This window comes from Lysobacter enzymogenes (genome assembly GCF_900106525.1).
Lineage (GTDB): Bacteria > Pseudomonadota > Gammaproteobacteria > Xanthomonadales > Xanthomonadaceae > Lysobacter > Lysobacter enzymogenes.
The window spans coordinates 569987-684433 of sequence record NZ_FNOG01000003.1; the positions used below are offsets into that span (position 1 = coordinate 569987).

Consider the following 114447-nt stretch of genomic DNA (forward strand, 5'->3'; position numbering starts at 1 on the left):
AACCTGCCGGCGCGCCCATCCAGACGAGGCGCCGCGCGAGTAGCGTCGGCTGCAACGGCCTCGCCCTGTAGGAGCGGCGCAAGCCGCGCCCGCGCCAATCCGGACTACAGCGCAACCCAACCTGCCGGCGCGCCCATCCAGACGAGGCGCCGCGCGAGTAGCGTCGGCTGCAACGGGCTCGCCCTGTAGGAGCGGCGCGAGCCGCGACCGCGCCAACCCGAACTACGGCGCAACCGAGCGTGCCGGCGCGGCCACCCAGACGAGGCGCCGCGAGTAGCGTCGGCTGCAACGGCCTCGCCCTGTAGGAGCGGCGCAAGCCGCGACCGCGCCAATCCGGACTACGGCGCAACCGAGCCTGCCGGCGCGTCCATCCAGACGAGGCGCCGCGCCAGCGACGCCCCGCTTCCGCACCGCATCCCCCGCAACCGCGCTCAGGTCACCCGGAACACCGGCTCCGGCGTGCGGCCGTTGGCGTAGTGGCTGTCGCTGACGCGGGCGTGGTGCTGCAGCAGCGCCAGTTCGGCCAGGCGGTCGCGAACCCAGGCGGCGCGCTGCGCGCCGGCGTCGCCGGCGGGGTGTTCGCGCTGGCGGTAGGCGCAGAAATCGCGGTAGTCCTCCGCTTCGGCGGCGAACGCCGGCCACGCCAGTTCGATCAGCAGCACGTCGTCGAGCAGGCCCAGCAGCGGCACCCGGTCGGGGATCAGATCCTCGTCCTGGTCGATGTAGGCGAACAGCCGCTCCAGGCGCCGGCGCAGCGCCGGGTCGCAATCCCAGGCCGGGTCGACGGCCATCGCGCGCAGGTCCTGCAGGCATTGCAGGCGGGTGTCGATCGCGCGGCGCGCGTCGGCCGGCGGCAGCTGCGCCAGCCACTGCGCCAGGCGCTGCAGACGGTCGGCGTCGACCCGGGCGGCGTCGGGATGCAGCTCGTGGACCAGCGCGTCGAACGCGGCGATCGCCGCCGGGCGCAGGGCCATCGCTGGCTCATAAGGCTGCACGTGATGCGGCGGCGGGGCGCGCTCGAACGGCAGCGGCTCGGCGGTCGGGGTAGGGTGAGGCATGCGCATGGAACACCTCGCATCCGGCCCATCTTGGGGGCGGGGAGGGCCGCGTCGCGGGCCGGATTACGACGCGGACCGGTGCGTTGGGAATGTGGCCAACGATGCGCCTGGCCGCAGTCTGCGCGCGCGGGTCTGAAGTCGTTGTGACCTGTGGCACGCCTGGGCGTTCAGGCTCTTGTGGGAGGGCCTTCAGGCCCGAAGCTCTTGTTTCAGATGGTTGCGACCTGAGAGAAGAGCATCGGGCCTGAAGGCCCTCCCACAAGAGCACTGGCATCGAGCCTCAAGGCCTTCCCACAGAACTGCAGCATCGGGCCTCAAGGCCGTCGCACAAGAACCGCAGCATCGCGCCTCGGCGCCCGCGCGACCGCCTCAGAACAGCGAGCGCTGCTCGGCCTCGATCCGCACCGGCGCGAAGCTGCGCCGGTGCTGCGGGCACGGCCCGTGCGCGCGCAGCGCGGCCAGGTGCGCGGCGGTGGAATAGCCTTTGTGGCGGTCGAAGCCGTACTGCGGCCAGGTGTCGTGCAATTGCAGCATCAAGCGGTCGCGCGCGACCTTGGCCAGGATCGAGGCGGCCATGATCGACGGTTCGAGCGCGTCGCCGCCGATCAGCGCCTCGCCGGGGCAGGGCAGGCCCTTGGGCAGATGGTTGCCGTCCACGCGCGCCAGATCGGCCTGCGGCGCCAGCGCCAGCAGCGCGCGGCGCATGCCGGCCATGGTCGCCTGGAAGATGTTGATGCGGTCGATTTCCTCGACCTCGACGAACTCGATCCGCCACGCCAGCGCGCGTTCCTGGATCAGCGGGAACAGCGCTTCGCGCTTGGTTTCGGTGAGCTTCTTGGAATCGTCCAGGCCATCGATGCGGCGGCGCGGATGCAGGATCACCGCGGCCACCGCGACCGGCCCGGCCAACGGGCCGCGGCCGGCCTCGTCGACGCCGGCGATCAGGCGCGGCTTGGCGCGGGGACGGGAGGCGGTGGTATTCAAAGCAGCGGGCGCGAGTCGGGAGAAGTGGGCGTAGCGCAACGAGGAGCGAGAAAGTGCGCGGGGGCGGCTTCTACCTACGCCTCCCTCTGCGCGCTCGCTGCTGAGCTTACGTCAATGAAGCGAAAGCGCAGCAACGCCAGCGCGGGTCAGCTCGCGGCTCCGGCCTGCTCGCCGATCAACTCGGCGATGGCATCGGCCGCGCGCGCCGAGGCGTCGCGCTTGAGCTCCAGATGGATGCGCTGGAACTTCGGCAGCAGCGCCGCGCTCGCGGCCGGGTCACGCAACCAGCGCAAGGTCGCGCCGGCGAGGTTTTCCGGCGTGCAATCGTGCTGCATCAGCTCCGGCACCACGGCCTCGCCGGCCAGCACGTTCGGCAGCGCGTAGTGATCGACCTTGAGCATGCCCAGGCGCTTGACCAGGGTGTAGGTCAGCGGCGAGACCTTGTAGGCCACCACCATCGGCCGCTTGGCCAGCATCGCTTCCAGGGTCGCGGTGCCCGAGGCCAGCAGCACCGCGTCGCTGGCGACCATCACCGTGCGCGCGCCGCGGTCGACGATGCGCAGCGCGCGGCGCACGCGTTCGCCGTCGGGATGCGCGGCGAGGATGCGCTCGAACGCTGCCCGCGCGCGCGCGCTGGCCATCGGCGCGACGATGCCCAGGCGCGGTTCGGCCGCCAGCAGCAGCGCGGCGCAGGCGATGAAATCGGCGGCCAGGGTTTCGATCTCGCCCACGCGCGAACCCGGCAGCATCGCCAGCAGCGGCGCGTCCTCGTCCAGGCCCAGGGTCATGCGCGCACCGTCGCGGTCGGGCTGGATCGGCATTTCGTCGGCGAGCGGATGGCCGACGAAACGCGCGTCCACGCCGTATTCGGCGTAGATCGGCGGCTCCATCGGGAACAGGCACAGCACCCGGTCGGCGCTGAGCCCGATCTTCTGCGCGCGCTTGCGCCGCCACGCCCACACCGACGGGCTGACGTAATGCGCGGTGCGCACGCCGCGCTGCTTGAGCCAGCGCTCCACGCCGAGATTGAAGTCGGGCGCGTCGATGCCGATGAAGGCATCGGGCTTCCAGTCCAGGATGCGCTGGCGCACGTCGCGGCGCAGGCGCAGCAGCCGCGGCAAGTGCTTGAGCACTTCCACCAGGCCCATCACCGCCAGCTCGCCGGCGTCGAACCAGGTCTCCATGCCGGCCGCGCGCATCTGCTCGCCGCCGATGCCGACGAACTCCGCGCCCGGATAACGGCGGCGCAGTTCCTGGATCAGTCCGGCGCCGAGCAGGTCGCCGGAGGCTTCGCCGGCGATCAGGGCGAAGCGCGGCGGCGGGGGCGGCGCGGCGGGGAAGATCTCGTCGATGGGGGCGGTGGGAGCGGCGGTCGCGGCGTTCATCGGGGGATGGGGCGCTCTTGGAAGTGGCGTTCCTGGGAGCGGCGTTCCTGGAAGCGGCCTTCCCGGAAGCGATGCTCCAGTTCGAGCCGGCGCCGGGTTCGATCGGATACGAACCACAGCGGACCGGCTGCAGGGGGAGCGCGGACGGCGCCGCGTTCCCTTCCTTAACATTCTCGCCCGAATCCGGCCCGGGCATGGGGCCGGTATCGTCCTCCAGGGTCACTTGCCGCCAAATGACGTGATCTTTGTCGGGTTCTGCGCCGCACGCGGCCGTCCGGCGCAGCTGCGCAGGGGGGCGGCGCGAGTGCCGAGAGGCCTGCGCCAGGCCGGTCGCGCGTTTCGAAAGGCCGCACCCGGGCCAACGCCTCGTGCCGGCGGGTCAACCCACGGCGAGCGCGCCGTCGCTGCGCCTGGGCAGGCCCAGCGGATTGGCCGCTTTCAACTCATCCGGCAGCAGCGCCTCGGGCCAGCCCTGGAACGTCACCGGCACCAGCCAGCGCCGCAGCGCGGTCATGCCGACCGAGGTGTGCAGCGGATTGGTCGTCGCCGGCCACGGCCCGCCGTGTTGCATGCCCCAGGCGACGGCGACGCCGGTGGGCCAGGCGTTGTAGACGATGCGTCCGGCGATGCCGCGCAGCGCGTCGCGCGCGTTCGCGGCGGCGCCGGCATCGGCGTCGGCCGCGTGCACGCTCGCGGTCAACTGGCCAGGCAAGCGCGCCAGTTCGGCGATCGCGCGCTGCGGATCGCAATACGCCACCACCACCGCGGCCGGGCCGAAGCATTCCTCGCTGTACTTGTCCGGCTCGGCCGCGAAGGCGTCGAGCCCGACGCGGAACAACTGCGGCGCGGCGCCGTAGGCCGCTTCGCCGCCGTCGCCGTCGGCGATGCGCTCGGCCGCGCCGGCCAGCGCGCGGGCGCCGGCCGCGTAGGCATCGCGGATGCGCTCGCTCAGCATCGCCCCGCCGGCGGTTTGCCGCACCGCGGCGGCCAGCGCGTCGACCAACCCGTCCGGCGCGAACACCAGTCCCGGATTGGTGCAGAACTGGCCGACGCCGAGAGTCAGCGAGGCGGCGAATCCGCGCGCGATCTCTTCGCCGCGCTCGGCCGCCGCGCCGGGCAGGATCAGCACCGGGTTGACGCTGCCGAGTTCGCCGTAGAACGGAATCGGGTCGGGCCGCGCATTGGCCATATCGAACAAGGCGCGTCCGCCGCGGGTGGAGCCGGTGAAGCCGGCGGCCTTGATCCCCGGATGGCGGACCAGTTGCGCGCCCGCGGCGAGGCCGTGGACGAGGCCGAAGACGCCGTCCGGCGCACCGGCGCGGGCGAGCGCGCCGGCGACCACGCGCGCGGTCGCCTGCGCGGTGTGCGGATGGGCTTCGTGCGCCTTGACCACGACGCTGCAACCGGCGGCCAGGGCCGAGGCGGTATCGCCGCCGGCGACCGAGAACGCGAACGGGAAATTGCTCGCCGCGAACACTGCGACCGGACCGATCGGCTGCAGCATGCGGCGCAGCTCGGGGCGCGGCGGCACGCTGTCCGCGTCGGCGCGGTCGAGCGTGGCCTCCAGGTAGCTGCCTTCGCGCAAGGCCTGCGCGAACAGGCGCAGTTGGTTGCTGGTGCGCTTGAGCTCGCCGTTCAAGCGCGGCGCGCCCAAGGCGGTTTCGTTGTCGGCGAGCGCGACCAGTTCGCCCGCGCTCGCGTCGATCGCCTCGGCCACGACCTCCAGCACCGCCGCGCGCTTCGCCGCCGGCAGGCGCGACCACGGGGCGAACGCGCGATGCGCGCGGGCGCAGGCTGCGTCGACCTGCGCCGGAGTGGTTTCGGCGATCGGCAGGCCGGCGGCCGCGCCGCTGCGCGGGTCGAATCCTTGAATGCTCATCGCGCGCTCGCCTCCTTTTCGGCGGTGTTCCAGTCGGGACCGCACCAGGTGCCGCCCAGGTAGGACATCAGGAAGCCGTCCGGATCGGGTTCGCCCTGGGCGTCGATTTCGGCGGCGAAACGCTCCGAATCGTCCTGCGGCGCATAGCCCAGCGCGCGCGCCGGTTCCAGCGAGACCCAATGGCGGGTGTTGTCGGAGGCGCCCCAGACCACGCGGAAGCCCGGCGCCGGCGCGGCGAAACAGGCTTCGAACAAGCGCGCGCCGTCGTCGGGCGAGAGCCAGGTGCGCAGCATGCGCGCGTCCTTGGGCCGCTCGAAGCACGAGCCGATGCGCACCGCGACCACGCCCATGCCGTAGCGGTCGGCGTACAGGCTGCCCAGCGCTTCCAGCGCGACCTTGCTGACGCCGTAGTGGGTGTCCGGGCGCGGGAACGCGGCCGCGTCGATGTCGCCGTCTTCCGGGCGCAGGTAGCCGATGGCGTGGTTGGAACTGGCCAGCACCGCGCGCGCGACGCCGGCGCGGCGGGCGGCGTCGAGGGCGACGTAGCTGCCGTGGATGTTGACCTCGAGGATCTGCGCCCAGCAATGCTCGGTGCTCAGGCCGCCCAGATGCAGCAGCACGTCGACGTCGCGGCAGGCGGCTTCCATCGCATCGGCGTCGGTGACCGAGGCGCGCACGATCTCGGCGCCGTCGTCGCCCGGATCGATCGGGGCGATGTCGAGCAGGCGCAGCACGCGCCCGGGCCGGGCCAGGCGCGGCCGCAGCAGCCGGCCCATGCCGCCGGCGGCGCCGGTGATCAGAATGCGTTGCGGTTTCATCGTCGAGCGTTTCCCTTGCGTAGAGCCGGGCGCGGGCGCGCCGCCGGCGGATGGATGACGCGGCGGCCGAGCGCGCCGCCTAGACGCCGCGGCGCGCGCCGGCGCCGATCGCGCGCGCCGCATCGAACAGGCCGTCGAGCACCTGCCGCTCGTGCTCCGGGTCGAGCCGCGCCAGCGGCACCGAACAACTGATCGCGTCCTGCGCGAGCAGACCGTGCGGCAGGGCGACCGCGAAGCAGCACAGGCCCGGCGTGTTCTCCTCGCGTTCGAACGCGTAGCCGCGCGCGCGCACCTCGGCGAGCTGGCGGTGCAGGGCGCGGCGGTCGCGCACGGTGTTCTCGGTGAGCGCGACGAATTTCGCCGGCAGCAACGCGTCGACTTCGGCGTCGCTGCGCGCGGCGAGCAGCGCCTTGCCGAGCGAGGTCGCGTACGCCGGCACGCGCCGGCCGACGCGCGAGATCACCCGCAGGTGGTGCTGCGATTCGCGGCTGGCCAGGTAGACCACGTCGCCGCCGTCCAGCCGCGCCAGGTGCACGGTTTCGTTGATGCGCACGCGCAGTTCGCTGATGACCTGGGCGGCGGCCTGCACGACCGGGTCCTGATCGAGATAGGAGGTGCCCACGAGCAGGGCGCGCACGCCGATGCCGTAGGTGCCCAGGCGCAGGTCGCAGCTGAGCCAGCCGCGTGCGACGAGTGTCTGCAGCAGCATGTAGAGGCTTGATTTAGGCACATCCAGTGCTTGCTGCAGTTCGGTGAGCGTCATGGCGTGCGGGCTTGCGGCCAGCACTTCCAGCAGCATCACGGTGCGGTCGGCGGACTTGACCGCGGCCGGTGCGGTTTTTTCCTTGGATGAGGCGTTCATGGGGGCGAGGGCCTGAGGTTGCGTCGGAACAACTTGACAGGTTTTGGCGGCTAGACTAGGTTCATGTCCTCGATCTTATTTCATATATATGAACTTCTCAAGCCCACATACGACTGCCGGCGCCGCGCCGCAGGCCACCGACGGCACCGATCTGCTTCACGGCGTGCTGTTCTTCCCGGTCACGCCGTTCGCCGCCGACGGTGAGGTCAACGCGGTCGCGCTGGCCGAACACATCGAGCGCGGCGTCGCCGCCGGCGCGGGCGGCGTGTTCGTCGCCTGCGGCACCGGCGAATTCCACGCGCTGGAATGCGGCGAGTACGAGCTCGCCGTGCGCACCGCAGTGGAAGTCACCCGCGGCCGCGTGCCGGTGTTCGCCGGCTGCGGCGGCGCGCTGGCCCAAGCGCGGCAGTTCGCCGCCGCGGCGCGGCGCGCCGGCGCCGACGGCCTGCTGCTGTTGCCGCCGTACCTGGTCACTTGTCCGCCCGAGGGCATCGCCGATTACGTCGAGCAGGTGGCGTCGTCGACGCCGCTGTCGGTCATCGTCTACCAGCGCAACAACGCCGTGTTCACTCCGCAGACCGCGGTGCGGGTCGCGCGTTTGCCCAACGTGGTCGGTTTCAAGGACGGCCTGGGCAACCTCGACGCGATGCAGCGCATCGTGCTGGCGGTGCGCGCAGCGATCGGCGCCAAGCCGTTCCAGTTCTTCAACGGCCTGCCGACCGCGGAAATGACCCAGCAGGCCTATCGCGCGATCGGCGTGAGCCTGTATTCCTCGGCGGTGTTCTGCTTCGCGCCGGAGATCGCCAACGCGTTCTATCGCGCGGTGGAGAACGGCGACCGCGCCCGCGCGGAGGCGTTGCTGGCGAATTTCTACGTGCCCCTGGTCGAGCTGCGCGACAAGGTGCCCGGTTACGCGGTGTCGCTGGTGAAGGCGGCGACGCGCCTGTCCGGCATCGACACCGGTACCGTGCGCGCGCCGCTGGTCGAGGCCAAACCCGAGCACGTGGCTGAGCTCGAGCGCATCGTCGCCGCCGGCCGCGCGCTGGCCGGGTGAGCGCGCCGTCGGTGGGAACCAACCGGGGAGGGATTCGGTGACCATGCAAACCAACGCCGGCTTGGCCGGCGTCGCCCGCCATCGCTGGTGGATCTGCGCGCTGCTGCTGGCGGCGACAACCATCAACTACATGGACCGGCAACTGATCGGCGTGCTCAAGCCGCTTCTGCAGCAGGAACTGGGCTGGAGCGAGACCGACTACGGCAACATCGTGCTCGCGTTCCAGGCGTCCTACGGCATCGGCCTGCTGCTGGCCGGACGCGCGCTCGACCGCGTCGGCACCCGCCTGGGTTTTCCGATCGCGGTCGCGCTATGGAGCCTGGCGGCGATGAGCCACGCATTGGCGCGCGGCGTGCACGGCTTCGTGATCGCACGGTTCGGCCTGGGCCTGGGCGAGGCCGCGCATTTCCCGGCCGCGATCAAGACCGTCGCCGAATGGTTTCCCGACAGCGAGCGTGCGTTGGCCACCGGCATCTTCAACGCCGGCGCCACCCTCGGCGCGCTGGCCACGCCGTTAGTCGTGCCGTTGATCGTGGCCGGCTTCGGCTGGCAGGCCGCGTTCGTCGTGGTCGGCGGCCTGGGCTTCGTCTGGATCGCCTGCTGGGCCGGCACGCATCTGTGGTTGCGCGCGCGCCACGGCGTGGCCAGCCCGCTCGCGCCGGTCGAGGCGGCGCGCCAGCCCACGCGCTGGCGCGACCTGCTGCGCTATCGCGCGACCTGGGCGTTCGCGCTCGGCAAGTTCCTCACCGACCCGATCTGGTGGCTGTACCTGTTCTGGCTGCCGGACTTCTTCTCGCGCACCTTCCACATGGATCTCAAGGGCCTGTCGCTGCCGACCGCGGCGGTCTACGTCGCCGCCGGCGTGGGCAGCATCTTCGGCGGCGCGCTGTCCTCGGTCCTGATCAAGCGCGGTGCATCGATTGATCGAGGGCGCAAGGTCGCGATGCTGGTCTGCGCCCTGGCGGTCACGCCGGTCTGGCTCGCGCCGTGGGTGACCGACATCTGGGCCGCCGTGGCGCTGATCGGCCTCGCGGCCGCGGCGCATCAGGGCTGGTCGGCGAATCTGCTGACCCTGGTTTCGGACGCGTTCCCGCGCAGCACGGTCAGTTCGGTCGCCGGCCTGGGCGGGATGTTCGGAGCGGTCGGCGGGATGCTGATCGCCTGGACCGTGGCGCAGATCCTGCAGTTGAGCGGCAGCTATGTGTGGGTGTTCGCGATCGCCGGCGGCGCTTATCTGGTGGCATTGCTGGCGATCCATCTGCTGGTGCCGCGGCTGCAGCGGGTGGATCTGGCGGAAGCGGCCTGACGCAGCTCGACGCTCGCCGGTGCAAGGCCGCTCGCGCAACAGGGCGGTTCATATATGCGAATCAAATTTACATATTTGTTGTGCCTTTTGCGTGGACTGAAGGCAGCTTCCGGGAGAGGAAATGGGCATGAAACTACTGGGTCGGATGGCGAGGGCGGCGTTGCTGTGCCTTGCGATGGCGGCGTCGCTGGCCGCGTCGGCGAAGGAGCCGCCGCCGCTGGCGGCCGCGCAGGTACGCGCCGCGCTGCTGCGCTCGGCCGACTGGCAACTGGCCAACCCGCGCCGCATCGAAACCACCGACTGGATCATCGCGCCGATGTACGACGGCCTGCTGCACGCGGCCTTCGCCACCGGCGAGCCGCGCTTTGCGCAGGCGGTGCTGGGCTTCGGCGAGCAGTCCGGCTGGTCGCCGCGCTGGCGCTACTACCACGCCGACGACCACGCGGTGGGTCATGCCTGGCTCGACATCTACCAGCTGGACCCAACGCGCAAGGAGCGCCTGGCGCCGCTGCAGAAGGCATTCGATTACGTCCTGGCCCATCCGGTGACCGAGGCGCTGGATTTCCGCATCAAGTCGCCGAAGACGCCCGGGATCAGGTTCACCGACCGCTGGACCTGGTGCGACGCCCTGTACATGGGACCGCCGACCCTGGTGCGCCTGTACCGCGCCACCGGCGACAAGAAGTACCTGGACTTCCTCGACCGCGAGTTCCGCTACACCTACGAGCAGCTCTACGACCACGACGAGCACCTGTTCTGGCGCGACGGCACCTACATCGGCAAGACCGCGCCGAACGGGCGCAAGCAGTTCTGGAGCCGCGGCAACGGCTGGGTGTACGCCGGTCTGGCCCTGCTGCTGCAGGAACTGCCGGCCGATCATCCGACCCGGCCGTTCTACGTCAAGCTGTTTCTGGAGATGACCGACGCGGTCGTCGCCGCGCAGCAGCCCGACGGCCTGTGGCGGCCGAGCATGCTCGACGCCAAGCACATCCCCGGCGGCGAGCAGAGCGGCAGCGCGTTCTTCACCTACGGCCTGGCCTGGGGCATCAACCACGGCCTGCTGTCGAAGAAGAAATACTGGCCGGCGGTCGAGCGCGGCTGGCGCGGGCAGATGAGCACGGTCAAGCCGGACGGCTTCGTCGGCTTCGTGCAGCCGGTGGGCGAGGCGCCCGACAAATTCAACGAGACCTCCACCCAACTGTACGGCACCGGCGCCTTCCTGCTGGCCGGCAGCGAAATCCTGCGCGCGCTCGGCGGTGCGACCCAAACCGCACCGGAGAAGATCCTCGCCGCCGCGCAGGCCGCCCTTGATGCCGACCGCACCCCGCGCGCCTACGCGCGTCTGGTGCCCGAGCGCAAGGACGACCTGGCCTGGGAAAACGACCGCGTCGCCTTCCGCATCTACGGCCCGGCGCTGCGCGCATCCATCGAGGACAGCGGCATCGACGCCTGGTTCAAGAAGGTCGATTACCCGGTGATCGACAAGTGGTATCGCGACGACATCCACAACAAGGTCAGCTACCACAAGGATCACGGCGAAGGCTACGACGCCTACGGCGTGGGCGACACGCGCGGCGACGGCGGCCTGGGGCTGTGGCGCGACGGCAAGCTGGTCGCCGCCGACACCTACCGGCACGCCGACGTGATGTGGACCGCGCCCGACGTGGCCGAGTTCGTGGTCACCTACGACTACCCCGAAATCGACGGACGCAAGATTCGCGAAAAGCGCATCGTGCGCCTGAAGCTGGGCGAGCAACTCAACGAGGTCGACGCGAACTTCACCGTCGACGGCAAGCCGCTCGCCGGGCTGGAGGTCGCGGTCGGCGTGGCCACGCAGAAACCCGGCGCCACGCTCACCTTGCGGCCGGAGGGCGGCTGGATGAGCGTGTGGGAAACCATCGACGGCCAGGGCGTCGGCACCGGCGCCACCTTCCTGGCGGGCGAACTGCGCGAGATGAAGCGCGCCACGCTGCCCTCCACCGGCCACGACGGCAAGGCCAAGGGCGTCGAACACGCGCTGGCCATCCTGCGCACCGACGCCGACGGGCGGGTGAACTATCGGGCCGGTTTCGGCTGGACCGGCGCCGGCAAGATCGCCGACCGCGCCGCATGGGAAGCCTACCTGGCCGATCCCGCGCGCGCGTCGGTGAAGACGTCGATGGTGAAGCGACGGGCGGGGGAGGAATGATGACCTTCGCGCTGCGCGACGCCTGGTCGTTCGTGCTTGCCATCGCGGCGGCCTGCGCATTGGCCGCGACGGACGCGCGCGCCGCCGACAAGGCCGGGCCGGCCGATGCCTTCGCCTTGCTCGACTTGAACCGGCCCGGTCTGGCGCAGGTCAAGCGCGAGGTCGAGGCGCGCGACTACGATGCGGCCGCGGCGGCGTTGCTGGAGTACTTCCGCCAACGGCGCGCGGGAAAACTGCCCGATTACGGCAACGAGGAATTCCCCGTCGATGCGGCGCGGAAGCCCGACCCGGCGACCGTGGAGGCCGCGGACAATGCCCTGTTGCATCGCTTCAAGCCGCACAAGGGCTACGGCTTCTTCGATTACGGCGCGGACATCGACTGGCAGCACTGGCCGGTCAAGGACAACGAAGTCCGCTGGCAACTGCATCGCGTGAAGTGGTGGGACGCGATGGCGCGGGTTTATCGCGACACCCGCGACGAGCGCTACGCCCGGGAATGGATGGCGCAGTTCTCGGACTGGGGGCGCAAGAACCCGCCCGACGGGCCCACCCGCTCGTATGCGTGGCGGCCGCTGGAGGTTTCCGACCGGGTGATGAGCCTGACGACGACGTTCCACTCGTTCGTTGGCTCGCCCAGCATGACTCCGGCTTTCCTGCTCGAGTTCCTCGCGGGCTATCACCGACAGGCCGACTATCTGCCCGGGCACTACGCCAAGGAAGGCAACCATCGCCTGTTCGAGGCCCAGCGCCTGCTCCTGGCCGGCGCGTTCTTTCCCGAATTCAGGCGCGCCGGCGCCTGGCGCAGCAGCGGCATCGAGATGCTCAACGGGGAAATCGGCAAGCAGGTGTACGCCGATGGCATCCAGTACGAACTGTCGCCGGCGTATCACCTCGCCAGCATCGACATATTCCTCAAGGCCTACGCCACCGCCAGGAAGGCCGGCCTGGAAAGCGAATTCCCGGCCAGCTACCGGCGGACCGTGGCGAACATGACGCACGCGTATTTCGACTTTTCCTTCCCGGACTACAACGCACCGATGTTCGGCGACGCCTGGCTTGGCGAAAAATCGGCGTATCTCAAGCGTTTCCAGGGCTGGCTGGCGGCGTTCCCCGACGATCCCGCGATCCGCTATTTCGCCAGCGACAGAATGGAAGGAAGCCCTCCCGCGCATCTGTCGAAAGGCCTGACCGTCGGCGGCTTCTACACGTTCCGCAGCGGCTGGACGCCGGATTCGACCGTGCTGATCCTCAAGGCCAGCCCGCCGGGCAAGTTCCATGCGCAGCCGGACAACGGCACGTTCGAGCTGTGGGTGGACGGGCGCAACTTCATGCCCGACTCCGGGGTGTACGTCTACAGCGGCGACGCGGAAGTCATGAGGCTGCGCAACTGGTACCGCCAGACCCGCGTGCACAACACGCTGACGCTGGACGATGCGGACATGCAGATCACCAAGGCCGCGCTGGCCCGGTGGCAGCCGGACGGCGACGTGCAGGTGCTCGCTTACGCCAATCCGAGCTATCCGGGGCTGGACCACCAGCGCACGGTGCTGTTCGTCGACCAGACATATTTCGTGATCGTCGATCGCGCCGTCGGCACGGCCACCGGCAAGCTGGGCACGCATTTCGTGCTGCGCGAAGACAGCAATCCCGCGTTCGACGAACGCGGCAACCGCGTGCGCACCCGCTATGCCGATGGCAACAACCTGCTGGTGCAGAACCTCGACGACGACGCGACTGTCCTGCGCGAAGAGCAGGGCAAGGTTTCCTACCTCTACCGCAAGGAGACGGCGCGCCCGGCCTTCGTCTTCGAGAAGCCGAAGACCGACGCCGCACCGCGCACCTTCGTCAGTGTGCTGTTCCCGTACCGCGGCGCCACGCCGCCTTCGATCCGCGTGAAGCGCAACGCCGGCAACGACTTCGAGCGCGGCCGGCTGGATCTGACCCTGGTCGTCGACGGCAAGGAAAAGCGCCTGCGGGTTTTGACCCGGCAAGACGACAAGGACGTACGCGCGGCAGGCGCCGGACCCGGCGCCGGCGCGACGGTCGAACCGGCGACCGCCGCGGGGAGGCGGCAATGAGCCGGCACCGCGGCTGCGGCGTTCCTGGGAATGCGCAGTTCCGCAACACCCGCGTCGGCCTGCGCGATTGGGCGCCCAGGCCGAGGCAGTCGAACGAGCCTTGGGGAGAAGGAAAGTGAATAGATCGCATCAATACCGCGTGAGGCAATCGCTGCTGCGGCTGACGGCGCTGGCCGCCGGCATCGGCATCGGACTGGTCGGCCAGGCCCAGGCGCAGACCGCGCCCGCGGCAGGCGAGTCCGCTGCGTCGTCCCAGGCCGAGGCGAAGACCCTCGACCGCGTCGCGGTCACCGGCTCCAAGATCAAGGGCGTGGACATGGAAAGCGCGGTGCCGCTGACCTCGGTTACGCGCGCCGAGATCGAGCGCATGGGCGTGACCTCGGTGGACGACGTTCTCAGGATGCTGGCCGTGTCGGGAGAGGGCATGGGCCGCATGTCCAACAACAACCAGAACTCCTACGCCAACCTGCGCAATATCGGTTCGAACCGCACGCTGGTGCTGGTCAACGGCCATCGCTGGGTCGGCGGCTCCGACAACGGAGGCGTCGTCAATCTGAACTCGATCCCGCTGGGGGCGATCGAGCGCGTGGACGTGCTGAAGGACGGCGGTTCGGTGTTGTACGGCGCCGATGCGATGGTCGGCCTGGTCAACATCATCCTGAAGGAAGACTACGACGGCATCGAGGGCAGCGTCCGTTACGGCACCTACGGCAAGGGCGGCGCGGAGCGCAGCCTGCAGTTGGCCGGCGGTTACTCGGGCGACCGATTCTCCGCCATGCTGGGTGTGCAATTCGCCGAGGGCGAAGGCATCAGCAATACCGAGTACGAGATCACCAGCGAGCCGCCGCCATTCGGCGCGCCGCACTCGCTGCTGTGGAGCAACTCCACGCCCGCCGGCCGGTTCCTGCTCTGCAGGACGGGAACGGCGCTCGCCGGCGGCATTTGCCCCACCGGTTCGCAACAGGATCCGTCGGGCAGCCGCGGCAGGTTCTTCACTTACGACGAAGGCAAGACCGGCAGGGACTGGCGTCCCTATGACAGCAACACCGATCCGTTCAACGACCGCGGCTATCGCGACCTGATCGTCGGATACAAGCGGCACTCGGCAGTGGGTTCGATGAAGTTCGACATCGGCGAACGCATGCAGTTCAAGGTGTTCGCGGAGTACATGGAAGAAAGCATGAAACGGCCGCTGCCGCCGGCTGCGATCGATGTGGGCACGACCGCCAATGCGTTCGTGATTCCCGCAAACAGCTTTTACAACCCGTTCGGCCAGCCCATCGCGCGCGCCCAGCGTTCGCTGGCGGAAGCCGGCGGGCGGCAGTTCGCAAGCCGGGTGCTGACCCGCGTCATCTCGCCGTCGCTGACCGGCAATTTCGAACTGCTCGACCGTAACTTCGACTGGGAGGTCGGCTTCATGACCGGCACCACCTCCCAGCATGCCGACGCCCTGTACGAGATCAGCGCCGGCAGACTGCGCAACGCCCTGGGTCCGTCCTACAAGGACGCCAGCGGCCGGATCGTTTGCGGGACGCCGGCCACGCCGGGCGCCCCGGCCCGACCGGGCCGGCCGGCCGTGCCGGCAGCGCCGGCCACGGTGATCCCGGATTGCGTACCGCTGAACCTGCTGGGCGCTGGCGCGGTCACGCCCGAAATGCTCAATTACCTTCAAGTTCCCGGTGCGGATGCGGGCTTCGCCAATCATTTCCGCGACAACGATTACTTCGTCCAGATCAGCACACCGAACTTGTTCGGCTTGCCGGCCGGCGATGTAGGCATGGCGGGCGGATTCGAGCGCCATACCGTCAGCGCCCGTTTCACCCCGGGCGAAGCGCTGCGCCTGGGCGACGTGGTGGGGAGCGCCTCCCGCCAGGCCTCGGGCGGCGGTTACGGGACCAAGGAGATCTTCGCCGAGTTCTACGTGCCGGTGCTGAAAGACCTGCCGCTGGTCAAGCAGCTCGACTTCAGCATCGCCGGCCGCTATTCGAAGTTCGACAACGGAGTGAACACGTTCAACAAGAAGCTGGGCGTGAAGTGGAAGGTCTCCGATGATCTTGCGCTGCGCGGCAGCTACAGCACCGGCTTCCGTTATGACCTGAACGGCCTCAATCAGAACGACATGGTCAGCGCCATCGCGCTGGGCGGATCGACGTTCGATCCTTGCTCGTTCACCACCAATTCGAGCAACGCGGTCACCGCCAATCGCTACGCGCAGCTGTCGCCCGAATTGCAGGCGAAATGCCGCAGCTTCGGGGTTCCGGCGGGCGGTTACGACAGCCGGTTCGCGCCCAGCGTGACCTCGCAGAGAAACGCCAACAGGGAACTGAAGCCCGAGCGCGACGTGTTCCGAACCCTGGGCGTGCTCTACAGCCCCCATTTCATCGAAGGGCTGGATCTGTCGGTGGATTACTGGGACGTGCGTTTCCGCGACAGCATCGTCAGGCCCGATGTGCAGGACATGCTGGACAATTGCCTGGCCTACTACGGCGATGCGCAGCGGTGCCCGGAAACCTGGGTGTTGCGCGATGCGCAGGGCGCCGTGACCTACGTGCGCAACGCCGCCCTCAACAGCGGCGCCGGGGAGCGCTATACCGGTTACGACTTCCGTGCGGCCTATCGCTTGAACACCGAGTCCTGGGGCAATTTCCGGGTCGAGTGGAGCAACACCTATCTCGCGCTCTTCCAACAAAGCGCCTTCCCGCCGTTCCAGAGCCTGGCCGGAACCTACAGCGCCAACTCCGCGCCGACGCGGCCGAACTGGCGCCTGCGCTCGAACCTGTCGGTGGGCTGGAGCCTGGGCAACTGGGGCGTGCAGTGGACCACGCGCTACTACTCCAGCCTCAAGGAGCAATGCCGCTTCGTGGGCACCATCGCGGTGGAGATGTGCAATGACCTGGGCGAGCCGACCTTCGCGGATCCGAACGGCAACGTCGCCAACAACACGTACCTGCCGTTCCTGCGTGGCGGCAGCGCCAACCGCCTTGGCGCGTATGCCATCCACGACATCAACGTCTCCTACAAGACGCCTTGGCTGAACGATGGACGCATCTCGGGCGGCGTACGCAACGCGTTCAACAAGCAGCCTTCGGTATCGATGACCCCGGGCCTGTCAGGCAGCGGCATCGGCTACAGCCCCGCCTTCGGCGTGCCGGACCGCTACTACTACGTGGAATACAAACAGAAGTTCTGAGCCCGTGTATCCGGTTTCGAAGCCCAACGCCGAGCGGATGCGCGATTCGCGTATTCGGCCGGGAACAAGGTTTCTTTTCCGGGGCGGAGAGTCGATGTAACCCCGTGGCCCCAAGTCGGCATTGCGCGCGGCGGCGGGCGAATCGCGCGGATGCGGTATCGGTCAGATCGTTGAGGAGGCAGGGCAAATGAAAGCGAGGTTGCAGGTTTTCGCAATCCTGTTGATGGTCATTGTGTTCATCGCAGGGTGCGAGCCGAACAAGCAAGGCGAAACCAAGACCGCCGACCGGCCGAACATCCTGGTCGTCATGTCCGACAACCAGTACTGGTCGCACGCCGGCATCTACGGCGACAAGGTCGTGCGCACGCCCAATATGGATCGCGTCGCGCGGGAAGGCGTGCGCTTCACCAACGCCTTCGACGGTTCGCCGTCGTGCACGCCGTCGCGCGCGGGTTTCCTGACCGGGCAGGACATATGGCGTCTGCGCGAGGGGGCCGACCTGTGGAGCATCCTGCCCACGCAGTACAAGACCTATCCCGACCTGCTGGAGGCGTCCGGCTACCAGGTGGGCTTCGACGGAAAAGGATGGGGCCCCGGAAGCTTCGAGGCCAACGGACGCAAGCGCAATCCCGCCGGCAACCCGTACAACAGCTTCCCCGATTTCCTGAAGGCCAAGAAAGCTGGAACGCCCTGGACCTATTGGGTCAGCAGCCTGCATCCGCATCGCCCCTACGAAGTGGGCAGCGGCGTCAAGGCAGGCATTGATCCGGCCAGGATCGACGTGCCCGGCTACCTCCCGGACAGCCCGGAAGTGCGCAGCGACATCGCCGACTATTACGCCGCGGTCGAGGCCTTCGACAAGGATCTGGGCGACGCCCTGCAGGCTTTGCAGCGAAGCGGCGAGGCAGGCAATACCGTCGTCGTGGTGGTCAGCGACAACGGCTGGCAGATGCCGCGCGGCTTGGCCAATCTCTACGATTCGGGCACGCACGTACCGCTGATCGTGTCATGGCCCGGAAAATTCAAGGCCGGCTCCGTCTCCGAGCGGTTGCTGACGTTGAACGATCTGGCGCCCACCTTCCTGGACTTGGCCAAGGTGCCGGTGCCTGGCGAGATGACCGGGAAAAGCATTCTGTCCCTTCTGGAGCGAGGTGGCGCGGAACCGACGCCGCGCGAGTTCGTGGTGTACGGCAGGGAGCGGCATGCCTTCGTGCGCCAGCACGGACTGGGTTATCCCGGCAGGGCGATCCGCACCCACGACTATCTGTACATCAAGAACTACGAGGCCTCCCGCTGGCCCGCCGGCGATCCCCCGCTTTTCGGCGACATCGATCCTTACATGATGCATTACCCGGGCGGCGCCAAGCTCTATCTGATGGCTCACCGAGACGACCCGGCGATAAAGCCCCTGTTCGACTTGAGCATGGGTAAACGGCCGCAAGAGGAGCTCTACGATGTCCGCAGGGATCCCGATCAGTTGCGCAACCTGGCCGCCGATCCCGCTTTCAAGGCGGTGAAGGAAAAGCTGCATGCGCAAATGCGCCAGTACCTGATCGAGACCGCAGATCCGCGCGAAACCGGTGGCGATGTCCAAATTTTCGATACAGCGCCTTATTTCAGCGAAATAGACAAGAAGCCGCGCCCCGGCGCGGAGGCGATCGAGATGTTCGGGCTTGAGCACGAGTATGACTACACCAAGTGATGTCGTTCTTCGGGGCCTCAGGCGAGGCATCGCCGTCGTGCTTCTGTTCGCCTTGCTGCCGCCGGGGCCGAGCCCTGCGGCGGGGAAATGGGCGGCGACGCGCTCGGCGCGACCTGCGGCGATGGTGCATGTTCCAGGTGGGACGTTCGCGATGGGCTCCGCCGCCAAGGAAGATGGTGCGATGTCGATGCGCCACGAGAAGCCGGTGCACGAAGTCGCGGTCCATTCGTTCTGGATGGATGCGACCGAAGTGACCGTCGCCCAGTTCGCCAGATTCGTTGCGGCGACGCATTACAGGACCGAGGCCGAGAAGTTCGGCTGGTCGGGTGTGTTCCGCATCGATCTGGCGAAATGGACCCGCGTGGACGGCGCCGATTGGCGGCATCCGAACGGCCCCAAGTCGAATGCAAAACCGGACGATCCGGTCAGCCACGTGTCCTGGAACGACGCCGACGCCTATGCGAAATGGCTCGGCCACCGCCTGCCGACCGAGGCCGAATGGGAATACGCCGCGCGCGGCGGGCTCGAAGGCAAGACCTACAGTTGGGGCGATGAACTCAATCCCGGCGGCAAGGCCATGGCCAATTGGTGGCAAGGCCACTTTCCTGATCGCAACGAAGGCAGGGACGGCTATTCGGGGCTGGCGCCGGTAGCCCGTTTCCCGCCGAACGGCTATGGCCTTTACGACATGACCGGCAATGTCTGGGAGTGGGTCGCCGATCGCTGGGACGAAAACTATTACGCGCATTCGCCGAAGCGCGATCCGCGCGGACCGGCCGGCGGGAGCGAACGGGTGATGCGCGGCGGTTCGTATCTGTGTTCGGAAAACTTCTGCAGCAACTACCGCGTCGCCGGGCGATCGCATGCGACGCCCGACTCGACCCTTTCCAATGTCGGTTTTCGCACCGTGAAGGACCGTCGCAGGTAGATCGCGCCGGCCCTCGGCGTAAGCGTTCGACATGAGCGCCGATCGCAAGCCCTGCGCCCTTTCGCAGCATCCGTTTCGCCCGATTTCCGAATCCCATCTCGTCAAAGGCTTGTGCCACCACCATGCCTCCCATCGCTTCGAATCTTCGTTGTGTCGCACTATTCGTTTTGATCGCGTGCATTCCCGCCACCGCTTGGGCAAAAGACGGGGACGATCCTCAGGCGGGCATGCAACCCACCTGGATCAAGCGCGAAGGCGTCCTGATGTTTCAGGACGGTTTCGACCAGGGTTCGTTCCTGAAATGGAGCAAGTACACGCTCGACGACCGCTATGCGCTCGAACTGGAACCGCCGCGCGCCGAGTGGGGCAAGCAGGAACGAATCAAGGTCGTCGACGCTCCGTTACCGGCGCATTCGGGCGACAAGGCGCTGCAGTTCACCGTGAAGCGCGGACTCGATACGTTCCGGTCGGAGCTGGCGCTCACCGCCGAGCCGGGTTTCCAGGAGCGTTGGTACGGTCTGCGCATCTTCGTGCCCGCCGACTGGACGTTCGGCAGCCCGAACGCCACCGACCATGGCGACATCGTGACGCAATGGCATCACATCAGCAGTTTGCCCAGCACGGCGCGCGGCAAATATCCCCCGCTGGCGCTGGCGATCAAGGGTCGGACCTGGGAGATCGACAACAACTACGGCATCGAGGGCGAGGGGACGAACGACGACTCCGATGCGGGCCCGGTAGACGCGGGACGCTGGACCGCCTGGGTTTTCCACGTCAAGTGGTCGTCCGATGGCGAGGGACTGCTTCAGGTCTGGAAGGACGGCGTGCCCGTCCTCGACAAGCGCGGCCCTACCACGTATCGGCCGGGCCACGTGCGCACGCCCTATTGGAAGATCGGCCTCTACCACCCGGGCTGGAAGAAGCGGAACGAGGACAAGTTCAACGCGGTTCCGTCCACGGTCGCCGAGCGCGTCGTCTATATCGACGACGTGAAGATGGGCGACGAGCATGCGGCCTACGCGGACGTCGCGCCGCCCGGCGGATTGCCGATCCGCAAGGCCGGCCGCCGGTGACGCCGGCGCTGCGGAAACAGTCCCGATGAGCGCTACGGACTTCGTCCTCGGCATCGATATCGGCGGCTCGTCGATCAAGGCGGCGCCGATCGACCCGGCTTGTGGACGCCTGAAAGCCGGCGTGCGGGCGATATCCACGCCGGAGCCGATGTCGCGCCGCCAATTGGTGGCCGCCATCGTCGAACTGGCCTCCGAATTCGGCCGCCCTGTCGCGATCGGAATCGGTTTTCCATGCACGGTGCAACAGGGCAGGGTACTTACCTCGGACAACCTGCATCCGGAGGTCGCCGGCATCGATGCCGAGATGCTCGCGCAGGCGACCGGGCATCCGGTCGCGATCCTCAACGATGCCGAAGCCGCCGCGCGCGCCGAAATGCGCTACGGCGCAGGGCGCGGACGTACGGAAAAGACGCTGATCCTGACCTTCGGGACCGGTATCGGATCCTCGCTGGCGTACGAGGGAGCGGTCATCCCGTGCGAGTTCGGCCTGCTTCCGCTGCATGGTGGGTTCGCCGAGCAGTACGCCGCGGCCGGCGCGCGCACGCGCGAGCAACTGACCTGGCCCGTTTGGGCGGCCCGGGTGAGCGAGTACCTCGCGCTCGTCGAAACGGTGGTCCAGCCTGAACTGATCATCTTGGGCGGTGGCGTGAGTGCCGAGCATCGACAGTTCTTCCAGCACCTGAAGCACCGCGTCGAGTTGGTGCCGGCAGCGCTGGGCAACGAGGCCGGCATCATCGGCGCTGCTGCGCAAGCGATGGGGCTGTTGTCCGGAGCCGGGTGTGAGTCCACGGCTTCCAGCCGTTCATCGTCGTCGCGTCGACTCAAGGGCATCCGTACATGAGCCAGTCCACCTCCCCAGCGTTGTCTAGGGATCAAGGGGCGTTGCATCTCAAGCGCACGCTCAAGCTGCGCGATCTGATCCTGTTCGGTGTGATCGCTATCCAGCCGGTGGCGCCCATGGCCTCCTTCGGCGTGTTGTACGAAAGCGGTCGCGGGCACGTCGTTACGATGGTGCTCATCGCGATGCTGGCCATGCTGCTCACCGGCATCAGCTATGGGCGCATGGCGCAGGTGTATCCCAACGCGGGCTCGGCGTTCGCATACGTCTCCCGCGCCATCCATCCTTCGTTAGGATGGGCGACGGGTTGGAGCATGTTGATGGACTACGTGCTCAACCCGGTGATCTGTACCATCTGGTGTGCGCAGCAGGCGTTCCAATTAGCGCCAGTGGTGCCGTTGTGGCTATGGAAGATCGGATTTGCCGCGTTTTTCACCCTGCTGAATATCCGCGGCGTGCACTCGTCTGCGAGAACCAATGCCTGGCTCGCCGCCGGCATGGGCGTCGTGGTCGTACTCGTGTTCGTCGCGGTGATCCGCTACTTGACCGGCGAGCAGCTCGATGCGTCCGCGCTGACCCGGCCGTTCTACGATCCGTCCACTTTCACGGTTTCGACACTCATGCACGGCACGTCCATCGCCGTGCTCACCTACATCGGCTTCGATAGCATCTCGACACTTTCTGAGGAAGTGGAGAACCCGCGTCGCAACATTCTCGTGGCTACGGTGCTGACCTGCGTGGCCATCGGCACGTTGGCCGCTGCGGAAGTGTATCTGGCACAGTTGGTGTGGCCGGCCGGGGAGACGTTCGCGAACGTGGAAACGGCCTATGTCGTAGCGGTCTCGCGCGCCTGGGCGCCGCTGGCGTTGATCCTCGGCGTTACGCTGCTGGTCGCCAATTTCGGCTCAGGCATGGCGGCGCAAATGGGCGCGGCGCGTCTGCTCTACAGCATGGGGCGCAGCGGTGCGTTGCCTGGGCGCGCATTCGCGACGCTCGATCCGGATACCCGGATCCCGCGCAACAACGTGATCTTCGTCGGATCCATCGTGATGGTCGGCGCGTTCTTGATGTCCTTTTCGCTGGGCGCCGAGATGTTGAACTTCGGCGCCCTCCTCGGCTTCATGGGCGTGAACATGGCGGCTTTCCTGCACTATTTCGTGCGCGCGAAGCAGCGAACGTTCTGGAACGCGGCCTTGCCGCTGGCCGGCTTTCTGGTCTGTTTCGTCCTGTGGATCAGCCTCAGCCTGCCTGCGAAGCTGATCGGCGCCGCCTGGATGGGGTTGGGCGTGGCGATCGGCGCGTGGCGCACGAACGGGTTCCGGCGCAAGTTCGATTTCGACGGCGACGATTCCACCGAACCGGATGCGGTGTGAGGTTGAGGGCGTACCGACGGCTCGCGCGGAGCCGGTACGTCGATACGCGCCCCGGTTCCGGCTTCTTCGGCGCATCGCTCGGCGACAGCCGGGCAACCGCTCGGCCTGGAACTTCGATGGTGGGTCTTCGGGCGAGGCACGGGTGAAGTTGCGTCATTCGAAGGCAGCCCCGACTGAGGGGGGATTTCTGCTGGAATGCCGAGGCAAGACGCTCGCCATGCCGATTGTTCTGGCCGAATCCGTCACGGACCTGACGCCGGGCAAGCCGTTCCGCAGTGCCGCGGCCATGCATGGCGCTCGCGCGCCGCAAGGGCGTTCATCGGAAGAGGGACGCCCTTCGGCGTCATGCCGTCAGGACGGACGCGGCTGGAAGTGGCGTTCCAGTTCGGCCTGGTATTGGGCGCGGTCGAAGACGAAACGCAACGGCCCGCTTGGGGGAAACAGACTGTCTTCGGGCGCTTCGTCCGGATCGCGCTCGAGCATGGGGCCGTCCTCGGTTTCGTAGGTCAACTGATCCCACACGACGCGATCGCCGTCGAAATTCGCCAGGCAGGACACGACGCCGCAGTAGTCGCAGCCGCAGTGGCAACGGTACAGCACCAGGCGGCCGCTGCCGTTCTGGTTGTCGGCCGGCGTCAGCCCGAGGAAGGCCTCGCGCGCCCATGCGCGCCGCGGCGCGCTCGTGCGCGGGTCGAAATCGGTATGGCAGTTGCCCAGGTGGCGCGCGCTGCCGAGCCAGTCGGCGAGCGGGCGCTCATCGATGAACAACTCGCCGATTTCGATCGTGTAGTCGCGCTGCTCGATCCGGTACTCGAACGCGATCGAACCGATGCGCAAGCGATGCACGCTGGCCGCCGCGACGGACTCAGCGCAACAGCGGCCGTTCGCCGGTGCCGATGAAGTCCAGCAGCGCGCGCACGTCCGCGCTGTCGGCGGCGAGCTCTTCTAGCTTGGCGCGCGCGTCTTCCAGCGACGCGCCGGACATGAACACCGCGCGGTAGGCGCGCTTGATCGCGGCGATGCGCTCGGGGCCGAAGCCGCGGCGCTTGAGGCCTTCGGTGTTGATCCCGCGCGGGCGGCCGTAGCCGTCCTGGGCCACCATCAGGAACGGCGCGACATCGCCGTTGACCAGCGCGCCCATGCCGATGAAGGCGTGCGCGCCGACCCGGCAGAACTGATGGATGCCGGAGAAGCCGCTCATGATGACGTGGTCTTCGATGGTGACGTGGCCGGCCAGGGTGGAGTTGTTGGAGAACACGCAGTCGTTGCCGATGTGGCAATCGTGGGCGACGTGGGTGTAGGCCAGCAGCCAGTTGCGGTCGCCGATGCGGGTGACGCCGCCGCCGCTGCCGGTGCCGCGGTTGACGGTGACGAACTCGCGGAAGCTGTTGCCGTCGCCGATGACCAGTTCGGTGCGCTCGCCGGCGAACTTCTTGTCCTGCGGATCGCCGCCGATCGCGCACTGCGCGTGGAAGCGATTGTCGCGGCCGATCCGGGTCGGCCCGTGGACCACGCAATGCGGGCCGAACTGGGTGCCGGCGCCGACCTCGACGTCCGCGCCGATGTAGCAGAACGCGCCGACCACGACGCCGTCGCCGAGCTTCGCGGCGGGGTCGACGAAGGCGGTGGGGTGGATGGCGGCGCTCATCGCGATTATTCCTTGGCCTCGGCGCACATGATCTCGGCGCAGGCCACCACGTTGCCGTCGACGCGGGCGACGCCGTCGAACAGGGCCATGTTGCGGATCATGCGCTTGAGCGTGACTTCCAGTTCCAGGCGGTCGCCGGGCACGACCATGCGCGAGAACTTGGCCTTGTCGACTTTGACCAGATAGAACGAGCGGCCGGCGGCGACGCCGCCGTGCGAGACCTGGGTCAGCAGGCCGCCGGCCTGCGCCAAGGCCTCGATCACCAGCACGCCGGGCATGACCGGGTTGCCGGGGAAATGGCCGTTGAAGAAGGGCTCGTTGCAGCTCACGCTCTTGATCGCGAGCACGCGCTTGTGGGGTTCCAGTTCGAGCACGCGGTCGATCAGCAGGAACGGGTAGCGGTGCGGCAGCAGCTGCTGGATCGCCGGCACGTCGAGCGGGAGTTGCAGGGTCTGGCTCATCTTGTCTTTCGTCCTTTATCGCACGTCCTGTGCTCGCAGCCGCCGTGCCTGGCGGCCCTTGGGGTGTGACGCGGTTCCGTCATTGTCCCGCAGTTTCCCCGGCGGGTGTGGCGGCACCGTATGGAAGCACGTCGGCGCGCGTATCCGAAAGGCAGGCCCGGCGAGGCTCAGGCGTCGTCGCGCTCGCCGCCGGCGCCGCGGGTGCGCCGGGCGATCGCGTCGAGCTGCTTGAAGCGCGCGGCGTTCTTGCGCCAGCTGCGGTTGTCCATCAGCGGGGTGCCGGAGGAGTATTCGCCGGGTTCGCGGATCGAGCTGGTCACCAGGCTCATCGCGGTGACGGTGACCTTGTCGCAGACCTCCAGGTGGCCCAGCACGCCGGCGCCGCCGCCGATCAGGCAGTAGCGGCCGATTTTCGCGCTGCCGGCCGCGGCCGAGCAGCCGGCCATGGCGCTGTGCGCGCCGATGTGGACGTTGTGGCCGATCTGGATCTGGTTATCCAGGCGCACGTCTTCCTCGAGCACGGTGTCCTCGATGGCGCCGCGGTCGATGGTGGTGTTGGCGCCGATCTCGCAGTCGTCGCCGACCAGGACCCCGCCGAGCTGCGGCACCTTGAGCCAGCGGCCGGACTCCATCGCCAGGCCGAAGCCGTCGGCGCCGAGCACCGCGCCGGGATGGATCAGCACGCGCTTGCCCAGCCGCACCCGGGTCACCAGGGTGACGCGTGCGACCAGTTCGCAGCCTTCGCCGACGATGCAGTCCTCGCCGATCACGCAGCCCGGGCCGAGCACCGCGCCGGCCTCGACGCGGCTGCGCGCGCCGATGCTGACGAACGCGCCGACGTGGGCGAGCGGGGAGATTTCGGCGCTGGGATCGATCGCGGCGGAGGCATGAATGCCGGCCGGGCGTTCGGGCCGGGGTTCGAACAGCGCGGAGATCTTGGCGAAGGCCGCGTAGGGATCGCGCGCGATCAGCGCGGTGCCGGCGTAGCCGGCGGCCGCGTCCTCGCGCATCACCACCACGCCGGCGGTGCTGGTGTCGAGTTGCGAGCGGTATTTGGGGTTGGCCAGGAACGCCAGCTGCGTCGGCCCGGCCTTGGCCAGGGTGCCCACGCCGCCGACCCGGACCTCGCCGTCGCCGTGCAGGCCGAGCGCGAAACGCTCGGCCAGTTCGCGCGCGCTGTGCGCCTGGATGTCCACGTCGGCGTGCTGCGGCGCGGCCGCGCTCAGAACGTGCCGCCGAAGGTGAACTGCAGGCGCTCGAGTTCGTCGCCGCGGCCGGTCTTCTTGCCGTTGACGTCGAGCACGTCGTCCTGCTTCTTGAACGGGAACGCGTAGCTGATCGAGATCGGGCCCATCGGCGAGCGCCACATCATCGCGATGCCGGCCGAAGCGCGCAGCTCGCCCGCGTCGAAGGAGTCGTAGTCCTTGTACACGTTGCCGAAGTCGACGAACGCCGACACGCGCGCGGCCGGGGTGTCGAGCAGGGTCGGGAAGTACATTTCCAGCGAGCCGGTGGTCTTGAACGCGCCGCCCAGCGGCTGCGCGTAGGTGCCGTTGTTGGAGGCTTCGCGCGGGCCCAGGGTGTTGTCGGTGAAGCCGCGCACCGAGCGCACGCCGCCGGCGTAGAAGTTCTCGAAGAACGGCAGGCCGGTGGCGGTGATGGTCTCGGGCGGCAGCGGGCCGTTGGGACCGTCGCGGTCGATCACGCGGCTGGTGTCCTTGCCGTAGCTGTCGCCGTAGCCCAGTTCGGCGCGGGTGTTGAGCACCAGGTGGCGCGACAGCGGCCAGAACTTGGAGAAGCTGTAGTTGATCTTGTAGTACTCGACCGTCGAGCCCGGCAGGGTCGCTTCCAGCCACAGGCGCTGCTGGGTGCCGGCGGTCGGGGTCAGCGCGTGGTTGAGGCTGTTGCGGCCCCAGCCGATCTGCGCGCGCCAGGCGTGGAAGGTCTGGCGGCCGAGCGCGTCGAGGTAGTCGACGATGCTCTGCGGGGTGTAGCTGCGGCCGATCAGGATCTCGTTGCTGTCGATGCCGACCAGGCCGGTGATGGCGTCGGTTTCCGTCAGCGGAATGCCCAGCACCACCTGCGCGGTGCCGTTGGTGGTCGAGTACTGCGCGGTGTTGAAGTCGGAGTAGTCGAGCTTGCGCCAGGACAGGTTGTAGCCCAGCGAGACGCCGTCGTCGGTGAAGTAGGGGTTGGTGTAGGAGAAGTCGAAGCGCTCTTGGTAGTAGCTGCGCTGCGCCTGCACCGACACGCGGTTGCCGCTGCCGAGGAAGTTGTTCTGCGACAGCTGGATCTGCGTGGTCAGCTTGCCCAGCTGCGAATAGCCCAGGCCGAACACGAAGCTGCCCGAAGTGGTTTCCTTCAGGTTGTAGATCACGTCGACCTGGTCGTTGCTGCCGGGCACCGGCTTGCTCTCGACGTCGACGGTTTCGAAGTAGCCCAGGCCCTGCAGGCGGATCTTGGAGCGGTCGATCGCCGCCTGCGAATACCAGGTGCCTTCGAACTGGCGCATCTCGCGGCGCAAGACTTCGTCGCCGGTGCGCGTGTTGCCCTTGAAGACGACCCGGCGCACGTTGACGCGCGGGCCCGGCACCACCTGCATGTTGATGCCGACGGTCTTGTTTTCGCGGTTGATGTCCGGGATCGGATTGACCTGGGCGAAGGCGTAGCCGACGTTGCCCAGGGTCGCGGTGATCGCGTCGGAGCTGATTTCCAGCAGGCGCCGCGAGAAGATCTGCTCGGGCTTGACGATGACCAGCTTCTCGATGTCTTCCTTCGGCAGGACCGTGTCGCCGGTGACCTGCACGCTGGAGATCTTGTACTGGTCGCCCTCGGTCAGGCCGGCGGTGAGGAACATGTCCTGGCGGTCGGGGCTGATCGAGACCTGGGTCGAGTCGATGGCGAAATCGACGTAGCCGCGGTCGAGGTAGTAGGCGTTGAGCTTTTCCAGATCGCCGGAGAGCTTCTCGCGCGAGTACTGGTCGTCGCGGCGGTACCAGCTCAGCCAGTTGTGCTCGCGCGACTCCCAGCTGTTGAGGATGTCCTTCTGCTCGAACTTGTCGTTGCCGATCAGGTTGATGTGGCGGATCTTGGCCGCCTTGCCTTCCTTGACGTTGATCGTGATGTCGACGCGGTTGCGGTCCAGCCGCGACACGGTCGGGGTGATCTCGACGTTGTACTTGCCGCGGTTGTTGTACTGGCGCGCCAAGTCCTGGGTGACCTTGTCCAGCGCCAGCCGGTCGAAGGTTTCGCCTTCGGCCAGGCCGATGTCCTTCAGGCCCTTGAGCAGGTCGTCGGACTTGATGTCCTTGTTGCCGCTCAGGGTGAGCTTGTTGATCGCCGGGCGCTCGGCCACGGTCACCACCAGGATGTTGCCCTGGCGGTCCAGATGCACGTCTTCGAAGAAACCGGTCTTGTACAGCGCGCGGATGGCGTCGCCGGCCTTGGCGCTGTCCATGGTGTCGCCGCGCTCGACCGGCAGGTAGGTGAAGACCGTACCGGCGGAAATGCGCTGCAGGCCGTCGATGCGGATGTCGCTGACGGTGAACGAACCGGCCGCCGGCGTCTTGGCGCCGCCTCCCAGCGCGAACGGATCGGCGGACTGCGCCATCGCGGGAATCGCCGGGGCCGAGGTCATTGCCGTGGCAAGGGCGAGGGCGAGCAGGCGGCGATTAGGAATTCGCGTCATCATTACGTCCGTTGGGGGCTGGTTTGCCGCGCTAAGGCGCTGGCAGGGGGCGAAGCGGGCTGGGGAAGCGTGCTTGGAAAGGGCGTGGGCGAAGCGTAGGAGCGAGCGTCAGGCCGGCATTCAGCGCACCAGGTTGTTCAAGATGTCGTTGTAGAACGCCAGGCCCATGAGGCTCGCGATCAACGCCAGGCCGACGAAATGCCCGGCCGCCATGGCGCGCTCGCTGACCGGGCTGCCTTTAACAAGCTCGATAAGGTAATACAGCAGGTGTCCGCCGTCCAAGATCGGGATCGGCAGCAGGTTCAGGATGCCCAGGCTCAGCGAGAGCATGGCCAGCAGCTGCAGGTACCAGGCCAGGCCGTTGTTGGCGTAGGCGTTGGCGGCGCGGCCGATGGTGACCGGGCCGGCCACGGTGTTCTGCAGCGAGACCCGGCCGGTGAAGGCGCGGCCGATCATCGCGTACAGCTCGCCGGCCTGGTGCCAGCTCTCGCGCAGGGCGGCCGGCACCGCGTCCAGCGGGCCGTAGCGCAGCACCGCGTCGCGTTTGGGCGCGGCCGGGGTCGCCGGCTCGATGCCGAAGCCCCAGAACTCCTTGCCGTCGCGCTGGAGCCGTGCCGGCTGGATTTCCAGTGCCAGGCGGTCGCCGTTGCGCTGGACTTCGATCATGGCCTTGCCGCCGCGCTGGCCGAGCCGGTCGATCGCGGCCGGCAGGTCGTTCCAGCTCGGGATCGGGTCGCCGTCCAGGGCGGTGATGCGGTCGCCCTCGGCCAGGATGCGCCAGGCCGGATCGTCCGGCACGACCCGGCCGATCACCGCCGGGACCAGTTCGTGGCGGCCGCTCAGGCCGATGGCCTGGACCGCGCGGCGCTCGTCGATGACCGCCGGCAGGCGCGACAGGCGCAGGGTGCGGACCAGCTCGCTGCCGTTTTCGGCGCGGACCTTGACCGGCACGTCCTCGCGGTCGAGGGCGTGCGGGATCAGCGCCATCTGCACCTCGCTCCAGGTCGGAGTGGCGCGCGCGCCGATGGATTCGATGGTGTCGCCGTGGCGCAGCCCAGACTCGGCGGCGATGCCGGCGCTGGCGCCGACCACCGGGGCGAAATCGGGCCGGCCGATCACGAACATGCCCCACAGGAACGCCACGCACAGGATCAAATTGGCGACCGGGCCGGCGGCGACGATCGCGATGCGCTGCCACACCGGCTTGCGGTTGAAGGCGTAGGGCTGCAGCGCTTCGCCGATCTCGAACTCGCGCTCGTCGAGCATCTTGACGTAGCCGCCCAGCGGGATGCGGCCGATCGCGTATTCGGTGCCGTCCTTGCCGACCCGCATGAACAGCGGTTTGCCGAAGCCGACCGAGAAGCGCAGGACCTTGACCCCGCAACGGCGGGCGACCCAGAAATGGCCGAATTCGTGGAAGGTCACCAGCAAACCGATGCTGATGATCAGCCACCACAGGGAGCCCAGGATTTCGCTCATGGCCGGATCAGGCTCGTCAGGGTCGGGCAGCGCGGCCGATCGCCTGCTCGGCGCGGCGACGGGCCTGGACATCGGCCTCGCGCAGCGCCGCCAGCGAGCTGGCCGGGGTGGGCGGGAGCGCGGCGAGGGTATCCTCGACCAGCGCGGGAATCGCTAGGAAGCCTACGCGCCGCTGAAGAAAGGCTGAAACGGCCACTTCGTTGGCGGCGTTGAGCGTGGCCGGCGCGGTGCCGCCCGCGGCCAGGGCCTGGAAGGCCAGGCGCAGGCAGGGGAAGGCGTCCAGGTCGGGCGGTTCGAACTCGAGCTTGCCGTGGGCCAGCAGGTCCAGCCCGGCCACGCCCGACTCGATCCGCCGCGGCCAGCCGAAGCCGACCGCCAGCGAGGTGCGCATGTCCGGCAGGCCGAGCTGGGCCAGGGTCGAGCCGTCGACGAACTCGACCAGCGAATGGACCAGACTCTGCGGGTGCACCAGCACCTCGATCGGCAGCCCCGGGCGGCCGAACAGGTGGTGGGCCTCGATCACTTCCAGGCCCTTGTTCATCAGCGTGGCCGAGTCGACCGAGATCTTCGGGCCCATCGACCACTTCGGGTGGGCGACCGCCTGTTCGGGCGTGACCTCGCCCAATTGGGAACGTGTACGCCCGCGGAACGGCCCGCCCGAGGCGGTCAGCAGGATCCGCCGCAGCCCGGCGTGGGCGTGGGCGTCGGGCAGGCACTGGAAGATCGCGTTGTGCTCGCTGTCGATCGGCACGATGCAGGCGCCGGCCTCGTGCGCGGCGCGCATCAGCAGTTCGCCGGCCAACACCAGCGATTCCTTGTTGGCCAGCAGCAGGCGCTTGCCGGCGCGCGCGGCGGCCAGGGTCGAATCCAGGCCGGCGGCGCCGACGATCGCGGCGACCACGGTGTCGCAGGCGTCGGAGCCGACCAGGTCGTCCAGCGCCTGGCTGCCGCAGTGCGCCTGCGTGTCCAGGCCGCGCGCGCGCAGGCCCTCGCGCAGCGCGTCGAAGCCGGCGGCATCGGCGATCACCGCGTGTTCGGGGCGGTGGCGCTCGCACAGCGCCAGCAGCGCCTCGACCTTGCCGCCGGCGGCGAGCACGCTCGCGCTCAGCGCCTGCGGGTGGCGGGCGATCACGTCCAGCGCCGAAGCGCCGATGGAACCGGTGGCGCCGAGCACGGCGACCTTGCGCGAAGGCAGCGTCATCGGCTCAGAACCCGAAAATGGCCTTGCCCAGGGCGAACACCGGCAGCGCGGCGAGCACGCCGTCGATGCGGTCGAGCACGCCGCCGTGGCCCGGAATCAGGTGGCCGGAATCCTTGACCCCGGCATGGCGCTTGAGCAGGCTCTCGAACAGGTCGCCGACCACCGAGAACAGCACCGCGACCAGCGACACCACCGCCACCCAGGGCAGTTGCGCGACGGTCGCGCCGGCCAGCAGCGACAGGCCGACGCCGGCTGCGACGCCGGCGACGGCGCCGCCGATCAGGCCTTCGACGGTCTTGTTCGGGCTGACCCGCGGGGCCAGCTTGAGCATGCCGAACTTGCGCCCGGCGAAATACGCGCCCGAGTCGGCCGCCCACACCACCGCCAGCGCGGTCAGCAGCCACCAGTGGCCGTTGGGGCCGTCGGCGTGGATCCAGGTCAGCGCGCACCAGGCCGGGATCACGCTCAGCGCGGCCGCGGCCAGCTTGAACATGCGCGCATAGGTGCGGTGGTCGCTGGCGAAGTTGAAGCGCTGCAGCCACAGCAGCGCCAGCAGCCACCAGATCACCCCGACCAGGGAGGCGATCTTGAACAGCACCATCGATGGCGCCTGGGCCGGGTCGCCGGCGCCGCCGCCGCGCGAGGCCCACACGATCGCCACCATCAGCGCCATGTGCACCACCAGCAGCACGGTGCGCGAGAGGGTGTCCTCGATCTCGGCCAGGTCGAACCACTCCCACAGCCCGGCCAGGAACACCACCGCGGCCGCGGCGATCATCCACGGGGTCGGCAGCAGCAAGATCGCGGCGATCGCCACGGGAGCCATCACCAGCGCGGCAATCAGGCGGGTTTGGGTCATTCAACGGTCTCGTTGGTCTGGGACGCGATCTGCGCCCCGGTCAGGCCGAAGCGGCGTTCGCGCCCGGCGAACTCGTCCAGCGCGCGCTGCAGCATGGCCGCGTCGAGCTCGGGCCACAGCGCTTCGGTGAACCACAGTTCGGTGTAGGCCAGCTGCCACAGCAGGAAGTTGCTGATGCGGGTGTCGCCGCCGGTGCGGATGAATAGGTCCGGCGGCGGCAGGTCGGCCAGGCACATGCGCGCGGACAGCAGGCCTTCGTCGATGGCCTCCGGCGCCAGCCGCCCGGCGGCCACGTCCTGGGCCAGCGAGCGCGCGGCCTGGGCGATGTCCCAGCGCCCGCCGTAGCTGGCGGCGATGGTCAGGTGCAGCACGGTGTTGGCCTGGGTCTGGCGCTCGGCCGCGGCCATGCGTTCGCGGATCTTGTCGGAGAAGCGGTCGCGCTCGCCGATGAAGCGCACGCGCACGCCGCGCCGGTGCAGTTCCTCGACCTCGCGCTCCAGCGCGTTGAGGAACAGCTTCATCAGGCCGCCGACCTCGTCCTCGGGCCGGCCCCAGTTTTCGCTGGAGAAGGCGAACAGGGTCAGCGCCTGGACGCCGCGCGCGATGCAGAAATCGATGCAGACGTTGACCGCGCGCGCGCCGGCGCGGTGGCCGATGATGCGCGGACGGCGCCGGCGCTCGGCCCAGCGGCCGTTGCCGTCCATGATGACGGCGAGATGGCGCGGGATGCGTGCGGGCGCGGCGGTGGCGGGCTCGGAAGGCATGGCGCCGATGACGGAAACCTCAGGCGGGAAGGACGGGCGAGGAAGCGGCCCGGCGCGCCGCGGCGCGCGGGCCGGCGGCGAGCCGGTCGCGGCAGGCCGGGGGACTGGACCCGCGCGCGGCGCGGAAGTTCAGTGCCGGACCGCCGCGCACGGCGTCAGACCGCCATGAGTTCCTGTTCCTTGGCCTTGACCACGCCGTCGACGTCCTTGATCGCGTTGTCGGTGATCTTCTGGATGTCGCCCTCGAAGCCGCGCAGCTCGTCCTCGGTGACCTTCTTGTCCTTGAGCAGTTCCTTGGCCTGGTGGATCGCGTCGCGGCGGATGTTGCGGATCGCGACCTTGGCGTTCTCGCTCTCGCTGTGCACGACCTTGGTCAGCTCCTTGCGGCGCTCTTCGGTCAGCGCCGGCAGGTTGATGCGGATCACCGTGCCGGCCGTGTTCGGGGTCAGGCCCAGGTCGGAGGCGAGGATGGCCTTCTCGACCGCGCCGACGATCTGCTTCTCCCACGGGGTGATGGTGAGGGTGCGCGCGTCGCTGACCTGGACGCTGGCGACCTGGTTCAACGGCATCTCCGAACCGTGGTAGTTGACCTTCAGGTGGTCGACCAGCGCGGTGGAGGCGCGGCCGGTGCGGACCTTGGTCAGATCGTGGCGGAAGGCTTCCACGCTCTTGGCCATGCGGTTCTGTGCGTCTTTCTTGATGTCGTTGAGCATCGCCGGCTCCGGTCCTTTCGTAACGGTAACTGCAAGGGTAATCGCGGGATTATATGGGCTCGGGCCGGTTTTGCGGACCACGTCGGCCGCAGGCGGGGCCGCGCGGGCGCGCGCCGGGGCGGCGCGCAGGCGTCGCGAGCGGCGCAAAAGCGGCGTTTACGCGGGCGCAAACGGGTGCGGCCCGGCGTCGTGTGAGGCGCGTCAGGGCGCGCGGATCGCTGCGATGGGGCGAGATCCGCGGGCGCCGCGGGTGCTCCGGGGCGCTGCGGCGATCACGGTTTGGCGGGCGTCGGCCAGGCTTGGGCGCAGGGCCGCGGCGCGGGGCCGGCCCGCGCTGCATTGCAACATCGGGGCTCAGCCGCGCGGGTCGTGGCTGTGCTGGCGCGGGTGGTCGTGACGCTCGCGCTCGCGTTCGCGCGCCTGGGCGAGGCGGTCGGCCTCGTCGTCGTGGCTGTGGGCGTGACCGGCGTGGTCGTGGCCGGCGCAGGCGTGCTGCTTGTCGTGGTCGTGATCGTGGCCGCCGTGGTCATGGCCATGATCGTGACCTTCGTGGTCGTGATCGTGGTCGTGACCGGCATGCCCATGATCGTGCCCGCCGTGCGCCCGCGCCGCGTGGCCGTGCGGCGCGCGGTCGTGGCGGTCGTGCTCGCAGGCGCCGCCGTGCTCGACCTGCAGGGTCGGGTGGTTGATGTTGAAGCGCCGGTCCAGCTCGCGGTTGAGCGTGTCGATGAACACGTCGTGGTCGCGATCGTCCGGACGCACGATGTGCGCGGTCATCGCGATCTCGCCCGCGCCCAGCGACCAGATGTGCACGTGATGGACCGCGAGCACGCCGGGCTGGGCCAGCAGCAGCGCTTCGACTTCGCCGCGGTCGATGTTCGAAGGCACCGCGTCCATCGCTGCGTTGAAGCTCTCGCGCAGCAGGCCGAACGCGCCGGCCGCGACCACTGCGCCGATCAGCAGGGCGATCGCCGGATCCAGCCATTCCCAGCCGGTCAGCCACATGCCCGCGCCGGCCAGCACCGCCGCCAGCGAGACCGCGGCGTCGGCCATCAGGTGCAAGAACGCGCCGCGGCGGTTGAGGTCGTGGTCGTGGCCGTCGCGCACCATCCACGCCGCGCCGAGATTGACCGCGATGCCGAGCGCGGCGACCAGAATCACCGGCAGCGCCGGAATCTGCGGCGGCGCATCGAAGCGGCGGATCGCCTCCCACGCCAGCGCGCCGGAGAAGCCCACCACGAGCAATGCATTGGCCAACGGCGACAGCAGGGTGGCGCGGCGCCAGCCGTAGGTGTGGCGGTCGGTCGGCAGGCGCTGGGCCAGCACCGCCGCGCCCCAGGCCAGGCCCAGGCCGAGCACGTCGCCGAGGTTGTGCAGCGCGTCCGACAACAGCGCCAGCGAATTGGTCCAGAAGCCGTAGCCGGCTTCCAGCGCGGTGTAGGCCAGGTTGATCAGGGTCACCACCGCGAACGCGCGGGTGCCGCTTTGCAGGCCGTGGTGGTGGCCGTGGCCGCCGTGGGAATGACCGTGGGAATGGCTGTGCGAGTGCATGGGCGAATGCTGTCACGGCCGCCGCCGCGAACACTATTACAGCGCTGCGGCGAGCGGACCGGCGGGTCTCGCAAGGCCGGATTAAACCCTCGTGGGCCGGGGCGAATCCCAATGCCGAGCCCGCCACGCCGAACCCCTCCCCATGACTTCAGTCACGTTGACGACAGCTGTAGTCACCGGCACAGTTGACTACAACTGTAGCTACAAGGCGCAAGCGATGGCCCGCAAGTCGATCGGCGACCAGGAACTGGCGCTGCTGAACCACATCTCCGAGCGCGGCGACGCTTCGGTCGGCGAGGTCGCCGCCGAGTTCGGCGAAGCGCGCGGGCTGGCCCGCTCGACGGTGCTGACGATGATGGAGCGGCTGCGGGCCAAGTCCTACCTGCGCCGGCGCAAAGCCGGCGGCGTGTACCGCTACGCCACCCAGACCCCGGCCGACGACGTGATGCGTTCGGCGGTCGGCAGCTTCGTCGCCAACACCTTGCAAGGTTCGCTGTCGCCGTTCGTGGCGTGGATGTCGCAGCGCGCCGATGTCAGCGATCAGGAACTGGCCGAACTGGAAAGCTTGGTCGCCGATCTGCAGTCGCGGCGCAAGGAGGACTGACATGACGCTTCAATGGATCGGCGAAGTCTGGTTGCCGCGTTTGCTCGCGGCGGGTCTGCAATCGTTGCTGCTGGTCGCGGCGATCGTGCTGCTGGTGCGCTGGCTGCGGCCGAGCGCGGCGGTGCGCTGCTGGCTGTGGTGGTGCGCCTCGCTGCAACTGCTGCTCGGCGCGCTGTGGCCGGCGCCGCTGGAACTGCCGCTGCTGCCGGCGCAATGGCGGCAGGCCGCCGAAGCGGTGGCCGCACCGGCCGCACCGCAACTGTCGCCGACGGCGCAGTTGCCGTTCCTGGTGACGCGCGAATTGGCCGCGCGCGGCGAAGCCGTCGCAGCGCCCGCCGCCGCGACGCTGGCGGCCGACTGGTTGGCGTGGCCGGCGCTGTTCGCCGCGCTGTGGCTGGCCGGCGTGATCGTGCTGGCCGTGTTCGGCGTGCGCAGCTATCTCGGCGTGCGCCGCCGCGTCGCCGCCGCGCACGATTGCGAACACGCGCCTGCGCTGCGCACTTACCGCAACCTCGGCGCCAGCCTCGGCCTGCGCCGCTTGCCGCCGCTGCGGGTGTCGGCGCAGATCGATTCGCCGCAACTGGTCGGCCCGCCGGCGACGGTGCTGCTGCCGCAGCGCCAGCTGGCCCAGCTCAGCGACGACGAACTGGCGATGGCCCTGCATCACGAACTCACCCATCTGCGCCGCCGCGACCTGTGGTGGGGCTGGGTGCCGGCGCTGGCGCGGCACCTGTTCTTCTTCCACCCGCTCGCCCACGTGATCGCGCGCGAATACGCGATCGCCCGCGAGCAGGCCTGCGACGCGGCCGTACTCGACAGCCGCCGCTACGCCGCCCACGACTACGGCCGGCTGCTGCTGCGCCTGGGCGTGGCGCCGCGTCCGGCGACGGCGCTGGCCGGCGCGTCGCCCACCTACACCGTGCTCAAACGGAGACTGACCATGCTGCAGAACTCGACTTCCCCCGCGCGCCTGGGCGGCGTGGCCCTGGCCGCCGCCGTGGCGGTGCTGGGACTGGTGCCGTACAAGGTCACCGCCGCGGCCGAAGCGGCGGCGGCGACGATGACCGTGACGGTCGCGCCGGTCGCGGCCGCCGCCGGCACCGCCGCTGTGCGCGAGGAGTCCAAAGTCACCATCCATCACGGCAAGTCCGCCGCCGGCGAACAGCGCATCACCGAGATCGACAACGGCGACCCGCGCGTGTGGGCGATCAAGGACGGACAGTACTTCCGCGTGCGCGACGACGGCCGCTACGAGCCGGTGCGCGACGCCGCCACCCGCGCGCACCTGGACACGCTGCAGCGCGACGCGGCGCGGGCCGAGGTCGAAGCGGCCCAGGCCGAAGTCCAGGCCGAACGCGCGATGCGCGAGGCCGAAGCGGCCGGCCGCGAAGCCGAGCGCGCCGGGCGCCAGGCCGAGCAGGACGCCCGCCGCGCCCAGGCCGAAGGCGAACGCGCGCGCCGCGAGGCCCAGCAGGACCATGCCCAGGCGCTGCGCGATGCCGAACAGGCCCGCCGCGACGCCGACCAGGCCTTGCGCGAAGCCGCGCAGGCGCGCGCCCAGGGCCAGCGCGACCGCGAACAGGCCCTGCGCGATGCCGAGCAAGCGCGCCGCGCCGGCGACGACGCGCGCCGCGCCGGCGAGCAGGCCCGGCGCGATGCGCAGCAGGCCAGCCGCAACGGCGAGCGGGCCCGCCGCGACGCGGAACAGGCGCGCCGCAACGGCGAGCTGGCGCGTCGCGACGCGCAGGCCTCGCAGCGCAACGCGGAGATCGCGCGCCGCAACGCCGAACAAGCCCGGCGCAACGACGACCAGACCCGCCGCGACGCCGATCAGGCCCGGCGCAACGGCGAGCAGGCCCAGCGCGATGCGGATCAAGCGCAGCGCAATGCCGATCAGGCGCAGCGCAACGCCGAGCGCAACCGTCAGGCCGCGCTTGCCGCGAGCCGGCAGGCGTCGGAATCGGGGCCGTGGCAGCGCGATATCGAACAAGCCATGCGCGAGACCCAGCAGGCGCATCGCCAGATCGTCCAGGCGCAGCGCGAGGGCCGCATCGGCGCGGCCGATCAGGCGCGCTTGCTGGCTTTCGCCGACACCGCCCGCCGCGCCGTGCAGGCGATCGACATGCACGCCGTCAGCCGCGAGGCCGCCACCGCCGTGCAGGCCGCCGGGCCGGCCAACGCCGCGATGCGGCGCGAAGCCTTGCGCGCCACCGATGAGGCGATGCGCCAGTTCCAGCGCGAATTGGCCGACGCGGGCATCTGAGCCGCGCGCCGGCGGGCTCGCTTCGCCAGCGTGTCGCGGCGACGGCCGCCCGGCGCATCCCGGATAAAACGACGGCCCCGGTCGCAGCGCGCCCGGGGCCGTTGGTTTCGCTTGTTTCTTGCGGCAACGCGGCCGTGCAGCCTCAGCCGCGGCCCTGCACCAGCGTGCCGATGTCCGCGCCGCGCAGGATCTTCAACAGCACGCCCGGCTGGCTCATGTCGAAGATGCGCAGCGGCAGTTCGCTGTCGCGCGCCAGCGCGAACGCGGCGGTGTCCATGACCTGCAGGTCGCGGGTGATCACTTCGTCGTAGCTGAGCTTGTCGAAGCGCACCGCGTCGTTGTGCTTCTTGGGATCCTTGTCGTACACGCCGTCGACCTTGGTCGCCTTGAGCAGCAGGTCGGCGCCGATCTCGATCGCGCGCAGCGCCGCGCCCGAGTCGGTGGTGAAGAACGGGCTGCCGACGCCGGCGGCGAAGATGGCGATGCGGCCCTTTTCCAGATGGCGGATTGCGCGGCGGCGGATGTAGTCCTCGCACACGTCGTTGATCTTGATCGCGCTCATCACCCGCACCTTGGCGCCGAGCTTTTCCAGCGAATCTTGCATCGCCAGGGCGTTGATGACCGTGGCCAGCATGCCCATCTGGTCGCCGGTGACCCGGTCCATGCCGCCGGCCGCCAGGCCCGCGCCGCGGAAGATGTTGCCGCCGCCGATCACCAGCGCCACTTCGGCGCCGGCTTGTTGCACTTCGATGACTTCGCGCGCGAGCCGGCCGATGACCTTGGGGTCGATGCCGTAGTCCTCGTCCCCCATCAACGCCTCGCCGGAAAGTTTCAACAGGACACGGCGATAGGCGAGCTGGGACATGGGCGATCTCGGGGGAGGCGGAAAACGGCCGGAATTGTAGCCCAAGCCCGGCGCCCGCGGCGTGCGGGAATGGGCCGGCCGCGGCGCTTTCGCGTCCGCGCCGGGGCCGGCGGCCGGTCTCGTTCAGCCTGTATGATCGCCGCCGCAGGTCCGCCACAGGAACCGCCGCGGCCCGCGCCGCCCCCGGGCGCGCCGCGCACCACCCAAGGAGATGGCTACGTGACGATCAAGAACCTCAACGAATTCCTCGAGAGCTCCAAGCAGAAAGACCTCAGCCCGGAGGCGTTCGAGCTGGAAAGTTCGCACCTGCTGGAGGTCAAGCTCAACGGCCGGGTCTGGGCCAAGTCCGGCTCGATGGTCGCCTACCGCGGCGGGGTCAAGTTCGTGCGCCAGGGCCTGATGGAGCAGGGGCTGGGCAATCTGCTGAAGAAGGCGATCAGCGGCGAAGGCACCCAGCTGATGAAGATGGAAGGCCAGGGCCGGGTCTACGTCGCCGACGCCGGCAAAAAGATCACCCTGCTGCGCTTGAACGGCGAGTCGATCTTCGTCAACGGCAACGACGTGCTGGCCTTCGAGGACGGCATCGCGTCCGACATCAAGATGATGCGCAAGGTCGCCGGGATGATGTCGGGCGGCCTGTTCAACATCAAGCTCAGCGGCAGCGGCGTGGTCGCGATCACCTCGCACTACGAGCCGCTGACCCTGGCGGTGACGCCGGACCAGCCGGTGTTCACCGATCCCAACGCCACCGTGGCCTGGTCGGGCGGGCTGAGCCCGGACATCGTCACCGACATCTCGCTGGGCACGCTGTTCGGCCGCGGCTCGGGCGAGAGCATCCAGCTCAAGTTCGCCGGCACCGGCTGGGTGGTGGTGCAGCCGTACGAAGAGATCTATTTCCAGCACGCCGACTGATCGGCGCCGCCGCCACGGGCGCGCCGCTGCGGCGGCGCGTTCGCGATCGGATTCGACGCGAGAAGGAGCTTTGCGATGAAAACGACCCAAGCGGCGCGGCTGGCGGCCGCGCTGATGCTGCCGGCGATGCTGGCCCAGGCCGCGCCGCCGCGCGCGGTGCCGGTGCAAGTCGGCGGCAGCGTGGAGTGGGACGCCTGCGGTTCGAGCGGGCGTGTGCGCGGGCTCAAGGCCGACGGCGACGGTTTTCTCGCCGTGCGCGCCGGGCCCGGCGCCGACTACCGGATGCTCGACAAGCTCGGCAACGGGCGGCTGGTCTATCTGTGCGGAAGCCGCGGCGGCTGGACGGCCGTGGTGTACGCAGCGCCGGGCGCGGACGCCGGCGAGTGCGGCGTGAGTGGGGCCATCGCCGAGGTCGAGATCTACCGCGGCCCGTGCAGATCCGGTTGGGTCAACACGACCTGGATCGAAGTGGTCGCCGGTTGAAGCCGCGAAGGAGAGGGCGATGCAGCGCACTGCGATGACCTCCGGCAAAACCGCGCTGCTGGCGCTGGCGTTGCTGCTGCCGGCGTTGCTGGCCGACGCCGCGCCGCCGCGCGCGGTGCCGGTGATGGTCGGCGGCAACGACGTGCTCGACGCCTGCGGCTCGCTCGGTGAAGTGCGCGGGCTCAAGGCCGACGGCGACGGCTTCCTGGCCGTGCGCAACGGCCCCGGCGCGGCGTATGCGATGACCGACCAACTGCCCGAAGGCCGCGAGGTGATGATGTGCGACCAGCGCGGCGACTGGATCGCGGTGGTCTACCGCGATGCGCGGCTCGGCCGTTGCGGGGTGGGCTCGCCGATCGGCAAGCGCCAGGCGTATCGAGGCCCGTGCAGGTCGGGCTGGGTGCACGGCAAGTGGATCGTGCTGATGGCCGGTTGATCGCGCAGGTCGGCGCGCGGGCGGCTTGAACGAATCCCGCGACGCAGGCCGGGCCGGATTTGCCTGCGTCGAAACGAAAAACCCGCCTTGCGGCGGGTTTTTCGTGGGTGCAGGCCGGACTGCGGCCTACGCCTCGGGAGGCAGGGCCAGGATCAGACCTGCATCGCCTTGGCCACTTCCGCGGCGTAGTCCTCGACCACCTTCTCGATGCCTTCGCCCACGACCAGACGGGTCATGCTGACCACGTCGGCGCCGGCGGCCTTGACCGCCTGCTCGACGGTCTGGTCCGAGTTCAGCACGTACGGCTGGCCGTACAGGGTGACCTCGTTGACGATCTTGGCGATCTTGCCGCTGATGATCTTCTCCAGGATGTCGGCCGGCTTGGCCTTGTCCTTGTCCGACATCTTGGCCAGCTCGATTTCCTTTTCCTTGGCCACGAACTCGGCCGGGACGTCGGAAGCCTTGATGTGCGGCGGGTTCATCGCCGCGACGTGCATCGCGATGCCGCGCGCCAGCTCGGCGTCGCCGCCCTTGAGCTCGATCAGCACGCCGATCTTGCCTCCGTGCACGTAGGCGGCGATGTTGTTGGCGCTTTCCAGGCGGACCATGCGGCGCACCTGCAGGTTCTCGCCGACCTTGGCGATGACCGCGGCGCGGGTTTCCTCGACGGTCTCGCCGCTCGGCAGCTTGGCGGCCTTCAGGGCGTCCACGTCGGCGGCGCCGGAGGTCAGGGCGATCTGGGCGACGGCGTCGGTGAAGGCCAGGAAGTTGCTGTCCTTGGCGACGAAGTCGGTTTCCGAGTTGATCTCGACCAGCACGGCCTTGCCGCCGTCCTGGGCGACCGCGATGCGGCCTTCGGCGGCGACGCGGTCGGCCTTCTTCTCGGCCTTGACGGCGCCGGACTTGCGCAGCCACTCGACGGCGGCTTCCAGGTCGCCGTTGGTTTCGGTCAGGGCCTTCTTGCACTCCATCATGCCGGCGCCGGTGCGCTCGCGGAGTTCCTTGACCAGGGAAGCGGTGATTTCAGCCATGAGATTACCTCGGGTATTCGTGTGGCTCGTTGCAGGAGCGGCGTAAGCCGCGACGAATCGAGTCGACGCAATGCGCGAAATCGGCCGGAGCGATGGTGTTCGGCCAGCCTTTCGCTCCGATTCGCGCGCAAGGACCGGATGGGGCCCTCGATGGTTCGCGCGCGGAGCTTCGTTCGTCGCGGCTTACGCCGCTCCTGCAGGAGCGGGATGCGGGTGTCGCAGCCGCGCAGTGTCGCGCGGCTGCATGACGGTGCGGCGACTGCCGGCCGATTACTCGGCGGCAGCGGCGTCCGGCTTGGCGGCGGCCGGAGCGGCAGCGGGCTTCTTGGCCGGAGCGCGGCCGCGCGGAGCCTTGCGGTCGTCCTTGCCGGCTTCTTCGCTGCCGGCTTCGGCGGCGGCGAACTCTTCCTCGCGCACGCCACCGGCGCTCGGCGCAGCGGCCTTGCCTTCCAGCACGGCGTCGGCGGCGGCGCGGGCGTACAGCTGCACGGCGCGGATGGCGTCGTCGTTGCCCGGGATGGCGTAGTCGACCAGTTCCGGGTTGTAGTTGGTGTCGACCACGGCGATGACCGGGATGCCGAGCTTCTTGGCTTCCTTGATCGCGATGTCTTCATGACCGATGTCGATCACGAACAGCGCGTCGGGCAGACGGTTCATGTCCTTGATGCCGCCCAGCGAGGCTTCCAGCTTGTCGCGCTCGCGGCGCAGGCCCAGCACTTCGTGCTTGACCATCTTCTGGAAGGTGCCGTCGGTTTCGCCGGCTTCCAGTTCCTTCAGGCGCGAGACCGACTGCTTGACGGTGCGGAAGTTGGTCAGGGTGCCGCCCAGCCAGCGCTGGGTCATGAACGGCATGCCGCAACGCTCGGCTTCTTCCTTGATCGACTCGCGCGCCGAGCGCTTGGTGCCGATGAACAGGATGGTGCCGCGCTTCTGGGCGATGCCCGAGATGAAGTTCATCGCGTCGTTGAACAGCGGAACGGTCTTCTCGAGGTTGATGATGTGGATCTTGCCGCGCGCGCCGAAGATGTACGGACCCATCTTGGGGTTCCAGTAACGGGTCTGGTGGCCGAAGTGGACGCCGGCTTCCAGCATCTGACGCATGGTGATCTGGGGCATTGCAAAACTCCGAAGGCAAGGGAACCGGCGCCTTGATAGGTGTGGGCGCTGCGTCCGCGGCGAGCGCGGGCGCGTGGTTCCGGGGTTGGGCCTCCCTGTCGCTTCCGTGTCCGAACCGCTGCGGGCGGAGCTTGCGGCTCCGGCCCTGGGCGGCACCCCGGCACGGGGGATGGCGGCAGGTGTGAATTCGCCGGTGACGTCCGGCGTGGACGGCTGCGGTCGGGGCTCGGGAATGAGCGGCCCGGTCGCAGAGCCGCGGAAGTTTAACCGCAGCGGGCGTCGCGGGCAACTTTGCGTGGGACGGGCGCTGTGCGGACCCGGGCGGGCGTCAAGCCGGGTTGACCGGTTGCCATCTCAATTCGCTGTGATACCTGCCCCAAGGGTGAGGCGCCGGTTCGAGCAGGCCGCCGCCGCGGTAGACGAAGCTGGGCAAGTCCTGTCCGTCCAGCACGCACAGGACCGTGACGCCAGGCGTCCGCGACAGGTGCCGGGCCAGGGTGTCGGCGACGCAGTAGACATAGTCGGCGGCCGCCGATTCGTTGGGGGCCGCGAGCTCGACACTTGTATAGAACGTTCCCGGCGAGCCGTCCGGAATGTAGTCGCCTTCGTCCTGGATCCCGCGTTCGCGGCAGAAATCCCGGGCATAGGTCACTTCGTAGGTGAAATCGTAGATTTCCAGGCGCAGGCCGAGCAGGTAGGCGAACCAGTAGCTCCGCGGGCCGGGGTTGTGGTGCGGCCAGTGTTCGATGCCGAGGATTTGCGCGGTCTGGTGCGCTACGGCTTCCGCGGTGATTTCTTCCAGGTGCAGGGTAACGCTGGCCATGAGGTCGTCCATGAAGCGGGCGGAAGGGAGCGAGGGGGCTGGTCGTTGCGGGCAACGGCGATCCGGGCGTGCGACGGCTTTGCGGTCTCTTTTTCGTGTGAGATCGTTTCAATCCCCCCGTCCCGGCACGCTGCGGACCGTACGGTGCGGTGATCCCGACAGCCTGAATGAGCGATAATGCCGACATGGCCATTTCCATCAAGACCCCCGAAGACATCGAGAAGATGCGCGTCGCCGGCCGCCTGGCCGCCGAGGTGCTCCAGGTCGTCGCTCCTTACGTCAAGCCGGGCGTGAGCACCGGCGAGCTGGACCGCATCTGCTACGACCATATCGTCAACGTGCAGAAGGCGATCCCGGCCAACGTCGGCTACAAGGGATTTCCCAAGACCGTGTGCACCTCGGTCAACAACGTCATCTGCCACGGCATCCCCAGCGACACGAAAATCCTCAAGGACGGCGATATCGTCAATATCGACGTCACCGTGATCAAGGATGGCTGGCACGGCGACACCAGCCGCATGTATTTCGCCGGCACGCCTTCGGTCATGGCCAAGCGCCTGGTCGAGGTGACCCGCGAGGCGATGTTCCGCGCGATCCGCTTCGTCAAGCCGGGCGCCACCCTCGGCGACATCGGCCACATCATCCAGACCTACGCCGAGGCCGAGCGCTTCAGCGTGGTGCGCGATTACTGCGGCCACGGCATCGGCCGGGTCTACCACGAAGAGCCGCAGGTGCTGCACGTGGGCCGCGCGGGCGAGGGCATCAAGCTGGTTCCCGGCATGACCTTCACCATCGAGCCGATGATCAACGAAGGCACCTACCGGCATAAGACCCTGCCGGACGGCTGGACCGTGGTGACCAAGGACCGCAAGCTGTCGGCGCAGTGGGAGCACACCGTCGCGGTGACCGAAGACGGGGTCGAAATCCTGACCCGCGTGCCCGGCGACGACAACGACCTATGACCGGCCCCGTCGCCGACGAACGCTCGGCGACGCCCGCGGCGGCGGCCGAGGCCGCCGCTGACGCCGCGCCCGGCAGTCCCGCCGCGATCCGCGCCGCGCTCGCGGCGGTGGACGCCGCGCTGGCCGAGCGCTTCGACAACGGCGGCGACGCCGACATCGACAAACTGCTGCGCGCGCGCGCCGACGCGGTCGACGCGCAGGTGCGCGCGGCCTGGCGCGCCTGCATCGCCAGCGACGCGCCGCTGGCGCTGTTCGCGGTCGGCGGCTACGGCCGCGGCGAGCTGTTCCCGCAGTCGGACATCGACCTGCTGGTGCTGGCCGAACCCGAAGCCCAGGCGGCGCAGGCCGAGCACTTGGGCTGCTTCTTCGCCAGCCTGTGGGACGCCGGCCTGCCGGTCGGCCACGCGGTGCGTTCGGCCGCGCAATGCACCGAAGCCGGCAGCGACCTGACCGTGCTGACCGCGATGCTGGAGGCGCGCCCGATCGCCGCCGATGCGGTCGCGCGCATGGCCTTGCAGGCGGCGATCGCGCCGTCGCAAGTGTGGCCGGCACGCGAGTTCTTCCTCGCCAAGCGCGACGAACTGCGCCAGCGCCACGCGCGCTACGGCGACACCGCCGACAACCTCGAGCCCAACCTCAAGGAAGGCCCGGGCGGCATGCGCGACGTGCAGACCCTGCACTGGATGGCGCTGCGCATCATCGGCACCTCCGATCTGGAATCGCTGGTTTCCATCGGCCAGCTCGGCGCCGACGAATGGGCGACGCTGGAACGCGAGCGCCGCGCGCTGTCGCGGCTGCGCTTCGGCCTGCACCTGGTCGCGCGCAAGCGCGAGGAGCGGCTGCGCTTCGATTATCAAAAGCTGCTGGCCGAGCGCCTGGGCCACGTCGACAGCGCCGACAACCTCGCCGTCGAGCAGATGATGCAGGGCTTCTATCGCAGCGCCGCGCTGGTGCAGCGCGTCGGCGAGCGCCTGCTGCAGCGGTTCGAGGAACAGATCGAAGGCGAGGCCGCGCCGGCGCCGCTGGCCGCGCCGTTCGATGCCTTCGAACTGCGCCGCGAATACATCGCCGCGTGCGACCCGCATTGGCCCAACGACGCCTACGACGTGTTCGGCCTGTTCGCCGCCTGGGCCGCGCACGACGAGATCCGCGGCCTGCACTCGCGCACCGCGCGCGCGCTGGCCGAAGCGCTGACCAAGGTGCCGAGCTTCGATGCGGCCGAGCCGGCGCTGCGCGAGCGTTTCCTGAAAATCCTGCGCGGCCCGCATCCGGTGCACGCGCTGGAACGCATGGCGCGCCTGGGCGTGCTCGGGCGCTGGATTCCGGCGTTCTCGAAAGTCTCCGGACGCATGCAGTTCGACCTGTTCCACGTCTACACCGTCGACCAGCACACCCTGGCGGTGCTGCGCAATCTGGCGCGCTTCGCTTCCGGCGTGGCCGACGAGCGTTTCAGCATCGCCCACGAAGTGTGGCCGCGCCTGCGCAAGCCGGAACTGCTGCTGCTGGCCGGGCTGTTCCACGACATCGCCAAGGGCCGCGGCGGCGACCACTCCGAACTCGGCGGCGACGATGCGCGTGCGTTCGGCACGACCATGGGCTTGAGCGAATCCGACACTGCGCTGGTGGAGTGGTTGGTGCGCCAGCACCTGCTGATGTCGGTGACCGCGCAGAAGCAGGACATCGCCGATCCCGAGGTGATCCACCGCTTCGCCAGCAAGGTCGCCGATCGCGAGCATCTGGATCATCTGTATCTGCTGACCTGCGCCGACATCGCCGGCACCTCGCCCAAGCTGTGGAATGCGTGGAAGGACCGGCTGCTGGCCGATCTGTACACCGCCACCCGCCTGGCCTTGCGCCGCGGTCTGGAGCATCCGGTCGCGGGCGCCGAGCGCGCGGCCGAGACGCGCGAGGCCGCGCACGCGATGCTTGCCGCGTTCGGCGCGCGCGATGAGGACATCGCCGCGCTGTTCGCGCGCATGCCGCAGATCGCGTTCCAGCGCGGCCGGCCCGACCAGATCGCGTGGCAGGCGGCGTCCTTGCGCGGCGTCGCGCTCGGCGACACCCGGGTGCGCGCGCGGCCGGTCAGCGCGCACGGCGGCGCCCATGCCGGCGCGCTGGAAGTGTTCGTGCATTCGCCCGACCGCGACGGCCTGTTCGCGGCGATCGTCGCCACGCTCGACCGGCTCGGCCTGGCGATCCAGCAGGCGCGCGTGCTCGACGGCCCGCACAACGCGATCTTCGACACCTTCGAAGTGGTGCCGACCGATCCGCGCCAGCCGCCCAGCGCCGAGGACGTCGAGCGCCGGCTGGCCGCGGCGCTGGCCGGGCCGCTGGAGAAGATCCGCCCGGCGCGGCGCGCCCAGCCGCGTCATCTGCGTCATTTCCGCATCGCCCCGCAGATCGAGTTTTCCGCTTATCACAAAGACGACCAGGCGCGGCCGCGGACCATGCTGAGCCTGGTCTGCACCGACCGCCCGGGGCTGCTGGCCGATGTCGCCCAGACCCTGCGCCGGCAGAACCTGCGCGTCTACGACGCGCGCATCGCCACCTTCGGCGAGCGCGCCGAGGACGTATTCCAGATCACCGACGAGCGCGACCTGGCGCTCGACGAAACGCAACAGCAGGCCCTGCGCGATGCGCTGCTGGCCTGCCTCGAAGGAGAAAGCCGATGAGTCCCGCCCCCAAGAAGACGACCAAGAAGGCCGCCAAGTCGGTCAAGAAGAAGCCCGAGGCGCCGGGCGCCGACGAACTCAAGTTCATGATCGACAGCGCCTTCGAGCGCCGCACCATGCTGACCCCGGACGAGGTCGAAGGCTCGACCCGGCCGACCGTGGAGCGGGTGATCTCGGGCCTGGAGCAGGGCGAGTTCCGCGTCGCCGAGCCGGACGGCAAGGGCGGCTGGAAGGTCAACGAGTGGCTCAAGAAGGCGGTGCTGCTGTACTTCCGGGTCAACGACATGCAGGTGGTCGAGGCCGACCCGGCGCCGTTCTGGGACAAGGTGCCGGCGCGCTTCGAAGGCTTTGGGGAAGCCGATTTCCGCAAGCTCGGCGCGCGCGTCGTGCCCGGCGCGATCGCCCGCCGCGGCGCCTACATCGGCAAGGACGTGGTGCTGATGCCGAGCTTCGTCAACATCGGCGCGCACGTCGGCGAAGGCACCATGGTCGACACCTGGGCCACGGTCGGCTCGTGCGCGCAGATCGGCAAGCACTGCCACCTGTCCGGCGGCGCCGGCATCGGCGGCGTGCTGGAACCGCTGCAGGCCTCGCCGACCATCATCGAAGACCACTGCTTCATCGGCGCACGTTCGGAAGTGGTCGAAGGCTTCGTCGTCGGCCACCACAGCGTGATCGGCATGGGCGTGTTCCTGGGCCAGAGCACCCGCGTCTACAATCGTGCCACCGGCGAGATTTCTTACGGCTACGTGCCGCCGTACAGCGTGGTCGTATCCGGCCAACTGCCGGCCAAGGACGGATCGCATTCGCTGTATTGCGCGGTGATCGTCAAACAGGTGGATGCGAAGACGATGTCCAAGACCAGCATCAACGAACTGCTGCGCGGCCTGGCGGACTGAGCATGAGCGCGCCCGCGGCGTCGAGCCTGTCCAACGCGTTCATGACCCGGCTGGTGAAAAAGCCGTTCCCGGGCATGGCCCTGGCCGTGCTCGGGGCGATGCTGGTGGGCGGCGTCTTCAGCCGCCCCCTGCAGCCGGCGAGCGTGATCGTCGCTTTGGCGCTGGTCGCATTGACGGTGCTGATCCAAAGAGCGATGGCCCGGCATCTGGCCGACGAGGTCATCGACGGCGGCGAGTATCTGCTGGTGCGTTGCGACGGGATCGAAGAAAAGGTGATGCTGCGCGATGTGGCAGCGGTGCGCCGCGGCTTCGGCAACAATCCCGAGCGTCTGATCCTGACGCTGCGCCGGCCGGGGCGGCTAGGCGACACGATCGCGTTCATTCCCAAGGGTATTCGATGGTTTCCCTACGTCGAGCATCCGCTGGCTTATGAGCTCAGGACGCGCGCGCAGCTATTGCGCTTGCACGCCTGAGTCGGCGGACATGCGCCGGCTGCCATCGTCGCGAGCGCCTGCTTGCGCCGGTCGAAAAGGTCGATCTGCGATGACCATGTTGTGCGGCCTCTACAACTGCGGCGCCTGCAAGCAAGCCCGCGAGCGAATCGGGCTGCGGAGGCAGGCATGAGCGAGGACAGCGGAACTTCCGCGCACGATGATGTGCCTGCGCGCCGCGATGTGATCTCCAGCCGCACGGTGGTTTGGTACAAGACCGTTTATCTGGTCGTGTTTCCCGTGCTGGGTTTGCTCGCGATCGTGGCGATGTTGTTCGCGAGTGTCGCCTGGCCGTTCTTGCTCGGCGCTGCGATCGGACTGCCGTTGGTCTACGGGTTCTGTTACTTCTTTCTGATCGATCTGGCCGATGAAGTGGTCGATCTTGGCAATCGCATAAGCGTGCGGCGCGGCGGCAAGGTCGAAGAGGTCTTGCTCGACAACGTGCGCTCGGTGCAGTTCGATCTGTCTTCCAATCCATCGCGCGTGGTCTTGTGGCTGAGCCGGGGTTCGCGGCGATTCGGCGACCGGGTTACATTTATCCCGCGTAGCGACCCGAGCCTGAATCTGCTCCGGGAGAATCAGGTCGTGGCCGATCTGAAGAGCCGCGTCGCCCGCCGTGCGCACCCGCGCTGATGCGCGATTTTTCCGTTCTTAGCCGAGTCGAACCATGACCACTCTCTACGGCCTCAACAACTGCGACACCTGCAAGAAAGCGCGCAAGTGGCTCGACCGCTTCGGCGTCGCCCACACGTTCGTCGACTACCGCGACAATCGTCAGTCGCCGGAAACGCTGATCGAGTGGAAGACCCAGCTTGGCGGTTGGGAAGCGCTGATCAACAAGTCCTCGACCACCTGGCGCACGCTGGCGCCGAACCGCAAGGAGCCGGCGTCGGATGCGGAGTGGAAGCTGCTGCTCAAGGAATACCCGCAGCTGATCCGCCGGCCGGTGGTGGTTACCGACGACGGCAAGGTGACCCAGGGTTTCAGCGACAACGGGTTCAAGCAGCGTTTCGGGATCGGCGCGTGAGCGCGACCGGTGCGCCGAGCGAGGTGCTGGCGCTGACCTGCGAGCTGATTTCGCGGGCGTCGGTGACGCCTGCGGACCTGGGCTGCCAGGAACTGATCGCGCAGCGTCTGCAGCGCGCGGGCTTCGTCTGCGAGCATCTGCGTTATGGCGAGGTCGACAATTTGTGGGCCACGCACGGCGACGGCGACGGGCCGACCTTGGTATTGCTCGGCCACACCGACGTGGTGCCGTCCGGGCCGGTGGAGAGTTGGGCCAGCGATCCGTTCGTGCCGCAGATCCGCGACGGCGTGCTGTACGGCCGCGGCGCGGCCGACATGAAGGGCAGCGTGGCCGCGTTCGTGGTCGCGCTGGAACGCTTCGCCGCGGCGCATCCGCACCATCGCGGCCGGGTCGCGCTGCTGCTGACTTCGGACGAAGAAGGCGACGCCATCGACGGCGTGCGCCGCGTCGCCGAGACCTTCCGCGCGCGCGGCGAGCGCATCGACTGGTGCGTGACCGGCGAGCCTTCGTCCACGCGCAAACTCGGCGATCTGCTGCGCGTGGGGCGTCGCGGCACCTTGTCGGCGACGCTCAAGGTGATCGGCGTGCAGGGCCACGTCGCCTATCCGGACAAGGCGCGCAATCCGATCCACCAGGCGATGCCGGCGCTGTCGGAACTGGCGGCGCGGCGCTGGGACGAGGGCTACGAGACCTTCCCGCCGACCTCGTTGCAGATCAGCAATATCCACGCCGGCACCGGCGCCAACAACGTGATCCCGGGCGAGCTGCAGGTATTGTTCAACCTGCGCTACAACCCGAGCTGGAACGCCGAGCGGCTGGAGCGCGAGTGCGAGGCGATCCTGCGCGCGCACGGGCTGGAGTACGACATCGCCTGGTTCCGCGGCGGCGAACCGTTCTACACCCCCGAAGGCCCGCTGCGCGCAGCCGCGCGCGAGGTGCTGGCACGCTTCGCCGGCGCGGCGCCGGAGGAGAGCACCGGCGGCGGCACCTCGGATGCGCGCTTCATCGCGCCGCTGGGCGCGCAGAGCATCGAGATCGGGCCGGTCAACGCGAGCATCCACAAGGTGGACGAGAATGTCGCGGTGGCGGATCTGGAGGCGTTGCCGGATTTGTATCTGGCCTTGATCGAACGCTTGATGCGCTGAACGTGGTTTCACCCGCGCCCTGTAGGAGCGGCGCGAGCCGCGACTGCGACAACGCAGTTACGTCGAAAGTTGCGTCGTAGTTGTGTTGTCGCGGTCGCGGCTCGCGCCGCTCCTACAGGTAGCTGTCGAGGCGGCGCGGGCGCGGGTTACTTCGCGTTCGCCGGCTCCAGGGTCATCGTGTACTTCGCCGGACCCGGCAGGAACGGCGTCGGCCGGCCGTGCACCCAGTCGTCGTGGCCGGCGCCCCAGAACGGCGACAGCGGGTGGCCGCTCTGGCCGCCGGGCATGTGCACGATGCCGTCGGCCTCGTGGCCGGGCGACACCACCATGCGTTCGGACGCGCCGAAGTTCGGCCGCTGCACGCGCGGCATCGCCGCGTCGCCCGGCAACTGGTCCGGCGGCATGCACAGCGCGCGGCGAGCGAAGCCGGGCAGGGCCGAGGCCAGCGGATGGCAGATCGACGCGGTGTTGTGCTCGCCCCAGGTGCGCTGCGCCAGTTGCGCGGCGGCGTCGGCGCCGGGTTTCACGCCCAGGCCGTCCAGCGCGTCCTGCGCGGCGTGTTCGAGCAGGCCGTCCCACGACTCTTCGTTGCGCGGCAGCAGGTGCGCGGGGCGCTGGGTCAGCAGCGGCCAGATCACGCCTTCCATCTGCTTGAGGTCGGGCATTTCGAACTGCGCGCCCAGCGCAGACTGCGCCGGCGCGGTCAGGCCGTTGGCGATGCGGGTGAACACCGCGCGGCGCCAGTCGCGGACCAGGCGATAGCTCACCGAGCCCGGCTCGGCGCGGCCTTCCCAGCGCCTGGACGCCTGCGCCAGCGCGGCCAGCGCGGGCCGGTCCTTGCGCTGCGCGGCCTGGCCGCCTTCGCTCTGCAGCAGGTCCCACCAGTGCTTGAGGAACAGCGCGCGGTCGTCGAGCTGGATCGCCAGCAGGTCGCGTTCGTCGAAGCGCTGCTTGGCGAACAGTCCGTCGCGGATCTGCCCGGCGCGCGCGCCGAGCACGTAATCGCCCTGGCCGATGCGTTCGAGTTCCAGGCCTTCGAGCGTGCGCGTGTTCGCGGTCCACAGCCGGCCCGACGGCGGCGCCACCAGGCTCGGCGCGTCGGCGGTCTGGATCGCCCACGGCGGGCAGGTCGGCGCCGGCAGCGCGCGGCCGGCGGCGTCGGCGTTTTCGACCAGGGCCTCGGTGGAGCAGGCGCCTTCGCGCTCGGGAATCGGGCCGAGCAGGCGCCAGGCGATCTTGCCGTCGCGGTCGCCGACTACCAGGTTCTGCACTGGCAGGGCGACGCCGCGCGCGACTTGCAGCGCGTCGTCGACCGAGCGCGCGCGCAGCAGACCGGTCAGGCCCAGGTTGAGCGCGCCCGGCAGGTGCGCGCTCCAGCGCAGCGCCAGCGCGCTGCCGTCGGGGTTGTCGTGCAGCAGCGGGCCCCACGCGGTTTCGCGCACCAGCAGCTTCTCCGGCGCGCGACCGGCGACGGCGATGGATTCCTCGAAGGTCTTCAGGCCCGCGCAGGCGCCGGGCTTGGCGTCGCTCGCGCAGCCGGGCTGCAGCGACCAGTCGGCCCAGTCGCCGTAGCTGTTGGTGAAGGCCCAGGCGACGTGGCCGTTGCTGCCGACCACCACCGCCGGCAGGCCGGGCAGGGTGAAGCCGGCGGCATCGGTCTTGCCGCCGGGCGCCTGCGGGTCCGGATAGCGCAGGCGCGCGCGGAACCAGATGTTGGGCGCGCGCAGGCCCAGGTGCATGTCGTCGGCGACGATGGCGCGGCGGTCCTTGGTCAGGCTGCCGGCGACGGCGAAGTTGTTGCTGCCGATTTCGTCGAGGAACGGCAGCGGCACCAGCGTGCCCGGCGGCGGCGCGGGCAGCTTGCGCAGGTCGAGCTGGTCGGGGCCCGGCAGCGCGGCGTCGCCGAACGGCGCGCCGTACAGCGGCGCGTCCCAGGTGCTGCCGGGATTGGTCAGCAGCGCGAACAACGCCGGCGGCACGTGCGGCTGGATCCGCCACAGCGCCAGCTCGCGCGCGTTGTCGCCGCCTTGCAGGTCGAAATACATGGCGTAACCGACCAGGGCCGAGTCCGCCGTCGTCCACGGTTGCGGATCGGCGCGTAGCAACAGATACGGCCAGGGCTTGCGCGACAGCCCGTTCAAGCCGGCGTTGACGCCGTCGGTGTAGGCCTGCAGCAGCGCGGCCTGATCGCCTTCGAACGCGGCCAGCTCGGCCTGCACCCGCGCGCGCAGGCGGTGCACGCGATGGCGGCGGTCGTAATCGAGCGCGCGTTCGCCGAACAGCGCCGACAGCTCGCCGGCGGCGGTGCGGCGCAGCAGGTCCATCTCGAAATAGCGCTCCTGGCCGTGCACGTAGCCGAGCGCGCGCATCGCATCGATCTGGCTGGCCGCGTCGATGGTGACCACGCCGATCGCGTCGCGCTGGACCTGAGCCGGCGCCGACAGTCCGCTCAGCGCGGGCGTGCCTTGCAGTTGCGGGAGACTGCCGCGCAGCAACCACCAGGCGCCGCCGGCAAGGAGCAGGAACAGGCAAAACAGCGCGAGTACGACGCGCTTGATCCATTTGGCCATGAGGGTCCTCCGTTGCTCGCGAGCTTAGCCGATGCGGGTGCGTATGCGGTGCCGCGCCGTACCGGCAGCGCCGTCTCATGGAACCGGCTCGATGGGGCTGCAGCTGTTTTGTGGGAGGGCCTTCAGGCCCGAAGCTCTTCTTTCGGATCGCCGCGATCTGAGACAAAGGCATCGGGCCTGAAGGCCCTCCCACAACCGCGCGCCCGAACGCAGCCAAAGCGAGGCGGCCGCCGCCGATTCGACCGGCGGCGCTTGCATCCGGCCCGAACCTCAAGCAGGATCGGCCCATGACCTCCCGCTTCGCCACCGCCGAATTCCGCCGCGCCGCTTCCGCCGGCCGCGCGCGCGAGGCCGTGTCGAACCTGGGCGCCAACAACAATAACCGCAATAACGCCAGCCTCCCGCGGGCCGGCGATTAGCGCGCGCAACACACGCTAAATCGCTCACGAAGCCCGCGCCGACCAGCGCGGGCTTCGTCGTTTCAGGCCTTCGAAATCCCAACCCATCGCTGCAACCTTCCTGGAGATTCCCCGATGTGCTCGATCCTCGGCTTGTTCGACCTGCGCGCCGGCGCCGACCTGCGCCCGCTCAGGCCCCTGGCGTTGTCGCTGTCGGCGCGACAACGCCACCGCGGCCCCGACTGGTCCGGCGTGCACGCCGAACCGCGCGCGATCCTGGTGCACGAGCGTCTGGCCATCGTCGATCCCAGCGGCGGCTCGCAGCCGCTGCGCTCGGCCGACGGCGAACTGGCGCTGGCGGTCAACGGCGAGATCTACAACCACCGCGAACTCGAGCAGCAGCTCGCCCAGCCCTATGCGTTCCAGACCAAGTCCGACTGCGAAGTGGTCAACGCGCTCTATCGCGAAGGCCTGGAGCCGGCCGAGCTGCTGAACCGCCTCAACGGCATCTTCGCTTTCGCCCTGTGGGACAGCGCGCGCGGGCGCTACCTGATCGCGCGCGATCCGATCGGCGTGTGCCCGCTGTACTGGGGCCACGACGCCGACGGCCGCCTGTGGGTGGCCTCGGAAATGAAGGCGCTGGCGCGGCTGTGCGACGACGTCGCGCCGTTCCCGCCCGGCCACTACTACGACAGCGACGTCGGCGCGCCGGTGAAGTATTACCAGCGCCCGTGGCGCGACTACGACGCGGTGCAGGGCGTGGAAGCCGACAAGCGCGAACTGCGCGAAGCGTTCGAGCGCGCCGTGCACCGGCAGATGATGAGCGACGTGCCCTACGGCGTGCTGCTGTCCGGCGGCCTGGATTCCTCGCTGGTCGCCGCCTGCGCGGCGCGCTTCGCCCGCCGCCGGATCGAGGAGGACGACCAGTCCGAAGCCTGGTGGCCGCGCCTGCATTCCTTCGCCATCGGCCTGGACGGCTCGCCCGACCTGGCCGCGGCCGAAATCGCGGCGCAGGCGCTGGGCACCGTGCACCACGGCTTCACCTACACCTTCGAGGAAGGCCTGGACGCGTTGCCGGACGTGATCGCCCACATCGAGACCTACGATGTCACCACCATCCGCGCCTCCACGCCGATGTTCCTGCTGGCGCGGCGGATCAAGGCGATGGGGGTGAAGATGGTGCTCTCGGGCGAGGGCAGCGACGAGATCTTCGGCGGCTATCTGTATTTCCACAAAGCGCCCAACGCGCGCGAGTTCCACGAAGAGCTGGTGCGCAAGCTCGACGCGCTGCACAGCTTCGACTGCCTGCGCGCGAACAAGTCGATGATGGCCTGGGGCGTGGAGCCGCGGGTGCCGTTCCTGGACGTGGAGTTCCTGGACGCGGCCATGCGCATCGACGCGAGCGCCAAGATGGTCGACAAGGCCGCCGGCAAGATCGAGAAGTCGATCCTGCGCGAAGCGTTCGAAGGCTATCTGCCCGATTCGATCCTGTGGCGGCAGAAGGAGCAGTTCAGCGACGGCGTCGGCTACGGCTGGATCGACGGGCTCAAGGCCCATGCCGAGGCCCAGGTCAGCGACCGCGACCTCGCCGCGGCGGCGGTGCGCTTCCCGATCAACACCCCGCAGACCAAAGAAGCGTATTACTACCGCAGCATCTTCGAGCGCCACTTTCCCGGCGACGCTTGCGCCAACACAGTCCCGGGCGGCAAGTCGATCGCCTGCTCTTCGCCGGCGGCGATCGCCTGGGACGCGGCCTTCGCCAACGCGGCCGATCCGTCGGGGCGCGCGGTGGCGGGAGTGCATCAGGCGGCGTTGGCCTGAGGCGGGCGTTGCGGGCGTCGTCGCGGCCGCTGGCTGCGACGGCGCGAACCCGGCTTACAGGCCGCAACCGTCCCAGTTGCGGGTGAAGGTCTTGGTTTCGATCGCCGCGCTGCCCGGGCACTGCACGCTGACCCGGGCGGTGGCGAGCAGTTTGCAACCGGCGTTCTTGAACACCACGGTGCCGACTTGCACCGGCTCGCCCGAGTAGCTGTCGTAACCGTCGCGCTCGCGGCTGTCGACGACCCAGTTCGGGTGCACGTCGCTGCGGCTGGAGACTTCGACTTCGACCAGGTAGTAGGCCGGATTCGGGAACGAGCCGTGCGCGAACGGATGACGCACGACGCCGGCTTCGCCGCGCACGCCGGCCGTGGTCGCGGTTTCGTAGAAGGTGTGCTTCATCTGAGCGCTGTACTTGCCGTTGCACACGGACGCGTTCTGCCAGTCGCTCGGCGGCGGCGATGCGAGCGCGGCCAGCGGCAGGGCGGCCAGGAGCGCGGCAAGCATGGGGAGGGTACGGATAAGGCGCATGGGATGTCCCTGAGTGTGGTGATCGGGTCCGCGCCCGGCCGCCGGCTGCACCGGGGCCGAACGCGGGACCGCCGCCGCAAGCGATGCGGGGGCTGTTACCTGACTCGCAAACTCCAGGGAAAACGGCTCACGCCGCCCAGGTTGTTCCGCGTTGTTCAGTCCGCCAGCGGATAACGCCGGCAATCGAACCATTGCACGCCCGCGCCGCGGGTCTGGCGCAGCACCCACGGCAGCGCCGTGCGCGCCTTGTCGTGGATGTCGTGGAACAGGATCGTGCCGTGCCGCCACAGCAGCATCAGGCTCAGCAGCCGGCCCTGGACCTGGCCGGCATCGACCTTGGCGTTCCAGTCCTGCGAGTCGATGGTCCACAGCGCCACGCGCAGGCCTTGTTCGCGGAAGAATTCGCCGCTGTCGGCGCGGCGCTGGCCGTAGGGCGGGCGGAACAGCGGGCGGTACAGCGCGCCGGTCTCGCTCCGCACCAGCGCATTGCTGCGGATCACCGAGTCCTGCCACTGGGGCCAGCGCGAATGCGATTGATGCTGCCAGCCGTGCGAGGCCACGCACATGCCGGCATAGGTCTTGGCCGGCGCTTCGGCCGCCAGTCGCGGTTGCAATCGCTCGCCGAGCACGAAGAAGGTCGCGTTGAGCTTGTGCTCGCGCAGGGTGCGCAGCAACGCGTCGGTGCTGCCGCCGGGCGCGGTCGGGCCGTCGTCGAAGGTCAGCAGGAACTGGCGGTCGGGCAGCTCGCTGCCGTCGACTTCCTGCGCCGAATAGGTGTCGATCTCGCTGCTGGTGCGCGGGAACAACGCGGCCAGGCGCAATTGTTCGTCGAGGTAGATGCGGTGGAAACGCGCCGCATCGCTGCGCCACGCGGCGAACGCGGGCGTGGGCGCGGCGTCGAAGCCGGCGGCGAGCTTGCGCAGCGCGGCGGCGTCGGCGGCCGGCGCGCAGAACGGCTCGCGCGGCGCGCAGGCGCGCGCGGCCAGCCGGTAGTTGTCGGCGAGCCGCTGCCACCAGCGCGCGCGGATCTTGTCGAGGCTGGCGCGGTCGATCTGCTTGAGCCGCAGGCGCTGCGCCAGCGCGGCGTCGTCGAGCGGTTCGGCCAGGGTCAGCTCGTGGGCGAAGGCGAGGATCTCCGCGCGCGAAGCGCGGTCGAACGCGGCCGGCGAGTCGATCGGCTGCGGCCACAGGGCGCGGTCGGCGCTGGCGATTTCGGCCGGGCCGGCGGCGTACAGCGGGGCGGCGGCGAGCAGCGCGCACAGCGCGGCGATGCTGGCGAAGGCGCGTCGGCGTCCTTGCGTGGTTTCCATCGGGTTCCTCTCCATAGGGTTCCTCGGCCTGCTCGATTCGTGCGTTGGTGCGTTAACGCGTTAGTGCGCCAGCGCATTGGTTCGTTAATGCATTGACGTATTAACGCATCAACGCATGGATGCATTCGCGCGCCACCGCGGCATCGCCGGCTTCAATAGCCGCTGACCCGCTGCAAGGCTTCGTCGTAACTCTTGTCCGGCTTCTCGCGCCGCGCCGCCAGATAGTTCGACATCGCCCGTTCGTACTGCCCGTCGAGCTCGTAGAGCTTGCCGATGTTGTAATACGCGCCGGCGCGAATGGTCGCGGCGCCCGCGCCCTTGGCCAGGGCGATGGCGCGGCGCGAGGCCCAGATCGCCTCGGCCGCGCGGCCCTTGCGCACATAGGCCAGGCCGAGGTTGCTGAAGGCCAGCGCGTAGCCGGGGTCGAGTTCGATCGCTTGCTGATAGGCGGCGATGGCGCCGACGAGGTCGCCGCTGCGGTAGGCGGTTTCGCCGCGCTGGTTGGCGGCGACTGCGTTCTCGCCCTCAGCCGCGGTAGCCGGCGCGCCCTGGCCGGGCGCGCGCGCCAGTTCCGCGCCGAGCGCGTCGGCGCTGGCGCGGCTGGCGGCGATGCGGTCGATCTCCTCGAAGCGGCCGTCGCTGTCGATGCGCAGCACCGTCCACACATTGCCGGGCTGCGCCGGCGCCGCGTAGGTACGCACCAGGGTCTGGCCGACATAGACGTAGACCCGCGCGCCGCTGCGCGCCAGCGCATCGCTGTCGGGCTGCTGGCGATGGCCGAAGTCGTGCACGGCATAGGTGTAGGTCGCACCGGGCAGGCGGCGGGCGATGGTGACGGTCTCCGGCCGGCGATGGTCGGCGGCGTCGAGGTCGAGCAGCGCGTCGGGCCCGCGCGGACGCTGGAAGTAGACATGGCGGCCGGCGTAGCTCAGGTGCGCATCCAGATCCACGCCGGGCGCGTCCCAGCTCAGCACCACGCGCAGGCCGTCGAGGCTGGCCAGCGCCGGGCTCAGCGCGTAACGCTTGCCGTCGCAGGGGCATTGCGCCAGCAGTTCGGCATAGCCCGGCTTGCGGATAGACAGGCCTGCGTCCGGGTCGCGCAGAGCGTCCGGGTCGAACGCGGCGCGGCCCTGCGCGTCGCTGGCCGCGGCCAGCGCGGCCTGGCCGTCGCGGCGCAGTTCCACACTCGCGCCTTCGATGCGCTGGTCGGCGACGGTGGCGCTGAGCACGGTGACCGCGCCCTCGGGGTCGGCGGCGCCGGCGCTCGCCGCCCAGGCCAGCAACGCGGTGGCGGCCGCACGTCGCAGCGCGGTGCGGATGGGCGCGCTGCGGATGGGCGCGGTGTGGTGGGCAGACATGCGGGCCTTGCGGTCGCGAGCGGCGGGAGCGGGGCGGGAGCGCATCGCCGCGATGATACGTGCACCGTTGCGCGCGGGCGATACGTGCTGGCGGCAGGCGCTGGCGACAGGCGCGAGCGATGCGCGCAATGCAGCGTGCGGCCCGGGTGCGCATCGCCTTGCGCCCACGCCTGCTAGGCTGTGACCCCGGCCCCCGCGGCCGGTCTGACGAACGCGAACGATGCGCCGGCGGCGCGGTAAGGGAGAGTGCGATGGCGGCCGAAGCAGCGGGGGGTAGCGAGCTGGTCAAGGTGGTGGTGCTGTTGGCGGCCGGCGTGATCGCAGTGCCGATCTTCAAGCGCATCGGCCTGGGCTCGGTGTTGGGCTATCTGGCCGCGGGCCTGTTGATCGGTCCGTTCGGATTGGGCTTCTTCGCCGATCCGCAGGCGATCCTGCACGTGGCCGAACTCGGCGTGGTGATGTTCTTGTTCATCATCGGCCTGGAGATGCGGCCCTCGCACCTGTGGAGCCTGCGCCGCGAGATCTTCGGCCTGGGCACCGCGCAGATCGCGCTGTGCTCGGCGGCGATGACCGGCGTCGGCCTGCTCGCCGGGTTTCCGCCGGTGGTGGCCTTCATCGGCGCGATGGGTTTCGTCTTGACCTCCACCGCCATCGTCATGCAGATCCTCGGCGAGCGCGGCGATCTGGCGCTGCCGCGCGGCCAGCGCATCGTTTCGATCCTGCTGTTCGAAGACCTGTTGATCGTGCCGCTGCTGGCGCTGGTGGCGCTGATGGCGCCGCCGGATCCGAACGCCGCCGCGGCCGTCGCGCATTCGCGCTGGGCCGACATCGGCATCGCCCTGGCCTCGCTGGCGGCGCTGATCGGCGCCGGCATCTGGCTGCTCAATCCGATGTTCCGCATCCTCGCCGCGGCCAAGGCGCGCGAGGTGATGACCGCGGCGGCGCTGCTGGTGGTGCTGGGCGCGGCGCTGCTGATGCAGGTCGGCGGCCTGTCGATGGCGATGGGCGCGTTCCTGGCCGGCGTGCTGCTGTCGGAATCCAGCTTCCGTCATCAGCTCGAGGCCGACGTCGAACCGTTCCGCGGCATCCTGCTCGGCCTGTTCTTCCTCAGCGTGGGCATGTCGCTGGACCTCAAGGTGGTCGCGGCCAACTGGCCGCTGATCGTCGGCGGCGTGCTCGCGCTGATGCTGGTCAAGGCGCTGTGCATCTACATCGTCGCGCGGCTGCTGAAGTCCTGCCACACCGAGTCCCTGGACCGCGCGGTGCTGATGGCGCAAGGCGGCGAGTTCGCCTTCGTGCTGTTCTCCGCCGCGGTCAACGCGCGTCTGATCCAGGCCGAGATCGGCGCCAACCTCACCGCCATCGTGGTGCTGTCGATGGTGCTCACGCCGGTGGCGATCATCGCCCTGCGCAAGCTCTCACCCAAGACCGCGCTGTCGCTGGAAGGCGTGGACGAGCCCAACGGCCTCAGCGGCAGCGTGCTGCTGATCGGCTTCGGCCGCTTCGGCCAGGTGGTGTCGCAGTCGCTGCTGGCGCGCGCGGTGGAGGTGGCGATCATCGACACCGACGTGGAGATGATCGAAAGCGCGCAGACCTTCGGCTTCAAGGTCTACTACGGCGACGGCACCCGCCTGGACGTGCTGCGCGCCTCCGGCGCGGCCACCGCTCAGTTGATCGCGATCTGCATCGACGACCGCGCCGCGGCCACCAGCACCGCCCAGTTGATCCGCCACGAGTTCCCACAGGCGCGGGTGCTGGCGCGCAGCTTCGACCGCGAGCATGCGCTGGAGCTGGTGCACGCCGGGGTCGATCTGCAGGTCCGCGAGACCTTCGAATCGGCGATGCGTTTCGGCGAAGCGGCGCTGATCGAACTGGGCGTGTCGGCCGACGATGCGGCCGAGGTGGTCGCCGACATCCGCCGCCGCGACGCCGAGCGCTTCGAGCTCGAGCTGGTCGACGGCGTGCGCGCCGGTGTGTCGCTGCTTTACGGCAACATGCAGCAGACGCCGCTGATCGCGCCCAAGCCGCGCCAGGCCCATCGCGACGACGAGGAAGAGCACGCGCCGGGCATTTCGGCGTGAGCCGGTCGCGCACGCAGGCGCTACGCACGAACGCGCCGCGTGCGGCGGGCGTGCCGGGTGCGAGCGTGCCGGGTACGAGCCGGTTGCGCGTTGGCGCGGGCCGTATGCGAAGCGCAGGCGGGCGATGAGCTTCAACCTCTGGGGCCTGCTGTTTCCGCTGCTGTTCGCGGTCGGGCTGTACGCACTGGTGCGCGCGATCGGCTCGCTGTTGCGGCTGACCGGCACCGCCGCCGTCGCGCGCGTGCCGGCGCGCAGCGGCGAGCGCCTACAGGTGCCGGCCGGGCGCTACGACCTGTGCGTGGAAGGACGCAGCTTCAGCCTCGATTTCCTCGGCGTGGACTACGCGCTGCACGAGGCCGGCGGCGAGCCGGTCCGGATACACCGCAAATACTTGAGCCGCACCAAGGTCAGCGGCTTCGGTTCCACTCGCATCAGCACGGGTTGGTTCGAACTCTCGCGCGACAGCGAACTGAGCCTGAGCGTGCAGGGCCTGTCGGCGCAGGCGCAGCAGCGTTGCTGGATCGTGGTCCAGCGGCCGATCGGCGCGGGCATCGCGATCCGCGTAGTGGCCCTGGTGCTCGGCGGATTCGCCGTCATCGGCGGCCTGGTCGGCAGCGTACACGCCTGGCTGTTGCCTTAGCCCGCCGCCATCGGCGGGCGAGACTAGCGCGCGGCGGCGCAATCCGGCGGCCAGCGCTGGTCGGCGCCGGGTTTGAGATCGATCACGAAGAACTCGCCCGACCGCGCGCCATCGGCCTGGGCGAACAGCAGCCGGTCGCCGCGCGGCGACAGCAGCGGGCTGACCTGGAAGACGTCCGCGCGCGCGGCGACCTTGCCGAGTTCGCGCCAACGTCCGTTTTCGAGCCGATAGCGGTACAGGTGAGAGCGATCGCCGCGATCGATGACCGCCACCAGTTCACGTCCGTTGCGGGAGAGTTCGGCCTCGTACTCGTTGGCCGCGCTGCTGACCGGGGCGCCGAAGTTGCGCACGCGCCAGCTGCCGTCGCGCTGCGGCGCGGCGATGTAGATATCTCCCCGGCCGAATCCGCCGGCACGGGCCGAGCCGAACAGCAGCCGGCCGTCGGCCAGCGCGCGCGGCAGCAGTTCCGACGCCGGGGAATTCACCGGCTTCGGCATTCGTACCGGCTCGCCCCAGCCATCGGCCTCGCGTTCGGCGTAGTAAATGTCGAGATCCTCGCCCTTGGGATCGTGGCGTGCGGACACGAAGTACACGCGCTTGCCGTCGGCGCTCACGAACGGATCGGCGTCGAGGCCCGGGCGCGCCGCCGCGAAGCCCGGCGGTTGCGGCGGCGACCAGCCGTCGGCGGTGCAGCGCGACTGCAGAATGCGCCACTGGGCGAAGTTGCGGTCGCTGCGCATGAAATAGAACTCGCGGCCGTCGGGCGAGAAGGTCGGCGAGGATTCGTACTCGTCGCTGGCGATGCCGGCCGGCGCCCAGCGCTGCGCCGCGCTCGGCGTGGGCGCCGCGGCGCGCGGATAGGCGAGCGCGCAGGCGCTGGCGCAAGCGGCGGCCAGGATCGCCATCGGCAGCCAGCGCACGCAGGAGAGGGCCGGCGATGGGGCCGGGACGACAGCGCGCAGCAAGCGGTGGAGACGAAGGCGAGGCATGGCGTCTGCGCAGCGGCGGTGGCGGATTCAGTCCTTGCGGCGTTGCTGGAAGCGTCGCGCCTTGGCGACGTTGCCGCAGGTCGCCATGTCGCACCAGCGCCGCCGCCCGCTCTTGGAGGTGTCGACGAACACCCAGCCGCAACCGCGCCCGTCGCACACGCGCAGCCGCTCCAGGCGCGCGTCGCGAAGCAGTTCGATGGCGAAGGCAGTGGAGACGTGGGCGATCAGGTCCAACCCCGAACGCTCGGCCGACCACTGCGTCTGCAGGCGCCCGTCGTGCGAGACCAGCCGCGCCGCGCGCGAGGCGGCCAGGCGCGCCTGGTCGAGCGCGTCGAGCTCCGCCGCGTCCGGCTCCTCGCCGGCCGCCAGCGCGTACAGCGCCACGCACAAGGTTTCGCGTAATTGCTTGCAGCGCGCCAGCGCGGCGGCGGCCTTGGCCGGCGACGCCGCGGCTTGCGCGGCCAGGGCATCCAGATCGGCCGGCGCGACCAGCGCGGCCTTGCGCGCCCAGCGCAGCAGGGCCGGGTAGCCGTCGAGCCAGTCGCGCGGCTCGGTGTCGCGCGCGGTCACGGTATTGATCAGATCCAGGGCGGGATCGCCGCCGACCAGGTCCATAGCGCGGAATTCGTGCGGTTCCAGGCGCATACGTCACCGTTGAAGTGCTTTTTTCAGGTTAGGCCAGCCCTTTATAACCTGCAATATGGAATTAAAGGGTTTGCGACGAACGGCGCCGATGCCCCCTGTAGGAGCGGCGCAAGCCGCGACCGCGCCCCCGCAGCCTCGCGCCGCAAGCCAGACGCCACGACGACAACCCGCGATGCCCAACAAAAAAGCCGGCCGTCGCACGCAGCGACGGCCGGCCCATTGCGCCCGAACCTCAGCGCTTACGGATTGAAATACTGCGACACGCTCGAATAGATGTCGGCGAAGCGCGAGTAGTAATCCGGATCGCGCGGCGCGCTGCAGTACGAGGTGCCGCCGTACAGGCCGCCGCGCAGCTGGTAGCCGCCGCTGCTGGTCACGGTGAACAGGCCCGAGCCGGAGGAGCCGCCCTCGGTCACGCCGGTGTTCCAGACCACGCGGTACAGCGGCGACTTGCCGTCGATCGAGGTCGACAGGCCGGTCACCGAACCCAGCGAGTACTTCTTGACGTCGCCGGCCGGGTGGTGGATGCCTTCGATGGCGGTGCCGGTGGCGGCGATCGCCGCGCTCGACCAGCCGGCGTAGACGGCGCCCGACGGCGGCGCGGTCTTGAGTTCCAGCAGCGAGGTGTCGCGGGTGGTGTTGGCATGGCGCAGGAACGCGCCGCCGCTGAGGGTGGTGTAGGCCGAGTTGACCACGCTGCCGTTGCAGGTGGTGGCGTCGTAGAACCAGTAGGTCTGCAGGGTATTGGCGACGGTCTGGGTGCTGATGCAGTGCGCCGCGGTCCAGAACAGGCGCTTCTTCGGCGAGAAGTTGTTGTTGAGCAGGGTGCCGGTGCACAGGTAGGTGCCGCCGGAGGTGGTGAAGGTCATGCGCGCCACCGACTTGGCGGTGGACAGGAAGCCCGCCGACGGGCTGGCGCGGCAGACGATGTCCTTCTCGCACGAATCGCTCTCGCCGATCTTGGCCTGGATCTGGCGCTCGCTCGCGGCCGGGCTGATGTCCAGGTGCGAGAGCTGCGGCAGTTTGAGCTTGAGCGACTTGGCGTTCACGCCCTTGGGCAGGACCAGTTCCACGGTCATCGTGTCGCCTTCCACCACCGGCGACCAACCCAGCTCGTTGCCGGCGAAATCGGCGCCGCTCTGGGCGAACACGCGGCCGTCGCTGCCGGCGAAGTGCAGCGTCGCCGACTTGGCGCCGGCGCCGCGCAACGACAGGCCCGCGCGCAGCGCCACCGCGCCGGACGAGGACACTTCGAAGCGCGCGGCGCGGCCGCCGTCGGCCAGCGGCTGCCAGGCCAGGGTGTTCAGATCCACCGCGCTGCGCGCGATGTCGCGGGCGAAGCCGATTTCCAGCGGCTGGCCGTTCTTGTCCTGGGCGACGCGGCGGCTCTTGAGCGCGGAGGCGTCCAGGCTGGTGGGCTGGCCGAGGCTGACCACGCGCGGCACGCTGGCCTTGGCGCTGGAGGCGAACTCGGCAGCGCCCATGGCGCCGGCCGCGGGAGCGCCGGTGACCGGCGCCGAATCCATTTCGGCGACGGGAGATTTGGCCGAAGCGATGGAGCAAAAACCAGACAGCCCGGCGACGAGCGCCAGGCACAGCGCGTTGTTGCGGATCATCGTGCGTTTCCTTGTCGGAGTGGCAGAAGGTGGGCGGCATCGCGCCGCGGCGCCCGCGTCGTAGAGCGGGCGCCTTCAACCTACTGCCGCCTGCGTGCGCGCTTTTGTGCGCTCTGGCGGGCTTCTCGGAAGCGGCGCAAGTACAAGCGGTTGCGCGAGAAACCGTCGCGGCCAAGCGCGGATGCGATCACAAATGCGTGGATCGGCGCGCGACGCGATTCGCATCCGGATCTGCGCTGCGTCGCAGACCGGAACCGACGTATTGCGCGAACGCGTTGATGCGCTGCGGCGATACGCGCGGCGGGCCTTGCGCATCGCGATCGCTGCGCGCTGCGATGGCGCGCGCTGCAGTCGATGCGCAATCTCGCCGATACGCGCCGTCGCAAACCCACGACCGCGACACGGCGCGAGCGGCCGGGGCCCTCGTTGCCGCAGCCGCGGCCGCGTCACCCGCCGCCCCCTCAAATCGCCGCCCGCCCGCGCTGTACGCGGCCCAGACGCCGCGTTCATGGCGATGTGAGACCATACCGGCCATGACCAAAAAGACGACTAAGAACAACAAGACCGGAAAGACCGGCCCCTCCGCCTCCCACGACGGCGCCCCCGCCGGCAAGAAGGGCGGCCGCAAGCCCGCCGCGCCGCGCCCGGCCTGGCTGCCCGAGAACCTCCAGCACGGCCCGAGCAAGGGCGCCCGCGGCAAGCCCAAGGCCGCACCCGCCGGCGGCTCCCCCGGCGCCCCGGGCAAGCGCCCCGCGGCCGCGCCGCTGCCGACCGCGAACTACGGCGAACACCAGGATCCGCACGCCGAGCGCGAAGCCGCGCGCTACGCCCAGCCCATCGCCAGCCGCGAGCTGATCCTGCAGACCCTGAGCGGCGCCGACGGCCCGATGCGCGCCGAGGAGCTGGCCCAGCGCCTGGAACTGACCGAGCCCGAGCGCGCCGATGCGCTGGGCAAGCGCCTGGCGGCGATGATCCGCGACGGCCAGTTGCTGCTCAACCGCAAGGGCGAGTTCGCCCCGGCCGCGCAGATGGACCTGATCCCCGGCGTGGTGATCGCCAACCCCGACGGCTTCGGCTTCCTGCGCCCGGAATCGGGCGGCGGCGACGATCTGTTCCTGCCGCCGTTCGAAATGCGCAAGGCCATGCACGGCGACCGCGTGCTCGCCAGCGTCACCGGCGTCGACCGCCGCGGCCGCCGCGAAGGCGCGATCGTGGAAGTGCTCGAACGCCGGCTCAACCGTTTGATCGGCCGCTTCACGCTGGAGCAGGGCATCAGCTACGTGGTGCCCGACGACCGCCGCATCCAGCGCAACGTGCAGATTCCGCCGGACGCGCGCATGGATGCGAAGAACGGCCAACTGGTGGTGTGCGAGCTGGTGCAGGCGCCCGATCACCATCGCCCGCCGATCGGCCGCGTGCTCGCCGTGCTCGGCGAGAAGCTCACCGCCTCGTTGGCGGTGCAGGCCGCGATCCATGGCCACGAGATTCCCGATGTGTTCCCGCAAGAGGCGCTCGACGAAGCCTCGGCGGTGCCGCTGACGGTGCCCGAGTCGGTCGCCGCGCAGCGCGTGGACCTGCGCGCGATGCCACTGGTCACCATCGACGGCGAGGACGCCAAGGACTTCGACGACGCGGTCTACTGCGAGACCAACCGCCAGGGTTTCCGCCTGGTCGTCGCCATCGCCGACGTTTCGCACTACGTACGTCCCGGCACCCCGCTCGACGACGAAGCGCAGAAGCGCGCGACCTCGGTGTATTTCCCCGGCTTCGTCGTGCCGATGCTGCCGGAGACGCTGTCCAACGGCATTTGTTCGCTGAACCCGAAAGTCGACCGGCTGTGTTTCGTCTGCGACATGCAGATCGACCACAACGGCGAAGTGACTGCGTCGAAGTTCTACGAAGCGGTGATGAATTCGCATGCGCGCCTGACCTACACCACCGTGTGGAACGCGGTCGGCGACGTGCCCGAGGAGGCCAAGGCCGAGGCGCAGGCGCAGATCGGTTCGCTGCTGCCCAACATCGAGCGCCTGCACCAGTTGTTCCATGTGCTGGTCAAGGCGCGCCAGCAGCGCGGCGCGATCGAGTTCGAATCCAGCGAAGTGCGCTTCGTCATCGGCAAGGACGGCGAGGTGGTGCAGGCCGGCATGCTCCAGCGCAACGACGCGCACAAGCTGATCGAAGAATGCATGATCGCGGCGAACGTGGAAGCCGCGAAGTACCTCATGGCCCAGCAGGTGCCGGCGCCGTACCGCGTGCACGAGCGGCCGCCGGAACAGAAGTACGCCGACCTGCAGGAGTTCCTCAAGGAATTCAAGCTGCGCATGCCGGCCTGGAACCAGGTGGAACCGCGCGACTTCACCCACCTGCTGAAGAAAATCCGCGACCGCCCCGACGCCGCGCTGCTGGAGTCGGTGCTGCTGCGCAGCCAGAGCCTGGCGGTGTACGCGCCGGAGAACACCGGCCACTTCGGCCTGGCGCTGCACGCCTACGCCCACTTCACCTCGCCGATCCGGCGCTATCCCGACTTGCTGGTGCACCGCGCGATCAAGCACGCGCTGAGCGGGGCCAAGCCCACCGGCTACCTGTACTCGCCGCGGCAGATGGCGGCGCTGGCGCTGCAGTGCTCCGAGCGCGAGCGCCGCGCCGACGAGGCCGAGCGCGAGGTCGACGAGCGCTACCGCGCGGCGTGGATGGAGCAGCACGTCGGCGGCGAATTCGACGGCGTGATCAGCGGGGTGACCAGCTTCGGCCTGTTCATCGAACTCGACGATTCCAAGGTCAACGGCCTGGTCCACGTGACCCAGCTGCCGCACGACTATTACCACTTCGACCCGATCCGCAAGACTTTGTCGGGCGAGCGCACCGGCCGCGAATACCGTCTCGGCGACCGGGTGCGCATCGTCGTGCTCAAGGCCAGCGTCGAGGACCGCAAGATCGACTTCAAGCTGGTCGACGAGGAGCGCGGGGTCAAGCCGCCGCCGCCGCGCGGCCAGCCGGCCAAGCGGACCAAGCAGAAGTACTGAGCGCGGCGCCCGAAGCCCCTGTAGGAGCGGCGCAAGCCGCGACTAACCTAAGCGGTTGACTTCAGCGCAGCGGCCGAAGACCGGGCAATCGGTGTGCTGGTGCCGAAGTCCCGATTGTCCGGGCTCCGGCTGTGGTTGTGGTATCGATCGCTTCGGTTGGTCGCGGCTTGCGCCGCTCCTACAGGGGCTTGCGCCCCATGACGTAGAATTCCCGCCCCACGCCTCGCCGGGCCCCGCGCCCACACGGACCACCCATGAGCCAGAAACAATGGATCGCCGGCATCAATGCCGTCGCCGCCGCCGTCGAGCACGACGCCGCCAACGTGCGCGAGGTGCTGATCGAGGCCGGCGCCAAGAACCCGCGCCTGACCGAGATCGAGACCGCCGCGCGCCGCGCCGACATCGACGTGCGCCGGGTCGCGACCCAGGCGCTGGACGGCGTGGTCGGCGGGCTGCGCCACCAGGGCGTGGTCGCGCGCTACGCCGCGGCCAAGACCTGGAGCGAGAACGAGCTGGAAGGCCTGATCGAGGCCGCGCAGGGCCGCGCTCTGGTGCTGATCCTCGACGGCGTGCAGGACCCGCACAACCTCGGCGCCTGCCTGCGCAGCGCGGCCGCGGCCGGCGCCACCGCGGTGATCATCCCCAAGGACAAGGCGGTGCAGGTCAACGCCACCGTGCGCAAGACCTCGGCCGGCGCCGCCGACAGCGTGCCGGTGGTCCCGGTGACCAACCTGGCGCGCAGCCTGCGTGAGTTGCAGCGGCTGGGCGTGTGGATCTACGGCCTGGCCGGCGAGGCGCAGGCGTCGCTGTATTCGCTGGACCTGCGCGGCAACGTCGCGCTGGCGCTGGGCGGCGAAGCCGACGGCCTGCGCCGGCTGACCCGCGAGACCTGCGACCAGCTGGTCAAGATCCCGATGCCCGGCGGCGACGCGGCCACGGGCGTGGAAAGCCTGAACGTGTCGGTGGCGGCGGGCGTGACGTTGTTCGAAGCGGTGCGTCAGCGCGGTTGAGGGCAGGGCGCGGCGATCTGGCCGGAAGCGTCGGGACTGAAGTCCCTCCCACAACAACCCTTCTCGGGCCGCGCAGGCTGTTGCGAGAGGACTTTTGTGGCGGTTTTTTGCCGGAGGGCTTTTGTGGGAGGGACTTCAATCCCGATGCTTTCCGCTCCGATCCAGCGATCCAGCGATCCCGCACCGCCGTAAACGCCGCGAAGACTTATGTAACCCCCCGCTGACCCCACAGCCCGCTCCTCGGCCTCATCGCCGAACGCCTCGATATAATTCGCCGCGACCGACCTGGGACGGCCCAGGTCCGCGCAGCCGGATCCACTCCTGTGCGGCGCGCGTTACATCCGGGGACGGCCCCATCGATCATGGGAGCTGCATCATGCCTTGGGTTCTTCTCGTCTTCGCCGGCCTGTTCGAAATCGGCTGGGCCATCGGCCTCAAATACACCGAGGGTTTCACCCGCCTGTGGCCGTCGGTCGGCACCGTCGTGTCGATGGCGATCAGCGTCGGCCTGCTCGGCCTGGCGATGAAAACCTTGCCGGTCGGCACCGCCTACGCGATCTGGGTCGGCATCGGCGCGGTCGGTACGGTCATCCTCGGCATGGTGCTGTTCAACGAGCCGGCCACCGCGCTGCGCATCGCCAGCATCGTGCTGATCGTCGCCGGCCTGGTCGGCTTGAAACTGGCCTGAGGCGCTGGCGGCCACGTCCGCGTCCCGGCATCATCGTCGCGCGCGGCGCCGCACTTGCGGCGCCGCGTTCGTTTCCACGGAACCCAACCGCCATGCCCATCCGCGAACGCCAGGCCGCCGACCACCCGCGGCTGCTCGAACTGTGGGAGCGCTCGGTGCGCGCCACCCACGATTTCCTCAGCGACGCCGACATCGCCGAGCTGCGCCCGCAAGTGCGCGACATCTATTTCGACGCGGTCGAGATCTGGATCTACGAGGACGCCGCCGGCCTGGCCGGTTTCATCGGCCTGTCCGGCGCGCAAGTGGAGATGCTGTTCCTCGAACCCGAGCGGCGCGGGCAGGGCATCGGCACGCGCCTGCTCGACCACGCGCGCGGCCTGCGCGGCGCGCTCACCGTCGACGTCAACGAGCACAACCCGCAGGCGCACGGTTTCTACCGGCGCTACGGCTTCGTCGACACCGGACGCTCGCCGCTGGACGGGCAGGGCCGGCCGTTTCCGCTGATCCATATGGCGCTGCCGCGCGACGCGGCGGGCTGAGCGCCGGCGCGCGCCGCTTCGGCGCACGCATCATTCCAACGCAGGCGTCGCTGAAGCGCACGCTTCGCGTCAAAACACGCATCACTCCAACGCGTTCACCAACAACTCGTCGAAGCGCCGCGCGATATCGGCGATGGTCTGCGCCTTGTCCTGGCCGTTGATGATCCGCCGCGCTTCTTCGTAATTCGGCAACTGGCCCGGCTTGAAGTAATTGTCGAGTTTCTTGCCGGTGAACCAGCCCTGCTTCATGCCCTGCATGGCGATGGCATAGGCGACTTCCGGCTTCTTCGCGTCTTCGGGCTTGTTCACCAGATCCAGACCGAGGAAGCGGCCGGCGCGGTCGTAGTTGTTGCGGCCGGTGAGCTGCACATAACCGCGGCCGTGGAAGCGCGCGCCGTCGCCGCGCCGGGTGTTGCCCAGCGCCTTGCCGATGCGGGTGTCGGGGCCGTACAGGCGCTCGAAGCGCGCGTCGTCGCCGAACTCGTCGATCGGCCGCAGCGTGTGCGCGGTTTCCCACTTGAACGTCGCCAGGCAATAGGCGATCTGGTAGCGGTGCACCGGATTGAGGCTGAAACTGGAATCCTGCTCGATCCGGCCGACCAGGAAGCGCAGGGCCTTGGCGAGATCCTCGCGCAGCGGGCCGAAGCGCTTGCGGTAGCCGTCGAGAAACTGGTCGTCGTCGAAAGCGAACATGCTTTGCTCCCCATCCGTGGATCGCGGCGTGGGCGCCGCGCGCGGCGGAGGGCCGCGCATTCCATCGAACGCGGGCGCCGGTAACGGGCGGCCAAGGCGGCAATGTTGCGCGACCGCAACATCCCGCGGCGGCCTCAGTCGAGCCGGTAGCGCTCCGGCAGGCTGCGCGCCGCGGCGGCGTACTGGCGGCGCGCGTAGTCCAGTTGCCCTGGATAAGCCGCCTCGGCGGACAGGGCGAGCGCCCACTGTTCCAGCCGGCCGCGGCCGAGCAGGCCGCGCAGCGCGGCGAGGAAGGCGTCGCGACGCGCGTCGTCGATGAAGCCCTGCGCGCGCTGGCCGGCTGCGTGCTCGCGATCCTCGCGCTTGAGCGTATGGCTGTTTTCCCAGACCGCCGGGTTCGGTTCGTCCAAGGTATCCGGCCGCCATTCGCTCGGTTCGTCCGCATCCAGTTCGTCCGGATACGCCCCGTCCAGGATCATCGGCGCGGCCGCATGCAGCCAGGTCACCCACGCCGCGCGCCAATACGGATCGTCGATGGCGAGCGCCGAGGCCAACCATCCCGACAGTTGCGCCGGTTCCAGCAATTTCAGCGCCAGCGTGCAGGAGGCGGAGAAGGCGCCGGCGGGATCGATCATGTCGCCGTGGATCGTGCCGGCGCTGAACGGCAGGCACCAGGCGTCTGCGCGCATGCGCGTGCCTTGCCAAATCGAAGGCACGAACATCGCGCGGCCCAGCGTGTCGAGCAGGTCGCGCGGCACGTTCGGCGGCAGATACGCCAATGCCGGTCGTTCTAGATTCATCAGCGCCGCGGTGACCAGCGCCGGATGCAGATGATGGACGTAGCTGCCGGATCCAGGGTCAAGCAATTCCAGCGCTCGTGGCAACAAGAACGCGCACCACAATTGCCATTCGCGCCGCGGCCCGAAATTGACGGTGCCGGAAGTTAGTTCGAACAGCGCGTTGCTCAGATCCAGCGCAGGCCATTGACGTGGGTCATCGTGCATCAGCGACACGAAGCGAGCGCGTTCCTCGCCCATGAACCAAGCCTCGCCCATCGCCCGCTTGGGCAGGCGGGTCAGCGCTCGCAGGCGCCGCAGCGCCTGCGGGTCCGGGCCTGCGCCCGGCGTCCAGAAATAGGCCGGAGAGGTCGCGGTGTCGGTCATGACTGCATCCTTGCAGCCGCGGCGGCGAATCAGGCGCCGCGCGCCGGCCAGGCGTTGACGATCTTGCAGAACAGCTCGGCCGTGCGGTTGGTGTCGTACACCGCCGAATGCGCTTCCTCGCCGTTCCAGACGAAGCCTGCGGCCTGCACCGCGCGCGCCAGCACGGTCTGGCCGTAGGCGACGCCGGCCAGGGTCACGGTGTCGAACACGCTGAAGGGATGGAACGGGTTGCGCTTGTGGCCGCTGCGCGCGACCGCGGCGTTGAGGAAGTTGAGGTCGAAGTGGGCGTTGTGGCCGACCAGGATCGCGCGCTGGCAGCCGTGGCGCTTGACCGCTTCGCGCACCGGCGCGAACACCGCTTCCAGCGCCTGCCGCTCGGGCTTGGCGTCGCGGAAGGGGTGATCGATGTCGATGCCGGTGACTTCCAGCGACTTGGGGTCGATCAGGGTGCCGGCGGCGGGCACCACGTGCGAACTGGCGACCTCGCCGGGGACCAGGAGGCCGTCGGCGTCGAGCTCGATCGGCTGCACGGCGATTTCGAGCAGGGCGTGCTTGTTCCAGTCGAAGCCGCCGGTTTCCACGTCCACGACCACCGGCAGGTAGCCGCGGAAGCGGGTGGCTAGGGTGGCGGGGACGGGCGCGGCGGAGGCGGCGCTGGGGGCGGGGCCGGGGTCGATCATGGCGGGAAGCCTAGCAAATCGGGGCTCGCCGGTCGCTGGATGGCGCGGTTGCGCTGTGTGGGAGTGGCGCGAGGCGCGGCTGCGACAGCGCAACTACGCCGGAACCTGCGCCACAGTTGCGTTGTCGCGGTCGCGGCTCGCGCCGCTCCTACAGGGGCTTCGGGTTAGAAATACACCACGCCGGTGGCGCGCATCTGCCGCAGCAAGGCGGCGCCCATGTCCAGGAACGTGGCTTCGTCGTCGCTGCCGGCTTCGGCCGCCAGTGCGCGCAGTTGCTCGCGGGCGATCAGTTGCGGCGACTCTTCCAGCCGTTGCAGCAGGCGATAGGCCAGCGGGCTCAGTTCGGAAAAGCGCACCTCGCCGTCGGCCTCGCGCCGCAGCAGCAGCAAGGTCGGCGTCGGCGGCGGTTGCGCGGGCTGGAAGTCCGGGCCGAGCCGGTGCACCGGCCAGGCGTAGGCCAGCGGCCAGGCCAGCGGCGACAGGCGCGGCACGTGTTCGAGCAGGCCGGCGTCGCCGATGCCGGCGTCGTCGCGCGCGGCGGAGGCTTCGCTGAGCTGCAGCGCCAGCTCGACCCATTCGTAATGCGCCAGCTCCAGCAGGAACGGCGGGTCGAGCGCGTCGAGATTCTGCAGGTAGCGCTGGAACTCGCGCGCGATCTCGGCGAACAGCGGCGTGTGGCAGCGATGGTCGCGGTAGAAATCGCGTACCAACCGCTCCCAGCGTTCCTCGCCGAGAATGCTTTCGATGACCGGAAAATTGCCCGACAACAGGCTGGCGATGTTGTTGAACAGCAGGTCGCGGTAAATGCTCAGGCGGCGATCTTCGATGCCGGCCGGCGCAGGGCTGGCGGACGGATCGCGCAAGTGTCGGGTCAGTTCGAACTGTTGCGCGCGCAGGCGCGAGGAGGCGTCGTTCATCGGCTCAGGCGTGGGCGCGGCGGGCGGAGTCGCGCGCGGCCGGCGCGGCGGATTCGCGCAGGATGCGGCGCACCAGGCCCAGTTCGTCGACCAGTTCGGCGTAGGGCGGGAAATTGAAGTCGCGTTCCAGCAGGGTCGGGCGCGGCCCGAACAGGCGGTAGGCGTCGGCCAACAGATCCCAGACTTCGCGCTTGACCGGCGCGCCGTGGGTGTCGACCTTCAGATCGTCGGCCTCGTCGTAATGGCCGGCGACGTGCAGATAGGCGATGCGCTCGTGCGGCATCGCGCGGATGAATTCCAGCGCGTCGTAGCGGTGGTTGATCGAGTTGACGTAGACGTTGTTGACGTCCAGCAGCAGGTCGCAATCGGCCTCGGCCAGCACCGCGCGGGTGAACTCGATCTCGCTCATTTCCTGGTGCGGCGCGGCGTAGTAGGAGGCGTTCTCCACCGCGATGCGGCGGCCGACGATGTCCTGGGTGCGGCGGATGCGCGCGGCGACGTGGTGCACGGCTTCCTCGGTGAACGGAATCGGCAACAGGTCGTAGAGGTGGCCGTCGTCGCTGCAATAGCTCAGGTGTTCGCTGTAGCAGGCCACGGCGTGTTCGTCGAGGAAGCGGCGCACGCGGCCGAGGAATGTCTCGTCCAGCGCAGCGGTGCCGCCCAGCGACAGCGACAGGCCGTGGCAGACCAGCGGATAGCGCGCGGACAGCTCGCGCAGTTGCTCGCCGTAGCGTCCGCCGACGCCGATCCAGTTTTCCGGCGCGAGTTCGAGGAAATCGAAATCGCGCGCGGCGCCGGGCGCGTGCGGCGCGGACTGCAGCGGGCCCAGCAGGGCCCGCCGCAGGCCGAGGCCGACGGCATCCGGAGTCAGCGAATGCGTGCGGTCCACGGTGGTGCCGCGATTACATCGAACCGCCGCACTTGCCCTCGCCGCACTTGCCTTCGCCCGCCTTCTTGGCGGCCGGGGCAGCGCCCTTCTTGTCGGCGCCGCACTTGCCCTCGCCAGTCTTCTTGTCGGCGCCGCACTTGCCTTCGCCGCACTTGCCTTCGGCGTGCTTCTTCTTGTCCGCGCCGCACTTGCCCTCGGCTTTCTTCTTGTCGGCGCCGCAGCTGCCTTCGGCCTTCTTGGCCGCGTCGGTGGCCTTGGCGTCGGCGGCCTTCTCGGCGGTCTGCGCCTGCTGGGCGCCGAGCAGGTAGCCCTGCGACAGGTCGCTCATCGCGAACGCGGAGGACGACAGGCTCAGGCCGCCGAGCAGGGTGGCGCTCAGCGCGAGGGCGATGGGCTTGTTGATTTGCTTGGACATGGGTTCTCTCCTGGTGGCGACGGGCGGGTGCTCCGCCGGTGTTGGTAGACGGGCAGGACCCGCCGGGAAACGCGATTGGTGCGCAGCTTAGATCGATTGCGGGTTAGTGCGGGGTGACATCCGTAACGGCCTGGACAGTTGCCGGGCCTGGGCGGCGGTGCGCGCAGGATGGCTACTGGACGGGAATACGGCGGGGGCCGCGGCGCGGATGCAGCTCACGGCGACAGATATTCGCGGGCCAGCACCCGGGCGCGGTGCAGGCGCGATTTGACCGCCTCGCGGCTCAGGCTCAGCTCCTCGCCGATCTCGGCCACGGTCAGGCCTTCCAGGTCGCGCAGCAGGATGATCTGGCGGTAGTGCGCGGGCAGCGACTCCAGGGCGACGGCGACATCGTGGCGCCATTCGGCCGGTTCGGGGGTGACCACCGGTGCGATCTCGTCGGTGATCGGCTGGCCGCTGAGCAGGCGCCGGCCGCGCTTGAGCCGGTTGCACTCGCGCTTGACGATGCGGAAGGTCCAGGAGACGAAGCACTCGAGCACGCGCAGGTCGCGCAGCTTGCGCGAAACCGCGATCAGGCTTTCCTGCACCGCGTCCTCGATGTCGTTGATGACGCAGTGGAATTCGGCGTAGCGGCGCAGGTCCTGGCGCGAGTGCCGCAGCACCCGTTCCAGGGCGGCCGTGTCGCCCGCGCGGGCGGCGGCCAGATCGCCATTGGCCAGTAACGGCGTCATGTCGGGGCGGTTCCTCTCTTGGTCCGTGAAAATACACCCGGCGAAGGGTGCGGGCATGGATCAAGAGGGGGCTGGGGCGCGCACGGATTCGCGCCGGGGCCTTGCTACGGCGGCAAGGTTTACCGGGTGTTCAGCGCGGCGGCGCGGTGGAAACGATTGCAGGCGGATCCGGCGATGGCGGCGCGGACGTTGCCGCCGACGGACGGCGCGGCAGTCCCGGCCGCATGCTGCGGCGCAGCGCGAGGCCGGCGCGCGCGGCCAAGTGACGGCGAGGTGACGGCCCTGCGAAACGGCGCCGGCGGCGCAAACGAAACGGCCCGCCGCGATGCCGCGGCGGGCCGGACTCAGCGGGACGGCGGGCGCGCGCGGCGCCCGGCGCTCACACCGACGCGGTGGTGTTGGTGGTGTCGCGCTTCTCGCGCGGCGGCAGCGGCTCGTCGCCCTTGACCAGGAACCACACGTTCTCGGCGATGTTGGTGGCGTGGTCGCCGACGCGCTCGATGTTCTTGGCCATGAACAGCAGATGGGTGCAGGCGGTGATGCTGCGCGCGTCTTCCATCATGTAGGTCAGCAGCTCGCGGAACAGGCCGGTGTAGGCGGTGTCGACCTCGGCGTCGCGGTCGCGCACCCGCTGCGCCAGTTCGATGTCGTTGTCGCGGTAGGCCACCAGCACATCGCGCAGCTGCTTGACTGCCAGCGTGCCCAGCGCGTGCAGGCCGGCCACGTGCGGCAGTGGCGGCGACAGGTTCAGCGCGGTCGAGCGCTTGGCCACGTTGGCGGCGTAGTCGCCGACGCGCTCGATGTCGGAGGCGATGCGGATCGCGGCCAGGATCTCGCGCAGGTCGCGCGCCATCGGCCCGCGCAGCGCCAGCTTCATCACGTCGTGGCTGATCTCCTGCTCCAGCGCGTCGATCGCCTCGTCGTTGGCGATGATGCGCTCGGCGGCCTTGTCGTCGCGGCGCTGGACCACGTCGAGCGCGGATTCCAGTTGCGCGGCGGCGATCTCGCCCATGCGCAGGGTTTCGTCGAGCAGGCGGCGCTGCTCGTCGTCGTAGCTTTTGACGATGTGGTCGTGCATCTGGTTGCTCATGAGTGGTGTCCTGATTGCGTTTTTCCTTCTCCCGCTGGCGGGAGAAGGTGCCCGCAGGGCGGATGAGGGCGCGCGGCGACGTCGCCCTCACCCCAACCCCTCTCCCGCGGGCGGGAGAGGGGCTCGTAGGGATGGCTCAGCCAAAGCGACCGGTGATGTAGTCCTCGGTCTGCTGCTTGGTCGGCTTGGAGAAGATCTGCTCGGTCGGCCCGTGTTCGATCAGGTCGCCCAGGTACATGAAGGCGGTGAAGTCGGACACGCGCGCGGCCTGCTGCATGTTGTGGGTCACGATGGCGATCGTGTAGTCCTTCTTGAGCTCTTCGACCAACTGCTCGATGCGGCTGGTGGAGATCGGGTCCAGCGCCGAGGTCGGCTCGTCGAGCAGCAGCACCGAGGGCTTGAGCGCCACCGCGCGGGCGATGCACAGACGCTGCTGCTGGCCGCCGGACAGGCCTAGCGCGCTCTGGCCGAGCTTGTCCTTGACCTCGTCCCACAGCGCGCCCTGGCGCAGCGCGTGCTCAACCCGGTCGTTCATTTCCGACTTCGACAGCTTCTCGTGGTGGCGGATGCCGTAGGCCACGTTCTCGAAGATGGTCATCGGGAACGGCACCGGCTTTTGGAACACCATGCCGACCTTGCTGCGCAGGCGGTTCATCGGGTACTTCGGGTCGAGGATGTTGTCCCCGTCCAGCAGCACCTGGCCGCGCGCCTCCAGCTTCGGGTACAGCGCGTAGATGCGGTTGAAGATGCGCAGCAGGGTCGACTTGCCGCAGCCCGACGGGCCGATCAGCGCGGTGACCTGCTTTTCCGGGATTTCCAGGTTGATCGACTTGAGCGCGTGGAACTTGTCGTAATAGAAATTCAGATCGCGCGCGGCCAGCTTGACCGGGTTGGCGCCGACCGCTTCGCGGCCGGGCGTGGCGACGGACAGGCGTGCGTCGGACGAACGAGCGTCATTCATAACCGGGTTCCGGGCGTCAGCGGGAGTGTTGGAGAGGTCAGTCATTGGAAATCCGATTGCGCAGCACCAGCGCGCGCGCGAGCAGGCTTACGACGAGGACGAAGAAGGTCAGCACCAGCGCGCCGGCCCAGGCCAGGGTCTGCCAGGTTTCGTAGGGGCTGCCGGCGAACTGGTTCATCACCACCGGCACGCTCGCCATCGGCTGCAGCACGTTGTGGCTCCAGTACTGGTTGCCGAAGGCGGTGAACAGCAACGGCGCGGTTTCGCCGCTGATGCGCGCCAGCGCCAGCAGCACGCCGGTGACGATGCCGGCCGAAGCGCTGCGGTACAGCACCTGCATGATCACCTTCCACTGCGGCACGCCCAGCGACAGCGCCGCTTCGCGCATCTGCGGCGGGACCAGGCGCAGCATCTCGTCGGTGGTGCGCACCACCACCGGCAGCACGATGAAGGCCAGGGCGATCGCGCCGGCGAGCGCGGAGAAGTTGCCGCCGGTCTGCATCACCACCAGGGTGTAGACGAACAGGCCCAGCACGATCGACGGCGCCGACAGCAGGATGTCGTTGACGAAGCGCACCACCGTGCCCATCTTGCGCCCGGCGCCGTACTCGGCCAGCCAGGTGCCGGCGGCGATGCCGAGCGGGGTGCCGATGACGATGGCGATCAAGCACATCACCGCGCTGCCGAAGAAGGCGTTGAGCAGGCCGCCTTCCTGCATCGGCGGCGGCGTGTTCTGGGTGAACAGCGCCAGGTTGATGCCGCCGATGCCCTTGGAGATCAGGGTGTAGAGGATCCAGCCGAGGAAGAACAGGCCGAACAGCGCGGCGCCGCAGGCCAGCAGCACCGAGACGGCGTTGACTACGCGGCGGCGGCGGTACAGCGAATCGGCGGTGCGATGGCGCGCGGCTTCGGCCGCGTCGTGCTTGCTGGCGACGGCGCTCATCAGTTGCCCTCCTTGCGCGCGAGTTGCATCAGCATCAGCCGCGCTGCGGCCAACACCACGAAGGTCACGATGAACAACACGAAGCCGAGCAGCAGCAGGGCCGAGCGGTAGGTCTCGGTGGCCTCGCCGAAGTCGTTGGCGATCAGCGCGGCGATGGTGGTGCCCGGCTCCAGCAGCGAAGCGGAGAAGTTCACCGAGTTGCCGATCACGAAGGCCACCGCCATGGTCTCGCCGAGCGCGCGGCCCAGGCCGAGGAAGATGCCGCCGATGACCGCCGAGCGGGTGTAGGGCAGGACGATGTCCCAGCTGACTTCCCACTTGGTCGAGCCCAGCGCGTAGGCCGATTCCTTGAGCCGGGTGGGCACGGTCAGGAACACTTCGCGCATCACCGAGGAGATGAAGGGAATGACCATGATCGCCAGGACGATGCCGGCGGTGAGCATGCCGATGCCCAGCGGCGGGCCCTGGAACAGCGCGCCGATCACCGGCCAGGTGCCGACGTTGTCGTTGAGCCAGGGCGTGACGTATTCGGTCATCACCGGCACCAGCACGAACAGGCCCCACATGCCGTAGATGATCGAGGGGATGCCGGCGAGCAGTTCGATCGCGGTGCCGATCGGGCCGCGCGCCCAGCGCGGCGCGACCTCGGTGAGGAAGAAGGCGATGCCGAAGCTCACCGGCACGGCGATGACCATGGCGATCAGCGCGGTGACGATGGTGCCGTAGATCGGCACCAGCGCGCCGTAGTGGTTTTCGACCGGGTTCCACTGCGCGGTGATGAAGAAGTCGATGCCTTCTTCTTCCAGCACGTGGCGGCCGCCCCACAGCATCGACAGCGCAGCGCTGGCCAGGGCGATCAGGACGAAGACGACGGTGGCGGTGAGGACGTAGCGGAACAGCCGATCCTGGCGCGCGTCCTTGACGTCGCGGGCGGAGGGGCCGGTCTGAGCGGGTAGGGCGGTCGCGTTCATTTGCGAAGGATGTCCGGCGGGGCCACGCGTGGGAGGGGAGCTGGCTGTCGGGTGGTGCGTTGGTCGTGGTGCGATCGGCTTCGGCTTAGCGTTGTATGTCGAAGCCGGTGAACCGTCAGGCGCTGCGTTTGTTACCTGCCGTCATCCCCGCGAACGCGGGGATCCAGGGCTTTATCGCGACGTGGCGCTCAAGGTAGGAGGCCACGCGCTGAAGGCTCTGGATCCCCGCTTTCGCGGGGATGACGTTCTGACAAAGCCGCGCCCGCGGTGCGGGCGCGGGTCAGAACGTCACTTGAACTCCGCCCCCCAATACGCCTCGATCTGCTTCACCAGTTCCGGCGGCAGCGGCACGTAGTCCAGCGCTTGCGCCTGGGTCTGGCCGTTCTCGAAGGCCCACTTGAAGAACGCGCGCGCGTCGCTGCTGCGCTTGGCGTCCTTGGGCTGCTTGTACATCAGGATGAAATTGGTCGCGGTGATCGGCCAGGACTTCTCGCCGCTGGCGTTGGTGATGACCAGGTTGAAGTCCTTGGCGCTGGCCCAGTCGGCGGTGGAGGCCGCGGCCTGGAACGATTCGGCGCTGGGCTGGACGAACTGGCCGGCCGCGTTCTGCAACTGGGTGTGGGCCATCTTGTTCTGCAGCGCGTAGGCCAGTTCGACGTAGCCGACCGAGCCCTTGATCTGCTTCACGTACGAGGCCACGCCTTCGTTGCCCTTGCCGCCGACGCCGCCCGGCCACTGCACCGAGGTGCCTTCGCCGACCTTGGTCTTCCACTCCGGGCTGACCTTGGACAGGTAGTTGGAGAAGTTGAAGGTGGTGCCCGAACCGTCGGAGCGGTGCACGACGTTGATCTTGAGGTCGGGCAGGGTCGTGCCCGGGTTGGCCGCGGCGATGGCCGCGTCGTTCCACTTGGCGATCTTGCCCATGAAGATGTCGGCCAGCAGCGGGCCGGTCAGGCGCAGCTTGCCGGCGTCGATGCCCTCGACGTTGACCACCGGCACCACGCCGCCGATCGCCGAGGGGAACTGGCCCAGGCCCGCGGCGGCGAGCTCGTCGCTCGGCAGCGGCTTGTCGGACGAGCCGAAGTCGACCGTGCCGGCCTTGATCTGGGCGATGCCGCCGCCGGAGCCGATCGACTGGTAGTTGACCTTGGCGCCGGTGGCCTTGTTGTAGTCGTCCGACCACTTCGACAGCAGCGGGAAGATGAAGGTGGCGCCGGCGCCGGTGATCTGCGCGGCGACCTTGTCGCCAGCGGGCGCGGCCGCGTCGGTCTTGGCGTCGCCGGCCGGAGCCGGGTTCTGCGGGTTGCCGCCGCAGGCAGCGACGGCCAGCGCGATGGCGAGGGAGAGGACGGCGGTGCGGGCCGACGATTTCATGCGGTGCTCCATCAAAGGGAGGCCGGCTGGGCGCCGGCTGGGTGGCGCCATTTGATGATCTTTTTGTTACACGGCTATGACATCGATTCGTCACGAATCTGTAGTGAAAGCCCCGCAGGGGTGTCCAGGTTCGCGTTTTTGCAGGGTTTTGGCGCGAATCGGCGGTAACAAAACGATGCAGGGAAGGGCCGGGACGGCCCTGGTTCGAATCCGGAGCGTGCCGGCAGTCGCTGTAGGAAAGCCTTCGGGGCCGAGGCTTGGGCCATGGCGGGAAAGCTTTCGGGCCTGAGGCCTGGATCCGCCTGGAAGGTCTTTTGACCGGAGGCTCGGATCCCTTTGGGTAGGGCCCCCAGCCCCAAGGCTTGGATCTCTTGTGGGAGGGCCTTCAGGCCCGACGCTTTTGTTTCCGGTCGCTGCGCTCTGGCACAAGAGCCTCGGGCCTGAAGGCCCTCCCACAAGAGGCTGCGCAGGCATCCGCAGCGCCCCCACAAAAAACAACGGGCCCGAAGGCCCGTTGCGCGATCCGTCCTGGCGGCGACCGAGAACCCCCCGGTCCGATCGCCGTCGGGTCGATCAATAGCTCATGTTCGCCTGCCAGTAGGTCTCGATCTGCTTGACCAGCGCGTCGGGCAGCGGCACGTAGTCGAGCGTCTTGGCCTGCGCATCGCCGTTGGCGTAGACCCACTTGAAGAATTCCTTGGCGTTCTTGGCGCCTTCGGCGTTCTTGGGCTGCTTGTACATCAGGATGAAGTTGGTCGCGGTGATCGGCCAGGAGTTCTCGCCCGGCGCGTTGGTCATGACCAGGTAGAAGTCCTTCGAGTTCGCCCAGTCGGCGCTGGCGGCGGCGGCCGAGAAGGTCTCGTCGGTCGGCAGCACGAACTTGCCGTCGGCGTTCTTCAGGCGCGAATAGGCCATCTTGTTCTGCAGCGCGTAGGACAGCTCGACGTAGCCGATGCCGCCCTGGATCTGCTTGACGTAAGCGGCCACGCCTTCGTTGCCCTTGCCGCCGATGCCGGTCGGCCACTTCACCGCGGTGCCTTCGCCGACCGAGGTCTTCCACTCCGGGCTGACCTTGGACAGGTAGTTGACGAAGTTGAAGGTGGTGCCCGAACCGTCGGAGCGGTGCACGACGGTGATCTTCTTCTCCGGCAGCTTGACGCCGCCGTTGAGCGCGATGATCGCCGGATCGTTCCACATGGTGATCTTGCCGAGGAAGATGTTGGCCAGGGTCGCGCCGTCGAGCTTCATCGCGCCCGAAGCCACGCCCGGCACGTTGATCACCGGCACCACGCCGCCGATCACCGACGGGAACTGGGCGAGACCGAACTTGGCCAGCTCTTCGGGCTTGAGCGGAGCGTCGGAAGAACCGAAGTCCACGGTCGCCGCCTTGATCTGGGCGATGCCGCCGCCGGAACCGATCGACTGGTAGTTGACCTTCTTGTTGGTCGCCTTGGCGTAATCGGCCGACCACTTCGACATCACCGGGTAGACGAACGACGCGCCGGCGCCGGTCACGTCGGCCGCCTGAGCGTTGAGCGCGAAGGCAGTGGTCAGCGCGAGCGCGGCGAAACGGAGCTTGAGGAGCTTGTGCATGGGTTTCCCTGGAGTGTGAGTGCGGACACGTTCCGCCCTGCGCGCTATTTCATAACGGTTTGGTGACATTTCCGTGTCAGCGCAGCAGGAACCGGCATCGGCGGCATAGGCGGCGACTGAATGGGGCGCAGAAGCGCTCTGCGCGCGCCGCATCGGAGCCGATTGGCTCCTCGCCGACGCGCAGCTAGGGAATCTCCTAGCTGACGAGATGACAGTGCGCGGTCATCGTGGGCGCGGGCAACGAAGCCCTTCCCCCGCACACGGAGACGAACATGGCATTGAACGGTCCCGACTATTCCGGCCCCTCGGCCGCGCAGCTCAACGCGGCCCTGGTCAACACCAAGGCCGAGGTCGAAGCCGGGCAGGTCAAGGCGCCCGACGGTACCCGTCCGTTGGTGATCGAACCCGGCGACAACCTCAGCGCGATCGCGCAGCGCAACGGCACCTCGGTCGAACAACTGCTCAAGGACAATCCGCAGTGGTCGCTGGATCCGGCGGGCAACCCCGGCACGCGCGACGCCAGCCTGATCTATCCGGGCGAAGTGGTGTTCGTGCGTCCCTTCAGCGACAACGGCCCGCAGCAGACCAGCGCGGTCGGCGCCGACGGCCAGGCCACGTTCCAGAACCAGCGCGACGGCGTGCCGGTCGGCGAGCCGTACCAGGCGCAGGTGGCGCCGAACGGCTATCCGGCCAACAGCGAGATCGTCACCGCCGACGGCCTGTCGATACGCACCGACGCCAAGGGCGAGCCGCTGACCGGCCCCTACCACGGCACCGAGCAGCAGGGCACGGTGCACGGCGAACCGGCGTACCGCAGCTACAGCCAGGACTACGTCGACGGCGTACCGAGCGGGGCGAAACACTACTCGCCGGGCAAGATGTTCTGATCGCGCGCAACGTGATCGCGATCGCGAACGGGCGGCGGCGTGGGGCCGCCGTCCGTTTTTTTATCGACGCGTGATTGCGCATGCAACCGCGAACCAGCAACGCAAGCATGCCTTCCCCTTCCCGCAAGATCGCCGCGCCGCCGCGTCCCCAACTGTAGGAGCGGCGCAAGCCGCGACCGCGAACCCGCAGCGACGGCGCAAGTACGTTCCCGCCTTTGCGCCAGGTCGCCGCACCGCCGCATCCCAAACTGTAGGAGCGACGCAAGTCGCGACCGCGAAACCTCGCTTGCGTCGCAAGCGCGATGTCGCGGTCGCGACTCGCGTCGCTCCTGCAGTCGCAAACCAAACCGCGCCGCGGCCGCAGAAAAAAGAAAGGCGCGGCCGAGGCCGCGCCTTACGATCAAACCGATCGAGGGGGAGAGAGAGTCGCCGCCCGCGGCGTGCAAGCGCGGGCGGCGGGTGCCGCGATGACGCTTACCAGTAGAACTGCAGACGCGCGCTGAGGACGTTCGGGCTGTCGTCGACCACGCGGTTGAAGGTGCGGTTGTTGTACTGCGGGCTCTGCGAGTAGGTCGCGCTGGTCTTGCCGATGTAGCGCGAGCTGTCGACGATCGAGTAGTCCAGCATGAACTTGAAGTTCGAACGCCAGTACCAGTTGACGCCCACGGTCCAGGCGCTCATCTCGCCGCCGAGCACGCCGTCGACGATCGGAGCGGCGGTCGGGGTAGCGCCCGGACGCAGGCTGCCGTCGTTGAGATCGATCTTGTCGTAGCGCAGACCGACCTGCCACATGCCGCTGGCCGGCTCGTTGGGCAGCGGGGTGGTCGGCACGCCGGCCTTGTAGCCCCAGGTCTCGCCGGTGATGTTCCACAGGCCGCTGACGTACCAGCTGTCGGTGGTGTAGTCCTTGCCGGTCAGGGTCGCGGTCTTGTAGCGGTCGAGCGTGCTGCGCATGTACTCGGCCTGGACCTTGAACGGGCCGTGCACGTACATCGCCTCGGCGCCGATGATCGCCTGGGTGTCGACGTTGGTCAGGGTGCCCGAGTCGACCAGACGGCCGGCGGCCAGGTCGGCCTGCGGACGGGTGCGGATGCGCGAGCTGTTGTCGAGCACGCCGGTGTTGCCTTCCAGCACCGCATCCAGGTTCACGTAGGACAGGCCCAGGTGCAGGATGTTGCCCTTGTCGTTGATCGGGGCGAAGGTGCCGCGCAGGCCGTAGCCCTTGCCGTGCTTCTGGTTGCGGGTCAGCTCGTCGCCGAAGTAGCTGGCGGTCAGGCTCCAGTCGTTGGTGCCGTAGCTGTAGGCGACGCCGAGACGGCGGGCGATGCCGAAGGTGTTGGTCACCATCGCCTTGGAGATGAAGTCGTTGTTCTTGGTCGAGGACAGCTCTTCCATGCTGTTGGGCTGCTTGAACTGGCCGAACTGCAGGTAGTGGTTGCCGTCGCCGCCGATCTTGTACTTCAGGTTGACGTCGAGGAACTTGTCGGCCTTGGCGTCGTAGCCGGCGACCCACTCGACGTTGCCCGGGCCCTTGCCCTTGAGCACCAGCTCGGCGCGGCGCAGTTCCTGGTCGGTGTCCTTGCCGTCGGGCAGGTCGCCGTTGAGGTTCAGCACGTCGCTGTTGAAGTCGTTGTAATCCGCCTGGACCAGACCTTCGAAGGTGACTTCCGAGTCGCCGATGACGTCCAGAGCGATTTCCGCGTGCGCGGCGGGCGCGGCGAGCGCAGCGAACAACGCGACGGCAAGGGTGTTACGCGAGAGTTTCATTTGGTCTAGCCCTGAGGCGTGGAGAGATGGCGCGCAGGCTAGGGTGTAAAAGTTGCGTAAATGTGACAGGACTGACTTATTTCTTGGGCATGACCGCGGGATGACGCCGTTACAACTGTCAGATTGCGGCCGCAATACCCTTGCCGATCAAGCAGCTACGGGCTCCGGCTCGCCCGGCGTCTGGTCCGGGAAGCGACAAAGATCACGGATGGCGCAGTGCGGGCAATCGGGTTTGCGTGCCTTGCAAACGTAACGTCCGTGAAGGATCAGCCAGTGGTGAGCGTCCTGCAGGTAGCGATCGGGCACCACTTTGAGCAGCTTGTGCTCCACCGCCAGCACGTCCTTGCCCGGCGCCAGGCCGGTGCGGTTGGAGACGCGGAAGATGTGCGTGTCGACCGCGATGGTCGGCTCGCCGAAGGCGGTGTTGAGCACCACGTTGGCGGTCTTGCGGCCGACGCCGGGCAGCGCCTCGAGCGCGGCGCGCTCGCGCGGAACTTCGCCGCCGTGGCAGTCCAGCAACTGCTGCGACAGCGCGACGACGTTCTGCGCCTTGGTGTTGAACAGGCCGATGGTGGCGATGTACGGCTTGAGCCCGTCGACGCCGAGCGCGGCGATGGCCTGCGGCGTGTTCGCCACCGGGAATAGTTTGCGCGTGGCCTTGTTGACGCCGACGTCGGTGGCCTGCGCCGACAGCGCGACCGCGACCAACAGTTCGAACGCGGTGGTGTATTCCAGTTCGGTGGTCGGATGCGGGTCGAGCGATTGCAGCCGCGCGAACATTTCTTCGATCTGCGCCGGTTGCATTTGCGCGCCGGGGCGTTCGCGCACCTCGGCGTCGACGCGGCCGCTGGGCCGGGGCGGTTTCGCCGAGGGCTTGGTTGCGGCGGCGCGCTTGGTCGCGATTTTCTTCGCGGCGGTCTTTTTTGCAGCGACCTTCTTCGTCGCGGTTTTCTTTGTCGCGGCTTTTTTCGCGATGGTCTTGGCTGCGGGCGCCTTCTTGGCAGCGCTCGTCGGTGCAGCCTTTTTCGCCGCGGTCTTGCTCGCAGCGGCGGACGGAGAACGGGCGGACTTGGCTGGCCGGGAGGCGGGCGCGGTCTTGGGCATGCGGGGGCGGGCGAGGCGAGGGGAGCTGGAAGAATAAGGCCGTAGCGAGGCGGCTACGGCGTTCCGCGCTGGGCGGCCTTGGCCTTGGCGCGGGCCAGCGCAGCGGCGGCGGCGCTCGGCAAGGCCGGGCGGGGCGCTGTCTCGGCCGCGATGTTCGGCGCCGCGGCGGCGTTGCCGGCGGTCGCCGTTTCGGCCGCGACCTCGCCGATGGACGTTTGCTCGATGGCCGCCGCCGGCAGCGCCGGAGCGGCGCGCTGCGCCGCGCGTTCTTCGGCGCGGCGTTGCAGGCGACGGTCGCGCGCACGGTAGCGCTCGCGCGCGGCCAGCGCGCGCAGCCGCGCCTGGCGCGCGTCGCGGCTGCGCTGCGCGCACTCGGGCGCGCAGGCGATGCACACGCAAGTGCGGTCGAAGTCGGCGTCGAGCAGGCCGAGCGCGATCGCGGCGTCGAGATCGTCGTCGGCCAGCGCGCGCGCGATCGCATGCGCGCGCGCGCCGGACGGATCGGCGCAGGCGCACACGCAAGCGGTCGGCGCGCGGTCGCTCACGGCGCGGCTCAGCGGCCGGCGAACGCCGGCTTGCGCCGTTCCAGGAACGCGCCGGTGCCTTCGCGCATGTCGTCGGTGGAGAACATCAGGCCGAACTGCGCGGTCTCGTACTCCAGACCTTCTTCGATCCCGCATTCGCCGCCTACGGCGATGCAGTCGAGCACGCCGCGCAGCGCCAGCGGCGCCGACGCCGCCAGTTGCTCGGCGAGCTTGAAGGTTTCGGCTTCCAGTTCGGCCGCCGGCACCACGCGATTGACGATGCCCAACTGCTGCGCGCGCGCCGCGTCGATCGGCGCGCCGAGCAGGCACAGCTCCAGGGTCGCCGCGCGCCCGGCCAGGCGCAGCAGGCGCTGGGTGCCGCCGAAGCCCGGTATCAGGCCGAGGTTGATCTCCGGCTGGCCGATCTTGGCGCTGTCGGCGGCGATGCGCAGGTGGCAGCCCATCGCCAGTTCCAGCCCGCCGCCGAGGGCGAAGCCGTTGACCATCGCGATGACGGGCTTGGGCATTTTCTCGATCCGGCGCATGAGCTTCTGCCCGCGCAGGGAGAAATCGCGGCCCTGGACCGGGGTCAGGCCGTTCATTTCGGCGATGTCGGCGCCGGCCACGAAGGCCTTGGGGCCGGCGCCGGTGAGGACCACGGCGCGCACCGCCGGGTCGGCCGCGGCGGCCTCGAAGGCGGCCAGCAGGGCGTCCAGAGTGGCTGCATTGAGCGCATTCAGCTTGTCCGGACGGTTGACGGTGATCTGGCGCACGGCGCCGCGATCGGCGATCAGCAGGGGCGATTCGGTCATGTGATGGCCGTAGAATTCAAGGACTTGGGGGGATTGCGACCGCCGTTGAACTCCGCGCGTGCAGCGCGGTCGAAGCGGGCTGGCGTCAGTGGCGGTTAAGCGCTGCCGCCGGTATCCTAACCCGTCCTATCGGGGCCTTACGACCCGACAGACACAACATGCGGAGCATTGGAAGGTGCTCCAAGCTGATCGGGGCGGCGCATGTCGCCCCGTGCCATTACCGGAGGTTTCACCGAATGAAGTTGCGTTTGATTGCTGCCGCCGTCGCGGCCCTGGCTCTGACCGCCGGCAACGCCGTCGCGCAGGACACTTCTTCCGAGAAGGGCAAGCTTAGCTATGCGCTCGGCTACGACCTCGGCCGCAACGCCACCGAGAGCGGCGAAGCGGTCGATGTGAACACCATCATCAAGGGCCTGCAGGACGGCTACGCCAAGAAGCAGCCCTCGGTGCCGGTCGACCAGCTGCGCACCGCGGTGCAGAACATGCAGAAGCGCCAGGCCGAGAAGGCCAAGTCCGAATGGGACAAGGCCGCGGCCGAGAACAAGACCAAGAGCGACGCCTTCGTCAACGCCAACAAGGGCAAGGCCGGCGTGAAGGTGCTGCCGGGCGGCGCCCAGTACCGCGTGATCGAGAACGGCACCGGCGCCAAGCCGACCCAGGCCAGCACCGTGGCCCTGGAAGTGGCCGGTCCGTTCCCGTGGGGCGAGCGTCCGGCGCAGGCGCGTCCGGCCAACAGCATCCCCTCGATCAAGGTCAGCGAGATCGAAATGGCGGCGATGCGCGACGTGCTGCTGCAGATGCCGGCCGGTTCGAAGTGGGAAGTGACCCTGCCGGCCGAGAAGGCCTACGGCGCCGACCCGCGCACCCCGTTCCCGCCGAACGTGGCCGTGCAGTTCGAGATCAAGCTGGTCAGCGTCAAGTAATACCGGCCATCGCTGTTCTTCGCTTCAACGCACTTGCGCCGGCTCGTCCGGCGCAAGTCGTTTGTGGGGCGGGCGTCGCCGCGCTGCGCGGCCGCCCGCGGCTTCCCCCGCCGGCCGCGCCCGCCCGCGCGGCCCGGCTTTACCCGGCCGCGCCGCCAGGCACAATGGCGGCATGGCCCCGGTGGACGACATGACGACTTTTCGCGCAGTGCTGAGCCCTTGCATCGGCATCTGCCAACTCGACGACGACGGCCTGTGCCTGGGTTGCCACCGCACCACCGCCGAGATCGCGCGCTGGTCGCAAATGAACGACGACGAGCGCCTGCGCCTGATGGAACACGTGCTGCCGCAGCGCGAATCGGGCCGCGCATGAGCGCGCCGGCGATCCCGGCGGCGGGCGACTTCGGCCCGGATTTCCTCGCCGGCGATTCGCGCGCGCGCACCCGCCTGCTGGCCGCGCTGCATCCGCTCGACGCGGCGCCCGAAGACGACGGCTGGAACCTCGACGACCTGCACGGCCTGCTGCCGGACAACGCGCTGCGCGCGCAGGCGGCGGTGCTGGTCGGCCTGGTGCCGCGCGCGCACGGCGTGCAGGTGCTGCTGACCCGGCGCACCGATGGCCTGCGTCAGCACGGCGGCCAGGTCAGCTTTCCCGGCGGACGGATCGAACCCGACGACGAGGACGCGGTCGCCGCGGCGCTGCGCGAAACCTTCGAGGAGATCGGCGTGCCGCCCGCGCAGATCGCGCCGCTGGGCTTCCTCGATCCATTGGTCACCATCACCGGCTTCCGCGTGCTGCCGCTGGTGGCTACGGTCGATCCGGCCTACGCGGCCGCGCCCGATCCGGCCGAAGTGGCCGAGGTGTTCGAGGTGCCGCTGGCGTTCCTGCTCGATCCGGACAACCTCACCACCCGCACCCTGGAATACAAGGGACGCGCGCGCCACGTGCTGGAATACCGCTGGCCCGACCAGCGCATCTGGGGCGCGACCGCGTCGATGCTGCTCAACCTGCGACAACGCCTGGAGGCCGTGCGATGAGCGACTGGACCACCCTGGTTGCGGCCGAGGATCTGGCCGCGGCGCTGGGCCGCGACGATTTGATCGTGATCGACACGCGCACCTCGCTGAGCGATCGCGCCGCCAGCGAACAGGCCTATCGCGACGCGCACATTCCCGGCGCGCGCTACGCCGATCTGGATCGCGACCTGTCCGATCACCGCAAGCCCGGCGGCGGCCGCCACCCGTGGCCAGACGCGGCCGATTTCGTCGCCACGCTCGGCCGCTGGGGCGTGACGCCGCAGCACCAGATCGTGGTCTACGACGCCGCCGACGGCGCCCTGGCCGCTTCGCGCCTGTGGTTCCTGCTGCGCGTGCTCGGCCATCGCCGCGTCGCCGTGCTCGACGGCGGCTGGCAGCGCTGGAGCGCGCTCGGCCTGCCGACCGACGCCGAAGTGCCGGCGCCGCAGGCGACGCGCTACGAAGCCGATTACGACGCGCGCCGCCTGCTCGACGCGCAACAAGTGCGTTCGCTGCTCGATTCCGGCGGCCTGCTGATCGACGCGCGCGCGGGCGAGCGTTTCCGCGGCGAAGTCGAACCCTTGGACAAGGTCGCAGGCCACGTGCCCGGCGCGCGCAACCGCGCGTTCGCGCTGAACCTGGAAGACGGCCGCTTCAAGTCGCCGCAGGCGCTGGCGCAGGAATTCGCGCCGCTGCTGCAGGGGCGCGCGCCGCAACAGGTCGCGGCGATGTGCGGCTCCGGCGTCACCGCCTGCCATCACCTGCTGGCGCTGACGCACGCGGGCTTCGACGGCGCCGGGCTGTACACCGGCTCGTGGAGCGGCTGGATCGAAGACCCGCAGCGGCCGGTGGCGACTGGGGAGGCGTGAGCCTGGCGGTTCGTTTTTTGCCGTCTTTCCTGGGTCTTTTCCACGACAAGAAGGTTTCGCGTCCTTCGGCTTCGCGACGCCTCTTCCAAATCGTCATCCCCGCGAAGGCGGGGCATCCAGAGACTTCAGAGCCATGTTGCGGTGAGGCCCTGGATGTTCGGCTTCGCCGAAGTAAAGCAGAGCCCGCTTTCGCGGGAATGACGATAGGTAGGATTCGCGTCCTTCAGCTTCACTGCGTCTCTTCCAAGCCGTCATCCCCGCGAAGGCGGGGATCCAGAGACTTCAGAGCCATGTCGCGGTGAGGCCCTGGATTCCCGCTTTCGCGGGAATGACGATAGGTAGGTTTCGCGTCTTTCGGTTTCGCGATGCCCCTCCCAGGACGTCATCCCCGCGAAAGCGGGGATCCAGAGACTTCAGAGTCATGTCGCGATGAAGCCCTGGATGCCCGCGTTCGCGGGCATGACGGTAGGTGGGCTTCGCGGCGTCTCTTCCAAATCGTCCTCTGCGCGCCCGCATCGCATCGACACCATGAGAAAAGCGCCGCCGCTCCATGCGGAATCGGTGCATTGCATAACGTTATGACGGTGACGCCCATCGCGTAACCGCCGCGTCACATCCCGTTCCCATCCTTGCGCGCAATTCGCTCTTCAGGGGGAGCGCGCCATGTTGCGTGCCGCGGTGTCGTCGCTGTTGTTGTGCTGTTCGCTCGTGTTCGCCGCCGCAGCGCCGGCGCAGGAGGCCGAACGGGTCCGCGTCGCCGGCTCCAACACGCTGGCGCAGGCGCTGGTGCCGGGCGTTGCGCAGGCGTGGTTGCGCGATATCGGCTACGGCGACATCCAGGTGCGCACGCCGCGCCCGGCGCTGACCGAGATCCACGCCAGCCGCGACGGCCAGCCGCTGATCGTGGAGATCGCCGCCAGCGATTCGGCGCACGGTTTCGCCGACCTGGTCGAAGGCAACGCGCAGATCGCGATGATGTCGCGGCGGCCGAACGCGGCCGAGCTCGATGCTGGCTGGCAGCTCGGCGATCTGGCTTCGCAGGATCAGGAATTCGTGATCGCGCTCGACGGCGTGGCGGTGGTGGTCAACCGCGCCAATCCGATCGCGCGGCTGGACATGGAGCAACTGCGCGCGCTGTTCTCCGGCCGTTCACGCGACTGGCGCGAACTCGGCGGCGGCGCCGGCGAAGTGCGCTTGCACCTGGACGCCAGCGCCGGCGCGGTGCGCGATCTGATGAACGACAAGGTCATGCGCGGCAGCGCGTTCGGCGAGGCGCAGATGCATCGCGATGCGCGCGCGCTGGTCGCCGCGGTCGCGGCCGATCCGCTCGGCGTCGGGCTGATCCCGATCGGCGAGAGCTACGGCGCCGGCACCCGCCCGGTGGCGGTGTCCGACGGCGGCCGCGCGGTCGCGCCGACCCGCACCGACGTGCTCAGCGAGGACTATCCGCTGAGCCGCCGCCTGTATCTCTACGGCGGCCAGATGATGGGCGCGCTGAGCCGCAGCTTTGCGCTGTACGCGATGGGCCGCGGCGGCCAGCGCGCGGTGGCGCGCGCCGGCCACGTCGCGGTGACCCTGGTGCCGGGCCGTGCCCGGCCGACGACGCTGGGGCCGCTGGAATACCGGCAGATGGTCGAGCATGCGGTGCGCCTGCCGCTGAGCCTGCGCTTCAATTTCGCCGGCTCCGGCGAAAGCGCGGTGGCCGCCAGCGTCTACGACAGCCGCGCGGTGCGCGACCTCGACCGCCTGCGCAGCTTCATGCGCCTGCCGCCGAACCGCGGTCGCAGCGTGCTGGTGATCGGCTTCGCCGACGCCAGCGCCGGTTCGCCGATGGCCTCGATGATGATGAGCAACGACCGCGCCGATCTGGTCGCGCAGGAACTGGTCTCGCGCGGGATCAAGGTGCGGGTGGCGCGCGGCATGGGCACGGCGCTGGCGGTGGCCGGGCCGCGCGATCCGGTCGCGCGGTATCGCAACGAGCGGGTCGAGGTGTGGCTGTTGTGATCGGCGCAGCGATGGTTGCGTCGTAGCTGATACGACGCGGTCGCGGCTCGCGCCGCTCCTGCATGGGCTACCTGTAGGAGCGGCGCGAGCCGCGACCGCGAAAACGCGAACGCCGGCGCGAGCTAGAACCGCGCGATTACTTGCCGAGCTTCGCCACCAACGCCTTCAACGCCGCCTGCGTATCCGGCGAATACCAGGAGTCGACGAAGCGATCCAGCTCGATGTGCTCCGGCCGCAGCGCTTCGATCAGGTCGGCGCGGGCCAGCGCGCGGGTCTGCAGCATCGCGCTGCGCGGCAGGCTCAGCAGTTGCTGCAGCCACTCGCGCGCATGCGCGGCGACCTGCTCGATCTCCACCAACTCGTCGACCAGCCCGATCCGCAGCGCGGTGGCGGCGTCGACCATCGCCCCGGCCACCAGCAGGCGCTCGGCGCGATAAGTGCCGACCACGCGCCGCATCAGCCGCTGGATGCCTTCCGGCGCGACCAGGCCGACCTGGGTTTCGTTGAGGCCGATGCGGAAGTCGCCGGCGGCCATGACCCGGTAGTCGCAACACAGCGTCAGCACGCAGCCGCCGGCCGGAGCGTGGCCGGCGATCGCCGCGACCACCGGCACCTGCGCCGAGGCCAGCGCGCGCGCCAGGCCGAAGAACGATTGCCAGGCCAGCAGCAGGTGATCGCGCTGATCGCCGAGCGAAAGCAGATAGGGCACGTCCAGGCCCGCCGAAAACACCTTCGGGCCGCCGCTGAGCACGATGCCCTGGGCGCCCTGGCCGATGGCCTGCTCGACCGCCTCGCGCGCAGCGTTGCACAGCGCCGGGTTGAGCGCGTTGACCGGCGCGCGCGCCAGCTTGATTTCGACGATGTCGCCGTGGGTCTGGGTTTCTACGCAATTCATGGTTTGACGTCCTGGGGCCAGCGATAGCGCACGGTGTAGGTCAGCCTGGTTTCGCCCGCGGCGGGCACCGGCACTTCGAACTGCGCGCTGTGCGCGTCTTTCTTGGCCGCCGGCAGGCTGGACGACACGATCTCCCAATCGCTCCAGCGCGGCAAGGGCTCGACCACGCGGACCGTGGCCGGCGTCTTCTTCGCGTTCTTCAGGGTGATGGCGAACGATTCGGTCATCGTGCGTCCGGTACGGTCGAGGCGGAAATCGGTGGCCTCGCGCTTGGCGCTCAAGTCGAAGACCTTGCCCAGTTCGAGCTTGATCTCGGCGCCGGCCGGGGTGTGCTGCAGGCGCGCTTCGCCGAGGAAATCGCCGCCGTCGAACACGCGCACGCGGCCGGCCGGCAGCGGCAGGCCGAGGCCGGCGGCCTTGTCGTTGACGAACTCGACCTTGCTCAGCACCGGCAGATCCCCGGTCTGGCCGTTCTGGCCGCGGTCGATCAACGGCGTCGGCGGCTCCCAGCCGATGCCGCCGGAATCCAGCGCGTAGATGCGCTCGCACTTGACCGCCTCGTTGCGCGGAAACAGCGCGATGCGTTCGCTGCCGCCGTCGCGCAGGTTCACCGCTTGCGGCAGGTCGTAGGCGTGGTACTCGCCGGCGGCGCGTTCGACCGGCATCGGCGGCGCCGGCGCGGCTGCGGCCTCGGCATAGACCATGCGCGAGGCGGTGACTTCGATCCGGTCCAGCGCCGCGCCGCGCTGGCGATTGGGCTCGCCCGCGACCAGGCTCAGCTTGGCCGCGTCGAAGCCGCGGCCCGAGCGGTTGGCCACCAACGCCGCGCCGTCGAGCGCGAGCGCGCAGCCCGTGCCAGGCGCCAGCGTGGCCTGGTATTCGGCGCGCCAGGCCAGCCCGCCCATCGGGTAACTCAGCACGAACTCGGCGTCGCCGGCCTGTGCGGCCTCGACCGTCCATTGCAGCGACGAGCGGCGCGGCAGCGCGCCTTCGTTGTCGACCAGGCTGAAGCTGTCGTAGTTGCGGATCACCTTGATCCGGCCGTCGTCGAGGGCGAGGGTGAGGCCGTCGCCGGCGGCGAGCAGCACGCCGCTGTCGGTCTGTTTGGCGCCGCCGGCGGTGTGCTCGACCGCGACCTTGCGCCCGACCGCGCCGCTCATGATGCTCTGCGCGCCCGCGACCGCGGCGACGTAGCGCTGCGCGATCACGCCGACGCCGGGCGTGCGCGGGGTCAGGGTCGCGGCTTCGACGTCGATCGACGGCGGCAGCGGCGCTTCTTCCAGCGCGTTGGCGCCGCGCTTGAGCGATTCGCGCAGCGGCCGTTCCACCAAGGCATAGCCGGGCATGCCGGCGCTGGCGGCGCGGACGTTGGCCAGGGCTTCGTAGTCGCCGCTGTAGACGGTCAGGCGCAGCGCGCCGTCGTGTGCGGGACTGGGCTTGGAGGCTTTGGCGTCGCCGGCTTGCGGGCCGGACGCGGCGGCGGGACGGTCGCCGGAGGGGGCGCCGCCGCACGCGGCCAACAGGCCCGCGGCGAGCGCCGGCGCAAGCAAACGCAACGGCTGGTTCATCGTCAACTCCTTGATGGCCTGGGGGTTATGATAGGCCGATGAACGTATCGGGCTTGCGAATGGGGTTGGCGCTGGCGGCGCTGTTGGCCGCGGCTTGGATGAATGGCGCCGCGGCGAAATCGCCGGCGCCGGCGAAAGCCTGCGCGGCGCAGGTGCGCGATGGCTGGGTGCGCTTGCCGCCGATGCAGATGCCGATGATGGCCGGCTTCGGCCGCATCGAGAACCGCTGCGCGACGCCGGCGATCATCGTCGGCGTCAAGAGCGCGGCGTTCGCCGACGTGTCGCTGCACGAGACCCGCATCGTCGACGGCGTCAGCAAGATGCGCGCGCTGCCGGAGCTGCGCATCGCGCCCGACGGCGCGGCCGTGCTCAAGCCCGGCGGCATGCACCTGATGCTGATGCAGCCGCATGCGCCGCTCAAGGAAGGCAGCCGGGTGGCGATCGAGTTCGAATTGAAGGACGGCGGCTCGCTGCTGGGCGAGTTCGAGGTGCGCAAGGCCGCGCCGTAAAACGTCGTTGCGATTCTCCCTGTAGGAGCGGCGCGAGCCGCGACCGCGACAACCCAACTACGTCGAAACCTTCATCGTAGTTGGGTTGTCGCGGTCGCGGCTCGCGCCGCTCCTACAGGGGTCTATCGCGGGATCAGCGCGGGGTGCAGGCGGCGCGCACGGGCTCGGGCAACGCGGCCGGCTGGCCGGTTTCGCGATGGATCCACACCATCACCACGTTGCCGTCGCAGTACAGCGCGCTGGGGTCGTCGGCGCCGACGATGCGGTGGCCGACGCTGAGGCTGGTATTGCCCAGGCGTTCGACGAACAGCTCGACGTCGATCTCGTTGGGCCACTCGATCGGGCGGCGGTAGTTCAGATGTGCGGCGGCGACCACCGGCGCGACGTGCTCGTCCATGCCGTGGCCGGGCAGGGTCACCATCCAGCGCAGGCGCGCTTCCTCGAGGTAGCTGAGGAACTTGGAGTTGTTGACGTGGTTGAACGCGTCCAGGTCGCGCCAGCGCACCGACAGCGGCACGCGGATCAGCGCGGTGTGGGCGACGGCCGAGTTTTCCACCAACTGCGCCGGTGCGGGCTGCGGCGCGGCTTGCGGCTGCGGACGCGGCGCTTCCGCGCGTTGCGCCTGCTCCGAACGGTGACGCTCGCGTCGTTGCTGCTTCGAACGCGGCGCGTTTGCGGCGGACTGTGTGGCGGGTTGCGCGGTCTGCGGGGCAGCAGGTTGCGCCGCCGGAGCGGGCGCAACTGCAACCGTCGATTCCACCGCGGCCGGCTTCGCCACGACCGGCTGCGTTGCGGCCGGCTCTGTTGCAGTCGGTTCCGATGCGGCCGATTCCGACACAGCCGGCTGCAACCCGATCGCTTCGGAAACGACCGCCGCGCCAGCGGATTCCGCCGTTGCCGCAACCGCTGCGTCCTGAGGTTTGCGCTTGCGCGGCGCACGCTTGCGCGGCGCCGCTTTCTTGCTGGCCTTCGTGCCGGCCTGTGCGCCGGCTTCGGGCTGGTTTTCGTTGTTGCTATCGCTCATGCGGCGGATTTCTTCTTGGCGCGCGCGGGCGGCGCGTCGGTCTTGGGTTTGGTCTTGGCGGCGGCCTTGGCCGGCTTCTTGTCGCTGCCGGCCTTGGCCGTCGACGGTTCGCCCGGCACCGGCATGCCCAGCAGCGGCGCCAGGAAGCGGCCGGTGTAGGACTGCGGCAGCGAGGCGATGTGCTCGGGCGTGCCGGTGGCGAGGATGGTGCCGCCGCGATGGCCGCCTTCCGGACCCAGGTCGATGACCCAGTCGGCGGTCTTGATGACGTCGAGGTTGTGTTCGATCACGACCACGGTGTTGCCGTCGTCGCGCAGGCGGTGCAGCACCGCCAGCAGATGCTCGATGTCGTGGAAGTGCAGGCCGGTGGTGGGTTCGTCGAGGATGTACAAGGTGCGGCCGGTGTCGCGCCGCGACAGTTCCTTCGACAGCTTGACGCGTTGCGCTTCGCCGCCGGACAGCGTGGTCGCGCTCTGGCCCAGCTTGATGTAGCTCAGGCCCACGTCCATCAGCGTTTCCAGCTTGCGGCCGATGCTGGGCACGTTCTCGAACAGCGCCAGCGCCGCCTCGACCGTCATCTCCAGCACGTCGTTGATGTTGTAGCCCTTGTACAGGACTTCCAGCGTCTCGCGGTTGTAGCGCTTGCCGTGGCAGACATCGCAGGGCACGTACACGTCGGGCAGGAAGTGCATCTCGACCTTGATCAGGCCGTCGCCCTGGCAGGCCTCGCAGCGGCCGCCGCGCACGTTGAAGCTGAAGCGGCCCGGCGAGTAGCCGCGCGCGCGCGCTTCGGGCACCTGCGCGAACAGCTCGCGCAGCGGCGTGAACAAGCCGGTGTAGGTGGCCGGGTTCGAACGCGGGGTGCGGCCGATCGGCGACTGGTCGATGTCGACGACCTTGTCGAACAGCTCGATGTTCTCCACCGCCTTGTGCGGCGCCGGCGTCTGCGCCGCGCCGTTGAGCTCGTTGGCGGCGATGACGTAGAGCGTGTCGTTGATCAGGGTGGACTTGCCCGAACCCGACACGCCGGTGACGCAGGTCAGCAGCCCGGCCGGAATCGCCAGATCGACGTCCTTGAGGTTGTTGCCGGTGGCGCCACGCAGGTGCATCGTGGCCTTCGGGTTGGGCTTGTGGCGGTTCTTCGGGATCTCGATCTTGCGCTTGCCGCTGAGGTATTGGCCGGTCAGCGAGCGCGGCGCCTTGAGCAGGTCGTGCAGCGTGCCTTGCGCGATCACCTCGCCGCCGTGCACGCCGGCGCCGGGGCCGATGTCGACGACGTGGTCGGCCAGGCGGATCGCGTCCTCGTCGTGCTCGACCACGATCACCGTGTTGCCCAGGTCGCGCAGGCGGGTCAGGGTGCCGAGCAGACGCTCGTTGTCGCGCTGGTGCAGGCCGATCGACGGCTCGTCGAGCACGTACATCACCCCGACCAGGCCGGCGCCGATCTGGCTGGCCAGACGGATGCGCTGGGCTTCGCCGCCGGACAGCGAGTCGGCCTTGCGTTCCAGGGTGAGGTAATCCAGGCCGACGTCGACCAGGAAGCGCAGGCGGTCGACGATCTCCTTGACGATCTTGACCGCGATCTCGCCGCGCCAGCCCGGCAGTTGCAGGGTCTTGAAGAAATTCAGCGCTTCGTCGACCGGCAGCACCACCAGTTCCGGCAGCGGGCGCTCGGCCACGAACACGTTGCGCGCGGCGCGGTTGAGGCGCGCGCCGCCGCAGTCGGGGCAGGGGCGCTGGCTGATGAACTTGGCCAGTTCCTCGCGCACCGCCGCCGATTCGGTCTCGCGGTAGCGCCGCTCCAGGTTCGGCACGATGCCTTCGAAGCGGTGCTTGCGCTGACTGCGGCCGCCGCTTTCGGTGATGTAGTTGAAGCTGATCAGCTCGTCGCCGCTGCCGTACAGCACCGCCTTCTGCTGCACGGCGCTGAGCGACTGCCACGGCGTGTCGACGTTGAACTTGTAGTGCTTGGCCAGCGACTGGATCAGCTGGAAGTAATAGGCGTTGCGGCGATCCCAGCCGCGCACCGCGCCGGCGGCGAGCGACAGCTCCGGATGCACGACCACGCGCGCCGGATCGAAGAACTCGGCCACGCCGAGGCCGTCGCAGGTCGGGCAGGCGCCGACCGGCGAGTTGAACGAGAACAGCCGCGGCTCGAGTTCCGGCAGCGAGTAGTCGCAGACCGGGCAGCTGTACTTGGACGAGAACAGCAGCGGCGCGGCGTCGTCCTTGTCCAGCGACATCACCTGGGCCATGCCGTCGCCGAGCTTGAGCGCGGTTTCGAAGGATTCGGCCAGGCGCTGCTTGAGGTCTTCGCGCGGACGGAAGCGGTCGACCACCGCCTCGATGGTGTGCTTGACCCGCAGCGCCAGCGGCGGCACCGCGTCGATTTCGTATAGCGCGCCGTCAACGCGCACGCGCACGAAGCCTTGCGCGCGCAGTTGCTCGAACACCTGGGCGTGCTCGCCCTTGCGCTCGCGGATCACCGGCGCCAGCAGCATGTAGCGCTGCTCCGGGTCCAGCGCGATCGCCTGGTCGACCATCTGGCTGACGGTCTGCGCTTCCAGCGGGTAATGGTGGTCCGGGCAACGCGGGCTGCCGACGCGCGCGTACAGCAGGCGCAGGTAGTCGTAGACCTCGGTGATCGTGCCCACGGTCGAGCGCGGATTGTGCGAGGTGGATTTCTGCTCGATCGAGATCGCCGGCGACAAGCCTTCGATGTGGTCGACATCGGGCTTTTCCATCACCGACAGGAACTGCCGGGCATAGGCCGACAGCGACTCGACGTAGCGGCGCTGGCCTTCGGCGTAGATCGTGTCGAAGGCCAGCGAGGACTTGCCCGAACCGGACAGTCCGGTGATCACGATCAGCTTGTCGCGCGGCAGATCGAGATCGATGTTCTTGAGGTTGTGCGTCCGCGCGCCGCGGATGCGGATGTAGTCCAGCGCCATCGGGTGCCTGCAAGGGGGAGGGTCGCCGGCGCGGAAGGCGACGGCGAACAGGGGAGCGTATCGAGTGGGGAAGATGGGGGCAAATCCGCGCAACGGAAGATGCGACGGGGCGCGCGGGCGATGTCATCGCAGCCCCGTGGGGCTTGGCTCGCGCGGCGCGCGGGGCACCCGGACGGGCGCTCGGCGGCGTGGCGCGGAATGCGCAAATGCGCGGCCCATAAGCCTGTGGCAGGGCCTTTGTAGTCTGTGGGAGGGCCTTCAGGCCCGACGCTCTTGTCCCCGATCGCGGCGACCTGAGCCAACAGCCTCGGGCCTGAAGGCCCTCCCTCAAGGACACGGTCTTGGCCGCGTCTGTCGTCTTTGTTCAGTTTCGGGCGGTCGCGGCCGCTCGCGGCGGCCGGCGGCCCGTTCGATTCAGGGCGCTACTTGACCTGATTGAAGCGCACCGGCGTCGCCGTCGTCCCGGTTTCGCCGCGGGTATCGAGCGCGCCGGGGTTGGCGCCGGCGACGATCAGCTGGACCTTGACCGCCTCGGCGCGCTGGCGCGAGAGGATCTCGTTGTCGGCCGGCTGGCCGGCGCCGCCGCCCGGGCCGACGATCTCGTAGCGCGCGTCCTTGGGCCCGGCGGCCAGGGCCTTGGCCGCGCGGCTGAGGATGTCCAGGCTGGCCGGAGCGATGCGCGCGCCGCCTTCCTCGAAGCGCACCTCGATCTTGTTCAGCGCCTGCACGATCTCGCCGGCGCCGGACTTGCCCGGCACCAGCGCGGCCAAGGCCTGCGCCGCGGCGTCGCTGGACGCGGCTTCGCCGCCCACGCCCTCGAACAGGCCGCCGTAGCGGAAACCGGGGAACAGGGTCTTGGCCTTGTCCAGCAGCAGCGCGCGGTCGGCGTCGTTGACCTGGCCGCTGAGTTCGATGCTCTGGCCTTCGAAGGTGACCGCGACGCCGGGCATGCTCAGCGCGGCGACGAACTGCGGCAGCTTGTCCTGCCACGGCGCCGGCTTGACCGCCTTGCCGACCTCCAGGTCGCCGGAGATCTGGCCGGCGTAGGCCTGGGCGAGGGCGATGCTGAGCGCCTTGCGGGTGGCTTCGCTGTCGATCCGGCCGTCGTAGCGGATCGCGCCGTTGTTGTTGGCCAGGCCGAGCCGGGCTTCGACCGGCGCGACCGGCGTGGCCGCAGGCGCGGCGGCCGCATCGGCGGCGGGCGCGGCGTCGCCGGCGGGCGCCGCGTCGCGCTTGCAGGCGCTCAGGCCGGCGAGGGCGGCCAGCAGCGCGGCGCCGGCGAGCATGCCGGGGCGGGAAAGTCGGGTGGTGCGGTTGCGATCGGTGCGGGCAGTGCGCATGGAGTCTCCGCTGGACGGGGCTGCGAGGAAACGGGGTGGCGCGGGCGGTTCGCTGGGGGAATGGAGCTCGCGGCAAGTGGAGCCGTGTGGCGCGTGCTACGGGTGGACGCTGTGGCGAGTGCGGTGGCGGGTGCGATGGATGGAGCGGTGGCTACGATCCTACCTACCGTCATTCCCGCGAACGCGGGAATCCAGGGCTTCACTGCGATGATGCCGCGAGGCCTGGATTCGATACCGCCGCGCATCAGGTCCACCGGCGTTCTCGCTCGAAACCCCCTGGATTCCCGCATTCGCGGGAATGACGATAGGAAAGAAAAACCTCCTCCCCACCCGCAAACACGAAGGGCCCGGCGCACCGGGCCCTTCGCTTATCGCCTTGCTCGGATCAACGGCTCGAGTTGTAGGTGATCTCGACCGGATCGTCGCATTCCTGCGTACCGTTGTTGCACACCTTGTAGCTCATGGTGCCGCTGCCGATGATGCGGAAGGTATCGGTATTGGCGCCGGTGTTGCGGACGGTCTTGAGGATCGCGCCGTTGCGCCAGATGTCGATGTTCTTCTTGCCCTTCTCCCACGACAGGTTGACCGAGGTGCGGTGGTTCGGCAGCGCGCTGGCCTTGGCTTCGAGACGGCGCGGATAGTTCGCGTCGACGAAGCTGGGGTACAGCGAGATGCCGGCCGAAGCGCGGTAGCCCTTGATCTGCACGTACCACACGCCGCCCTTCGGAGTCGGGAAGAAGCAGGTCTCGTTGTTGGACGAGGTGAACGGACGGCAGTCGTACGAGGTGCTGGTCGGCTCGGCGCCGTACTTGACGTAGATGTCCGAGTCGCCGGTGCCGCTGTACATGGCGAACAGCAGGTTCGACGCGCCGTTGGGCACCAGCAGCTGATAGCGCAGGATGCCGTTGGCGCCGACCTCGATGTTGGTCACGGTGATGCCGTTCTCCAGCTCGGTCGCCGGTTCCGGTTCCGGCACCTGCGGATCCGGCGGCAGCGCTTCGCTGCCCTTGGCCACGGCGACGGCGTAACGCGCGTCGACGATGCCCGAGCCGCACCAGTTGCTCCAGCTGCAGCCGCCCGGCTGGCCGCCGACGTGGGCGGTGTTGACCAGGATCTTCTCGATCTCGGCCGGGGTCTTCGGCGTAGCCGCCGCCGACTGCATCAGCGCGACCACGCCGGCCACGTGCGGAGCGGCCATCGAGGTGCCGGCCATCCACGCATAGCCTTCGCCTTCCTGGCCCTGCAGGCCCAGGTTGAGGGTCGACAGGATGTTGTCGGCCGCCGGCTGCGCGCCGGAACCGCCGGGCGCGGCGACGTCGATCTTGTTGCCGAAGTTGGAATAGCTCGCCAGCGAACCGGCCGGGCCGACCGCCGCAATCGCGATCACGTTGTCGCAGTTGGCCGGCGAGAAGTTGGCCACGTCGCCGCTGGAGTTGCCGGCGGCGATGACCACGGTGGTGCCGCGCGCGCGCGCCGCAGCGAACGCGGTCTGCTCGGCCGCGCTGCACGCGCCCGAACCGCCCAGGCTGAGGTTGATGACTTCGGCCGGCGTGGCGTTGTTCGGCACGCCGGTGACGCTGCCGCCCGAGGCCCAGGTCACCGCGTCGATGATGTCGGAGGTGTAGCCGCCGCACTTGCCCAGCACGCGCACCGGCTGGACCTTGGCGTTGGGCGCGACGCCGGCGACGCCGACGCCGTTGTTGCTCACCGCGGCGATGGTGCCGGCCACGTGGGTGCCGTGCCAGCTGCTGTCCTCGGGAATGCCGAAGATGTTGCACTCGCCGTCGTGCCAGTCGCCCGGATCGTTCGGATCCGCATCGCGGCCGTCGCCGTCGACGCTGACTTCGGGATCGTCGATGAAGTCGTAGCCCGGCAGGATGTTGGCGTTGAGATCGCTGTGCGGGGTGATGCCGGTGTCGAGCACCGCGACCACGATGCCGTCGCCCTTGGCGATGTCCCAGGCCGGTTCCAGGTTCAGGCCGCCCGGGCCGTTCTTGTAATGCCACTGCTGGGCGTAGCCCGGATCGTTGGGCACCATCGAACGGGTCTTCCACGCGTCGCGCACGACCTCGACGATGCTCGAGTCGTTCTTCATCAGCTCGATCGCCAGATCCTTGATGGCGGCGTCGTCGAGCTGGGTGTCGGTCTTGATCAGCTGCGAACCGGTGGCCAGCGTGCGCAGCGGCTTGATGCCGATGCCGAGCGTGGCCGCGGCCTTGGCGTACTGCTGGTTCATCGCCGCCGCGCTGACCTTGGCGGCGGCGCCCGGCGCGCGGGTGATGATGAAGCGATTGGTGGTGGTCGGCTGCGTCAGCTTGGCCGAGGCGAGCTTGGCCGCCTTCGGCGATGCGGCGGCCTTGGCGGCCGGTACCTTGTTGAACGTCGGCAGCTTGCCGCCGGAATAGGCGACCGGTGCGATCACCACGGCAGTCGCCAGCGCCAGAGCGGTCCATTTCATCGAACGTGCTTTGCGAGTCATGACAAACTTCCTTGATCCTTCGTTGCGCATGATCCCCTTCGCATCCCCTGTCGAGCGTCGGGCCTTGGTCCGCGCAGGCGCCGTGGCGGCCGCCGTCGCGGGACTTGCTTAGCGCGACGCGCGCGGCGCGTCGCCGGCGCGTAGCGGCATGCTTCGCGCGCAGCCGCCCGTTCCCATGCGCTGTAAGCGGCGTGGAAGGCGCTCAGTCGTGCGTGCGTGGGCGCAGGGGCGGGCCGCTGCGCCGGTTACCGGTCTACGGATGAGACTGCTGGTTGAAGACTGAAAGCCCATGCAGGACGCCCCCACTACCGCGTATCGCGACTGCACCATGCTGGCGCGCGTGCGTCGCACGCGCTGCGCAAGGACGGTGCCGTTCCATGTCGCGCGACCCCCTGCAAGTCGCCCGCGTTCGAAGCTAATTGAGCGCGCAGGTGACGTGCAAGTGTCATCGAAGCCGTGCCAGCGCGATGAATGCGACTGAGCGCACAGACGCGAATACCGCGGTTTTTCTGCGCTTTCGCGGTGCGGCGCGCGCAGGCCTGGATTTGCAGGCGTTTTTTCGTTTCCGCACGTCGCCGCGGCGATGCGCGCGGTTTTTTCCGGCGAAAAATTTTCTTTCGGAAGTGTGAACTTCGTCGGCGCGCTTTCTGATGCGCTGCGGGCGATTTTCTTGCGCTTTGCCACTGTTCTTGCATTCGCATGCGACGCGATGCGAGCGCGGTGCGCGCTCGCGCGCGAATTTGTTTCTGTTGTGGAATCGCCGGCGCGGGCGAATGAAAGTGCACGCCAGTGCGATCGAGATCGCGCGATGGAGCGGGCCGGCGTTGCATCGCTGCAACATGGGCGCGGAGCGGATCGGAGAGGTCGTCGACCGGTCGGGGCGACATCGAAGGTGCGGGCGCGCAGGCGGATGTGGCTAGCGGGCGAGCGGTAGCGGTCGGGTTTCGGCCGCGCAACCGGGCGAGGCGGGCCGGCCCCCGGGCGTCGGTAGGGATGGCCGGAACCGCTCCTTACGCGCATTCAGGGACCGGTGGCAGCCCGGTCGAGCGGTCGCGATCCGGAAGTTGCTCGTGGGGAATGTCGTAAGTTGCTGATTTAAAAGGAGAGAGGGGCGAATTCTCGCCCTGCGCCGGCCCCGCCGAACCCGCCCGGTTGCCGTAACTCGCTGAAGCGCCTAGAATTCCGCTTCTGTCCGTCCATCCCTGGGCGGCGCAGGACCAAAAATAACTACAGAGGAATCTGGTCATGTACGCAGTTCTGGTCACCGGCGGTAAGCAATACCGCGTGATGCAAGGCGAGACGCTCCGCGTCGAGCTGCTGGACGTCGAAGCCGGCAGCGAAATCAAGTTCGACACCGTGCTGATGCTCGGCGACGGCGAAGGCATCAAGATCGGCGACGCGCTCAAGGGCGCCAGCGTCACCGCCAAGGTCGTCGGCCACGGCCGCGCCGACAAGGTGCGCATCGTCAAGTTCCGCCGCCGCAAGCACCATCGCAAGCAGATGGGCCACCGTCAGCACTACACCGAAATCCAGATCACCGGCATCGCCGGTGGCGACAACAAGTAAGGAGCAGCAGCCATGGCACACAAAAAGGGCGTAGGTTCCACCCGCAACGGCCGCGACTCCAACCCGAAGTACCTGGGCGTGAAGATCTACGGCGGCCAGGCCATCGAGGCCGGCAACATCATCGTGCGTCAGCGCGGCACCCAGTTCCACCCGGGCGCCAACGTCGGCCTCGGCCGCGACCACACCCTGTTCGCGCTGATCAACGGCAAGGTCGAGTTCTCGACCAAGGGCCCGAAGAGCCGCCGCACCGTCAGCGTCGTCGCCGCCGAGTAATCGCGCCGCGACGTTTGCTGCGAGGAGCCCCGCTTCGGCGGGGTTTTTCGTTTCAAGGGCAGGCGATGAGGGCAGTGGGCCATTGGGGAACGAAGATTCCCCGCCTGCGCTCTCGTTCGCCGTCCCGGGCCGGCATCGCGGCGCGCCGAGTTAGACTCGCCGGTGCCGCGCGCCATCCATTCCCCGTTCCCCTGGTTCCCCATATTCCCGCCTTATGAAACTCGTAGACGAAGCAGAAATCCAAGTCATCGCCGGCAACGGCGGCAACGGCTGCGTCGGTTTCCGTCGCGAGAAGTTCATCCCGCTGGGCGGGCCGGACGGCGGCGACGGCGGTGCCGGCGGCAGCGTCTGGCTGGTCGCGGACGAAAACGTCAACACCCTGGTCGATTTCCGCCATCAGCGTCAGTTCCGCGCCCAGCGCGGCGAGAACGGCATGGGGCGGCAGGCCTACGGCAAGGGCGGCGACGATCTGATCATCGTCGTGCCGGTCGGGACCATGGTGACCAACGTGGAGACCGACGAAGTCATCGGCGATCTGACCACGCACGGCGACCGCCTGCTGGTCGCGCGCGGCGGCAAGGGCGGCCTGGGCAATATGCATTTCAAGAGTTCGATCAATCGCACTCCGCGCAAGGCGCTGCCGGGTTTGCCGGGCGAAGAGCGCGAGCTCAAGCTCGAACTCAAGCTGCTGGCCGACGTCGGCCTGCTCGGCTTCCCCAACGCCGGCAAGAGCACGCTGATCCGCGCGGTTTCGGCGGCGACGCCGAAGGTCGCGGATTATCCGTTCACCACGCTGTATCCCAATCTCGGCGTGGTCAGCGTCGAGGCGCACCGCAGCTTCGTCATCGCCGACATTCCGGGCCTGATCGAGGGCGCGGCCGACGGCGCCGGCCTGGGCGCGCAGTTCCTGCGCCATCTGCAGCGCACGCGTCTGTTGCTGCATCTGGTCGACATCGCGCCGATGGAAGGCGGGGTCGAAGGCCTGTCGCCGGCCGAGCAAGTGCGCGCGATCGAGAACGAGCTGCGCAAGCACGATCCGGAACTGCTCGACAAGCCGCGCTGGCTGGTGTTCAACAAGTCCGACCTGCTGCTGGACGAAGAGCGCGATGAAGTCGTGCGCGCGACGCTCGAAGCGCTGGACTGGAAGGATCGCTGGTACGTGGTCTCGGCGATCGGCCGCGACGGCACCGCGCCGATCATGCGCGACGTGATGGCCTTCTTCGACCGCCAGCGCGAAGAGGCGCTGGAAGCCGCCAACGCCGCGGGCGGCCATGCGCCCTGAGCCTCGGGCTCGGTTTCGTCAAAACGTGAACCTGTCGCGGCGCCCTGAGCGCCGCGGCGCTGCCGTGCGCGCGCGTCGCGCGGCCGGCTTCAATCTGGCTTCACCGGCCGCGCCGAAGATGCGCGGCATGTTCGCATCCGCGGCTACGTCGGACTTCGCATCGCTGCGCTTGCGCGCGGGCGGGCAGGGCGCGGCCGCATCGGAAAAAACGCAGGCAAACAAAAACCCGGCCGAAGCCGGGTTTGTGTTCATCGCAGCCCGGAAGGGCGGCGAATCAAGCGGCGGTAGCCAGCGCCTTGATGCGCGCGGCCAGGCGGCTCTTGTGACGGGCGGCCTTGTTCTTGTGGATCAGGCCGCGGGCGCTGAAACGGTCGAGGATCGGCTGGGCGACGTCGAAAGCGGACTTGGCACCGGCGGCGTCGTTCTCGCCGAGGGCCTTGAGCACCTTCTTGACGGCGGTGCGGAGCATCGAACGCTGGCTGCCGTTGCGGGCGTTGCGCACGACAGTCTGCTTGGCGCGCTTCTTGGCGGACTTGATGTTTGCCACGGTGAATTCCTGAAAAATTGGGTTGAAAACGTGAATGAAGCTGGACGAAAAACGAGGCGCCGGGCGCCGGTCGGAACCGGGTGCGACGCAATCGCGGAAAATCAGACCCAAAAGTATGGGCGATTCAGGGGCTTGCGTCAACCCGGTGGACTTTGGGCAAAGCCGGGGCGGGCAAATCCGGGCCGAACGAACCGCAGTCGAGGAAGGCGGGCATGAGTAAGGGCGGCCTGCTGCGGTCCTCGGTGGTGTTCAGCGCGATGACCTTCATCTCGCGCGTCACCGGCCTGATCCGCGACCAAGTTTACGCCTGGCAGTTCGGCGCCAGCCCGGCCATGGACGCGTTCTTCATCGCGTTCAGAATCCCGAACTTCATGCGCCGGCTCTCGGCCGAGGGCTCGTTCTCGATGGCCTTCGTGCCGGTCCTGGCCGAGTACAAGGAAACCCACGACCACGCCGCGGTCAAGGAACTCATCGACCGGGTCACCGGCACGCTGACGGCGGCGCTGGTGGTGCTGACCGCGGTCGTGGTGCTGGCCGCGCCCTGGGTCATGGGCGTGTTTGCACCGGGCTTCGCCCCGGGCAGCGAGCAGTACCGGCTGGCGACCCAGATGCTGCAGATCACCTTCCCCTACGCCTTGTTCATTTCGCTGGCGTCGCTGGTCGGCGGGGTGCTCAACAGCTACGAGAAGTTCGCGGTGCCGGCGCTGTCGCCGGTGCTGCTGAATGTCTCGATGATCGCCGCGGCCGCCGCCGCGGCGCCCTTGATGCGGCCGTTCGGCGCCGAGCCGGTGCTGGCGCTGGCCTGGGGCGTGTTCTTCGCCGGCGTGCTGCAGTTGGTGTTCCAGTTGCCGGCGCTGGCCAAGCTCGGCTTGTTGCCGCGGCCGCGTTGGGGCTGGCAGCACTCGGGCGTGCGCAAGATCCTCAAGCTGATGGTGCCGACGCTGTTCGGCTCGTCGGTGGCCCAGCTCAATCTGTTGCTCAACACCGCGCTGGCCTCGTTCCTGATCGTCGGCAGCGTGAGCTGGCTGTATCTGACCGATCGCCTGCTCGAGTTCCCGCTGGGCATGTTCGGCGTCGCGATCGGCACGGTGATCCTGCCGCATCTGTCCAAGCGCCATGCCGCGACCGACAGCGAGGGCTATTCCAAGGCCCTGGACTGGGGTTTCCGGCTGTGTCTGCTGATCGGCATTCCGGCCTGCCTGGGCTTGGTGCTGTGCGCCGAGGCGCTGATCGCGGCGCTGTTCCAGTACGGCCGGCTGACCCCGCAGGACACCCAGATGATCCGCCTGAGCCTGATGGCGCAGTCGACCGCGGTGCCGGCGTTCTTGCTGGTGAAGGTGCTGGCGCCGGCGTTCTATTCGCGCCAGGACACCAAGACCCCGGTCAAGTCGGCGGTGGTGTCGGTGGCGGTCAACCTGATCTCCACCGTGGTGCTGTTGCTGCTGGCGGTGTATTTCACCGACGCCGGCCGCGCTGCGCTGGCGCGCGGGGCGGGCCTGACCCAGGCGCTGGGCGAGGTGCCCGGCGCGCACGCCTGCCTGGCCCTGGCCATCGCCATCGCCGGCTGGACCAACGCCCTGCAACTGGCCTGGTACCTGCGCCGGGCGCGGGTGTACCGGCGCCAGCCGGGCTGGGGCCGGTTCCTGCGCCAGATCGGCGTAGCCAGCCTGGGCCTGAGCGCGGTGGTGCTGTTCCTGCTGTGGCTGTGGCCGGGCTGGACCGGCTGGCCGTGGTGGGAGCGGGCCTGGAAGCTGGCGGCGGTGGTCGGCGCCGGCGGCGCGGCGTATGGCGCGCTGCTGTGGCTGCAGGGCATCCGGCCGCGGGATCTGCGCGGGCATTGAGCCTTCGGATGCTTGGCCTGGTGGGAGGGCCTTCAGGCCGGAGGCTTTCGGCTCAGGTCGCGATGCTCTGGCACAAAAGCGTCGGGCCTGAAGGCCCTCCCACAAAAGCCTAGGCCTTTGGGCAAAACCCGGTTCCAACAAAACCAGGTTCCACAAAGCCCGGTTTCCACAAGGCCTCAAGGGACGTTTGCAGGCCAACCGCGCCCAACCGCGGCGCCGGGTGCCATTGAGAGCGGCGGCCGGCGGCTATACTTCCTGATTCATCCTTCAAGCCGTATCCCGGGCGACCGGGTTTCCCACGCCAGAATCCGAATGAGCAGGCTGTTTCGAGACGTCGACCGCGGGATCCGTTGCCCGCACGGCAGTGTGGTCTGCATCGGCGCCTTCGATGGCCTGCATCTGGGTCATCGCGCGCTGGTGCGCCACACGGTGGCGCGCGCGCGCGCGTTGGGCGTGCCGGCGGTGGCGCTGAGCTTCGAGCCGCTGCCGCGCGAGTTCTTCGCCCCGGCCGCGCCGCCGCCGCGCTTGCTGCTGCCGCGGGCCAAGGCCGAAGGCCTGCTGGCGCTGGACGCCGACCAGGTCGGCCTGCTGCGCTTCAACCGCGCGCTGAGCAGTTGGAGCGGCGAGGAATTCGTCGAGCGCGTGCTGGTGAAGCAACTGGCTGCGCGCGAAGTGTGGGTCGGCCCGGAGTTCCGTTTCGGCAAGGCGCGCGGCGGCGACATCGCGCTGCTGCGGCGGATGGGCGAGACGGCCGGCTTCAGTGCGCACGAAATCGAGCCGGTGCATCTGGACGGCGAGCGCGTGTCCAGCACCCGCATCCGCGAAACCATCCTGGCCGGCGATTTCGCCGCTGCCGCGCGCTTGCTCGGCCGGCCTTACGCGATCGGCGGCCACGTGGTGCGCGGCCAGCAGCTCGGCCGCACCCTCGGTTTTCCCACCGCCAACCTGCGTTTCGGCGGCAAGACGCCGGCGCTGTCGGGCATCTACGCGACCTGGGTGCACGGCGTCGGCGAGCGGCCGTGGCCGTCGGTGTCGAGCCTGGGCACGCGCCCGACCGTGGCCGGGGTGGAGCCGCTGCTGGAAGCGCATCTGTTCGATTTCGACGGCGACCTGTACGGTCGCAGGATCGAGGTCGAATTCGTCGCCCACCTGCGCGCCGAACTCAAGTTCCCCGACCTGGCGACGTTGACCCAGCAGATGCACCGCGACGCCGCGCAAGCGCGCGAGCTGCTCGCGCTGGACGCGCAGCGCCGCCGCTGGACTCCCGCTACGCCGCCCGACCCGCGCCGCGCCGCCGACGCGGCCGAGCACACCGCATAAGCCGCCGACGCGGCCCAAACCGATCCGCCGAACACCCGTCCGAGACCCGCTGTGACCAACGACCCGAGCCAACCCGCCGCCGGCAACCCGTACAAGGCCAGCTTGCTGCTGCCGGCGACCGAATTCCCGATGCGCGGCGACCTGCCCAAGCGCGAGCCGGAGACCCTGGCGCGCTGGGAAAGCGAAGGCCTGTATCAGCGGATTCGCGAGAAGGTGAAGGACCGCGAGCGCAGCTTCGTGCTCCACGACGGCCCGCCGTACGCCAACGGCGAGATCCACATCGGCCATGCGCTCAACAAGGTGCTCAAGGACATCGTGGTCAAGTCCAAGCTGCTGTCCGGCTTCGACGCGCCCTACGTGCCGGGCTGGGACTGCCACGGCCTGCCGATCGAGACCAAGGTCGAGAAGACCTACGGCAAGGTCGGCGAGAAGCTCGACGCGGCCCAGTTCCGCGCCAAGTGCCGCGAGTACGCCGCCACCCAGATCGACCTGCAGCGCCGCGACTTCAAGCGCCTGGGCGTGATCGGCGATTGGGAGAATCCGTACCTGACCATGGATTTCCGCTACGAGGCGGACATCATGCGGTCGCTGGCCAAGATCGTCGAACGCGGCCATCTGGTGCGCGGCTCCAAGCCGGTGCACTGGTGCTTCGACTGCGGCTCGGCCCTGGCCGAGGCGGAGATCGAGTACCACGACAAGGAATCGACCCAGATCTACGTGCGTTATCCGGTGCTCGACCGCAAGCGCGTGTTCGACGTGTTCGGGATCGAGGACGACGGCAGCCCGCTGTCGGTGCCGATCTGGACGACCACGCCGTGGACGCTGCCGGCGAGCCTGGCGGTGTCGATGGGCCCGCAGGTCGAGTATTCGCTGGTGCGGATCGAGCCGGGCGAAGAGGCTTTGTTCAAGGAGCCGGGCCAGCGTCCGGAATACCTGCTGATCGCCAGCGAACTGGTCAGCGCGGTGTTGGCCGCGATCACCCAGGCCGATGCGCTCAAGCAGGGCCACAGCGTGGAAACCCGCGACTGGTCCGCGCATCCGGGCGAGGCCTTCGAAGGCCTGCGCCTGCGCCATCCGTTCTACGCCGACCGCGAAATCCCGGTGCTGCTGGGCGACCACGTCACCACCGACGCCGGCACCGGCGCGGTGCATACCGCGCCCGGCCACGGCCAGGAGGACTACGCGGTCTCGCTCAAGTACGGCCTGATCGCGCGCTACAACGCCGCCCAGATCAACCCGGTCGACGCGCGCGGCCTGTACCTGCCGTCGACGCCGGCGGCGGGCGAGCACGTGCTGGCCGGCAAGCACATCTTCAAGAGCGACGAGCTGCTGCTGCAGATCCTGCGCGAGAACGGCGCGCTGCTGGCGCGCGGCAGGATCAAGCACAGCTATCCGCACTGCTGGCGGCACAAGACGCCGGTGGTGTTCCGCGCCACCCCGCAGTGGTTCATCTCGATGGAGCAGGCCGGGCTGCGCCGCGATGCGCTGGCCGCGATCCCGGGCGTGACCTGGATCCCGGGCTGGGGCGAGTCGCGCATCTACAACATGATCGAGAGCCGTCCGGACTGGACGATTTCGCGCCAGCGCTACTGGGGCGTGCCGATCGCGCTGTTCTTCCATCGCGAGACCGGCCAGCCGCATGCGCGCACGGTCGAGATCATGCGCCAGGTCGCCGACGCGGTGGAGCGCGAGGGCGTGGACGCGTGGTACGCGATGACCGCCGAGCAGTTGCTGGGCGATGAGGCCGGCGACTACGAGAAGGTCACCGACATCCTCGATGTCTGGTTCGACTCCGGCGCCAGCCACGAATGCGTGCTCGCGCAGCGTCCGCAAGACGGCCTGCGCAAGCCGGCCGACCTGTACCTGGAAGGCTCCGACCAGCACCGCGGCTGGTTCCACAGCGCGCTGCTGACCGGCGTGGCGATGGACGGCGTGGCGCCGTACCGGCAGGTGCTGACCCACGGCTTCACCGTCGACGAGCAGGGCAAGAAGCAGTCCAAGTCGCTCGGCAACGTGGTGGTGCCGCAGAAGGTCATCGACGCGATGGGCGCGGACGTGCTGCGCCTGTGGGTGGCCTCGACCGACTTCAGCGCTGAGATGTCGGTGTCGGACAAGATCCTCAAGCAGAACGCCGACGTCTACCGCCGCATCCGCAACACCGCGCGGTTCCTGCTCGGCAATCTCAGCGGCTTCGACCCGGCGCGCGATTCGGTGGCGCTGGCGGACATGGTCGCGCTCGACCGCTGGATCGTGCATCGCGCCAGCGACGTGCAGGACCGCATCGTCGCGGCGTACGAGCGCTACGACTTCGCCGAGATCGTGCAGCTGCTGTCGAACTTCTGCAGCGTCGATCTGGGCTCGCTGTACCTGGACGTGACCAAGGACCGGCTGTACACCATGCGCGAGGATTCGCGCGGCCGCCGTTCGGCGCAGAGCGCGATGTACCGCATCGCCGAAGCGTTCGTGCGCTGGATCGCGCCGGTGCTGGCGTTCACCGCCGACGAGATGTGGCGTCACCTGCCGGCCAACACCGAGAACGGCGCGCGCGAAGACAATGTGCTGTTCGCCACCTGGTACGACGGCCTGGCGCCGCTGCCGGCGGACGCGGCGCTGTCGGACGAGGACTTCAAGCGCCTGCTGGAGTTGCGCGAGAACGTCACCCGCGCGCTCGAGCCGATGCGCGCGGCCGGCGAGATCGGTGCGGCGCTGGAAGCGGAGATCACCCTGCGTTGTGGCGTCGCCGACCAGAATTGGCTGGCGCCGCTGACCGACGAGCTGCGTTTCCTGTTCATCAGCGGCGACGTCGACGTGGTGGCCGACGACGGCATCCAGGACATCGCCGTGCTGGCCGCGCCGACGAGCAAGCGCAAGTGCGTGCGTTGCTGGCACTACCGCGCCGACGTCGGTTCCGATTCGAAGCATCCCGAGCTGTGCGGACGCTGCGTCAGCAACGTCGAAGGCCCGGGCGAAGACCGGCGCTGGTTCTGATGCGGCCGCGGCGCGCAGTGCGCGCCGCGGCGCTTTTCCAATCCCGAAATCCCAATTGCGAACCTAATGACTAGCCCCCCCGCCAAAAACGCGCTGCCCTGGCTGATCGTCTCGATCGCGGTGATCGCGCTCGACCAGTGGAGCAAGAACTGGGTGCTGGCCTCGCTGCCCGAGTACACCCCGGTGGTGGTGATCGAAGGCTTCTGGAACTGGTACCGCAGCTACAACACCGGCGCGGCCTTCAGCTTCCTCAGCGACGCCGGCGGCTGGCAGAAGTATTTCTTCCTGGTCCTGGCGGTCGGCATCAGCGGCCTGCTGGCGCGCTGGCTGGCGCGCACGCCGCGCGGCGACTGGAAGACCGCGCTGCCGTACGCGCTGGTGATCGGCGGCGCGATCGGCAACGTGATCGACCGGCTCATGCACGGCCACGTGGTCGATTTCATCCAGTGGTACTGGCGCACCTTCTACTGGCCCTCGTTCAACATCGCCGACGCGGCCATCGTCGCCGGCGCCATCGGCATCGCCGCGTTCGGGCTGTTCAGCAAGCCCGAGGCCGAACGGCGCGAGCCCGGTACGGGCAAGGGCTAGGAGTACAATCGCCCCATGGACGTCCTGCTCGCCAATCCCCGCGGCTTCTGCGCCGGCGTCGACCGCGCCATCGAGATCGTCAAGCGCGCGATCGAAACCCTCGGCGCGCCGATCTACGTGCGCCACGAAGTCGTGCACAACCGCTTCGTCGTCGACGACCTCAAGCACCGCGGCGCGGTGTTCGTCGAGGAACTCGACGAAGTGCCCGACGGCGCCACCGTGATCTTCAGCGCCCACGGCGTGTCCAAGGCGGTACGCGCGGAAGCCGAGCGGCGCGGGCTCAAGGTGTTCGACGCGACCTGCCCGCTGGTGACCAAGGTCCATCTGGAAGTCTCGCGCCACTGCCGCGCCGGGCGCGACGTGGTGCTGATCGGCCACGAAGGCCACCCCGAAGTCGAAGGCACGATGGGGCAGTGGAAGCGCGAAGCCGGTTCGGGCCGCATCTACCTGGTCGAGGACGCCGACGACGTCGCCGCGTTGCAGGTCGACCAGCCGCAGAACCTGGCCTACACCACCCAGACCACGCTCTCGGTCGACGACACCCGCAGCGTGATCGAAGCCTTGCGCGCCAAGTTCCCGGCGGTGCAGGGGCCGAAGAACGACGACATCTGCTACGCCACCCAGAACCGCCAGGATTCGGTGCGCGAACTGGCCGCGCGCTGCGATCTGGTGCTGGTGGTCGGCTCGCCGAACAGCTCCAACTCCAACCGCCTGCGCGAGTTGGCCGAGCGCGAAGGCGTGGCCGCGTACCTGATCGACGGCGCGGTCGAGATCGACCCGCGCTGGGTCGAAGGCCGCAGCCGCATCGGCATCACCGCCGGCGCCTCGGCCCCGGAAGTGCTGGTGCGCGGCGTGATCGAGCGCCTGCGCGAACTCGGCGCGCAGCACGTGGCCGAACTCGACGGCGAGGAGGAGAACATGGTG

At 69.0% G+C, this 114447-nt stretch carries 98 protein-coding genes and 3 pseudogenes (1 of these 101 running past the window's edge); 47 read left to right on the top strand and 54 right to left on the bottom strand.

The genetic code is table 11. The annotated features are described in order from the left end of the window. Positions 1-431: 431 nt before the first annotated feature. From BLU84_RS10320 to BLU84_RS10350, 6 genes are all read right to left on the bottom strand, one after another. A complete protein-coding gene (locus BLU84_RS10320) occupies positions 432-1058 on the bottom strand; it encodes a hypothetical protein (protein WP_139174898.1) in 627 nt (208 codons plus the stop codon). A gap of 369 nt (positions 1059-1427) precedes the next feature. Continuing rightward, positions 1428-2042, bottom strand: a complete 615-nt coding sequence (locus BLU84_RS10325; protein ID WP_074866079.1) for a ribonuclease HII — start codon at positions 2040-2042, stop codon at positions 1428-1430. A 146-nt stretch (positions 2043-2188) separates the two neighbouring features. Further along, positions 2189-3427: a lipid-A-disaccharide synthase gene (gene lpxB / locus BLU84_RS10330; protein ID WP_074866087.1), complete on the bottom strand. Its 1239-nt coding sequence runs from the start codon at positions 3425-3427 to the stop codon at positions 2189-2191. Between the two features lie 379 nt (positions 3428-3806). Next, positions 3807-5306 (bottom strand): aldehyde dehydrogenase (NADP(+)), encoded by a 1500-nt coding sequence (locus BLU84_RS10340; protein ID WP_074866090.1) that lies wholly within the window; start codon positions 5304-5306, stop codon positions 3807-3809. Beyond that, on the bottom strand, positions 5303-6124 hold the full coding sequence (locus tag BLU84_RS10345; protein ID WP_074866093.1) for an NAD-dependent epimerase/dehydratase family protein: 822 nt from the start codon (positions 6122-6124) through the stop codon (positions 5303-5305). The genes BLU84_RS10340 and BLU84_RS10345 overlap by 4 nt, the downstream gene beginning before the upstream one ends. A 79-nt stretch (positions 6125-6203) precedes the next feature. Further along, positions 6204-6986, bottom strand: a complete 783-nt coding sequence (locus BLU84_RS10350; protein ID WP_074866094.1) for an IclR family transcriptional regulator — start codon at positions 6984-6986, stop codon at positions 6204-6206. 88 nt (positions 6987-7074) lie between these two features. Here BLU84_RS10350 and BLU84_RS10355 point away from each other — a divergent pair, with 88 nt between their 5' ends. The 10 genes from BLU84_RS10355 (at position 7075) to BLU84_RS10400 (ending at position 22716) form a co-directional block, all read left to right on the top strand. Then, the gene (locus BLU84_RS10355; RefSeq protein WP_211664519.1) at positions 7075-8040 is read left to right on the top strand and encodes a 5-dehydro-4-deoxyglucarate dehydratase; all 966 of its coding nucleotides are present in this window, start codon (positions 7075-7077) and stop codon (positions 8038-8040) included. Positions 8041-8083: 43 nt separating this feature from the next. Continuing rightward, positions 8084-9346 carry an MFS transporter gene (locus BLU84_RS10360; protein WP_074866097.1) on the top strand — a complete coding sequence of 421 codons (1263 nt, stop codon included), beginning with the start codon at positions 8084-8086 and terminating at the stop codon, positions 9344-9346. 127 nt (positions 9347-9473) lie between these two features. Continuing rightward, entirely contained in the window at positions 9474-11534 is a 2061-nt protein-coding gene (locus tag BLU84_RS10365) for a glycoside hydrolase family 88 protein (protein WP_170849137.1), read from the top strand. Beyond that, positions 11534-13612, top strand: coding sequence for a heparin-sulfate lyase HepC (gene hepC, locus BLU84_RS10370; protein WP_074866103.1), 2079 nt, complete (start codon positions 11534-11536; stop codon positions 13610-13612). Before BLU84_RS10365 ends, hepC begins: the two co-directional genes overlap by 1 nt. A 67-nt stretch (positions 13613-13679) precedes the next feature. Next, positions 13680-16802 (top strand): TonB-dependent receptor, encoded by a 3123-nt coding sequence (locus BLU84_RS10375; RefSeq protein ID WP_139174902.1) that lies wholly within the window; start codon positions 13680-13682, stop codon positions 16800-16802. A gap of 187 nt (positions 16803-16989) precedes the next feature. Continuing rightward, a complete protein-coding gene (locus tag BLU84_RS10380; RefSeq protein ID WP_074866105.1) occupies positions 16990-18504 on the top strand; it encodes a sulfatase family protein in 1515 nt (504 codons plus the stop codon). Between the two features lie 37 nt (positions 18505-18541). Then, the gene (locus tag BLU84_RS10385; protein WP_211664520.1) at positions 18542-19432 is read left to right on the top strand and encodes a formylglycine-generating enzyme family protein; all 891 of its coding nucleotides are present in this window, start codon (positions 18542-18544) and stop codon (positions 19430-19432) included. 227 nt (positions 19433-19659) lie between these two features. Next, entirely contained in the window at positions 19660-20505 is an 846-nt protein-coding gene (locus tag BLU84_RS10390) for a polysaccharide lyase family 20 protein (RefSeq protein ID WP_074866111.1), read from the top strand. 25 nt (positions 20506-20530) lie between these two features. Then, the gene (locus tag BLU84_RS10395) at positions 20531-21346 is read left to right on the top strand and encodes an ROK family protein (protein WP_074866112.1); all 816 of its coding nucleotides are present in this window, start codon (positions 20531-20533) and stop codon (positions 21344-21346) included. Next, positions 21343-22716: an APC family permease gene (locus BLU84_RS10400; RefSeq protein ID WP_074866115.1), complete on the top strand. Its 1374-nt coding sequence runs from the start codon at positions 21343-21345 to the stop codon at positions 22714-22716. The genes BLU84_RS10395 and BLU84_RS10400 overlap by 4 nt, the downstream gene beginning before the upstream one ends. Positions 22717-23067: 351 nt before the next feature. On the opposite strand, the gene BLU84_RS10405 is transcribed toward BLU84_RS10400, so the two are convergent. The 11 genes from BLU84_RS10405 to BLU84_RS10455 all read right to left on the bottom strand — a co-directional run bounded on the left by BLU84_RS10405 (position 23068) and on the right by BLU84_RS10455 (position 35080). Then, entirely contained in the window at positions 23068-23562 is a 495-nt protein-coding gene (locus tag BLU84_RS10405) for a hypothetical protein (RefSeq protein WP_139174904.1), read from the bottom strand. Positions 23563-23581: 19 nt separating this feature from the next. Further along, a complete protein-coding gene (lpxA, locus tag BLU84_RS10410) occupies positions 23582-24364 on the bottom strand; it encodes an acyl-ACP--UDP-N-acetylglucosamine O-acyltransferase (protein ID WP_074866119.1) in 783 nt (260 codons plus the stop codon). Between the two features lie 5 nt (positions 24365-24369). After that, complete coding sequence (fabZ, locus tag BLU84_RS10415; RefSeq protein WP_074866121.1) at positions 24370-24825, bottom strand: 3-hydroxyacyl-ACP dehydratase FabZ; 456 nt, start codon at positions 24823-24825, stop codon at positions 24370-24372. Positions 24826-24992: 167 nt separating this feature from the next. Continuing rightward, complete coding sequence (lpxD, locus tag BLU84_RS10420) at positions 24993-26021, bottom strand: UDP-3-O-(3-hydroxymyristoyl)glucosamine N-acyltransferase (RefSeq protein WP_074866123.1); 1029 nt, start codon at positions 26019-26021, stop codon at positions 24993-24995. Between the two features lie 26 nt (positions 26022-26047). Then, entirely contained in the window at positions 26048-28513 is a 2466-nt protein-coding gene (gene bamA / locus BLU84_RS10425) for an outer membrane protein assembly factor BamA (RefSeq protein WP_074866643.1), read from the bottom strand. A 120-nt stretch (positions 28514-28633) separates the two neighbouring features. Then, the gene (gene rseP, locus BLU84_RS10430; protein WP_074866126.1) at positions 28634-29992 is read right to left on the bottom strand and encodes an RIP metalloprotease RseP; all 1359 of its coding nucleotides are present in this window, start codon (positions 29990-29992) and stop codon (positions 28634-28636) included. Between the two features lie 16 nt (positions 29993-30008). Next, on the bottom strand, positions 30009-31193 hold the full coding sequence (gene dxr, locus BLU84_RS10435) for a 1-deoxy-D-xylulose-5-phosphate reductoisomerase (RefSeq protein ID WP_074866128.1): 1185 nt from the start codon (positions 31191-31193) through the stop codon (positions 30009-30011). A gap of 4 nt (positions 31194-31197) precedes the next feature. Continuing rightward, positions 31198-32052, bottom strand: coding sequence for a phosphatidate cytidylyltransferase (locus BLU84_RS10440; protein ID WP_074866130.1), 855 nt, complete (start codon positions 32050-32052; stop codon positions 31198-31200). Then, positions 32049-32816, bottom strand: a complete 768-nt coding sequence (uppS, locus tag BLU84_RS10445) for a polyprenyl diphosphate synthase (RefSeq protein ID WP_074866133.1) — start codon at positions 32814-32816, stop codon at positions 32049-32051. Before uppS ends, BLU84_RS10440 begins: the two co-directional genes overlap by 4 nt. Before the next feature lie 155 nt (positions 32817-32971). Next, positions 32972-33529, bottom strand: coding sequence for a ribosome recycling factor (frr, locus tag BLU84_RS10450; protein ID WP_074866137.1), 558 nt, complete (start codon positions 33527-33529; stop codon positions 32972-32974). 354 nt (positions 33530-33883) lie between these two features. Beyond that, positions 33884-35080, bottom strand: coding sequence for a cation diffusion facilitator family transporter (locus BLU84_RS10455; protein WP_074866140.1), 1197 nt, complete (start codon positions 35078-35080; stop codon positions 33884-33886). Between the two features lie 217 nt (positions 35081-35297). Between BLU84_RS10455 and BLU84_RS10460 the strand changes: the two genes are divergently transcribed. Further along, a complete protein-coding gene (locus tag BLU84_RS10460) occupies positions 35298-35684 on the top strand; it encodes a BlaI/MecI/CopY family transcriptional regulator (protein ID WP_074866145.1) in 387 nt (128 codons plus the stop codon). 1 nt (position 35685) lies between these two features. Further along, positions 35686-37947: a M56 family metallopeptidase gene (locus BLU84_RS10465; RefSeq protein ID WP_074866148.1), complete on the top strand. Its 2262-nt coding sequence runs from the start codon at positions 35686-35688 to the stop codon at positions 37945-37947. A 142-nt stretch (positions 37948-38089) separates the two neighbouring features. Here BLU84_RS10465 and pyrH read toward each other — a convergent pair whose 3' ends face one another. Further along, complete coding sequence (gene pyrH / locus BLU84_RS10470; protein WP_074866151.1) at positions 38090-38812, bottom strand: UMP kinase; 723 nt, start codon at positions 38810-38812, stop codon at positions 38090-38092. A 219-nt stretch (positions 38813-39031) separates the two neighbouring features. Between pyrH and BLU84_RS10475 the strand changes: the two genes are divergently transcribed. The 3 genes from BLU84_RS10475 to BLU84_RS10485 all read left to right on the top strand — a co-directional run bounded on the left by BLU84_RS10475 (position 39032) and on the right by BLU84_RS10485 (position 40643). Further along, a complete protein-coding gene (locus BLU84_RS10475) occupies positions 39032-39724 on the top strand; it encodes an AIM24 family protein (protein WP_074866646.1) in 693 nt (230 codons plus the stop codon). A 75-nt stretch (positions 39725-39799) separates the two neighbouring features. Further along, the gene (locus BLU84_RS10480; protein ID WP_083382483.1) at positions 39800-40207 is read left to right on the top strand and encodes a hypothetical protein; all 408 of its coding nucleotides are present in this window, start codon (positions 39800-39802) and stop codon (positions 40205-40207) included. 19 nt (positions 40208-40226) lie between these two features. Continuing rightward, positions 40227-40643, top strand: a complete 417-nt coding sequence (locus BLU84_RS10485; protein ID WP_211664521.1) for a hypothetical protein — start codon at positions 40227-40229, stop codon at positions 40641-40643. 152 nt (positions 40644-40795) lie between these two features. Here BLU84_RS10485 and tsf read toward each other — a convergent pair whose 3' ends face one another. The 3 genes from tsf to BLU84_RS10500 all read right to left on the bottom strand — a co-directional run bounded on the left by tsf (position 40796) and on the right by BLU84_RS10500 (position 43625). Beyond that, entirely contained in the window at positions 40796-41674 is an 879-nt protein-coding gene (gene tsf, locus BLU84_RS10490) for a translation elongation factor Ts (RefSeq protein ID WP_074866154.1), read from the bottom strand. A 270-nt stretch (positions 41675-41944) separates the two neighbouring features. Further along, on the bottom strand, positions 41945-42790 hold the full coding sequence (gene rpsB, locus BLU84_RS10495; protein WP_074866160.1) for a 30S ribosomal protein S2: 846 nt from the start codon (positions 42788-42790) through the stop codon (positions 41945-41947). 328 nt (positions 42791-43118) lie between these two features. Continuing rightward, the gene (locus BLU84_RS10500; protein WP_074866162.1) at positions 43119-43625 is read right to left on the bottom strand and encodes a hypothetical protein; all 507 of its coding nucleotides are present in this window, start codon (positions 43623-43625) and stop codon (positions 43119-43121) included. 173 nt (positions 43626-43798) lie between these two features. Between BLU84_RS10500 and map the strand changes: the two genes are divergently transcribed. From map to dapE, 7 genes are all read left to right on the top strand, one after another. Further along, positions 43799-44575, top strand: coding sequence for a type I methionyl aminopeptidase (gene map, locus BLU84_RS10505; protein ID WP_074866165.1), 777 nt, complete (start codon positions 43799-43801; stop codon positions 44573-44575). After that, complete coding sequence (gene glnD, locus BLU84_RS10510; protein ID WP_074866168.1) at positions 44572-47247, top strand: [protein-PII] uridylyltransferase; 2676 nt, start codon at positions 44572-44574, stop codon at positions 47245-47247. The genes map and glnD overlap by 4 nt, the downstream gene beginning before the upstream one ends. Then, positions 47223-48146, top strand: coding sequence for a 2,3,4,5-tetrahydropyridine-2,6-dicarboxylate N-succinyltransferase (gene dapD, locus BLU84_RS10515; protein WP_425479357.1), 924 nt, complete (start codon positions 47223-47225; stop codon positions 48144-48146). The genes glnD and dapD overlap by 25 nt, the downstream gene beginning before the upstream one ends. 2 nt (positions 48147-48148) lie before the next feature. Then, on the top strand, positions 48149-48619 hold the full coding sequence (locus tag BLU84_RS10520) for a hypothetical protein (RefSeq protein WP_074866171.1): 471 nt from the start codon (positions 48149-48151) through the stop codon (positions 48617-48619). Positions 48620-48766: 147 nt separating this feature from the next. Then, positions 48767-49270, top strand: a complete 504-nt coding sequence (locus BLU84_RS10525; RefSeq protein WP_074866174.1) for a hypothetical protein — start codon at positions 48767-48769, stop codon at positions 49268-49270. A 34-nt stretch (positions 49271-49304) separates the two neighbouring features. After that, complete coding sequence (locus tag BLU84_RS10530) at positions 49305-49664, top strand: Spx/MgsR family RNA polymerase-binding regulatory protein (protein WP_074866177.1); 360 nt, start codon at positions 49305-49307, stop codon at positions 49662-49664. Continuing rightward, complete coding sequence (gene dapE, locus BLU84_RS10535; RefSeq protein WP_074866180.1) at positions 49661-50809, top strand: succinyl-diaminopimelate desuccinylase; 1149 nt, start codon at positions 49661-49663, stop codon at positions 50807-50809. Before BLU84_RS10530 ends, dapE begins: the two co-directional genes overlap by 4 nt. 146 nt (positions 50810-50955) lie before the next feature. Here the strand turns inward: dapE and BLU84_RS10540 are convergent, their stop codons facing one another. Both BLU84_RS10540 and BLU84_RS28495 read right to left on the bottom strand, forming a co-directional pair. Beyond that, positions 50956-53379, bottom strand: coding sequence for a penicillin acylase family protein (locus BLU84_RS10540; RefSeq protein WP_074866183.1), 2424 nt, complete (start codon positions 53377-53379; stop codon positions 50956-50958). Positions 53380-53497: 118 nt separating this feature from the next. Continuing rightward, a pseudogene (locus tag BLU84_RS28495) lies at positions 53498-53668 on the bottom strand (DUF6053 domain-containing protein); the annotation flags it as partial. On the opposite strand from BLU84_RS28495, the gene BLU84_RS27930 reads away from it, so the two are divergent. Together BLU84_RS27930 and asnB are read left to right on the top strand one after the other, a co-directional pair. Then, positions 53667-53798, top strand: coding sequence for a hypothetical protein (locus tag BLU84_RS27930; RefSeq protein ID WP_267889178.1), 132 nt, complete (start codon positions 53667-53669; stop codon positions 53796-53798). The pseudogene BLU84_RS28495 and the gene BLU84_RS27930 overlap by 2 nt on opposite strands. A 114-nt stretch (positions 53799-53912) precedes the next feature. Beyond that, entirely contained in the window at positions 53913-55598 is a 1686-nt protein-coding gene (gene asnB, locus BLU84_RS10545) for an asparagine synthase B (RefSeq protein WP_074866186.1), read from the top strand. A gap of 54 nt (positions 55599-55652) precedes the next feature. On the opposite strand, the gene BLU84_RS10550 is transcribed toward asnB, so the two are convergent. From BLU84_RS10550 to BLU84_RS10560, 3 genes are all read right to left on the bottom strand, one after another. Beyond that, the gene (locus tag BLU84_RS10550; protein ID WP_074866189.1) at positions 55653-56102 is read right to left on the bottom strand and encodes a hypothetical protein; all 450 of its coding nucleotides are present in this window, start codon (positions 56100-56102) and stop codon (positions 55653-55655) included. A 179-nt stretch (positions 56103-56281) separates the two neighbouring features. After that, positions 56282-57436 (bottom strand): polysaccharide deacetylase family protein, encoded by a 1155-nt coding sequence (locus tag BLU84_RS10555; protein ID WP_074866193.1) that lies wholly within the window; start codon positions 57434-57436, stop codon positions 56282-56284. A gap of 152 nt (positions 57437-57588) precedes the next feature. Further along, positions 57589-58794 (bottom strand): tetratricopeptide repeat protein, encoded by a 1206-nt coding sequence (locus tag BLU84_RS10560; RefSeq protein ID WP_170849138.1) that lies wholly within the window; start codon positions 58792-58794, stop codon positions 57589-57591. Positions 58795-59045: 251 nt separating this feature from the next. Between BLU84_RS10560 and BLU84_RS10565 the strand changes: the two genes are divergently transcribed. Beyond that, the gene (locus BLU84_RS10565) at positions 59046-60875 is read left to right on the top strand and encodes a monovalent cation:proton antiporter-2 (CPA2) family protein (protein WP_074866198.1); all 1830 of its coding nucleotides are present in this window, start codon (positions 59046-59048) and stop codon (positions 60873-60875) included. A gap of 124 nt (positions 60876-60999) precedes the next feature. After that, a complete protein-coding gene (locus BLU84_RS10570) occupies positions 61000-61515 on the top strand; it encodes a hypothetical protein (protein WP_074866201.1) in 516 nt (171 codons plus the stop codon). Between the two features lie 23 nt (positions 61516-61538). On the opposite strand, the gene BLU84_RS10575 is transcribed toward BLU84_RS10570, so the two are convergent. The 3 genes from BLU84_RS10575 to BLU84_RS10585 form a co-directional block, all read right to left on the bottom strand. Beyond that, on the bottom strand, positions 61539-62435 hold the full coding sequence (locus BLU84_RS10575; RefSeq protein ID WP_170849139.1) for a TolB family protein: 897 nt from the start codon (positions 62433-62435) through the stop codon (positions 61539-61541). 96 nt (positions 62436-62531) lie between these two features. Continuing rightward, a complete protein-coding gene (locus BLU84_RS10580) occupies positions 62532-63149 on the bottom strand; it encodes a CGNR zinc finger domain-containing protein (RefSeq protein ID WP_074866205.1) in 618 nt (205 codons plus the stop codon). A 239-nt stretch (positions 63150-63388) separates the two neighbouring features. After that, positions 63389-64765: a trypsin-like serine peptidase gene (locus BLU84_RS10585; protein ID WP_074866208.1), complete on the bottom strand. Its 1377-nt coding sequence runs from the start codon at positions 64763-64765 to the stop codon at positions 63389-63391. A gap of 533 nt (positions 64766-65298) precedes the next feature. Between BLU84_RS10585 and rnr the strand changes: the two genes are divergently transcribed. The 4 genes from rnr (at position 65299) to BLU84_RS10605 (ending at position 70025) form a co-directional block, all read left to right on the top strand. After that, on the top strand, positions 65299-67788 hold the full coding sequence (rnr, locus tag BLU84_RS10590; protein ID WP_074866211.1) for a ribonuclease R: 2490 nt from the start codon (positions 65299-65301) through the stop codon (positions 67786-67788). A 254-nt stretch (positions 67789-68042) separates the two neighbouring features. Further along, positions 68043-68798, top strand: coding sequence for a 23S rRNA (guanosine(2251)-2'-O)-methyltransferase RlmB (gene rlmB / locus BLU84_RS10595; RefSeq protein ID WP_074866216.1), 756 nt, complete (start codon positions 68043-68045; stop codon positions 68796-68798). Positions 68799-69174: 376 nt separating this feature from the next. Then, entirely contained in the window at positions 69175-69486 is a 312-nt protein-coding gene (gene sugE / locus BLU84_RS10600) for a quaternary ammonium compound efflux SMR transporter SugE (RefSeq protein ID WP_074866221.1), read from the top strand. Positions 69487-69578: 92 nt separating this feature from the next. After that, positions 69579-70025 carry an acetyltransferase gene (locus tag BLU84_RS10605; protein ID WP_074866225.1) on the top strand — a complete coding sequence of 149 codons (447 nt, stop codon included), beginning with the start codon at positions 69579-69581 and terminating at the stop codon, positions 70023-70025. 318 nt (positions 70026-70343) lie between these two features. Here BLU84_RS10605 and BLU84_RS28500 read toward each other — a convergent pair. From BLU84_RS28500 to BLU84_RS28505, 13 genes and pseudogenes are all read right to left on the bottom strand, one after another. After that, a pseudogene (locus BLU84_RS28500) lies at positions 70344-70778 on the bottom strand (hypothetical protein); the annotation flags it as partial. Between the two features lie 74 nt (positions 70779-70852). Beyond that, complete coding sequence (locus BLU84_RS10615) at positions 70853-71881, bottom strand: hypothetical protein (protein WP_074866231.1); 1029 nt, start codon at positions 71879-71881, stop codon at positions 70853-70855. 29 nt (positions 71882-71910) lie between these two features. After that, positions 71911-72561, bottom strand: a complete 651-nt coding sequence (gene rnt, locus BLU84_RS10620; RefSeq protein WP_074866235.1) for a ribonuclease T — start codon at positions 72559-72561, stop codon at positions 71911-71913. Positions 72562-72725: 164 nt separating this feature from the next. Then, on the bottom strand, positions 72726-73478 hold the full coding sequence (locus BLU84_RS10625) for an HvfC family RiPP maturation protein (protein ID WP_074866238.1): 753 nt from the start codon (positions 73476-73478) through the stop codon (positions 72726-72728). Between the two features lie 4 nt (positions 73479-73482). Continuing rightward, positions 73483-74367, bottom strand: a complete 885-nt coding sequence (locus BLU84_RS10630; RefSeq protein ID WP_074866241.1) for an HvfB family MNIO-type RiPP peptide maturase — start codon at positions 74365-74367, stop codon at positions 73483-73485. A 13-nt stretch (positions 74368-74380) separates the two neighbouring features. Beyond that, complete coding sequence (locus BLU84_RS10635; protein ID WP_074866245.1) at positions 74381-74782, bottom strand: HvfA family oxazolone/thioamide-modified RiPP metallophore; 402 nt, start codon at positions 74780-74782, stop codon at positions 74381-74383. Positions 74783-74997: 215 nt separating this feature from the next. Further along, positions 74998-75513, bottom strand: coding sequence for an RNA polymerase sigma factor (locus BLU84_RS10640; protein WP_074866248.1), 516 nt, complete (start codon positions 75511-75513; stop codon positions 74998-75000). Positions 75514-75892: 379 nt separating this feature from the next. Further along, complete coding sequence (phoU, locus tag BLU84_RS10645; RefSeq protein WP_074866251.1) at positions 75893-76603, bottom strand: phosphate signaling complex protein PhoU; 711 nt, start codon at positions 76601-76603, stop codon at positions 75893-75895. A 136-nt stretch (positions 76604-76739) separates the two neighbouring features. Beyond that, positions 76740-77564, bottom strand: coding sequence for a phosphate ABC transporter ATP-binding protein PstB (gene pstB / locus BLU84_RS10650; RefSeq protein ID WP_074866255.1), 825 nt, complete (start codon positions 77562-77564; stop codon positions 76740-76742). Between the two features lie 37 nt (positions 77565-77601). Continuing rightward, positions 77602-78507, bottom strand: a complete 906-nt coding sequence (pstA, locus tag BLU84_RS10655) for a phosphate ABC transporter permease PstA (RefSeq protein WP_074866258.1) — start codon at positions 78505-78507, stop codon at positions 77602-77604. Then, a complete protein-coding gene (gene pstC, locus BLU84_RS10660) occupies positions 78507-79478 on the bottom strand; it encodes a phosphate ABC transporter permease subunit PstC (RefSeq protein WP_074866261.1) in 972 nt (323 codons plus the stop codon). Before pstC ends, pstA begins: the two co-directional genes overlap by 1 nt. Before the next feature lie 288 nt (positions 79479-79766). Further along, the gene (pstS, locus tag BLU84_RS10665) at positions 79767-80852 is read right to left on the bottom strand and encodes a phosphate ABC transporter substrate-binding protein PstS (RefSeq protein WP_074866665.1); all 1086 of its coding nucleotides are present in this window, start codon (positions 80850-80852) and stop codon (positions 79767-79769) included. Between the two features lie 90 nt (positions 80853-80942). Then, complete coding sequence (locus BLU84_RS28505; protein ID WP_425479349.1) at positions 80943-81326, bottom strand: DUF6053 domain-containing protein; 384 nt, start codon at positions 81324-81326, stop codon at positions 80943-80945. Here BLU84_RS28505 and BLU84_RS28510 point away from each other — a divergent pair. After that, a complete protein-coding gene (locus tag BLU84_RS28510) occupies positions 81226-81432 on the top strand; it encodes a DUF6053 domain-containing protein (protein WP_425479350.1) in 207 nt (68 codons plus the stop codon). The two genes, BLU84_RS28505 and BLU84_RS28510, sit on opposite strands and share 101 nt — an antisense overlap. Here the strand turns inward: BLU84_RS28510 and pstS (BLU84_RS10670) are convergent. Next, positions 81426-82445, bottom strand: a complete 1020-nt coding sequence (pstS, locus tag BLU84_RS10670) for a phosphate ABC transporter substrate-binding protein PstS (RefSeq protein WP_074866264.1) — start codon at positions 82443-82445, stop codon at positions 81426-81428. The genes BLU84_RS28510 and pstS (BLU84_RS10670) overlap by 7 nt on opposite strands. A gap of 272 nt (positions 82446-82717) precedes the next feature. Between pstS (BLU84_RS10670) and BLU84_RS10675 the strand changes: the two genes are divergently transcribed. Further along, positions 82718-83332, top strand: a complete 615-nt coding sequence (locus tag BLU84_RS10675) for a LysM peptidoglycan-binding domain-containing protein (protein ID WP_083382486.1) — start codon at positions 82718-82720, stop codon at positions 83330-83332. A 474-nt stretch (positions 83333-83806) separates the two neighbouring features. Here BLU84_RS10675 and BLU84_RS10680 read toward each other — a convergent pair whose 3' ends face one another. From BLU84_RS10680 to BLU84_RS10700, 4 genes are all read right to left on the bottom strand, one after another. Continuing rightward, the gene (locus BLU84_RS10680) at positions 83807-85099 is read right to left on the bottom strand and encodes an OprO/OprP family phosphate-selective porin (protein ID WP_074866270.1); all 1293 of its coding nucleotides are present in this window, start codon (positions 85097-85099) and stop codon (positions 83807-83809) included. A gap of 147 nt (positions 85100-85246) precedes the next feature. Next, on the bottom strand, positions 85247-85903 hold the full coding sequence (nth, locus tag BLU84_RS10685; RefSeq protein ID WP_074866667.1) for an endonuclease III: 657 nt from the start codon (positions 85901-85903) through the stop codon (positions 85247-85249). A gap of 353 nt (positions 85904-86256) precedes the next feature. Beyond that, positions 86257-86679 carry a hypothetical protein gene (locus BLU84_RS10695; RefSeq protein ID WP_074866668.1) on the bottom strand — a complete coding sequence of 141 codons (423 nt, stop codon included), beginning with the start codon at positions 86677-86679 and terminating at the stop codon, positions 86257-86259. A gap of 77 nt (positions 86680-86756) precedes the next feature. Further along, positions 86757-87539: an enoyl-CoA hydratase/isomerase family protein gene (locus BLU84_RS10700; protein ID WP_074866277.1), complete on the bottom strand. Its 783-nt coding sequence runs from the start codon at positions 87537-87539 to the stop codon at positions 86757-86759. A 236-nt stretch (positions 87540-87775) separates the two neighbouring features. Between BLU84_RS10700 and BLU84_RS10705 the strand changes: the two genes are divergently transcribed. From BLU84_RS10705 to BLU84_RS10725, 4 genes and pseudogenes are all read left to right on the top strand, one after another. Next, positions 87776-88462 (top strand): FKBP-type peptidyl-prolyl cis-trans isomerase N-terminal domain-containing protein, encoded by a 687-nt coding sequence (locus BLU84_RS10705; protein WP_074866280.1) that lies wholly within the window; start codon positions 87776-87778, stop codon positions 88460-88462. A 172-nt stretch (positions 88463-88634) separates the two neighbouring features. Continuing rightward, positions 88635-89500: pseudogene (locus tag BLU84_RS10715) on the top strand (NUDIX hydrolase). Beyond that, positions 89497-90348, top strand: a complete 852-nt coding sequence (locus BLU84_RS10720) for a sulfurtransferase (RefSeq protein ID WP_074866289.1) — start codon at positions 89497-89499, stop codon at positions 90346-90348. The pseudogene BLU84_RS10715 and the gene BLU84_RS10720 overlap by 4 nt, the downstream one beginning before the upstream one ends. 663 nt (positions 90349-91011) lie before the next feature. After that, positions 91012-92352, top strand: coding sequence for a substrate-binding domain-containing protein (locus BLU84_RS10725; RefSeq protein WP_074866292.1), 1341 nt, complete (start codon positions 91012-91014; stop codon positions 92350-92352). Between the two features lie 136 nt (positions 92353-92488). Here the strand turns inward: BLU84_RS10725 and BLU84_RS10730 are convergent, their stop codons facing one another. Both BLU84_RS10730 and BLU84_RS10735 read right to left on the bottom strand, forming a co-directional pair. Continuing rightward, positions 92489-93247, bottom strand: coding sequence for an enoyl-CoA hydratase/isomerase family protein (locus BLU84_RS10730; protein WP_074866297.1), 759 nt, complete (start codon positions 93245-93247; stop codon positions 92489-92491). Continuing rightward, on the bottom strand, positions 93244-94815 hold the full coding sequence (locus tag BLU84_RS10735) for a DUF4139 domain-containing protein (RefSeq protein ID WP_074866301.1): 1572 nt from the start codon (positions 94813-94815) through the stop codon (positions 93244-93246). The genes BLU84_RS10730 and BLU84_RS10735 overlap by 4 nt, the downstream gene beginning before the upstream one ends. A gap of 38 nt (positions 94816-94853) precedes the next feature. Between BLU84_RS10735 and BLU84_RS10740 the strand changes: the two genes are divergently transcribed. Next, the gene (locus tag BLU84_RS10740; RefSeq protein WP_233431114.1) at positions 94854-95324 is read left to right on the top strand and encodes a copper chaperone PCu(A)C; all 471 of its coding nucleotides are present in this window, start codon (positions 94854-94856) and stop codon (positions 95322-95324) included. A 133-nt stretch (positions 95325-95457) separates the two neighbouring features. On the opposite strand, the gene BLU84_RS27745 is transcribed toward BLU84_RS10740, so the two are convergent. Continuing rightward, a complete protein-coding gene (locus tag BLU84_RS27745) occupies positions 95458-95880 on the bottom strand; it encodes an acyl-CoA thioesterase (protein WP_074866671.1) in 423 nt (140 codons plus the stop codon). A 464-nt stretch (positions 95881-96344) separates the two neighbouring features. Then, positions 96345-99299, bottom strand: coding sequence for an excinuclease ABC subunit UvrA (gene uvrA / locus BLU84_RS10750; RefSeq protein WP_074866306.1), 2955 nt, complete (start codon positions 99297-99299; stop codon positions 96345-96347). A gap of 246 nt (positions 99300-99545) precedes the next feature. On the opposite strand from uvrA, the gene BLU84_RS28515 reads away from it, so the two are divergent. Further along, entirely contained in the window at positions 99546-99596 is a 51-nt protein-coding gene (locus BLU84_RS28515) for a DUF6053 domain-containing protein (RefSeq protein WP_425479358.1), read from the top strand. 125 nt (positions 99597-99721) lie between these two features. On the opposite strand, the gene BLU84_RS10755 is transcribed toward BLU84_RS28515, so the two are convergent. Together BLU84_RS10755 and BLU84_RS10760 are read right to left on the bottom strand one after the other, a co-directional pair. Continuing rightward, positions 99722-100639: an OmpA family protein gene (locus tag BLU84_RS10755; RefSeq protein ID WP_139174912.1), complete on the bottom strand. Its 918-nt coding sequence runs from the start codon at positions 100637-100639 to the stop codon at positions 99722-99724. A gap of 385 nt (positions 100640-101024) precedes the next feature. Next, positions 101025-103118 (bottom strand): S8 family serine peptidase, encoded by a 2094-nt coding sequence (locus BLU84_RS10760; RefSeq protein WP_170849141.1) that lies wholly within the window; start codon positions 103116-103118, stop codon positions 101025-101027. Between the two features lie 1245 nt (positions 103119-104363). On the opposite strand from BLU84_RS10760, the gene rplU reads away from it, so the two are divergent. The 3 genes from rplU to cgtA all read left to right on the top strand — a co-directional run bounded on the left by rplU (position 104364) and on the right by cgtA (position 106239). Then, positions 104364-104684 (top strand): 50S ribosomal protein L21, encoded by a 321-nt coding sequence (gene rplU, locus BLU84_RS10765; protein ID WP_074866316.1) that lies wholly within the window; start codon positions 104364-104366, stop codon positions 104682-104684. Between the two features lie 12 nt (positions 104685-104696). After that, the gene (gene rpmA / locus BLU84_RS10770) at positions 104697-104957 is read left to right on the top strand and encodes a 50S ribosomal protein L27 (RefSeq protein WP_074866319.1); all 261 of its coding nucleotides are present in this window, start codon (positions 104697-104699) and stop codon (positions 104955-104957) included. Positions 104958-105171: 214 nt separating this feature from the next. Beyond that, a complete protein-coding gene (gene cgtA / locus BLU84_RS10775) occupies positions 105172-106239 on the top strand; it encodes an Obg family GTPase CgtA (protein WP_074866321.1) in 1068 nt (355 codons plus the stop codon). A 274-nt stretch (positions 106240-106513) separates the two neighbouring features. On the opposite strand, the gene rpsT is transcribed toward cgtA, so the two are convergent. Continuing rightward, the gene (gene rpsT / locus BLU84_RS10780) at positions 106514-106786 is read right to left on the bottom strand and encodes a 30S ribosomal protein S20 (RefSeq protein WP_074866324.1); all 273 of its coding nucleotides are present in this window, start codon (positions 106784-106786) and stop codon (positions 106514-106516) included. 212 nt (positions 106787-106998) lie between these two features. Between rpsT and murJ the strand changes: the two genes are divergently transcribed. From murJ to ispH, 6 genes are all read left to right on the top strand, one after another. Then, the gene (murJ, locus tag BLU84_RS10785; protein ID WP_074866328.1) at positions 106999-108627 is read left to right on the top strand and encodes a murein biosynthesis integral membrane protein MurJ; all 1629 of its coding nucleotides are present in this window, start codon (positions 106999-107001) and stop codon (positions 108625-108627) included. 8 nt (positions 108628-108635) lie between these two features. After that, complete coding sequence (locus BLU84_RS28520) at positions 108636-108740, top strand: DUF6053 domain-containing protein (protein ID WP_425479351.1); 105 nt, start codon at positions 108636-108638, stop codon at positions 108738-108740. A 199-nt stretch (positions 108741-108939) separates the two neighbouring features. Further along, positions 108940-109947 (top strand): bifunctional riboflavin kinase/FAD synthetase, encoded by a 1008-nt coding sequence (locus BLU84_RS10790; protein WP_074866331.1) that lies wholly within the window; start codon positions 108940-108942, stop codon positions 109945-109947. A 129-nt stretch (positions 109948-110076) separates the two neighbouring features. Continuing rightward, a complete protein-coding gene (gene ileS / locus BLU84_RS10795) occupies positions 110077-112935 on the top strand; it encodes an isoleucine--tRNA ligase (RefSeq protein WP_233431119.1) in 2859 nt (952 codons plus the stop codon). A 66-nt stretch (positions 112936-113001) separates the two neighbouring features. Beyond that, entirely contained in the window at positions 113002-113523 is a 522-nt protein-coding gene (lspA, locus tag BLU84_RS10800; RefSeq protein WP_074866337.1) for a signal peptidase II, read from the top strand. Positions 113524-113538: 15 nt separating this feature from the next. Beyond that, positions 113539-114447: the 5' portion of a 4-hydroxy-3-methylbut-2-enyl diphosphate reductase gene (gene ispH, locus BLU84_RS10805; RefSeq protein WP_074866340.1), read on the top strand. It continues 42 nt past the right edge of the window; only the first 909 of its 951 coding nucleotides appear in the window; it begins with the start codon at positions 113539-113541; its stop codon lies beyond the right edge, outside the window.

Bases quoted from the DNA above. Each gene is read 5' to 3' on its own strand.
- BLU84_RS10320 (WP_139174898.1), bottom strand. From the start codon at position 1,058: ATGCCTCACCCTACCCCGACCGCCGAGCCGCTGCCGTTCGAGCGCGCC.
- lpxB (WP_074866087.1), bottom strand. From the start codon at position 3,427: ATGAACGCCGCGACCGCCGCTCCCACCGCCCCCATCGACGAGATCTTC.
- BLU84_RS10340 (WP_074866090.1), bottom strand. From the start codon at position 5,306: ATGAGCATTCAAGGATTCGACCCGCGCAGCGGCGCGGCCGCCGGCCTG.
- BLU84_RS10345 (WP_074866093.1), bottom strand. From the start codon at position 6,124: ATGAAACCGCAACGCATTCTGATCACCGGCGCCGCCGGCGGCATGGGC.
- BLU84_RS10350 (WP_074866094.1), bottom strand. From the start codon at position 6,986: ATGAACGCCTCATCCAAGGAAAAAACCGCACCGGCCGCGGTCAAGTCC.
- BLU84_RS10355 (WP_211664519.1), top strand. From the start codon at position 7,075: ATGAACTTCTCAAGCCCACATACGACTGCCGGCGCCGCGCCGCAGGCC.
- BLU84_RS10360 (WP_074866097.1), top strand. From the start codon at position 8,084: ATGCAAACCAACGCCGGCTTGGCCGGCGTCGCCCGCCATCGCTGGTGG.
- BLU84_RS10365 (WP_170849137.1), top strand. From the start codon at position 9,474: ATGAAACTACTGGGTCGGATGGCGAGGGCGGCGTTGCTGTGCCTTGCG.
- hepC (WP_074866103.1), top strand. From the start codon at position 11,534: ATGACCTTCGCGCTGCGCGACGCCTGGTCGTTCGTGCTTGCCATCGCG.
- BLU84_RS10380 (WP_074866105.1), top strand. From the start codon at position 16,990: ATGAAAGCGAGGTTGCAGGTTTTCGCAATCCTGTTGATGGTCATTGTG.
- BLU84_RS10390 (WP_074866111.1), top strand. From the start codon at position 19,660: ATGCAACCCACCTGGATCAAGCGCGAAGGCGTCCTGATGTTTCAGGAC.
- BLU84_RS10395 (WP_074866112.1), top strand. From the start codon at position 20,531: ATGAGCGCTACGGACTTCGTCCTCGGCATCGATATCGGCGGCTCGTCG.
- BLU84_RS10400 (WP_074866115.1), top strand. From the start codon at position 21,343: ATGAGCCAGTCCACCTCCCCAGCGTTGTCTAGGGATCAAGGGGCGTTG.
- lpxA (WP_074866119.1), bottom strand. From the start codon at position 24,364: ATGAGCGCCGCCATCCACCCCACCGCCTTCGTCGACCCCGCCGCGAAG.
- fabZ (WP_074866121.1), bottom strand. From the start codon at position 24,825: ATGAGCCAGACCCTGCAACTCCCGCTCGACGTGCCGGCGATCCAGCAG.
- bamA (WP_074866643.1), bottom strand. From the start codon at position 28,513: ATGACGCGAATTCCTAATCGCCGCCTGCTCGCCCTCGCCCTTGCCACG.
- rseP (WP_074866126.1), bottom strand. From the start codon at position 29,992: ATGAGCGAAATCCTGGGCTCCCTGTGGTGGCTGATCATCAGCATCGGT.
- dxr (WP_074866128.1), bottom strand. From the start codon at position 31,193: ATGACGCTGCCTTCGCGCAAGGTCGCCGTGCTCGGCGCCACCGGTTCC.
- BLU84_RS10440 (WP_074866130.1), bottom strand. From the start codon at position 32,052: ATGACCCAAACCCGCCTGATTGCCGCGCTGGTGATGGCTCCCGTGGCG.
- uppS (WP_074866133.1), bottom strand. From the start codon at position 32,816: ATGCCTTCCGAGCCCGCCACCGCCGCGCCCGCACGCATCCCGCGCCAT.
- frr (WP_074866137.1), bottom strand. From the start codon at position 33,529: ATGCTCAACGACATCAAGAAAGACGCACAGAACCGCATGGCCAAGAGC.
- BLU84_RS10455 (WP_074866140.1), bottom strand. From the start codon at position 35,080: ATGCACTCGCACAGCCATTCCCACGGTCATTCCCACGGCGGCCACGGC.
- BLU84_RS10460 (WP_074866145.1), top strand. From the start codon at position 35,298: ATGGCCCGCAAGTCGATCGGCGACCAGGAACTGGCGCTGCTGAACCAC.
- BLU84_RS10465 (WP_074866148.1), top strand. From the start codon at position 35,686: ATGACGCTTCAATGGATCGGCGAAGTCTGGTTGCCGCGTTTGCTCGCG.
- pyrH (WP_074866151.1), bottom strand. From the start codon at position 38,812: ATGTCCCAGCTCGCCTATCGCCGTGTCCTGTTGAAACTTTCCGGCGAG.
- BLU84_RS10480 (WP_083382483.1), top strand. From the start codon at position 39,800: ATGAAAACGACCCAAGCGGCGCGGCTGGCGGCCGCGCTGATGCTGCCG.
- BLU84_RS10485 (WP_211664521.1), top strand. From the start codon at position 40,227: ATGCAGCGCACTGCGATGACCTCCGGCAAAACCGCGCTGCTGGCGCTG.
- tsf (WP_074866154.1), bottom strand. From the start codon at position 41,674: ATGGCTGAAATCACCGCTTCCCTGGTCAAGGAACTCCGCGAGCGCACC.
- rpsB (WP_074866160.1), bottom strand. From the start codon at position 42,790: ATGCCCCAGATCACCATGCGTCAGATGCTGGAAGCCGGCGTCCACTTC.
- BLU84_RS10500 (WP_074866162.1), bottom strand. From the start codon at position 43,625: ATGGACGACCTCATGGCCAGCGTTACCCTGCACCTGGAAGAAATCACC.
- map (WP_074866165.1), top strand. From the start codon at position 43,799: ATGGCCATTTCCATCAAGACCCCCGAAGACATCGAGAAGATGCGCGTC.
- glnD (WP_074866168.1), top strand. From the start codon at position 44,572: ATGACCGGCCCCGTCGCCGACGAACGCTCGGCGACGCCCGCGGCGGCG.
- BLU84_RS10520 (WP_074866171.1), top strand. From the start codon at position 48,149: ATGAGCGCGCCCGCGGCGTCGAGCCTGTCCAACGCGTTCATGACCCGG.
- BLU84_RS10525 (WP_074866174.1), top strand. From the start codon at position 48,767: ATGAGCGAGGACAGCGGAACTTCCGCGCACGATGATGTGCCTGCGCGC.
- BLU84_RS10530 (WP_074866177.1), top strand. From the start codon at position 49,305: ATGACCACTCTCTACGGCCTCAACAACTGCGACACCTGCAAGAAAGCG.
- BLU84_RS10540 (WP_074866183.1), bottom strand. From the start codon at position 53,379: ATGGCCAAATGGATCAAGCGCGTCGTACTCGCGCTGTTTTGCCTGTTC.
- BLU84_RS27930 (WP_267889178.1), top strand. From the start codon at position 53,667: ATGACCTCCCGCTTCGCCACCGCCGAATTCCGCCGCGCCGCTTCCGCC.
- asnB (WP_074866186.1), top strand. From the start codon at position 53,913: ATGTGCTCGATCCTCGGCTTGTTCGACCTGCGCGCCGGCGCCGACCTG.
- BLU84_RS10550 (WP_074866189.1), bottom strand. From the start codon at position 56,102: ATGCTTGCCGCGCTCCTGGCCGCCCTGCCGCTGGCCGCGCTCGCATCG.
- BLU84_RS10555 (WP_074866193.1), bottom strand. From the start codon at position 57,436: ATGGAAACCACGCAAGGACGCCGACGCGCCTTCGCCAGCATCGCCGCG.
- BLU84_RS10560 (WP_170849138.1), bottom strand. From the start codon at position 58,794: ATGTCTGCCCACCACACCGCGCCCATCCGCAGCGCGCCCATCCGCACC.
- BLU84_RS10565 (WP_074866198.1), top strand. From the start codon at position 59,046: ATGGCGGCCGAAGCAGCGGGGGGTAGCGAGCTGGTCAAGGTGGTGGTG.
- BLU84_RS10570 (WP_074866201.1), top strand. From the start codon at position 61,000: ATGAGCTTCAACCTCTGGGGCCTGCTGTTTCCGCTGCTGTTCGCGGTC.
- BLU84_RS10580 (WP_074866205.1), bottom strand. From the start codon at position 63,149: ATGCGCCTGGAACCGCACGAATTCCGCGCTATGGACCTGGTCGGCGGC.
- BLU84_RS10585 (WP_074866208.1), bottom strand. From the start codon at position 64,765: ATGATCCGCAACAACGCGCTGTGCCTGGCGCTCGTCGCCGGGCTGTCT.
- rnr (WP_074866211.1), top strand. From the start codon at position 65,299: ATGACCAAAAAGACGACTAAGAACAACAAGACCGGAAAGACCGGCCCC.
- rlmB (WP_074866216.1), top strand. From the start codon at position 68,043: ATGAGCCAGAAACAATGGATCGCCGGCATCAATGCCGTCGCCGCCGCC.
- sugE (WP_074866221.1), top strand. From the start codon at position 69,175: ATGCCTTGGGTTCTTCTCGTCTTCGCCGGCCTGTTCGAAATCGGCTGG.
- BLU84_RS10605 (WP_074866225.1), top strand. From the start codon at position 69,579: ATGCCCATCCGCGAACGCCAGGCCGCCGACCACCCGCGGCTGCTCGAA.
- BLU84_RS10615 (WP_074866231.1), bottom strand. From the start codon at position 71,881: ATGACCGACACCGCGACCTCTCCGGCCTATTTCTGGACGCCGGGCGCA.
- rnt (WP_074866235.1), bottom strand. From the start codon at position 72,561: ATGATCGACCCCGGCCCCGCCCCCAGCGCCGCCTCCGCCGCGCCCGTC.
- BLU84_RS10625 (WP_074866238.1), bottom strand. From the start codon at position 73,478: ATGAACGACGCCTCCTCGCGCCTGCGCGCGCAACAGTTCGAACTGACC.
- BLU84_RS10635 (WP_074866245.1), bottom strand. From the start codon at position 74,782: ATGTCCAAGCAAATCAACAAGCCCATCGCCCTCGCGCTGAGCGCCACC.
- BLU84_RS10640 (WP_074866248.1), bottom strand. From the start codon at position 75,513: ATGACGCCGTTACTGGCCAATGGCGATCTGGCCGCCGCCCGCGCGGGC.
- phoU (WP_074866251.1), bottom strand. From the start codon at position 76,603: ATGAGCAACCAGATGCACGACCACATCGTCAAAAGCTACGACGACGAG.
- pstB (WP_074866255.1), bottom strand. From the start codon at position 77,564: ATGAATGACGCTCGTTCGTCCGACGCACGCCTGTCCGTCGCCACGCCC.
- pstA (WP_074866258.1), bottom strand. From the start codon at position 78,507: ATGAGCGCCGTCGCCAGCAAGCACGACGCGGCCGAAGCCGCGCGCCAT.
- pstC (WP_074866261.1), bottom strand. From the start codon at position 79,478: ATGAACGCGACCGCCCTACCCGCTCAGACCGGCCCCTCCGCCCGCGAC.
- pstS (WP_074866665.1), bottom strand. From the start codon at position 80,852: ATGAAATCGTCGGCCCGCACCGCCGTCCTCTCCCTCGCCATCGCGCTG.
- BLU84_RS28505 (WP_425479349.1), bottom strand. From the start codon at position 81,326: ATGCCTGCGCAGCCTCTTGTGGGAGGGCCTTCAGGCCCGAGGCTCTTG.
- pstS (WP_074866264.1), bottom strand. From the start codon at position 82,445: ATGCACAAGCTCCTCAAGCTCCGTTTCGCCGCGCTCGCGCTGACCACT.
- BLU84_RS10675 (WP_083382486.1), top strand. From the start codon at position 82,718: ATGGCATTGAACGGTCCCGACTATTCCGGCCCCTCGGCCGCGCAGCTC.
- BLU84_RS10680 (WP_074866270.1), bottom strand. From the start codon at position 85,099: ATGAAACTCTCGCGTAACACCCTTGCCGTCGCGTTGTTCGCTGCGCTC.
- nth (WP_074866667.1), bottom strand. From the start codon at position 85,903: ATGCAACCGGCGCAGATCGAAGAAATGTTCGCGCGGCTGCAATCGCTC.
- BLU84_RS10700 (WP_074866277.1), bottom strand. From the start codon at position 87,539: ATGACCGAATCGCCCCTGCTGATCGCCGATCGCGGCGCCGTGCGCCAG.
- BLU84_RS10705 (WP_074866280.1), top strand. From the start codon at position 87,776: ATGAAGTTGCGTTTGATTGCTGCCGCCGTCGCGGCCCTGGCTCTGACC.
- BLU84_RS10720 (WP_074866289.1), top strand. From the start codon at position 89,497: ATGAGCGACTGGACCACCCTGGTTGCGGCCGAGGATCTGGCCGCGGCG.
- BLU84_RS10725 (WP_074866292.1), top strand. From the start codon at position 91,012: ATGTTGCGTGCCGCGGTGTCGTCGCTGTTGTTGTGCTGTTCGCTCGTG.
- BLU84_RS10730 (WP_074866297.1), bottom strand. From the start codon at position 93,247: ATGAATTGCGTAGAAACCCAGACCCACGGCGACATCGTCGAAATCAAG.
- BLU84_RS10735 (WP_074866301.1), bottom strand. From the start codon at position 94,815: ATGAACCAGCCGTTGCGTTTGCTTGCGCCGGCGCTCGCCGCGGGCCTG.
- BLU84_RS10740 (WP_233431114.1), top strand. From the start codon at position 94,854: ATGAACGTATCGGGCTTGCGAATGGGGTTGGCGCTGGCGGCGCTGTTG.
- uvrA (WP_074866306.1), bottom strand. From the start codon at position 99,299: ATGGCGCTGGACTACATCCGCATCCGCGGCGCGCGGACGCACAACCTC.
- BLU84_RS10755 (WP_139174912.1), bottom strand. From the start codon at position 100,639: ATGCGCACTGCCCGCACCGATCGCAACCGCACCACCCGACTTTCCCGC.
- BLU84_RS10760 (WP_170849141.1), bottom strand. From the start codon at position 103,118: ATGACTCGCAAAGCACGTTCGATGAAATGGACCGCTCTGGCGCTGGCG.
- rplU (WP_074866316.1), top strand. From the start codon at position 104,364: ATGTACGCAGTTCTGGTCACCGGCGGTAAGCAATACCGCGTGATGCAA.
- rpmA (WP_074866319.1), top strand. From the start codon at position 104,697: ATGGCACACAAAAAGGGCGTAGGTTCCACCCGCAACGGCCGCGACTCC.
- cgtA (WP_074866321.1), top strand. From the start codon at position 105,172: ATGAAACTCGTAGACGAAGCAGAAATCCAAGTCATCGCCGGCAACGGC.
- murJ (WP_074866328.1), top strand. From the start codon at position 106,999: ATGAGTAAGGGCGGCCTGCTGCGGTCCTCGGTGGTGTTCAGCGCGATG.
- BLU84_RS28520 (WP_425479351.1), top strand. From the start codon at position 108,636: ATGCTTGGCCTGGTGGGAGGGCCTTCAGGCCGGAGGCTTTCGGCTCAG.
- BLU84_RS10790 (WP_074866331.1), top strand. From the start codon at position 108,940: ATGAGCAGGCTGTTTCGAGACGTCGACCGCGGGATCCGTTGCCCGCAC.
- ileS (WP_233431119.1), top strand. From the start codon at position 110,077: ATGCGCGGCGACCTGCCCAAGCGCGAGCCGGAGACCCTGGCGCGCTGG.
- lspA (WP_074866337.1), top strand. From the start codon at position 113,002: ATGACTAGCCCCCCCGCCAAAAACGCGCTGCCCTGGCTGATCGTCTCG.